Raw genomic sequence first — 115,343 nt, 5'->3', positions numbered from 1 at the left:
GCTGCCATCGTGGCGCTCGCAGCAAAGCACCGCGACCCGGCGTCGATGAAGACCTTCACCATCGGCTTCGACGAGCCGAGCTTCGACGAGAGCGGCTATGCCGCCGATGCCGCGCGCCATTACGGCACCGACCATGCCTGCCGCACGCTGAACCTCGACACCGCGGCGGGGATGCTGCCGGAGCTGCTCGGCCGGTTGGACGATCCGATCGCCGATCCCTCCATCCTGCCGACGCATCTGCTGTCGCGCTTCGCCCGCGAACGGGTGACGGTGGCGCTGACCGGCGACGGCGGCGACGAGCTGTTCGCAGGCTACGACACCTTCGACGCGCTGCGCACCGCGCGGCTCTACCATCATGCCGTCCCCCGCCCGCTGCACCGGCTGGCAGAGGCGGTGGCCCACCGGCTGCCGCGGTCGGATCGCAACATGAGCTTCGACTTCAAGCTGCGCCGGGCATTGCGCGGGCTGGGGCACCGGCCGGCGCACTGGATGCCGGCCTGGCTGGGTCCGGCCTCGGTGGAGGAGGTGTCGCGGCTGTTCGGCACCGACCTGACCGCCGACGAGCTGTATGACGAGGCCGACGCCCTGTGGCGGTCGGGCGCCAGCCGGCACGACGTCGACCGCTCCATCGAGTTCTACGGCCGCTTCTATCTGGGCGAAAACCTGCTGATCAAGGCCGACCGCGCCAGCATGTTCTGTTCGCTGGAGACGCGCTCGCCCTTCCTCGACCGCGACCTCGTCGCCTTCGTCAGCCGCCTGCCGGCCGGCGTGAAGCTGCAGCCGAACGGCATTCGCGGTGGCACCCGCAAGTGGATCCTGAAGAAGGCGATGGCGCCGCTGCTGCCGCCGGCGATCCTGTCGCGGCCCAAGAAGGGCTTCGGCATCCCGCTTAGCCGCTGGCTGCGCCACCTGCCCCAGCCGCCGATGGAGACCGCGGCGCGCATCGGGGTGGACGGCGCCTGGCTGGCGGCGCGGTGGGACGAGCACCGCAGCGGACAGGCCGACCACCGCGGCCTGCTGTGGGCCTGGACCGCGCTCGCCACCGCGCTGGACCGCCCGGCCAAGACCCCGGCACCGATGGAAAACGCCGCATGAGCCTAGACAGTCTGGATCGTCCGTTCCCCCAAACGCGCGGGGGGGTGGGCTTGCACAATGCTGCCCGCTCCGATGTTCCCACCGGCCGCGGTTCGTCCTTCCCCCGCATCCTGGTCGGGCTGCTGCTGGGGCTCGGGGGGCTGATCGTCGCCTACCAGTTCGGCATGAACATGCATGCCAGCACCGGCCTGCCCTATTGGGACGACTGGGGCTATTTCTTCGGCGCCGCCCAGGGCGTGCAGCAGCCGCTGACCTTCCAGTCGATCTTCGCCAAGGACAGCGACCATGTCGCGCCCCTCTTCAAGCTGCTGACCCACGGGCTGTGGCAGGCCATCGGCGTCGATTTCCTCACCTTCCGGCTAGTCGGCTGGCTGGCCTTCGCCGCCATGCTCGCCGCTTGCGCCCTGGTCCTGCTGCGGGACTGCGTGCGGTCGGCCTGGGATGCGGTGCCGGTGGCGGCGGCCGGGCTGTTCCTGACCGTCACGCTGAACAACGAGTATTTTTATTACCAGCACATGGGGCTGGCCCAGCCGATCTTCTTCACCTGCCTGTTCCTGTTCCTGCACATGCTGGCCCGCGGGCGGCTGGTGTCGGCGACTCTGTTCCTGCTGGCCTTCGGCTCCACCGGGGTGTTCGGCGCCAGCTATGCCCTTGGGGCGGCGGGGGCCGGGGCAGTGCTGGCTCTGCGCCAGGGCGGGGGCTGGCGGGAGCGTTTGGATGGCCGGATGCTGGTGGCGGTCGGCGGCGGGCTGCTGCTGACCGCGGTGATGCTGTGGATGACCTTCAGCGGCTCCTACGCCAACCACACCGGCCAGCCACTGGTGCTGCCTTGGCACAGCGGCTTCTGGGCCTTCCTACTGGGTGCCTTCGCCACCGCCGCCGGGCTGCCGGTGGAGGCGGTGGGCGCGCCGCTGTCGCTGGCGGCGGGGGCAGCGGCCCTGGGGCTCTGCCTCACTCCGGCGGCGGGCCTGCTGCTCGGCCGCGCCGGGCGGGAGAACCGCAACGCCGCGCTTGCCATTTCCGGGCTGATCGCCGGGGCGGTGATCGTCACCATGACCACCGCGCTGGGTCGGGCCGGCTTGTGCGGCGAGGGCATCGCCGCCGCCATGCGCTGCGGCACCATCCCGCGCTACGCCTATCCGGTGCTGCTGGCCTTCCCCGCCGCGGTCGCCGGCTGGACGCTGCTGCTCGGCCGCCGGACGGGGGTGGGGGCTGGAGTTGGGACCATCACCGGCATGGCGCTGGTGGCGGCGCTCGCCATCGGCCACGGCGCGGGCACGGACGCCTTCTGGCGGCATTGGAGCGTCGCCGGCCTCAACAGCATGGTGGCAGAGCGCGATGCGGCGGCGGAGCGCTGCATCGCCACCCACCTGCAAGCCATCCGCACGCCCGCAGGGATGGACTGGAGTCAGCCGCTGGTCTGCCCCTCCACCTCGCCGCGCAACATCGCGCCCTTCCTCCAGGCCGCCCACGACCTGAAGGCTGGCTTCGTGCAGGCGATTCTGGTCGATACGGCGGGTCGGCCGGAGCGGGGGACACTGGCCGCCCTGCTGCGGGCCGGCCAGTTGGACGAAGCCTCGGCACGACTGCGGCTGGACGTGCCGCCGCGCGACAGCGGACTGCTCGGCTCGCTCGACCGCTTCGTGCGGCTTCCCTCCGGCTCGCTGGCGGCGCTCGGCTGGGCGGTCGATGCGGCGATGCCGGCGCCGGCCGCCTTCGTCCTGCTGGGGGTGGGCGACCGCATCGTGGCAACATCCCCGACCGGCGGCGCGCGGCCCGACGTCGCCGCCGTGCTGAAGGATGGGCGGATGACCGACAGCGGCTTCAGCCTGCCAGTTCCGCCCGAACTGGCCGGTCAGCGGGTGCGGCTGTTCGTGCTGGGCCATGACGGCGGGCTGAAGGAGCTGACGCCCCCCGGCGGGGTGGCGGCGACGCCCTGACAAACAGAAGGCCCCGCACCGGGAACGGTACGGGGCCTTTTCCTTGATCGGGATCGTCAGTCCCGGATGTTGCGGTTCGGCGGAGGCGGCTCGTCGAAGTTCAGCATAGTCTTGATGGAATAGTGGCTCTTGCCCTGGCTCTCGAAATAGATGCGGACCAGTAGCTCAGCCAGCAGCCCCATCAGGATGCACATCACGCCAGTGACCAGCCCCATCGTCACCAAGAGCGGCAGCGGGGTCAGGATGAAGGAGATGCCGTCGACCAGCTTCAGGTAGATGGCATAGATGCCGGCCAGCACCGACAGCCCCATGAACATCAGGCCGGCGAAGCCGAAGATGTAGATTGGCTTGGTCTCGTACTGGGTCAGGAACTTCACGACGACGAGGTCGAGCACGACCTTCAGCACCCGCTCCAGCCCGTATTTGGATTGGCCGTGGCGGCGCGGGTGGTGGCGCACCGGCATCTCGGTCAGTTTGGCGCCCTGCCAACGGGCGTAAATCGGCACGAAGCGGTGCATCTCGCCGTAGAGCCGGTAGCCCTGCAGCATCTGGCGCCGGTAGGCCTTCAGCGTGCAACCGTAATCGTTCAGCTTCACGCCAGAGATGGTGGAGATCAGCTTGTTGGCCATCTTGCTCGGCAGCGTGCGCAGCAGGAAGCCGTCCTGCCGGTCGGCGCGCCAGCCCGACACCACGTCGTACCCCTCGTCCAGCTTGGCGAGCAGTCCGCCGATGTCCTGCGGGTCGTTCTGCAGGTCGCCGTCCATCGGCACGATGACGTCGCCGCGGGCATGGTCGATGCCGGCCATCATCGCCGCGGTCTGGCCGACGTTGCGGCGGAAATTGATCACGCGGATGCGGCGGTCGGACGCCACGCGCTGCAGCTCCGCCTCCGTCCCGTCGGTGGAGCCGTCGTTGACGAAGATGACCTCGAAGCTCCGCCCCAGCCCGTCGAGCGCCGGGATCAGCCGGCCGCACAAGGGGGCAATGTTGTCCTCCTCGTTATAGACCGGAATCAGGACCGAGACGGAAACCGTGCCGGTGTCCGTGGCGGCGGATCCGGGGGTAAGCAGGAAGGTCATCGAAAGGGTCCGGAGGCTGCGGAGTCATTTATGGGGCGATGCCGGGCCATGGTATGGCCGCTGGGTCCGGCAAGCGCAACGGATAATTGGGTCGCGAACCGGGCATGGACACCCGACCTGGGGCTAGGAAATCCGGCTATGCAGCGACCGCTACAGATTGAATGCCACATCACATCACGGAGTTGGAGGCACTACTCCTAAAAGCTCGTCGGTTGTTTCACGACGTGCGAATGGAGTGTATTTGATTAATGCTGCATCGATTATCATCGACTTCCTAAATGCGAAGCATGTCTCTGTATTGAATTCGTAATCTTCCGCAACCCCGAGATAAAGTTCATTCCAATCCTTCCACCTCACCCGTTCAAGTACACTTCTCCTAATGGTAGGAAGACCTGACGCCACTTTCCATCCCGTAAATTGGCCATATATGTTTTGCCTTTCTTTACATGATACAAACCAGCCTCCACCAAAATTTTCATTGAATATGTCCTGATTGCGACGAACGTTAAAGCTAGTTGTCGTATCATATTTTGGGAAATCCTCCCCATCCATGACCATAGTGTGATTCAGATGAACAATATCCTGCGTCTCGAACATAGCCTTTATTATAGAGATACGCTGCGGATGCACTTCATCATCGGCATCCTGATAAGAAATTATTTCATGAATAGCTCTTATTGAGCCTGCTTGCCGATTCGGTCCATGCCGCATGCGTCCTTCATGCTTGATCAGCGTGAAGTCGTCGAAAGCAGCTCCGATTGCGCCAACCTCGGACAAGGCACTTTTCGATGCAAGAGGTGCCAAGCTCAACGAGACGATCACCTGATCTGGCTTCACAGGCGCCGATGCATAGGTCTGTAGCAAACGGGGAACACAGGCAATGTCTCTGTGTGTGCATGGGACAACCAATGATACTTTCATCCTGCTTACCCTATAAATTTAGCCTCACCGATTGGCCTCACCGATTAACCGGGTTCGGTCATCGCTCAAGACAACAGCCGTGTCCACTTCCCCGACCACAGCCTTCCGGGTGGTTATCGATCGTCCACCAGAATCCTTCGGGAAGCCGCGCGGTCCTGTCTATCGACCGATGCCCTCACGCGGATCGGCCTGTGACCGGCCACGCAGCACCGTCAAGTCGATGACGGCTCCCAGCAGGGCCACCATTACCTGGAAGGCGAGGATGCCGAAGCCGAGCGCCAGCGACTGGGCGTGCGGCACGCCGACCAGATCGAGCAATCCGACCAGCGATGCTTCGCGCAGGCCGATGCCGGCGATAGTGACCGGCATCAGCACGATCACCGACATCAGCCCGATCACCGCACTCCACACCGAAAAAGGCTGGTCGATGCCGACCGCCAGCCCCAAGGCCTGACTGCCAGCGACCGCCGCCAGCTGGACCGCGATCCCGCCGGCGATCGACAGCAATGCCCGCCCCGGCCGGCGTGTTTGGTCGCGCCAAGCCTCCAGAAAGCGGCGCAACGGTCCGAGCAGCCAAGCCTCGCGCTTCGGTCCGGCGCGCCAGCCCAGCAGAGCCAGGAGGCATGCCCGCGCCGGTGCCCACGCCAGCAGCGCGGTCGCCGAGGCCAGCCCGGCCAACACCAGCCCGACCGCGACCATCAGCCCATCGCCGAAGCGCGCCGACTGCACCGCCAGACCGCCGCCGGTCAGCAGCAGCAGCCCGGCGATCCCCGTCACCTTGTCGAAGGCGACGGCCGAGACGATGCGGCCGCCGTCGCCCTCTCCACGCCCTTCATCTCGGCTGAGTCGGTAGGCCTTCACCGCCTCCCCTGCCAGCTGGCCAGGCAGCACCAGCGCATAGAGCTGCGCCACCAGCGTGTAGGCGAGCAGACGTCCTGTCCGCAATTCCGGCAACAGCACCCGCAGCTTCAGCGCGTTCAGCACATGCATCAGGAAGAACAGCAGGCCGGCGAGCGCCATCAGCCCCGGCGACGCCACCGCCAACACCCGCCCGACCTCCGCCACGTCGACCCGCCACAGCAGCAGGGCGACCAGCAGCGCGCTGACCAAGGCTTTCAGGCGGGGACACATTTAAGGACGCCCCTTCATGAAGTCATGAAGTGATAGGAGGGTTTTATTTGAAGAAGTGTCGCTAGATGCCCCTCTCTTACCCTCGGCCGGCCGAGGGTAAGAGAGGGTGTAGGCAGCGGGCTCCGCCCCTGCACTCACGCCCCCGGCCGGCGGGCCAGCACGTAGATGTAGTCGCCGTGCGACCAGGAGTTCAGGCGGAAGATGTGATAGAGCGCCTCGGCAAGAAAGCGCCGGCCGGGGCCGTAGTCTCCTTCGGTACCCTGGCCGCTGGCGGCCCCCAGAACGTTACGGTAGAGCGGCGAGAAGAAGGGGAAGCCCCACTCCACCACCCGCTCAATCTCCAGACCGACCGACTTAATCTTGGCCTGCAGCTCGCCACGGGCATAGTTGCGGTGATGGCCGACCGTGCGCTCGAAATCCCGCATCCGCCCCTGCAGGGTGGAGACCAGCAGGTAGCGGCCGGTCATGGCGGCGAGGTTGCGCAGCGCCGCGACATCGTCCTCGATATGCTCGACCACGTCGGTGCAGACCACCAGGTCGAAGCGGCGGTCGAGATGGCCGGCGGCGACGTCGAGCAGCCCGAACTCGGCATTGGGCGCCCGGCGGCGCGCCACGTCGATGGCCTTGGCAGCGAAGTCGAGGCCGGTGTAGCTGGCCTGCGGCTTCAGCGGCATCAGCGTGGCGAGCAGCGAGCCCTGGCCGCAGCCGACGTCGAGCAGGCTGTCGTAGTTCAGCGGGCGCACCATCTCGGTGACGATGCGGCGCAGATGCCGGCCGGTCGGGCCGTATTTGCGCATGTCGTTCCAGCGCCGCTCCCAGCTGTCGTCGTAGTCGACGCCACCCGGGTGATCGGCCGCAGCAGCGGGCAAGGGGGTGGCGAGGGGAGTGTTGGCGGACTTGAATGCGTCGTCGCTCATGCGGGCCTCCGGCGCAGGATGAATTCGTTGCAGCCCGTCGGCACGCGCGGCGGGCGGACCTCCAGCATGTCGAAGCCGAGCGCGTCCATCCGCGCCCGTACCTCGTCGGCACTGGCATATTCGTAGGGGTAGCCGCCGAGCCAGTCGGTCACGTCCACCCAGAACTCCATGCCGCGCTCCTTGCGCAGCGGGTTGGAGCCGGTGATCGCCCAGGTCGCCAGGAACATCAGCGATCCCAGCGTCCAGTCCCAGATCTTCCGAAGGAAGCCCGGCGACAGGTTGTAGACGATCTTGATCAGGGTCCAAATCGGCGAGGTCCAGTGGCGGTTGTAGAGCGCCAGCACGAAGGTGCCGCCCGGCGCCACCAGCGGGGCCACCGTCTCGATCGCCGGCCACATGGACCCGGTGTGGTGCAGCGAGCCCCAGGCATAGACCACGTCGAAGCGGCCGAGCGAGCCGGCGAAGCCGCTGTCCAGCGCGGAGCCGCGGCGGAATTCGATGCGGTCGGCCAGTTCGGGCGCGAAGCGGCCCAAATTGCGGCGGGCGACCTCGATCCCGGTGGGGTTGACGTCGAAGCCGAGAGCGCGGGCGACGCCCAGCTTGCCGGCGGCGATGGTGAACAGGCCGGAGCCGGAGCCGACGTCGCAGAAGCTGGCGTCCTTCAGCCGCTCGGTCCCGACCAGCCCCTTCAGACTGTCGATGGCCGCCACCAGCCGCGGCTCGTCCAGCACGGTGCGCGAGTAATGGTCCCAGTTCTCGCCGAAATCGAAGGCCAGGGCGGATGTCCCGGCCGGGGTGCCGCCCCCGCCTTCCGCCGTCTTCACCGGTTCCGCCACGCTGTCCGATCCCTTGCTGTCCGAGCCCACTCTGCCGCGCCGCCATACGCTCCCGAAAGCCGCCGGATGTCAACAGGACGTCAAGCGGTGGCTCTCACTCCGCCTGCGCCGGCCGGCCCCGTTCCGCCGCGGTGCGCCCGGCGAGCGCCAGATCGCGGTAGGCGGCGGCGACGGCGCGCCAGGAGAAATGCTCAACCACCCGGCGGCGGCCGCCCTCGCCCAGCCGGCGGCGCAGGGCAGGGTCTTCAGCCAAGCGGGCCAGTGCCGTGGCAAGCGCCGGCGTGTCGTCGGCGTCCAGCATCAGGCCGGTCTCCTCCTCCACCACCAGATCGCGGTTGCCGGCGATGCGGGTCGCAACCACGGGCAGGCCGGCGGCCATCGCCTCCAGCACGACGTTGGGCATGCCCTCGTCGCGCGAGGGGAAGACGAAGGCGTCGGCGGCGCGGTAGGCGGCGGGCAACTCGTCGCGCCCGAGCCAGCCACGGAACGCCACCCGCCCCGACAGGCCGAGCCGGGCTGCCTGGGCCTCCAGCTCCGGCCGGGCGGGGCCGTCGCCGACGATGGTCAGGTCGATGGCGCCCTGCGCTTCGGGAGGCAGGGAGGCGAGCGCCTCGAACAGCACGTCCAGCCCCTTCTGCCGCACCACCCGGCCGACGAACAGCAGCGACAGGCGGTCGCCGGCACCCGTCGCATCGGCGGGCGAGAAGCGGGCTGCATCGACGCCGTTGGGGATGATGGCGATCGGCTGGTCGGGAGCGAAGCGGCGGGCGAGATCGGCCAGCCCCTCGCTGTTGGCGACGACGGCGGAGGACCGGCGCCACAGCCAGCCGATCACCGGCCCGGCCAGCCGGTGGTAGAGCGAGATGCCGTCATACTGGAAGCCCGGCACGTCGCCGCCGCGCAGGCTGACGACATAGGGCATGCCGGACAGCGCCTTCACCATCCAGGCCGCAGGGCCGCAGGGCAGGCCGAAATAGGCGATGGTGGCGTCCGGGCGCCAGCGGGCGGCGATCCAGGGCGCCATCACCAGCGAACTGGCGAGGAAGGCCAGCATCTCCACCACCGAACTGCGGTCGCGGCGGCGGCGCAGGGTGGGAATGCGGCGGATCTCCACCCCGTCGGCCCGGCGTTCCACCCGCGGCAGCCCACCGAAGGCGGAGGTCAGCACTAGCACCTCCTCGCCCAAGGCGGCCAGCTCGCGCGCGGTGTTGTCGGTGGCGTTCGCCGCCCCGCCGCCCAGCGGCGGAAACTCGTAATTGATCAGCAGAAGCCGCGCCATGCCGCCCGCCACACTCCCCGTTCGACGAGCGCCATTGATGCGGGGGCGGGGACGGCGATGCAACAGGCATCACGACGAGCAGGACGGTTCCCCCAAGTGGATCAGACCCAAAGGGCGGCTCTTTGCAGGTGCCGGCATCTTCATGCTACTGATCCCGCCATTCCCCAACCGAAGCGCCACGGCCTCCATGACCATCGAACAAGCCTTCACGACGGCGGTCGGCCTCCAGAAAGCCGGCCGTGCCGACGAGGCCGGGCGGCTGTATGCGGAAATCGCCGCCCGCGATCCGCATTTCGCTCCGGCGGTCAACAACATGGGGCTGCTGCATGCCGCCGCCGGCCGGAACGAGACGGCGGTCGCCCTCTTCCGGCGGGCGTTGGCGCTGGTTCCGGGGTCGCTGAACAGCGTGAACAATCTTGCATCGCTTCTGATCCAACTCGGCCGGCGGGAGGAGGCGGCCCGGGTGTACCGGATCTCCGCAAAGCTCAGGCCCGACCAGCCGGCGGTGCTGAACGAACTGGGCCTTCTGCTAGAGGGGCTGAAGCGCCCGGACGAGGCGTGCGAGGCCTTCGCCCGCGCGGCGGGGCTGGACCCGATGGAGGCGGAATACGCCAACAACCTCGGTGCCATGCTGCGCAACGACTGGCGGCTGGAGGAGGCGGCACGCTGCTTCCGCCGGGCGATCGTGCTCAATCCGCAGCACAGCGGGGCCTACAGCAATCTGGGCTCCACGGTGAAGGATAGGGGTGTCTTCTGGGCGGCGCTGCCGGCGTTCCGCCGGGCGACGACGCTGACCCCGGATTTCGCCGGCGCCCATTGGAACGAGGCGCTGGTCCGGCTTCTGCTGGGCGATTTCGTCCGTGGCTGGCGGGGCTATGAATGGCGTTGGAAGCATGGCCAGTTGCCCTCGCCGCAGCGCGGCTTCGCCAAGCCGCGCTGGGACGGGTCGCCGCTGCGGGGGCGGCGGCTGCTGGTCTATTGGGAGCAGGGCTTCGGCGACGTGCTGCAATTCGTGCGTTACCTGCCGCTGCTGGCGCAAGCGGTTGGTGGGACGGCCGGCGGACAACCCATCATCCTCGAATGCCAGCATGCGCTGCTGCCGGTGCTGCGCGGCCTGCCCGGGGTCACCCTGGCGCTGACCGGGGGGCCGCTGCCCGACTTCGACGTCCAGATCCCGGTGATGAGCCTGCCGGCGCTGTTCGACACCCGGCTGGAGACCGTGCCGTCCCGCGTTCCCTACCTGACGGCGGAGCCCGATCTGGTCGAGCGCTGGGGCGAGCGGTTGGCGGGTTTGAGCGGGTTGAGGGTCGGCATCGTCTGGGCCGGATCGCCGACCCACGGCAACGACCGCAACCGCTCCATCGGCCTCGCTCCCTTCGCCCGGCTGGCCTCGATCCCCGGCGTCAGCCTGGTCTCCATCCAGAAGGGGCCGACCGAGGGGCAGGCGGCAAACCCGCCCAGCGGCTTCCCTCTGCTGAACCTGTCGCCCGACATCAAGGACTTCGCCGACACCGCCGCCATCATGGCCGGCCTCGATCTGGTAGTTTGCGTCGATACCTCCGTCGCCCATCTCGCCGGTGCGCTCGGCGTTCCGGTCTGGGTGCTCATCCCCTTCGCCCCCGACTGGCGCTGGATGCTCGACCGCGAGGACAGCCCCTGGTATCCGACCATGCGCCTGTTCCGGCAGGACCGCCCAGCCTCCTGGGACGACACCATCGACCGCATGGAACGCGCCTTGCGCACGCGCGCCGCCGGATAAGCGCCAGTTCCGCCGGTCTTCGGGACGGAACAGGGGACCGAGTTCGGACGCGGAATCCGCAGGGTTCCAGCTCGCCGAACGCGAAGGCCGGCACATTCGGGACTGCAAATATAAAAGTGCCACGCCGGAGCGACCGGCGTGGCACAGTTTCGGCTGGAACCCTTTCCCGGGTCCATACAGACATTTGATGATGTTTTGCGAACTGTTCAAGCGCCTTCTCCCGAACGGCCGCGTTTGGGCTTGTCATCAACCTTTATATTTCCGCAGGGTGGTGGCAAACCCGGATTTGGAGTACCGGCCATCCCCCGCCACGGGCCATACGGAGCCGGCAGACCGCGACTCGGGAGGATAAGGAGGCGGACATGCCGACGGCTTGTCAGGCAGAGGTGTGTCATGGGATGAAACCCGCCCTAGCCTGCGAGGCCGATCACCATGCCCCCCGTTCCGCCCCCCGCCACCCCCGCCGACCTGCGAAGCGATTTGGATGCCGCACGCGACGCCGAGCGGACGGCCGGGCGCGACGCCGCCATCGCGCTCTACCGCCGGGTGCTGGAACGTAGTGGCGGCGGAGACGCGGCAGCGGCGCATGACGCGCTCGCCCGGCTGCTGGTGGGGCAGGACATGGCGGAGGCCGCCGGCCATGCGCTCGCCTCCTGGAAGCTGACGCCTGCCGATTCGACCCGCCGGTCCAACCTGTGGCAGTTGCTGACCCATCTGGGCGATGCCGGCGACGTCGCCCGCTTCCAGGGTCACGACGATTGCGTCGGGCTGGTGGCGCTGGGCAACGCGTTGCGCCGCGACGGGCAGGGACTGCGCGCCGAACGCGCCTACCGCCGGGCTCTGGAGCTTTATCCGGAGGTCTCCTTCACCCTCAGCCGCCTCGCCTGCCTGTGCGCCGAACAGCTCCGGCTGGAAGAGGCCGACGCCCTGTTCCTCCAGGCGGCGGAGCGCCATGGCGGACGCGACGGCGTCACCCGCACCGCTCCCGCCTTCCTGGCGGCCTTGCGCGAAGGACCGCCGCCCGCCGGCATCCGCGCCACCCTTGCCGAAGGGGCGGGAAGCGCCGAGCGGCCGCTGGTGGTCTACGCATCCTGCGACGCGGTCTATGCCCGCAAGTTCCTGCCGACCATGGTGCGCTCCATCGTCGAGGACAGCGGCTTGGACTGCGCCATCGCCCTGCACCTGATCAACCCGGACGCGGAGGCCGAGGCGACGGTGGCGGCCCTGGCCGCAGCCCATGGCGCCGGGCGCTTCATCGTCCTGCGCGAAACCATCGACCTAACGCCGCTGGGTGGCGACGCCAAGACCTATTACGCCTGCAGCCGCTTCCTAGTGCTGCCCGACCTGCTGGCCCGCTGGAAGCGGCCGGTGCTGATGCTGGACGTCGACCTGCTGGCGATCCGCGACCTGAACCCGCTGCTGGCGGCGTCCGCCCGGTCGGACCTCGGCATGATGAGCCATGCGCTGAAGCGGCTGGACATCTGGAGCCTGCTCTACGCCGACGTGCTGCACATCCGGCCGACCATGGGGGCGCTGCGCTTCCTCGACCTCACCCGGCGCTACATCCGCCATTTCCTGGACCGCGGAATGCCGGTCTGGTTCCTCGACCAAGCGGCACTTGCCGCCGTGCATCTGGCCGGCTTCACGGCAGAGGCGGCGCCGCGCCTGACCGTCTATCCGGCCGACATCCACAGCAGCACGGTGATGGTCGACGGCGAGGGGCGCTATTGGACCGACGACAGCGCCTATTTCTATTCGGTCCGCGCCACCGGCGGCGGCCAGCATGCGGTGCACCGGCTGAAGCGCCGGGCCGGCACCACCGCCGACGTCAAGCCGGGCTGACGCGGGCCTCACCGGATCCAGCCCATCGTCCGGAAGCGGTCGAGGTTGTCGCGCACCAGCCGCGGGTGACGGTCGAGCGGCACGACCTCGTACTCCTCGCGGGCGCCGGGGGCGCCCTCGGGAATGGCGCTGCCGCCGTCGAGGAAGCTGGCGACGCCGGCCATGCTGCGCTCGCCGAAGGATTGCGCATGCTCCTGGTGGGCGTAGGCGTTCAGCTTGGCGGCGAAGCGCTTCAGATCGCCCATCCAGCTGAAATGCCAGCCGGCGTCGCGGATGAGATGGCCGATGTCCTGCTTGGCGAGGTAGCGCACGGCATTGGGACCGGTCTGCCGGATGAAGCGGAACGGAGCGGCGCCGGCGGCCCGCCAGTTGCGGGCGAAGCGGTAGTTCAGCCGGTAGAAGAAGAGGTCGAGTTCGGTGGTGAAGACGGTGTCGAACGCCGGCCCGCCGCCGCGCAGCCGCTCCACCACCTCGCGCCGCAGGATCTCGTCGACGTCGGAGACGATGACCATGTCCTCGTCCCGGCAGCCGTCCAGCCCGCGCAGGATGGCATCGCGCTGGTAGGCCTCCCGCTGCCAGGAGAAGGTGCCGACGAGTTCGTCCACCACCACATAGCGGATCTTGTTCATATAGGGCCGGAACCGCTCGTGATGATCGCCGAAGGTCAGCGCCTTGGGCTCGCCGGAATGGGTGTGGGTCGCCTCCACCACCACGAAGCGTTCGACCACGTCGTACAGCTCGGCCAGTCGGACCTCCAGGATCTCAGCCTCGTTGAAGAAGGTGCAGCAGTCGAAGATCCGCCGGGACGCCGGTTCCGCCGGGACGGCCGGAATGGACGGGTCTGCCTCTTCGGCGAAGGGGTTGCCGGACAGCGGAAGAACGGGGTTGCGGCCCAGCGCCGCCGCATAGCCGACGAGGGCGCGCAGGCCCAGCAGGGTGGTCCAGCGTTGCGTGCGGGTCCAATTGTCGATGCCGGGCGCCTCCAGCAGGCGCTCCATCGTTGCCGACAGGCTGTCGAAGGAGGCTCGCGCCGCCGCCTGCCCGTCCATGTCGTAGACGTAGGCGTAGGCGAAGCCCTTCAGGCTCTCCAGCAAGTCCTCGACCACGAGATATTGCTGCGCCTGCGCCTTGCGCGCCAGCCCGGCCGGGCTGTTCCACAAGTCGAAGCCCTGCCTGTGGGCGTCGAAGGCCTCTCGGTAGCGCTGCCGCTCCTGCCGCAGTTCTCCCAGCCAGTGCAGAGCGGACGAGGCTGCCTGACGCAGCGCCTCCGCCTTGCCTGCTTCCCCCCAGCCTTCCGCTTGAAGCGCCATCATCCGACAACGGGCAAGGGCCTCCGTTTGGCCGGGCGGGCACAGGCGGTCGAGCGTACTCAGAAGAGGAGCGGTCGGCCGGCCTTGAACCAGCCGGTCGGCAAGGGCGCGGATGCCCGCCTGCAGGGCGGTGTCGCGCAGTTGGTCGGCCTGTTCCGTGGCCGGGGCGAGCCGCAGCCCCCGAGCGATCGACATGGCCGCCGCCGCTCCATCGCCATCGGCACCGCGTTCCAGCTGTCCAGCGATCAGAAGCGCCTGGAAATTCACCGGATCGAGGACCAGCAGCAGACGGCAGGCGCGCCGGGCTTCGCTCCCGCGTCCGGCATTCGCATCCTCGGTGGCGCGCCGAAGGATCATGGCGACCAGAGCGTCGCGGTTAGCGCTGAGTTGTTCGCGCGGCGCCCCATGCTCCGCCAGAAGAGCGAAGCACCAAGCCGCCGGTCCGAGCCGGCCGTCCTTGTAGGCTTGGTTCCCCTTCGCGAAGATGTCGGTCAGCACCGCCTGCGACAGGGCGACCGCATCGGCATTCGCCGAGTCCCGCTCCAGGATGCGCCGCAGCCCTTCTATGGCATGCCATGCACGTCCAGATTCGGCATCGGCACGGGCCTGGGAGAAGCTGGGGTCGGTCATGCGGCGGGTCCTGAAGGAGGAACGGGGAAGGGACCGGGCAGCGACCGGAGGAAGGCGGCTTGGCCTTGAGGCGCGCCGGCAATGCCCGCAATAGCCGGGTGGCTATGCCATGATGATGCCACGGCTGGCAAGCGCCGGAGAGGCGGGCCGATGGAGCCACGGCGCCATGAAAAACCTTATTATCATGATTTCATGCTTCTTCTTCATGACGTGAAACCACTTCCATCTTTCCTGATCTTGCGTGTAAATCCGCGAAGCTTCCGCTCGGGTTTAGCCCAGTCTCCATCCCCAGCAACCGGGAACCACCGCATGGCTCGGATCATCAGTTTCGCCTCCACCAAGGGCGGCGTCGGCAAGACCAGTCTTGTCATGGCGCTCACCTCCGAACTGCGCCGGCGCGAGGCGAGCGTGCTGCTGCTCGACTGCGATCCCAATCGCCATCTGGCCGAATGGGCGCGGCGGCGCAACGATGCTCGCGTGCGGGTACTCGACGAGATCACTGAATCGAATGTTCGGCAGACGGTGCAGGAGAATGCGCCGAGCTTCGACTACACGCTGATCGACCTTGCCGGCTTCGGCAACCTGACCATGCTCTACGCCTTCTCGGTCAGCGACGGGGTGCTGATCCCGACGCAGCAGTCCTTCATGGACGTGAAGGAGACGGTGCGCACCTTCAAGGTGGTGGCGGATTCCGTCGGCGTGCTGAAGCACACCCCGGCCTCCAGCGTGGTGATCGTCCGCACCCAGGCTGCCATCGAATCTCGCGTCGACCGCCATGCCCGCGGCCTGCTAGACGAGCATGGCGTCCCGGCCTTCCGCACCGAGTTGATCGAGCGCTCTCTCTTAAAGGAGATGACCTACACCGGCCACGGCCCGGGCGAGGTCAACCCCAACAGCAACGCCGACCTGAACGTCCGGGCGCTGACGGACGAGTTCGTCGCCTTCCTGGAATCCTCCCCGGCCAACCCGCTGATCCCGCGGGGGTGAGGGAATAGGAGGATCGGTTCCCAGGAAAACCAAGGAAGCCGAAGCCAGGGAAGCGGCGAACGGAAGCATGCCATGAATTTACATCATGACTTCATGGCATTGCTCTCATGGACATTAAGCCGACGGTCTGTGGCCAGCATTACAGTTGCGATGATCGACCTCCCGCCTGTTGAGCAGGCTTTGGGAGGTTGCCATATCCGGTGTCGCGGTCGAGGACCTACTCTCCACGGGTTTCAAATCGGGACTGTAAGGTGGCAGCGGCACCAGCGCGACATTGTCCGGCACGACCAGCGCCCGTGATCCGTGCCAGCCGGCTTGGTCGAGCACGAGCACCGCCTTCCAGGCTCCGGGAGAAGCCGTCCAGGAACAGGCTCATGGCAGTGGTGGAGACGGTCGGCATCACCAGCGCGAAGTCGGCGCCGCTGGCCGGGCAGACGGCGGCATAGAGATAGGTCGAGGTGAAGCGCTTGTCGCACAGCCCGAGCGGACGCTGCCCGCGCTCCCACCAGCGATGCGCGCTTCATCTTGAAACCAGAGTTGAAGGCGGCGCATCGCTGCAGCCATCATCTGCTGGCATTTCGTCCAAAGACGATCGTGTTTGGCGCTCTTGTTCTTTCTGCTGCCATCATTGACGGAAGTGTCTAGCGTAGACATCCTTGCGGACGCAGACGATATTCTGGAACGCAAAGATCTCGCAGAAAATCGGATTGTAGTCCGGGATTGTGATCACGCCACGGGGAAGCAGGCGCATGAATCGATAATCGGGGAGGAAATCCCAAAAGTCCTTGAAAAAAGTTCGTGAGATGACATGAGTTTCATTGAATTCGAACTGAATGGCATCGATGCGGCCGTCAGCGATGGCCTTAGCGGCTCCATGAAGTACGGACAGTTCGTGCCCTTCGGTATCGATCTTCAAGAAATCGATATGATTAACTCCTAGTTGTGGCAGCAAATCATCCAGCCTACGAATTGGAACATCGATCGTCTTCGATGTACCCTTGTGGATCTGGTGGATGACGTCCTTGTATAGGGTGGCGTGCGAGGTGCCATCCTGATCGGCATAGTCGTAGAAGTGTGTCGTCCCGTTTTTGTCACCTAGCGCGGTCTTGATCAGAGTGGCGCCGGTTCCAGACAGAATGGACTTCAGGCGTTCAAAAGAACTTGGATGCGGTTCGAAGGCAAACAATCGAGCAGAAGGACTAATTTCGCGCACGGCGACTGAATAGCTGCCATCGCATGCTCCTACATCGAAAACAGTAGGATTTTGTCGGATAGGCAAATAACGTTCTAAGAAGTATTTCTCTCCAGTCTGCTCCATGCTTCCTGAATTGAGGATACCGACATTATTTAAGGCTTCGTAGAACCCGTTTGTTTTTGACATGTAGAGGGATGACCTTTCCTCAGGAAGAGCGCGCAAGCTTGGGCTACGGCTGAGACATATCACGCTGCGCCCATGGATGGTAGAGGGTGGAATTGCATAATATCATAGGAAAATTCTTGTAACAGACAGTTACTCTGTCAAAAACCCTGAAGCGGAGACGCCAAGCGGAACAAAGCTGCTGACGTTATAGACGACGCCTCTGAGCAAGCCCTGCGAACACTGCGTGATGTCGGCGCCAGCTGACTGAGTCAGCACTCACCCCCCTTCGTATCCAACATGAATTTTCAACCTTCCGGAGCTCCTGATAAGTACATTTGCTGGCGGCATCACTTGGATCATTGATCAGGCGGTGCATCTCCTGCCGGTATGGGGTGGTTGCGATGACCTTTCGAGCGGCACTTCTTGGCCGGGATGAGGGAGTGGACGCCCAATGTCTCACGGCAGAAGCGATGATTGGCCTCACTGTCGTATCCGGCGTCTGCGGTCATATCGTTCAAGGTCATCACCGGAGGCGTCAGTCGCCAGTGAGACCAGATCGGGAAAGTCGTCGGCTGGTCCGGGACGGACACGCTGGGCCAGGAGCATTTGCGGGCCTACCAACGTGGTCAAGGCCCACTTCAGCCAGCCACGCTGACCATGCTCGAGTTTGGCCCGGCGCACAGTCTCCACCAAAGCAGACGCCAACAGTTCCTCACTGAGCCAGCGGCGGGCGAACCACCAGAAGATGGAATGTTCGTGCATACTCAGGAAGCAGGACAGGCGTAGGTGACCCGAGAGCCGCAGCAGGTCTTCCAAGCCGGATAATTCAGGCGGAGATTCTTCTTCATGAGCAGAGCGGCAAATAGGTTGGAGGAGCGGTAGGCAGGGAGGGCGTAGTTGCTCAGGCGCACAGGAAGCGCGTAGCGCGCCACAATAAGAACGAACCGCACAAAGCACAGCAGATGATTTTCCGTGATACCCGTCAGATGGGCTTTACCGCCCTCAGACCGCGCGGCTTTCGACAGAGCAAAGCGCTCTTATTGCCTGCCGGATTGGTGCCTCAATCAGGTGGGCAGGGCCGGTTCAACGTAGTCAGACGGAGAGGGCTTTTGCCGAACGCAACACAAAAGTCATGATGTTATTTAAAGTTATGATATCATGACACGATATCGATTCGTTATGTCAGAGCTGGGTTGGCGATGCCGGAGGACCCCTTCACCGCTTGGCGCACCGGAGTTGCAGGGGCAACTGCAAAGCGGCTTCGGCGCCACCATAGCTTCTTATCATTTCGCGATCTCCACACACCGCGCTCCCGTCGGACGGCATTGCTGCGATTACCGCTCTGATCGGATCGTCCCATCGCTTGGCTGAAAACTGAGGCAATATGGGGCGCAGGGAAGCGACAGGCCTCTCCTTTGGTCTGGATGCCGCAAATACACAGGCACCTCCTCCAGCGCCGAAGCTGAGATACCGCTCTCTGAGCAGGAGACCGCGATCCCAGCCATGAAGGTAATAATCTCCAGTATTTCATGATTTGGCTTCATGACCGAAAATCATGCGCGAGTTTCTCATCACGATCCCACGGGGCCGTCCCAGCCATCAGGTCATGCCCGAGATCGGGCATCGGCCATGCTTCCGTTCGTTCAAGAAGAGCAAGGCCACTTGCCCCTCCCGATGGTCCAACCGATGGTTTTCCCATCTCCCCGTGAGTGGTCACGATATTTTCCATGTTTTCATGGCATTACTTTATGATCCCATATGGTGACATGGCCTGCCTGCAGTTCCCTGTGTTTCCCGCGCCACGCCGGCCGGCTTTCCGCCAAGGCGCGCTTCGCACCCGCCATATGCCGTGAAGACAGGACACCAAGTCATGATATTGCTTCATGGCTTATCCGGCTGGCCTCTCTGCCGGCACAGTTCTTCCCGGAGTGTTCATGTCGACCGACAGCCCTGCCAAGCCCCCCTTGAAGCCCGCCGCCAAGCCGGCCCGTCCTCCGTTGGGCGGGATCGGGATCGGCGGGCTGGGCACGCATGATATCGATCCGATCCGCCAATACGGATTGAGCAAGGGCTTCCTGCCGACCGAAACGGAGCCGCTTGCGCCCCCCCAAGCCGGCATCTCCCAGCCCGCAGCCCAATCCACCCCCCAGCCCACCCCGCAGCTCCAGCCGGCCCCCACCATCGTCCGCCCGGCGGCCACCCGGCCGTGGCAGGCGATGCTGCCGGACTATCTGGTGGAGGAACTGCGCCAAGCCGCCGCGCGCGAAGGCACCGCCCAGAAGGTGATTGTCCTGAAGGCATTGCGGCAGGCGGGCTTCCGGATCGATGACATCGATTTGCAGGATCTGCGGCGGCGCTGAGGCTCTCGGCCCGACACACAATGCACACAGGCGTGACCGAAGGGACGGTTTGACTCTCCAAGAGTAGCCGTCTATGCCCTGCACACGCTCCAGACCGACTGCCGACCACCAGTGACGACGAGATGAAGGCAAACATCACCCAGGCCGCCCCGACGCCGTCCCCTGAGGCTGCCTCGCCCCTTCAGGCCTCGCCCCGTCCGGTATCGTCCGGCCCGGCGCCTGCCCAAGCGACCGCTCCCAAGGCAGCGCCCCAGACGTCCGGCCAGGCGGGATCCCACGGCCTCAGCATCGACATGCTGGAACGGATGCTGGAGCAGCAGCCGAAGGACCCCAACGTGTGGAGCGCGCTCGGCGCCCTGCTGCGGCAGGCCGGCAAACCAGAAGCGGCGATCGCCTGCCAGCGGCGCGCGCTGGAGATCGACCAGCGCCATGTCGGCGCCTGGACCAACCTCGGCAATGTTCTGGGCGACGTCGAGCGCTATGACGAGGCCATCGCCGCACAGGAACATGCGGTGGTGCTGTCGGGCGGCAACGCCAATCTGCTATCCAACATGGTGGTGGCGCTGCGGCACGGCTGCCGGTTCGACCGCGCGCTCGAGATCTTGGACGTCGCCCTGCGCGCGCGGCCCAATGACTCGGGCCTGCTGTGGGACCGCGCCCTGACGCTGCTGCAGGTCGGCCGCTATGCCGAAGGCTTCCGCGACTACGACTCCCGCTTGTCGCTGCCCAGCTACCAGAACCGCATCGCGGAAGGTCCGATGTGGGACGGCGGGCCGCTCGAAGGCAAGACCATCCTGCTGACCACCGAACAGGGGTTCGGCGACGTCCTGCTGACCGCGCGCTACGTGCCGCTGGTCAAGGCGCGCGGCGGTCGGGTCCTGCTAGAATGCCATCCGGAGCTGCAGCGCCTGCTATCCGGGCTGGAGGGCATCGACGGCTTCGTGCGCGCCGGCACCGCCTATCCGGCCTACGACGTCCATTGCCCGCTGATGAGCCTGCCGCACCGGCTGGGCACGACCATCGACACGGTGCCGCCGCCCACCCGCCTGACCGTTCCGGCGGACGCGCGTGAGAAGGCCGCCCGGCTGGTTCCCGGTCCGGACGGCACGATCAAGGTCGGCATCATCTGGTCCGGCCGCGTCACCTTCAAGGACAACGCGCGCCGCGCCACCACGCTCAGCCGCTTCCTGCGCTTCCTCGATGTGCCGAAGGTGCGGCTCTACAGCATCCAGAAGGGCCCGCCGGAGGCGGAGCTGGAGACGCTCGGCACCTCGACACTCATCACGCCGCTGGGGCCGCACTTCAACGACTTCGCCGACACCGCGGCGGTGCTGGAGCGGCTCGACCTGGTGATCATGACCGACAGCTCGGTAGCGCATCTGGCCGGCTCTCTCGGCCGTCCGGTGTGGAACCTGCTGCAGTTCATGCCCTACTGGGTCTATGGCGACGGCCGAGGCGATAAGGGCGACACCACCCCCTGGTACCCGTCGATGCGCCTGTTCCGCCAGACCACGCCCGGCGACTGGGACAGCGTGTTCGGCGCCGCCGAACAGGCCCTACGTCAGGTGGTGGCACTCAGGATCTGAGGACAGGCGCCAGCCTGTCTCAAGACTCTCTATGTGCTCGCCCGCCACAGGGATGGAACGGACGGTCCCTCTTTGCTAACTTAGCCAAGGGGACTCCTCGTGCATGCCGGTCGGTTCGCCCTCAATAAGCCCCCACCACGGACCACGGCACCCTGATCACCTCGACCCGTACCCGCCCTATTTCCAAAAATGACTTGGCGGAACAGCCGTAAATTCGGGTGACAGGGAAGTGTAGTTCCAATCCTCGATCCACGCCGGCAAGACCTCCCAGCACCCAGCCTTGTACGCTCATATCTCCGGCAATGTGAGTTGGCGCCCCAGAGGAAACTATGTCGTAATAAGATAAAATTTCCTACAGATATAAGAGGATGACTATGACATATACACCGCTTCGTCTTGAGAGCGAGATTCGTCTACTATCATTGACCGGAAGAAAGTACGACATTACTGATCAAAACGACCGCAAGCGGTCCAATGACGATCTTATTCGTCTGTTCCATGATATCCAAGACGTCATCAAGCCCCAATGCGTGTTGGAGATTGGTGCCAGAGAGGCGACTTTCTCAAGAGAGACTAGGCATCGACATCCGGATTGCTTAATCTATGCCTTCGAAGCCAGTTCTCATGCCTTTGAACGCATGTCACGGAATTATGATTTCGAGGCATTAAACATCCGCTATCTGAACCTCGCAGTGACTGATGCCACTGGCACCGCAGAGTTCCAGATCCAGAAGATCGTTGATGGCGCCCTGGTGTCGCCCCTTCGCGGGAACAACTCCCTTCTGCGGCGGAGAGAAGACAACATCTCGTATGAGCCTTTGCCGGTGGCCTCGACGACACTTGATGATTTCCATGCAGCGGAAGGGCTGCGCGGACGCTCAATCTCGGCCTGGATTGATGTGGAAGGGGCGTCGGAACTGGTCTTGAAAGGAGCCTCGCACGCTCTCCAGGATGTCCAATCGCTCTTCATCGAGATGGAGGACGCGGAATTCTGGGTGTCGCAGTGGCGCTCAGGTCAGGTCCTGGATTTTCTTATGGCGCATGGCCTCTACCCAGTGGCACGCGACTTTGAATACGATCTGCAACACAATGCCATCTTCTTACGCGAGCCCGTTCTGGCAAATGGGATCATCCGCTACAAGCTTGCCTCATATTATCACCTCTAAAACTTCTGGCTAAAAACCGATATGAACTCCCATATTACTAGGAGATGAGCTGCGAAAGAAAGTTTAAACCTGGGTAGTGGAACAGCATCTCTGATCTGAGAATGCGAATCACGACCGGTTTGAGGTAGAGGCGAGTCGACAGTTTCAGTGTTTCAGACCAGAATTTTGACAAAATCTCTAAATAGAATTACCCAATAAGTCATATTTATCCTTATGAATAATATGGACATATCTTGGCGAGCGCTCATGCGGTGACAACACAGTTTTAGACTTGATGTAGAAAACGTCATCTTGTTGACTGCAGCATATCCTCCAAAGCAGGATATCAGTTATTTCACACAACGCATGCTTGGATAGCATTATCGTGGATTTAAACAACTCCAGGACACAGAGAGCCCTGGCGTCCCTGGAGGACGCGATCAACGCCTACCGCCTGTTCCTGGGGCGCCACCCTAGGGATCTGGGGGAACTGACGATGGCGACCGAGGGGGCGATTCTCGATCTCGTAGTCTCGCTGCTCACTGAGCGAGAGTTCGCTATCAACGTCCTAAACCGTATGGAACAAGGGCAGACCACTCCGCACACCCTGTTTGGGGTCGAAATGGACGTGGGGCTGCAACGCTGGGCGTTGGAGCGGTTGCCGCTGTCGACCGCAACGCGGGACCGACTCGCCACCAGCCGGTCCTGGCGCTTCTGGCTCCCCCGACTTCTCCTCGATGAAGAATTCACCGCCGCGTTGCCGGAGCAAGTGCGCCTTCTCTTGAAGGGTGCCAGCCTGCTGACGCAGGAGCGGGTCGCCGCTGTCACTGAGGTGCGGCAACTTTCCGGCGAAATCCGCTATGCCGGCGCAGGCCGGCTGACGGGTTGGTGCGCCAACCTGAACGATCCTAGTGAAACAGTAATTTTGGAGATCTTCCTGGGCAACCGCTTTGTCGGCGCTGCGCGCAGCGATGCTGCGGTGCCCGGACTGGACAAGCACATCGGCGGTACCGACCGGCACGGGCTGGCCTTCCTCATTCCAACAATCCACCGCGATCTCGTCAGTCATGGAGCGATGCTGCGTGTTCGGGATGCTCAATCCAAACAGCAGGTTGCCCCCGACCTCTATATCCGCGACAACCTACCTGCCGATCTCGACAGCCTTGTTCGACTGAGCGCTCAAGTCGCGCAACTGCGTGCGGCGCTGGAGCGGGTCGAACGACAACTTCCTTCCCTCCTCTCCGACCTGTCCCCGCCAGTGGAGGCTTATGAGCAGTTCCGCAGGCTGCACGCCGACCATTCACAGTCGCAGCCATCAATGCCAAATCTTGAGCCCATCAACATCCTTCTGACCAACCCGGTGATGGAACCGGCCGAGTTACGGCGGATGCTCGACGGGCTGACACGGCAGCATCTCACGGACTGGACTCTGGTCCTGGTGGAGGAGGATGCAGTCGCACGGTCCGATGAAAGGGCGACGGTGCTGGCTCCGTTGCGTGAAGCCGGCCGGCTGGTCTGCACAACCTCCCAGTCGCTGGCCGAAGCGCTGCTCGCCAACCCACGGCTGAGGAATGCCAGTATCCAAATCTTGATCGGCGCCACGGTCGATCTGGAGCCGGGTGCCATCAGGCGCTTGGCGCTCGCCGCAGGCGATGGGGTGGCCTACGCAGATCATGATGTGCGTCAGCAACTGCACGATGGCCGCGAAGGGGCGCTGGTGCCAGTGTTTAAGCCGGACATCGATCCCTTGATGGCGCTGGCCTACGACATTGCCGGACCGGTGTACGCCATCGCCACCGCTGCTCTTCTGAAGGTGCTTGCATCTGACCCTACCGCCTCCTTGACTGGTCAGGCGCTGCTGTTGTCGCTGATCGACACTGTCGGCGCCAAAGACTTCACGCATCTGGCGGAGGTGCTCTATACCGTGCGCCAGCCGGCCGCCTTGACCACCGCGGCGCTGGTGCCACGCATTCTATCCGGCGAGCCGGCGGCGGTGGAGCGTTGGGCGGCGCGCAACGGGCTGTTATTGACCGTCCGGAATACCCTGGTGACCAGTGCTGGCAGGGATGATGAACCGCTGCTGTTCGAGCCCTGCATGGTGGAGGCAAGGGTGGCAACCCCGCCACCAGCCAGTGTGATCGTGCCGACCCGAAATTCTCCAGCGCTGCTGCGCGGCTGCCTGGATTCGCTGCTGCGGGTGCGGGCGCACTACGGTGCACCGATGCAAATCCTCGTCATCGACCATGAGAACGAGGATTCGGACAGTGTTGCACTGCTACAGAATATGCGTGCGCGCCATGGCGTGGTCGTCTTGCCATTTCGAGGACCATTCAACTGGGCAGTGATGAACGATCTGGCAGTGCGATCCGCGACCGGCGAAATCCTGGCCTTCCTGAACGACGACACGGTGGCGCTGGAACGCGACTGGCTAGGGCGGGCGGCAGGCACGCTGACCCTGCCAGAGGTGGGAGCGGTCGGCGGGCGCCTGCTCTATGCCGATGGCCGCGTTCAGCATGCCGGGGTGGTAGTCAGCCCTGAGCAGGGGCCGGTGCATGAGGGGGTCGGGCTGCCTGCAGAGGATGGTGGCTATCTCGGTCGCAACCGGGTGCTACGCTCTGCAGCAGCGGTGACTGGCGCCTGTCTCGTCACCCGGCGCCCAGTCTATGAGGCGGTCGGCGGGTTGGGCGGCGAGCTCCCCACCAACTGGAGCGATATTGGATTTTGCCTGTCGGTGCGCCGGACCGGCCTGCGGATTGCCTACGACCCTGAGGTATGTTTGTACCATTTTGAGTCGAAAACGCGCGATCCGATGGCTGGCGAGGAGAGCTTGGCAATGACGCGTAGTGTGGTCGCACAGATGGCCGAACACTGGCCGGACCTGCTGGATCCTACTTCTTTCGTCAATCCTCATTTCAGCCGCCATGCAGCCCCCTTTACTCGCCTTGCCCTGAGCGGTGGCGTGCGGTGATGGGGCATTGGCGTCGGCGCTCAGGGCCCGGGATCGGCCAACCAGTGCGACAAGTCAACTCCCAGCAGCCGGCTCAATGTCTCCACCGGTTCTCTGTACTGGTCAATGAGGGCGCGTTGGAGCCGGGGCGACAGGGCCGCCATTGGCCCTTCGAACACAGGCCGCCGCAGGACATCGTCCGGCACAGTGTCATAGACGTGGCTATCAATGCCGATGTGGTCGCACAGCCGCGCCAGGAAAGTGCGCGGCTCAGCCGTGAGATCGTCGAAGAAAGCAACCATCAACTGCTCATCTGGGAAAGCAGAGCGCCAGCGGATGATCGTCTGCGCATAGGCACCACGCCGCCTGGAACCAGCCGAGCGGAAATGATCGAGGAACCACTGGTCGGACGCTTCCTCCACAGTCATCTCGGCACGCAAGACAGCCATGCGCGCAGCCGACCACGCTCTCTCAACCGGATTGCGCAAGACGTAAAACAAACGCAACTCCGGACACAAATCGTGCAACTCACGGATGGCGTCGTCGCTGATGATGGAATAGGCGGGGGTGATCTCGCCGACGCGGGTGCTGGGATCGCGATGGCCGAACTGGTTCAGCCACCAAGTCACTCCCATCTCACGGCGCGCATCCCAAAAGTGTATTTCTTTTCCTGCGGGAAAACGTACACTAGGATGAGACAGCAGAGTTTCATATATCCAAGTTGTTCCAGATTTCTGCGCTCCAATTCCGACGAAATCCGGCCCCATCTCCAGTGCCCTCAACTCAAGTTCACTTTCTTGATTTATATTATATAAGCAGATATTTTACGTCAAACAGAGCGGGCATTACCTAAGATGTTACTTTTGGCCTCTGAGCAAGCGGACACTGGCCAGAATTGGTCATGCCCCCCTATCACAGGGCGCTTTTCACCCCGCCCACCCGGAATACTCAGAGAGCGGAGCGCGTTGATCCATAAACATCAAAGACATTCCTATAATTAAAACCGATCATGTCAAGAAACATTCGCAAAAAGACCGTAAACACTACATGCTTCGCCGACTATGCCGGTGGACTTGTCATGATTTCCACATCGAACCGCGCTGGCCCGCTTTTCATTGACGATCTATCTTTGAAAACACCCCAGAGACTGTTCAGTCACATCATCGCTGCTTCAGTCTCAATCAAAAATCACCCTTTCCAGCCATACATATGCACTGTCCTACCGCTGTCCCAGCGAGAGATCGATGCCGGGTGGGCGGAGATGCGGGTGCTGCACCGAGATGGCCGGTCAGAGGCGGTCGATGTCTGGATTGAGGGACCAGTCGCACCGGTTTACTCGCCCACAGCCTTCTCGCAGGAGGCACTTCTGCTCACCGTTGAGCATCTGCGGGCAATGGGGCTGCCGCTTGCCCGCGCCCTGGCCTTTGGCCACGCCATGGCGATTGCCCCCTCCTCGATCGGCCGTGCATTCCCTGCGGCGCAGTCCGAGCTCACAGGCAGCTCACCGGACGATCCGGTGGCTGCGGCGATCGCGCCCTATTTCGACCCCAGCTTTTATCGGGCGGCCTATCCCGACCTTCTAGCCTCCGGCACCGCAATATCTGACACCGCTCTGCTGCAGCAATATTGCGGGGCTGGCTGGCGCGAGGGCCGCAATCCCAGCTCCACCTTCAACAGCCTCTACTATTTGGCAGCAAATCCAGACGTGGCGGAGGCGGGAATAAACCCCTTCTGGCATTACACCGTCACCGGAAAAGCCGAAGGCCGTTATGGTCAGCCGCCGGATAGATATCGGCGGACCATCTTGCGGGACCTTCCGCTTTTGCAAAAGCAGCGCAGCGCCCCGCCTCCCGCCACGGTGATCCGCCTGCGCCGCGCACGTCTGGTCGAAGTGATGACCGCCGGCGTCCAATTGCGATCGCCAAGTCCCCAGCCCGGCGGACCCCAGCCCGGCACCCGCGGCGTGGTCGTCTCCGTCAGCCACGATTCCTATGCCCGCTTCGTCGGCGGCACGCAAATCCTGATTTCGGATGAACAGAAGCGCTTTAATGCGCTGGGCTACAGCTACATCCACGTATGTCCCGGCGCCCCGTCGCTGTTTGTCGATCGCAATGGACCGGCTGGGGATCTGGTGGAGTTGGCGGTTGACGGCGTCAGTGTTGGGATGTCGGACTATGCGGATGTGGCCTGGGCGCTCAGCGAGAGCTTTTCCGATCGACCCGGCGACCGCCTGTTCACGCTCCATTGCGTGTTGGGCCACCGCGTGGATGGGGTAATCGCCCTACAGCGCGCGGTGAAGGCGTCGCGCAGCTGGTTTTGGATTCACGATTTCTCGTCGGTTTGTGCGAACCACACCCTGCTGCGCAACGATGTCTCCTTCTGCGGGGCGCCGCCGCCCAACAGCGTCGCCTGCGGCATCTGCGTCCATGGGGATGCTCGCCATCGTCACCTCCGCAGCATGGAGCAACTGTTCGCAGCCATTGATTTCCACGTGCTGGCGCCGTCGCAGGTGGCTCTCGATTTTTGGCGCGAAAGCATGCCACTGCCCACACGATCAACTCGCGTGATCGAACATTGCCGCTTCGTTGAACAGGGTGTTCGCACCATGCTTGAGGATGGCTCCACCCTTGGCTTGCCGGGAACCCCCGTCCGTGTCGCCTTCGTCGGCGCTCCGACCTTCCACAAGGGCTGGGGGCTGTTCGAGGAACTGGTCACGGCGCTTCAGGGAAGCTTCAGCTACCACATCCACCATTTTGCCGCGCCAGAGGCCTTCCGTCAGCTTTCCGGGGTAACAGAGGTTGCGGTCACGGTGACCGCTATCGACCGCCATGCCATGGTCGAGGCCTTGGCTGCGCACAGCATCGATCTGGTTCTAATGCTGACCGTTCTACCAGAAACCTTCTCTTTCACCACCTATGAGGCTTTGGCGGCAGGAGCGGACGTGGTGGCGTTGGAAACCAGCGGCAACGTCGCCGCGACCATCTCACGGCTGGGACGCGGGCGCGTCTTCAATACCGAACGCGATCTCTTGGGCTTCTTCACCAGCTTCACGGCGGTCGAGTATATCCGCGACCGCCTGCGGGACGGAATACCGGTGGGCACGCTCGATCATTGCGGAACGACGGCGGCAGTCGTTGAACAGGTAAAGGCTTGAGACATGAGCGGCGTCCACTGCTTCACCAGCTTCACCTACACCTATCTATCACGGGCACGTGTGCTGGCCCAGAGCTTGCGCAGCGTGCATCCGGATTGGACCTTTTGGGCATTGATCGTTGATGAACTGCCGGCTGGGGTGTCGGCGGCGGAAGCTCATGCCGGGTTTGACAGAGTGGTCTTTGCCCGCGATCTCGGCATTCCCTCCTTTGATAACTGGATCTTTCGCCACGACGTGGTGGAGGCCTGCACCGCCGTGAAAGGCCGGATGCTGGTGGAGATGCTGAAACTGGGGTGTGAGACGGTGGTCTATCTCGATCCAGATGTTGCGGTATTCTCGCCTCTCACCCGCACACTCGAACGGCTCGACGGTGCTTCGATCCTACTCACGCCGCACCAAACAGACCCCAACAACACGATGGCTGTCATTGCCGACAACGAGTTGGGAGCGCTGAAGCATGGAACCTACAATCTCGGATTCATTGCCGTTCGCAACGGCACGGAAGGGCACCGTTTCGCCAATTGGTGGGCGGACATGCTGCATCTCGCCTGTTATGACGATCCAGCCAATGGGCTGTTCACCGATCAAAAGTGGTGTGACCTTGTCCCGGCTTTCTTCGACGGTGTGCGCATTGAACGCGACCCGGGCTGCAACGTCGCGAGTTGGAACCTCAGCCGGCGGCAGATCGAAATCGGGCGCGACGGCAGCATTCTGGTCAACGGCAGCCCCTTGAAGTTCTACCACTTCACCAAGGTCAACTCGGTCGGTGACGCCATGACCGAACGCTATGCGGCTGGCAACATCCATGTCCATGAGATCTGGCACTGGTACAAGCGCGCCATCGCTGCCCAGGAACTCACCGCCATTCCGCGCGACTGGTGGGCCTATGGCCGGTTCGACAATGGGGTACCGGTTTCCAAGCCCATGCGTCGCCTCCTGCGCGACGACCTAGGCCTGGCCACCGCCTTCCCCAAACCTCTGCAAACGGCTGGAGGCTCCTATTTCGACTGGCTGAGCCGTGAGAAACCGGAAATCGCCAAGAGCGGCTCGGACGGCTTTGTAGTGCTGGGCATGCACCGCAGCGGTACCTCAGCCCTGGCTGGATGGTTCGGCGCGCGCGGGATCTGTCACGGCGATCGGTTCATTGAGGCGGACACGAACAATCCGGACGGCTATTGGGAGCATGAGGAACTCGTTGCCATCAACGAGCATCTGCTGTCCGCGACCGGAACGGACTGGCGCACAATCGACGCCGTTTCAGCCGAGCACGTTCAGAAAGTCGGCGGTGCACTGTCGGACCGGGCACAGGCCTTCCTATTAGCCCTTGGGCGCGATCGTCGGCTTTGGTTTATGAAGGACCCCCGCCTTTGCCGAACACTGCCCTTCTGGCTTCCACTCCTGGACGCTCTGTCGGCACGCATCCACTACCTGCACATCGTTCGGGATCCCTGGTCCGTGGCGCGGTCGCTGACACGACGCGACGGGTTGCCCACAGCGCACAGCCATCTGCTGTGGGCACTTTCCAATCTGGAGGCGGAGTTGCACACCCGCAATCGACCGCGGCTGTGGTTGGACTTTGACGCTATGGTTGCTGGAGGCGACACCGCCGTTTTGTCGGCGATCTCAGACCACCTACCGGAGGATGACAGGGCCGGCCTTGCGGGCGGTTTGCATCAGGACACCATCAGTCCCGACAGGGTTCACGCCGCTGGCCCACGTGGCGATGACGACCAAGAAGAACTCTTTGATGTCGGCCGGGTGTATGGTCTCCTGGCTGCCCTGCGCGACGATGACGGACGGCCGACGCTGTTGGAGGAAATTGATGCAGCGCGCAACCAGATTGTCCATCAGGTCCGGACCTATCGGACCCTTCTGCTTGACCGTGAACGTGATGATCTGCGGGAGCAAGTGGACACCCTGGCAGTCCAATCGCTGGAGCGGTTCGAGTTGTGGCGGCGGACAGACGAGCAACTGCGGGCAATAACCGAGCAGCGTGACCGGGTCTTGCAACTGCTCCAGGAACGCCTGTCTAAGCCGCTCGGACCGAAATGACGGCCAATCCTCATCGAGCCTCGATCTATTGGCCTTGTGGAGGGTAAAAAAACTCCAACCGCGCTCTGTCCGCACAGGACGCCGGCAGCAGAAAGCCAGCTTGATCATTGCACAGAGTGGAGAGACTGATAACGACACGGATGAGCACGCTCCCATCATCCCATCCGGGCTCAACAGGAGGCAGGGGGGTCAGTCTATCGTCCTCGTGATACCCGGCCACGATGAGATCGGGCAGGCGGAGTATGGCATGCACCCGGTTCTGCCCTGCTCCGACCTCCGGCGGAACGGCAAAGCGCACTACCCGGTGACGAACGCAGACAACAGAGGCAAAGGCCGAATGCGAACTCGAAGCATCGACCGCAACCCAGTCGCCCCGTCGGTCCAGCGCCTCCAGCGTCACGCTGTGGCCAGTTGGCAAAAACTCTTTATCCATCGCGAACGCCACCCGGAAGCCGACCTGCGGGGGTAGGGCAGTTCCAGCATCCGGCTGCTCCACAACGGCGATGCCAATGAGGTCGCCAGCCGGGAAGCCACCGATCAAAACCCCGTCAACGTGACATCGAAACTGCATAGGCTTGGCGAAACCATCAGAGCGGACACTGCCGTCAAATGTTAGGATGGTCTGTTTATTCTCAGTGACCTTGGGTGCTTCCTGCGGCAGGACGTTCGTTGGCAACGGAACGGCAGTCTCAGAAGGGAAAACAGGGGGGGCCTCCCCATCATCCCCTAGCCCGAGCAGCCAAGGGGGACGGCCGCTTGGATCCTGCACCAGCCGGGCAGAACTGAAGATCGGGTTTGCCCGCGTCCGCAATCCAGCCCAGAGGTCGAAAACCGATCCAATGTCGATGCCGATCGCGCCAACGGACTTCGCCCAGCAACAATAGATTTTGCCGAGAATTCCGGCCCCGACCAGGACAGGCACGCCCGGCCGGCGCCGCACATGGTCGCCAATAAATGCGGCAACCTCCAAGTAGCGAGTCGGGAAATGGGGTGTGAGCAGCGTCTGTTCCAACTTCGCAGCTGCCGAAAGGTCGGAATACTGCATCTCGGGCGGAATAAGGAAAGGAGTGACCGTGTGGATGCTGAAGCGGTTGGCAACGGTGGCAGCCACATCGCGCGACGTGATCAAAACCACCTCGTCCAAACCGCTGAAAAGGCGTTCGTATGCCTTATGCGCTTCAAGCGCAACGTGAACGCCAGGAGAGGTAAGAACAGGGGCTTCGGGAAGATAACCGAACTCACGGGCATACAGGGTAGCGGCCTTAAAGGAGTCGGAGCGATCCGCCTCCGACACAGCCGCCGGATCAGGCAACCCCAGAATGTCAGCCGTGAGGCAAGCCGCTTTGAGGTCCAATTGGATCTGCTGGATAGCGGTGTCGGAAAAGAAGGGATGGCCGAACCACACCTTCATCATCTCCGACACTGACAGCCAGCTGCTGTGCGTCGGATACCCCATGATTCGGGCTTCGCCATCTCCTAGCCGAATCAAGGAGAACGGGCGCTTGTCCGTTATTGCCGACTGCAGAGCGTCGGCAACATCGGGAAATTTGAGGTAGCGCTGCATGCCGCCCACCATACCGGCCTGTGCGGAGGAGGCGCGTTGTACCAGAGCGATTCTGACGTCGCAAGCAGTGGGCCTGGAGGAGAGGGAAGATTGTGCACCTGAACCGGTTCACCACGATCTGACTACGCTGAATGCCAAGTGTGCGCAATTCCTGCTGGGTGACGCAGCGCCGATGACGCCAATGTGGGTGGGCTAAAGCTGCTACAGTGTGCTGGTATAAGGGGGACCATACAGCTGTCAGCATTGGGATGAGGAATTGGAAGCGGGACCGTAGACCAGTACAAGGAAAGGAAAACCATGCGCAACCCGCAAACAATTCTCCATTATTTCATTCCGCGCAGTGCACGGCGTGACCATCCGGAATAAGTCATGGCATGCTCCGCAGGGAACTGCGTGTAGCAATACCCGCTGAGACCGGACCCGCTCTCCAGATGAAGCCGTACAACTGCGCCTGGTGGCGTTGAGGGCCTTGGCAGCCTAAAGCGCCATCCGACCGGTGTATTCGCGGCTCCGAGGAAATGACGCAGAACATCGGGGCGATATGAGGTCGGCGTGAAAGCCAACACTGCCCGGCCGTTCACATGCACCACAAGCCGCTTGATCTGGAACCCCGGTGTCCGTTCAATTGCCCAACCGGTGAAGTCTACATCGCCATTCGTGAGCAGCGTAGCCGTTTCAAAACCTCCCATAGGTGGACTAAAGACATTCATTTTCTCCACGCTTCGGCCAGGAGCACCGACAACATAGAGGTCTTGGTTCTCATAAAGGCCTTTGGGATAACGTCGCCAACTCAGTGTAGCATCGGGTCGAAGATCATGAATGGCACTGGCGACAAAGGGTTCTGTCACATACGACATTCCATAGATATCTGGATCAAGTGATCCACTCTCGCTGAACCGATAGTATCTGAAATCTGAGCCGTCCATGCCTTCTCCCTCCGGTAGGATGGTCATGTCATGGACGCTGAAGGCCAGAACCCCTCTTGGTGTCAGCATACCATAGAGTTTTGCGAGCCATGCCTTGAACAAGGTGGCTGGAAGGTGTGAGAAAAGAGATCCGACAAATACAAAGTCGTGCTTTGTATCATGATATAGAGCATCAGGATGTGATGTTGACACAACACCATTCACACAGAAATTCTGGACTTGCCAGTTGATGGCCTCATGATAAATGTCAGATACCCAAATTTGTTCGGGACGCAGTTTTTGCTCGAGCACTCGGGTCAACCGGCCCCATCCGGAGGCAAAGTCCATGACGGAGCCCAAAGATGAAAATCCACCAAAAGCACCATCAACGATCTGTCGGTAAGCATCAAAATGACGAAGAACAGATTCAACAAATTTGTAGCATCCAATTGAAGCATCATTCTCATAATTTGGCAAAATAGCTTTGAAGAACATTTCATCTTTGAACGGGAGAGGGCGGCAAAATCGCTTTGGATCTAAGTCATAAATTTTTAGATAATTATCTATAAAAGACTGATAGACAGGAGAAATATGATCAAATCTCAGATCCTGATTTTCCGAATATACGCCTGGAATGGGTGGAACCTGCGTCATCATTATCTTAAACTTCCTTTTATGTAACATCGAATTAAGGGTAAGACGGACCGTTTTTGTTAAAATTTCCTTTTTATGCAAAGTTTTATACTATCACGCATGTGGGCAAAGGAGTAGGCCCGCGCCACCACCCGGCCGTTGCCATAGCGCCAAGCCTATAACAGGAGTTCCGACGCCGATATTCCGTCCTATCTTGAGCCTTGGGGGCAACCGCGCCATAGAACACGGGCCGTCCGCTTCGCAAGTCTATCTCGATCCGGCCTGGAACCGTCTCCCGCGCTGTCGGACAGCGATCTTCTGAATGAGGGGACCGCGGTTCCTCGGCGGCTGTGACGAGGACGAACAACGGCGTCTCCATCGGAGCCGCTTGCAGGACGACGCTCGCCCCCCGGCGCCAGACCGTAAGCAGGCCGCGGTTCACTCGGCACGGCCGAGGCGCTGACGCTCAGCCCCTCTACCATGCCCATCAAGACGAACTGTTGGCCCACGTGCTGGAGCTCTCCGATGCCGCCCGCCATGTGCGCTCGGTCCTGCGCCACTTCCAGCTGCCGGTCGCCCAGACAGCCTTGCCAACCCGTTGTTCAATACCTCTCCGAAGGCGAGTTTGAGGGTCGAGTATCCAATGTCGAGCCCGATGGTGAGCATGGCGGCACATTTCTGGAAGTTGCTCTGGCGGTTCACTGCAGCAACCTATGAGCCATGCCAGCAATTTCGAAGCGCTCGGCGCGCCACCGAAAGACGATGGAAATCGACGCCCTTTTCGGCTCCTGGGAGTAAAGTGCACTGGAGGTGCTCTGGCGGTATTGGAGGCGGTGGAGCACAGCCTTAGACCCTGGCTACCGGGCGCAAAGTGCCTCTGGCAGTGCTCTGGCGGTACCGGAGGGTGAAGCTCATGCTATTGTTCCTCTGGCAGGCTGTTTGGCGAGAGCTGTCGAAGGAGCAAACGGCGCTGAAGAGTAGGGTGGAGTGTCCAAGGGTTACGCGATGCCATGCAAGGTCAGAGGGCCATTGGCACCGGAGTGGTCTCAGTGCCAATTAGCATTGGCACTGAGACGGTGGAGTTTGGAGAAGCTGTCGAGAAAGCAGGCGAACTTGCAGGTTGAGCAGCTGTTGCCATTGGCACCGGTACCCATGCTGGTGCCAATCATTATTGGCGCCGATCCATCTTGTAATGGTGAGAAATTGCGATAATGGTCGCAGCATTGGCACCGGTACCTATGCCGGTGCCACTCATTATTGGCACTGATACCCTACCATTTTAGGTCTAATAGGGCAATTTCGCCCATTGGCACGGGGGGGTGAGCCAGTGCCAATGGTTAGATATTGGCACCGACCCCCTGAGGAAAAATGACCCTTGAAGATGAGACCAAAGCACTGCGGGAGCCGAAGCTCGGGTATTGGCAACGCGCTTCTCCATGGAATGTGAGCGTGTCCGCGCGGTAGAACCGCCATCCCAGCACAACCGTTATCTGGCGCACGTGGTACGCCGGACTGTGACGATCTCAATCCGATGGGTGAAAGTCAGGTCTTCGGGCCGAAGGCAAACTGCCGACGGATGGACGAGAGCGGGCTGTGAGGCAGAACGGCCCGAACCCGCTGACGTCTTTTCCTGATGCGTAGGTTGGGGAAAGGGCGCTCATCAGTGGCCTGGAAGTGGAATTCGGCCCTCTGCCGTCACGAAGCACGATGATCGCGAAGATGGCTGGGCTCGCAGCGAGCCACCATCAGGTCGAGGAGGTGGCGCGACAGCAGAGGGCCGCAGGGGAGGCCGCACCCCCCGATCTCTGAATGGGATGGGGCGAGAGCTTGCGTTTCCGGGAAAATCGCTATGATGGAAACAGGAGGCGCGTGAACGTCCCCTTGCCCCCTGGACAGGCACCGCACACTTCAGCGGGCAGGCATGTTGATCGCAGAGCTGGGGCACAACGGCGCCCTGTTCGTGGCGTGCTGGTTCCACGCTATGGGACTGGCTTTTGAACAGGTCCTGTTGCGAGGCGTTCTTATGGGGCTCAGACAAGAGAGGTCCGCGATGGAGGCTTCCGTGACCGAGTTGAAGGGCAGTGTCGACAAGCTCGATGCCCGCGTTTCCGCCCTCGACCATAAGCTCGACGCATTTGAGCTCAGGCTCAGTGCCCGCCTCGACTTGGCCAAAGCCGAGATCGTCAGCGAGATACGACGTAATAGCCTCGACCTCAGACGGGCGATGGACAATCAGCTCAAGCTGGTGGGCGTGCTGGGCGCCCTGATCATTGTCCTCACCCTCATCAAAAAATTGGCCTGACAACACACAGGCAGGCGCGACACACAGTCCCCCTGGTGGCGAGGTCTTCTTCCCACCAGGGGGAGACCTGCCTCCTCGCATCAGCGTCCATGCGCGACACCGAGGACGCAGACCATAAACCAGCCCGTCGCCACCCTTTTTGCCTTGGCCGGGCTGGCGTCCGGCTTTGACGATCCCACGACCGGCGAGGGGGACTGACTGGCCTCCCGCATCCGGCAGGACCCCGATGGCTGAGGCTGGGCCTGCCCGCTCTCGGCTGAAGGTCGTCGCCGGCACCGAGCCGGACGAAGGCTGCGCCGTCGCCTTGGCGCAGACGGTGCGCCTATACCCGTTTCTCGGCGGAGGTCCAGGCCCTGCGGAAAGCCAAGGTGCCCTCATACGAGGGGGCAATCGGCAAAGTGATGGCAGGACGGAGCCGGCCGATGGGTGGATTTGACAATGTCCATATCTGGACGATATAGTCCAATTATGGACCACTGGAGTCCCAGCCATGCCCGCTCGCGCCAACCGCATCGCCGCCCCGGTTACCGCAGGACCATCTCTCCTCCGCCCTGACCGGTTCGCCCCATCCAAGCGTCGGCACCTCAGCGCGCCGGGTCTGCGGACCTTTCTGGCCATCGCCGACCGCTGGGGCTGGACGGAGGCCGAGCGCCTGTTGGTTTTGGGCTCACCCGGCCGCTCGACCTACTTCGGCTGGGCCGCCAAGGCGCGTGACGGCCAGGAACTGACCTTGCCAGTCGACGTGCTGTTGCGCATCTCCGCCGTCCTCGGCATCCACAAGGCGCTGATGATCCTGTTCGGCTCGGGATCGGCCGGTCTGGACTGGCTGACCGGCCCGCACGATGCCCCCTCGTTCGGCGGTCAGCCGCCGATGGCCCTGGTCACCAACGGCACCATGGATGGTCCCATGCTGGTGCGACGCTACCTTGATGCCGCGCGCGGAGGCGTTTTCGGACCGCCCGGCCCGCTGGATGAGGCGAGCACGCCCTATAGCGACGACGACATCGTGATCGTGTGAGAGCGTGACGAGCACCATTGCCATACCGCACCCGACGCACCGCCTGATCCCGTCGCAGTTCCCACCGATCCCCGCCTTCGACAGCGTGACGCGGCCGGACGATCTGGAGGCTGTCATGGAACTGGAGGGCTGGACCAACGACCGTCTGGTCCAGGAACGGGTCGCCCGGCTTCCTCGCGACCAGTGGGTCTTTGGTGTCCCCAACGCCTCTGTGGTGATGGCCGCCTTCCTGCACGCCGCTCCCGCCGGTGGGCGCTTCAACGGCGGCGATCTCGGCGCCTGGTACGGGGCGTGGACGCTCAAGACGGCCATTGCCGAGGTCGCCCATCACCTCCGGCGTGAAGCTGTTCACCGCCGGCTTGCCGAGATGCGGCTGACCTACCGTCTCTACACCGCCCGTCTCGACGGCAACTTCCTCGACATCCGCGGCCAGAGCAGCGTGCGGCCCGACCTGTCCGCGGCGGGAGACTACCGTGCCGCTCAAGCCTTCGGCGAGGCGGTGCGCCAGGCAGGGCAGGCTGCCGGCATCGCTTACGACAGCCTACGCCACCACGGGGGCATCAATGCCGTCGCCTATCGGCCGCGTCTGATCCTGGAGGTGACCCAGGCGGATCATTACCAGATTACCGCGCCGGTTGAGGGTGCCGTGGTCGCGCGCCGGCAGGCGCACCGCTGAGCACGGCCCCTCAGCCATCCGATGCTGACACGCGTGCTGGACCGGCGCACAGGCTGGTCCGGCAGCCGCACGACTTGGCTTCGCCCTACCGCCTCCTCAGCATCGCCTGGACGGCCGGGGGCTGCCGCAGCCGGTCAGCTCAACAATGGCGCCGAGGGCGGCCAGCCGGTCGACGACCCGCCCAGCGGCGCGGGCACGCCGTCAATCTCACCCCCATGGGCAAGGGTTTGACCGCGCAGTGCGCAACCCAATGAACGGGTTTTCGTTTCTAGTAAATCTGCGACTTAACCTGACCGGAATTTAGGCAATAGGGGGTTGGCGTCACATGAGCTGAAATATACTGGCAGTCCTGAAGACTCCTTCTATATTCCGCAAGGCTGTGCCCAAAAGCGATCTGTGATCGTTGATGGGCGAGGATTTGAAGATCAATCGGCATGTAGACGATTTCGAAGATCTTCAAACACTTCTCAATACCGGTCCGGCTGATGATATAGCCTTCCATCCCGCAGCCATATCCAGCGGCTTCGCCCTTGCTGTTCTGCGGCATTCTGTCGGAGATGTAGACGAGGTCGGCATCCTTCGGGATGGAGATGTTCTCGAAGCTCCGGCAGGGAACGGCATCGTCCTCGAACACCACCAGATAATCCAATCCCCTGTCTCTGGCTTGACGCCAGCACTGAATATGCGAATAGGCGCAGGCGATCTCTGTGAACATCAGTGGGCCGTTCTGCCGACGTGGATCGTGGCGTTCAAAATCTGTCCAGCGCAGATCGGTGACATCGACCCTTACGTTTTCGATGAAAAAGCCTTTTCTGAGATCCTCAACTGAAACTGCATCAAAGAACTCGAATGACGGCAAAAAGCGATCAGCGCTTCCTTTGAAATTCTTGCGCCTGGATGATCCAGTCAGAGATATGCAGTATTGCGCAATTTTGAGAGTTGATTTCATCTTAAGGCACATTTTCCTTTTTGATCACATACTGAAGCGTCAGCTGTCAGCCCGCACAAATCTTGCCCAACTTACTATTGAGATAGGAGCAGGGGCAGAGTCATGTTTGTGCTCAACAGCAAAGCTCTGTGTTTTGGCGGGCGGGTGGAAACCACCCACAGCACCTTCAATCCTGACCTGGTTGCCATTATCGAAGTGAGTGCAATTTTATCATCGGCTTCGCAGGCACCGGCTTCCAAGTGGAACAGACGGTTGGTTCGTTATAACGGCACCGTATTCCAGTTGGGTGACACGGTCGGCACTGCCCTGGTGTCATTTTCTCCCTGAGAATTTTCACGCCCCTCAATCCTGGCCACATCCTTGGATCAGCGGCTTCTGCGCCATGTACACGCTGCCGCCGAACTGCCGAGCTGCTTGACGGACGGTGAGGGCCGGTTCCTCCAGCCGGTCGAACAGCGCTCGGTCACCGGCATCGCATCGCCGTCCCAGCACGACAGTCCAGCGGGCGGCAACCACTCCGCTGGTGCCAGGCTTTCCGGAGCCAATCTCAAGGTCGATCACCTGCCCTCAGCAGGTCGTGTCCGTGAGGGCAGCTTCATGGTCGCAGGACGGCGCGGCAGCCGTGGCGTCCTTTCGCCATCCGGCGTCCCCTGTTGATCCCTAGCCTGCTGCAGAGGCGTGTTTTCAGAAGAAAGAGGAGCATCAGGCGCTGCGGTTGGGGAGGAACCAGAAGATCTGCTGAAACCCAAGCGAAAGCTCCGCAAGGTTTTCACCACGCTATCCACGACCAGAAAACCCAGCTCCTTTTGCCGCCAACACTGAAGCGAGCACAAGAGGAAAGCCAGACTGCTGTCTGCCGTTTTGGTGCGGGGCGCAGCCTTCCGCCGATCCTCACCGCCTCTGCGGTCAGCCGGTCTCGTCAGTGGGGGCAGCTTCAGCATCAGACCTCAACTCCTGGAGCCGTGCCGTCACACGGGCCGACGTGACGGCCACTGTGGTGAGAAGGCCGGTGAGGTCGATGGTCGATGGGCTGGCGCGGGGTTGCCGCCGGATCGGTGGGAGCGGTGCTCGGTCCACCGGCTCCAGCGAGGCCGGTGCCCCGGCAGGGGTGCCGTCGAGCACCCCGGTGTCGGCCAGCCCCATTGCGCGCAGGTCGTCCAAGTCCGGCAGGTCGGCCAAGCTCTCCAGGCCGAACTGGTCGAGAAAGGCGTCGGTGGTGACGAAGGTCAGCGGCGCCCCCGGACGCGGGCTGCGCGGCCCCGGCCCCACCAGCCCCGCCGCGCGCAGACGGCCAACAGCGTCGGCATCGACGGTGCGGCCGAGCAGGCGCTCCAGATCGCGCCGGGTCAGCGGCTGGTGGTAAGCGATGGTGACGAGCAGCAGCTGGTCGGCGGGGCCGAGAGCGGGCAGGGCGGGGCCGCCAGGGCGCACCGCCCGCAGCACCGGGGCGAGGTGGGGGCGGGTGCGGTGATGCCAGCCGCCGGCGACCGCCACCAGGTCGTAGGGCCGGGGGCGCAGCTCGGCGCGGATGTCGGCGATCACCGCGTCGAGCGGGCAGTCGTCGCCGACCACCCGTGCCAGCACCGCCCGTGGCACCGGGGTTGGCGAGGCGAAGATCACCGCCTCGACCCGGCTCATCCACTCGCGCCACCGCAGCTCGGGCGGCAGGTCGGCCAAGGCCCGGTCGAACGGCAGGTCATCAGAGGCCTTTGCGGGAGGCGGTGCCATGGTCCCTCGCTTAAAGCCCGTAGAGGCGGGCGGTGGGTCGGCCGGTCAGCTCGCGGATGGCGCCGAGGGCGACCAGCCGGTCGAACAGCCGGCGGGCGGCGCGCTCGGGGATGAGGTCGCGCACCCCGGCCACCGACAGCGCGTCGCGGGCGAGCAGCCGGTCGACCACCCGCCCGGCGGCACGGGCGCGCAGCCGTGGCCGCACCGCCTGCAGGGCGGCGGCGCGGTGGCCGAGCAGGGCGAAGCGGTCGAGCGCCCGGGCGCTGCCGCGCAGTATCACGGCGGCGAGCCTGGCTCCATCCAGGCCGGCGAGGTCGATGCTGCCTCGTGGCAGGCCGAGGGAGACCAGCGGCAGGCCAAAGGGCCAGCCAAGCCAGCGGGCAAGGACGACGTCGGCCGCCCACACCGTGAGGGCGCTGCGGTCGGGGCGGACCGCCAGCACCGGCTGGAGGGCGGCGGACACCGCCGCCAGGGGGCAGGGGAGGGCGGCGGCGGTGGCGAGCGCCTGGGCGAGCGCGTCCGGCAGGCCGTCGCTGCGGGCGCCCAGCCCGGCGATCAGGGCGGGCAGCTCACCCCAGCGGGGGACCGGCGAACCGTCTGCCAGCCAGAGATGGGCGCCCAGCACCGGAGCGGCCGGGCCGGCCGGCGGCGCCGGACTGAGGGCAACGAGATCGCGCAGGGCCGCCTCGTCCTCGGGACGCCCGCTGCGGGCAATGGCAGCGGCCGCGGCCGCGAGCGCCAGACGGTTGGCCCAGGCGCCGGCGTGCGGGGCCGCCGCCGTGACCGCGGCATCAAGCACGGCGAGGGCGGCACCGAGCTGGGCGGGCCCGGCGGGGGTGGGGTGGTCCGCTCCGCCGCGGTCGGGAAGGCAGCGGGTCGCCCAGGCAGGGAGGTGCAGCGGGAGGACGGCGGTGGGGGAGGGCGGCGTCATGGACCAGGACAGGGCAGGGGGAGGAGGGCAGGCGGGGGGACAGCATTTTTGGGATCGGCCGGACGGGGATCGGCGCTTTTTCCGGGTTATAGCACAGGAAAGCGCCGGAGCTAAGGATGCGTCAATTATGTCCGATAATCTTGCCCTATCGGACATGACAAAGGTTCGGCCTCCGGCTACACTCGCGGACCTGCTTTTCCGCTCCGGATGCCCCGCCACCATGATCTCGGACGCCGTCCCTGCTCCCTCCACGACCCAAGACCAAGCGCTCGACCATCTGTCCGAGTTGGCCGACAAAGCCCGGGCCTACGCCCGCAACGCCAAGGCCGAGAACACGCAGCGCGCCTACGCCGCCGACTGGCGCCACTATAGCGCCTGGTGTATGCGCCGCGGCGTCTCCCCGCTGCCGCCTGATCCGCAGGCAATCGGCCTCTATCTCGCCGATCTCGCTTCCGAGACGGCATCGGTTGGCCGCCGCTCGCGCTCTGCGGCAACGGTCGAGCGCCGCCTGTCCGGCTTGGCCTGGACCTTCCGCCAGCGGGGCTGTCCACTCGACCGCAGTGACCGCCACATCAAGGAGGTGCTGGCCGGCATCCGCCGCAGCCACGGCCGCCCACCCGTCCAGAAGGAGGCGTTGCTCGCTGACGACCTGCTGCGCATGCTCGGCTGTCTGACCACTGACCTACGCGGCGTGCGCGACCGTGCCATCCTGCTGCTCGGCTTCGCCGGCGGGCTGCGGCGCAGCGAGATCGTCGGCCTCGACCATGGCGCCGAGGAAACTGCCGACGGCCGCGGCTGGGTCGAGGTGATGGAGGGCGGGCTGGTCCTGCACATCCGCGGCAAGACCGGCTGGCGGGAGGTCGAAGTCGGGCCGGGCAGCACGCCGCTGAGCTGCCCGGTGACGGCGCTGACGCGTTGGATGGAGTTGGGCCGCATCGCCCATGGGCCGCTGTTCCGCCGCATCGCCCGCGACGGCAAGCGGGCTCTGACCGACCGGCTGTCCGACAAGCATGTCGCCCGCCTGGTGCAGGCGACAGCCCTGGCTGCCGGCATTCGCGGCGACCTGCCGGAGGGCGAGCGCCGCCACCGTTTCGCCGGCCATTCCCTGCGCGCCGGGTTGGCCACCGCCGCCGAGGCGGAGGAGCGCTTCGTCCAACGGCACCTTGGTCATGCCTCGGCCGAGATGACCCGGCGCTACCAGCGCCGCCGCGACCGCTTCCGCATCAATCTCACCAAGGCGGCAGGTCTGTGAGGCTGGTTCGAAGTCGCATCAGCGCCATATCTCCAGTCAAGGGAGAAGCAACGACCTCAAACGCTTTGGACTGCGCGTGTCGTTGTAAGGCAGTTGATGCGAAAAGTCGGATTTCCGGTGTTCTGAGCTCCCTGCAGCCACCCTTCTGCCAACCGGTTCATGCGAAAAGTTGACGGTTCACGCGAAAAGTCCGCCCGGCGAGATGCGGCGACTGCCTCATCCTATTGAAACCATGCGAACTATCCTGAGCAGTGTGGTCACTGTCCCAGTGCGGCCTGCTTCCATGACAGCCTTGATCACTAGGCACAAGGCGAGGGAGCGGCTTGGCGTCTTGTCGCGTGGCATCGGCCGGCTGTGGATGCGAGCGGCAGGAGCGAGGCAAACCCAGGTCGACCGGTCCCCGTTCGGCGGGCCTTTGTAAAGAAAACGGTCTGCTCCGAAACGGTCGTTTACTCGTATCTGCAGAAACTTTACAAAGACCCGCCCGCTCCCCGACCTGCCTGGACTCCGCCATGGCGCTCATCGGCTACGCCCGCGTCTCGACCGACGATCAGACCACCGCCGCCCAGATCGACGCGCTGCGTGCCGCCGGCTGTGCCACGATCTTCGAGGAGAAGGCCTCCGGCGCCTCGCGCGCCCGGCCGGAGCTGGCGCGGACGCTCGCCCGTCTTGCCCGCGGCGATACGCTGGTGATCTGGAAGCTCGACCGGCTCGGCCGGTCGCTGGCCCACCTGCTGGAGGTGATCGAGGATCTGCGCGGCCGCGGCTGCCACTTCCGCTGTCTCACCAGCCCGATCGACACCGCCAGCCCGCACGGCACGCTGGTCCTGCAGATGCTGGGCGCCGTGGCGGAGTACGAGCGGTCGCTGATCCGCGAGCGCACGCGGGCCGGGCTGATGGCCGCCAAGGCGCGGGGGCGGGTCGGCGGCAATCCCAAGCTGAAGCAGGGCGACACGGCGACGGCACGGCGTCTGGCCGAGCGGCAGCGCCAGCTCTATCTGCTGGAGCTGACCCGGACGGCGGAGGAATGGCTGCCCACCGTGCGGCGGCTCCGGCTGGCCCACTCCCCGGCCCGCTCCTGGGCGGCGGTGACGCGGGCGGTGAACGCCAGGCTGCCCCCCGGCCGGCATTGGACCGCCGAACGGCTGCGCCGCGCCGTCCGCGCCTTCGTCGACGAAGGGCTGGCGGAGCGGGCGTTGCTCGACAAGGCGCCGGCGGTGCGCGGCTCCGTTCGTGGGGACGACCGGCTGATGGTGCTGGTCGCCGGCATCGCCCGGGCGAACCCGAAGCTGTCGCTGCGGGCCATCGGCGCCCAGCTGGAGGCGATGCGGGAGACCACGCCGCGCGGCGGGCGCAGCTGGGCGGCGGCGTCGGTCAAGAACCTGCTGGACCGTGCCCGGGCGCAGGGACTGCTCCTTGTCGAAGCCGGGGCCGGGGCCGCTTCCGCCCCGCCGCAGGGGAGTTGATCGGGGAGTTGATCGGGCAGCGTATGGGGCAGCGGCGCCAGCGGCCGCGAACCGACGCCCCTATTCGACGTAGAGCACGGTGTCGTGGTGGATCGGACTGTGATGGCGCAGCCGATAGCGGCTGCCCGGGCGCATCGTCTCGACCAGGCGGGGGATCGCCGCGAAATCCCCGATGTCGTGATACACCGCGATCGCCAGCTTCGGCCGATGGTGCCGGATGGTCCGTTCCGCCCCGCGCAGGGCGGGCATCTCGGCCCCTTCGATGTCCAGCTTGATGAAGCTCACCGGCCCCAGCCCGAGATCGTCCAGCGCCTGGACCGGAACGCTCACATCGCCCCCCTCGTCCAGCCGCCCGCCCGGCCCGTGGCCGCTGGAGAAGTGCAATGTGTCCGCATGGCTCCACAGACCGATTGGGTGAATGGTCACGCGGGGAAGGGCGGCGACGCGCTCCCGCAGGCGGGGGAGGTTCGTGGGGTCCGCTTCGAACGCGTGGATGTGACGATGGGTGCCCCCTGTGGTGCCGCCCCCTGTGCATGCGGCGAAGGCCGCCACGGTGTCGCCGTCGAACGCCCCGCCGTCCACCAGCACCTCATCCCTGCCGACGGCCAGGGCATCGGTGAAGAAATACATGTCCCGGTAGGGAAGCCGGACCGGTTCCAGCCACCGGGCGTCCCAGGTCAGGCGATAGAGCATCACCGACAGGAAGCAGCGGCGGCTGGCATCGTCGTCGAAGCCGTTCCAGTCCGCCTCCCATTCCGCCAAGGCGGCGATTTGCCCGGTGGTCCCCATCATGCCGGGCGGGCACAACCCGGCGGACCGCATCGCCTCGAACAGCGACAGCAGCGGCCGGCCGCTGGGCTGCCACAGCGCGTGGAAATGGGCGACGGCCTCGTCGGAGCTGCAGCACATGACGCCGACGGCCTGGGGTTCACGCCGAAGCAGGTCGCGAAGCCCGTCATCGCCGAGGATCGTCCCGTCCCCCGAAGGCCCGTCCCCCGAAGGCTGGCCGGCGCGGGCGTTGTCGACGATCCCGACGACCTTCCAATGCGCAACGGCATGCCGCACGAGGGGCTGCGCCATCACCGACCCGGCACCGAGAAGAATCAACGGAACTTCGCCCGGATCCAAATCCCGGCGGTCCTCGGCCTGAAGCACACGCCAATCGCCGGGCGTCCGCACAGCCTGGTCCAGCCGCTCGCTCAGCGCATGGCGGAGCGCCGGCACTTCGTCACCACCATTCCCCATGCCTCTTCCCCCTGACCTTGCCCTCTGCCGCACCGGATTTCGCGGAGCATAGCAGCACGCTTCCCCCTTCAGCGGGCGTAAGTTGCAGACAGGATCGGACAGGTGCCGGCGGCCTGCCGGCCCATGCCTTTCCACCCGCCCTGTTCTTCTGCCTCATCCCCCTGTCCGAACGCGCGAACTCCCTCTCGCCGCGGTGGATTTATGCTCGTCCGCGTGCCGGCGATGGCCGGACTTCGGCAACCGTGACAGCAGTGGGAGGTTGGCATGGGTATGATAAGGCGCAGCTCCGCTGAGTTTCTCGGGACATTCTGGCTAGTCTTCGGCGGCTGCGGCAGCGCCGTGCTCGCCGCCGCCTTTCCGCAGGTCGGGATCGGACTGCTCGGCGTGTCCTTCGCCTTCGGCCTCACCGTCCTGACCATGGCCTATTCCATCGGCCACATTTCCGGCTGCCACCTGAACCCGGCGGTGACGGTCGGGCTGTGGGCCGGCGGGCGGTTTCCGGCCAAGGACATCCTGCCCTATGTGCTGGCCCAGCTGGTCGGGGCCTTCGCGGCGGCCCTGGTCCTCTATGTCATCGCCACCGGCAAGGCCGACTACAGCCTGGCCGTCAACGGGCTTGCCGCCAACGGGTACGAGGCGCATTCGCCCGGCCAGTACAACGTCACCTCGGCCCTGGCGATCGAACTGGTGCTGACCTTCTTCTTCGTGCTGGTGATCCTGGGTTCCACCGACCGGCGGGCGCCGGCCGGCTTCGCGCCGCTGGCCATTGGCATGGCGCTCACCCTCATCCACCTGATCAGCATCCCGGTCACCAACACGTCGGTGAACCCGGCGCGCAGCACCGGCCCGGCGCTGGTGGTCGGCGGATGGGCTCTGCAGCAGCTCTGGCTGTTCTGGATCGCCCCGCTTGCCGGCGGGCTGGTGGGCGGACTGGCCTACCGCGCGCTTGCCGAGGATATGCCGGCAAAGCCCGCCATCACCGGCGAGGCGAAAAGCTCCACCTGATCCACAACGATGGGGCCGGTTCGCCAGGACCGGCCTCGGATACCGCCTGCCCCCGATACCCCGCCGATGTCGCAACGCCACCGCGCCGCCCACTGTTATTCAGGCAGGACAGACGGTGCAGAAGGCGTATCCATGCGGCAGTTCGACCCCGATTCCAACCCGATGACCGAAGCCGATTACGGCATCGTGCTGGGCCTGTTCATCGGCATCTATGTCGGCCTCCTGGCGGTGTCGGCCCTGCCATTATGATTTCGCGGCGGGGACTGCCGGCTTAAGCCGGCAGCGGAAGCCGCGCCTCCTTTGCGATTGCGTTAGGTTTCTGGCGGAAGCAGAATCTCTTGCATGACGCCGCGCTATGCTAAGAACGCCGGGGCGGTATTTTCGCTGAAGTACCACATCGTATGGTGCCCGAAACACCGGCGTCCCGTCCTGACGCCTCCGATTGACGGCCGGCTTAGGGAAGTTCTTGGCGAAGTGGCGTCCGAGTACGATATGACGTTCCACGCGTTGGAAGTCATGCCCGATCATATTCACGTCTTCGTTGAGGCTGATCCAACACTTGGTGTTGCCGAAATCGTCAACCGCCTAAAGGGAAAGTCCAGCCGGGTTCTTCGTGACGAGTTCCCGGCGCTGCGGTCCAGGCTTCCAACGCTCTGGTCCCGCAGCTATTTTGCCGCAACGCTCGGCAGCGTCTCGGAAGAGACGATCCGCCGCTACATCGAAAACCAGAAGGGCAAGTGACCGATGCCGGTCCTGAGCTACAAGTATCGCCTCTACCCGACCACGGCGCAGATTGCCGGGTTCGAGGCGATGCTTGGCGCCTTCTGCGACCTGTACAACGCTGCCCTCCAGCAGCGGATCGAGGCCTACCGCCGGGCCGGGAAGGCCCTGCGTTACGTCGATCAGGCCGGCGAATTGAAGACCGTCCGGGCGGCTGACGAGCGGCTGGCCCGCTACAGCTTCAGCGCCGAGCAACAGGTGCTCCGCCGGCTGGACAAGGCGTTCGTGGCGTTCTTCGGTCGCGTGAAGAAGGGCAAGGCCGGGTTCCCGCGCTTCCGCGCCAAGAGCATGTTCGACAGCGCCGAGTTCCGGGTTGGCGACGGGCTGACGATCCGCAAGAGCAAGCGCCTTGGTGTCGTTGGCATCCCTGGCGAGGTGAAGGTGAAGTGGCACCGCGATCTTCCGGCCTTCGCCAAGGTCGGAGCCGCCGTCCTGTCGCGCGCCGCCGGAAAGTGGTTCGTGTGCTTTCAGATCACGATGCCCGACGAAGAGGTTCAGCCGCGCGACGGCGCGTCGGTCGGCCTCGATCTCGGCCTGTCGTCGCTCATCGCCACCTCGGACGGGGAAACGGTCGCTGCTCCGCAGTGGACAAAGGGTGCGGCCAAGAGACAGCGTCGTCTTCAGCGTGCGCTTGCCCGCGCCAAGCGGGGCAGCAAGCGCAGGCTCAAGGCGAAGCGCAGGCTGGCCCGTCACAGCGCGGCTACGGCCAACCGGCGCAGGGACTTCCTGCACAAGCTGTCCCGCTCGCTCGTAGACCGCTACGCCGTCATCGCCTTGGAGGACTTGAGCGTTGACCGTCTGACCCGGTCGATGCTTGCCAAGGCCGTTCACAACGCCGCGTGGGGCCAACTTCGATCCTTCCTCGACTACAAAGCTGCGAACGCTGGTGTTCGGGTGGAAGCCGTCGATCCACGTGGGACAAGTCAAACCTGCCCGGAGTGCGGGGCCGTCGTCGCCAAGACGCTGTCCGACCGCACGCACCGCTGCGACTGCGGATGCGTGATGGATCGGGACGTTGCGGCGGCGAAGGTCATCCTGCAGAGGGCGGGACATGGAACAGGGCCGGGACACGGCCTTCGGACGTCAAGCCAGCGGGTTGCCGCATAGCTGGTCCGAGAAGCCGTCGCCCTTCAGGCGACGGAGTTGTCACCCCCGAAGATCGTTCCCGACCTGATCGTGCTGGGGGAGGCGGAGCGCCGGGGGGCGGCTACGCCCTGGCCCTCCGTTCTCGACCGGCTGGCGGCGATCCGGGGCACGGCGCGCCCGGTCCTGCTGTCCATCGCGGCGTCGAACCACGACCTGATGCTCCGGGCACGCGACCGCGGCTTCGACACCATCCACATCGACCCGGCGCCTTTGAACCTGGACGTTCTGCTGCTGGACTGCGTGCGCCGGATCGAAGGAGGACGGAGCTGACGGGGCGTCGATGGACTCCAAATGTTTTCATGAAACCATGTCATATTGTTTGATGCTGTTCTGATGATCGCCCGGGCCATGGAAAGAGGGCCGTGGAAAGAGGGGCGTGGACGGGAGCCATGGACAGGAGATACCGGTTCCTTGGCGACATCCGGGTTGACAAGATCCCCGCCCCAGCGGCTTTTCGACCCGGCCGGATCGCCGGACCGATTGTTTCTGCGAGGAGATGCGCATGCCCGACGACTTCGCCCCGGCCCGGAGCGCCGCTGCCGGGGACGGCCGCCGCAGGGCCGCCTTCTTCGACCGCGACGGCGTGCTGAACGAGGACATCGGCTTCGCGCACCGCCCCGACCAGATCACCTGGATGCCGGGGGCCAGGGAGGCGGTGAAGCGGCTGAACGATGCCGGCTTCCTGGTCTTCGTCGTCACCAACCAGGCCGGGGTCGCCCGCGGCCTCTACAGCGAGGAGCATGTGCGCACGCTGCATCGCTGGATGCAGGAGGAGTTGCGCGCCGTCGGTGCCCATGTCGACGCCTTCTACCACTGCCCGCACCATCCCGATCACGGCGAGCCGCCCTACCGGACCGACTGCCGCTGCCGCAAGCCGGAGCCGGGGATGCTGCTGCAGGCGATGGCGGAGTGGCCGGTGGAGCCGCGGGGCAGCTTCCTGGTCGGCGACCGCGAGACCGACGTCCAGGCGGCGCAGCGGGCGGGCATCGAGGGCACGCTCTACCACGGCGGCGATCTCGATGCGCTGGTCGCCGACATTCTTGCACGCCCCGGGCCCCGCTCCGGGAGCGGCGCGGAGGTCGAGGCCGTCCGCTAGGGCAGCCACGCCTCCAGCCAGGGACCCAGCCAGGGGGACAGCCACAGCCAGAGCAGGACGGCGGCGCCCAGCCACAGGGCGACCATCACCGCCGCGGCGGCGACGCTGACCGGCCGGGCGGCTTGGCGCGCCGCGGCGGCGGCCCGGTGTTCGGCCAGAAGCTGCGGCGGGATCAGGCGGACGACCAGAAGGATGCCGAGCGGCACGATCAGCAGATCGTCCAGGTAACCCAGCACCGGGATGAAGTCGGGGATCAGGTCGATCGGACTCAGCGCATAGGCGGCAACCGCCATCGCCAGCAGACGGACATGCCGGGGCGTCCGCGGGTCGCGCGCCGCCAGATAGACGGCAAGCACGTCACGCTTGATCCCGCGTGCCCATGTTTTGGCGCGTGCCAGTGTCGATGCTTCGGCGTTCGACGTCATGCCGCTGATGTCCGGTTGTGGTCCCTCCCATCGGCCGAACGGCAGGCAGGGTGAAAGGCTGTACCCCGAACCCCGGCATCCCGTCGAGCCCGGCGACCATGGAGCGGCGATCATCGGGACCACAGACCCGATACCACCCGAACGAGAGGGGAGCGCGATCTCGGCCGCCTTGGGTAGGGCCGGCAATCCTTTGGAATAAACCTCCCGCGTCCTTCCGGTCATGCGCAATCAGTCGTAGGTTTTTCTGCCCCTACAAGCAGGTTTCCCAAGAAGCGCCTTTGAACAAAATCCGGAGGCTCCCTATGCGGTTCCCGGTACTCGACGGATGGCGCGGTCTGTGCGCGTTATGCGTGGCTCTATATCATTTGCACACACTCGATCATTTCCACCTGTTCGGCTTCGTGCGCGGCAGTTACCTTTTTGTCGATTTCTTCTTTGTTTTGAGCGGTTTTGTCATAACTCACGCCTATTCCGGCCGCATCGGCGGGTCCGCATCGGCCGGTTCCTTCCTCGTCCGCCGCTTCGGCCGGGTCTGGCCGCTGCATGCGGCGGTGCTGCTGGCGTTCGTGGCGCTGGAATGCATGAAGGCCCTCTCCGGACCTGCGGCGGGGAATGCCGCCTTCACCGGCGCCTTCGCCCCGTCGGCCCTGGTCAGCAACCTGGCGCTGGTCCATGCGCTGGGGGTGGAGGACCAATGGACCTGGAACGTTCCGAGCTGGTCGATCAGCGCGGAGTTCTTCGTCTACATCACCTTCGCCATCCTGTTCCTGACCGTGCGGAAGACCAGGGTGCTGATCGCGGCGATGGTGGCGCTTGCCGCCCTCGGCGCCGGCGTGGTGATGGGGTTCTCCGCCAACCACATCGACACCAGCATCGACTACGGCTATTTCCGCTGCCTGTACGGCTTCTTCACCGGCTGTGTCGTCTATCGGCTGCATCAGGCGATCGGCGACAGGCGGATGTCCCGCCCTGCCGGCGGACTGGCCGAGGCGGGGGCGCTGCTGGCGGTCGTCGCCTTCGTCTCGGCGGCGGGGGGCAACGCCCTGTCGCTGGCGGCGCCGCTGCTGTTCGGGCTGGTGGTGCTGGTGTTCGCCTTCGAAGCCGGGCCGGTCTCCCGCCTGCTGGCGACATCCCCCTTCCAGCGGCTGGGCGCCTGGTCCTACTCGATCTACATGGTGCATGCCCTGGTGATCGCCGTGCTGCAGAAGGGCACGATGGTGGCGCAAGGGGTCCTCGGCCGGCCGCTGTTCGTCGAACGCCGGATCGACGGCGAGACCGACAGGCTGATCGCCTTCGGCGATGCCTGGATGATGGATCTGGTCGGCGTCGGCTATCTGCTTGCGGTGATCGGCCTGTCGGCCCTGACCTACCGCTTCGTCGAGCTGCCGGGGCAGGCCATGGTCAACGGCCTGCTGGTCCGCTCGCGCAAGGCCGCTCCGGCCAGCCCGGTGGCCGAGGCGGCGTGACCGCCGCAATCATCAAGGCGGCGTGACCGCCGCCTCTTCTTGGCCCTGCCGGCATCAATGGCGGGCGAAGACCTGCGGCCCGCCGGCACCGCCGAACAGCACGACCTGATAGGGCTGGCCGGTGCCCATGTCCATGCCGGGGGCGTCCTGCGGCATGCCGGGCGCCGACAGCCCGCGGGCCTGGGGCCGTTCGGCCAGCAGGCGCATGACGTCGGCCGCCGGCACATGGCCTTCCAGCACATAGCCGCCGACCCGCGCCGTGTGGCAGGAGCCCAGCTCGTCCGGCACCCCGGCGGCCTGCTTCACCGGCGTCATGTCGTCGACGGTGTGGACGGTGACGTCGAAGCCGGCCGCGCGCATGTGCCGCACCCAGCCGTCGCAGCATTCGCAGCCCGCGGACTTCCAGACCTCCACCGCCGCACCGGCGGCGGGGGCGGCGGCGCGGACCATGTCCGGCAGCGCCACGGCTCCGAGGCCGAGCGTCAGGACGGCGGCAGCCGCCCCCCACACCATCGTCCGCCGCGTCATCTTCATCGAAACTCTCCAAATCAAATCAGGGTCTTGTCTCATCCGTTCAGGACCGGACGGACAGAAGCCTCAGGGCATTGGCGGTGACCAGCACGGTCGCGCCGGTGTCCGCCAGGATCGCCGGCCACAGCCCGGTGACGCCAAGAACGGTGGTCACCAGGAACACCGCCTTCAAGCCCAGGGCCAGTGCGATGTTTTGCCGTATGTTGGCCATGGTGCGGCGTGACAACGCCACCATCGCCGCCACGTCGCCGACCCGGCCGTGCAGGATGGCGGCGTCGGCCGTCTCCAGCGCCACGTCGGTGCCGCCGCCCATCGCGATGCCGACATCGGCGGCGGCGAGCGCCGGGGCGTCGTTGATGCCGTCGCCGACCTTCGCGACCCGCTGCCCACCGGCCTGAAGGTCGCGGACGATGCGCAGCTTGTCCTCCGGCAGCAGCTGGGCATGCGCCTCCACCCCCAGCATGCCGGCGACCGCCGCGGCGGTCTCGGCGGTGTCGCCGGTGACCATCAGCGAGCGGATGCCGGCACGGTCCAGCGCCTCGATCCCCTGGCGGGCGTCGGCCCGCGGTTCGTCGCGCAGCGCGATCAGACCGGCGGCCTTCCCGTCGACCAGCAGGACCGAAACCGTCTTGCCCGCCTGCGCTAGGGCCGCGACCCGCTCCGCCTGCTCCGCGGTCAGCGACGGGGCGGCGGCCCGCGGCGACAGCAGCGCCACCGCAATCCCCCCGACCCGGCCCTGCAGCCCGGCGCCGGGCAGGGCGGTGACCTCGTCCGCCGCCGGCGGGGCGATGCCGCGCTCCGCCGCCGCGGCCAGGATGGCGCGGGCCAGCGGGTGGCTCGACCCGGCCTCCAGCGCCGCGGCGTCGGCCAGCAGCTCCGCCTCGCCGCTGCCCTCGCTTCCGTAGAAGGGGATCAGGTCGGTGACGCGGGGCCTGCCCTCCGTCAGGGTGCCGGTCTTGTCGAAGGCGACGGTGGTGATGCGGCCGAGCGCCTCCAGCACCGCGCCGCCCTTCAGCAGCAGGCCGCGCCGGGCGCCGTTGGACAGGCCGGCCGCGATCGCCGCCGGGGTGGAGATCACCAGCGCGCAGGGGCAGCCGATCAGCAGGACCGCCAGGGCGCGGTAGATCCATTCCGTCCAGTCGCTACCGCCAGGGCTGCCGCCGGAAACCAGCGGCGGGACGACGGCGACCAGGGCCGCCACCGCGACGATGCCCGGCGTGTAGAAGCGGGCGAAACGGTCGATCAGCCGCTCCGTCGGGGCCTTGCTCTCCTGCGCCTCCTCCACCAGCCGGACGATGCGGGCGATGGTGTTGTCGCGCGCCGCGGCGGTGACGCGGACGCGCAGCGCGCCGTCGGCGTTGATGGTGCCGGCGAAGACGGGATCGCCCTCGCCCTTGGGCTTCGGCACGCTTTCGCCGGTGACGGGGGATTCGTCGACGGCGCTGCTGCCGGACAGCACGATCCCGTCTGCCGCCACCCGGTCGCCGGGGCGGACCAGGATGACGGAACCGACCGCCAGCCCGGCGGCGGGAACGGTCTGCGGGGCGGCGCCGTCCCGCTCCAGCAGGGCCGTGTCGGGGACCAGGGCCGTCAGGCCGCGGATGCCGGCCCGCGCCCGGCCGGCCGCCACCCCTTCGAGCAATTCGCCGACCAGGAAGAGGACCAGGACCGTCGCCGCCTCCTCCACCGCGCCGATGACGAGCGCGCCGACGGCGGCGACCGTCATCAGCGTCTCGATCGAGAAGGGCGTGCCGGCCCGTGCCGCCGCCAGGGCGCGGCGCGCCACCGGGACCAGCCCGACCATCAGCGCCAGCGGGAAGGCCCAGCCCTCCGTCTCCGGCACCACCAGGCCGAGAAGCGTCGCGGCGGCGAGCGCGGCGCCGGCCGCCAAAGTCAGTGCCGCCTTGCGCCCGCGCCACCAGTGCGCCTCGGCCGGATCGGCGGGAGCATGGGAATGGGCGTGGGAATGGGGATGAGTATGGGCGGCATCGGCGTGGGCAGTCCCGCAGCAGCCCCCGCCGCAGGCCGGCGCTGCGGTCTCCGCCACCGGGTCGGCAGGAGCGGCACCATAGCCGAGTGCGGACAGCGGCCGGACGACGGCGTCCGCGCCCAGCGCCGCCTCGTGGGAGATGGTCACCGTTCCGCCCGGCACCGACACCCGCACCTCATGGATGCCCGGCACCCGGCGCAAGGCGGTCTCGATCTTGGCGGCGCAGGACCCGCAATCCATGCCGGAGACCCGGTAGCGGCTGGTGCGCAAGGCGATGTCCCCGGTCCGGACCTCGTCCTCCATTCCATGCATGGCGAAGCTCCTCGATCATGATGCGTTGTCGGCAGCGTCGTGTGAGCCTAAAATCTCCAGCGACTGGAGGATCAAGAGGGAAAAGGACCGCCATGCCCAGCTCAGTTCGCACCTCGCCCCCCGCCTCGAGCCTGGCCATCGGCGCGCTCGCCAAGCGGACCGGCGTGAAGATCCCGACCATCCGCTATTACGAGAGCATCGGCCTGCTGCCGGAGGCGCCGCGCACCGGCAGCAACCGGCGCACCTACGACGAGGCGTCGGTCCGCCGCCTGCGCTTCATCCGCCATGCCCGCGAGCTGGGCTTCGAGGTGGAGGCGATCCGCCAGCTCCTGACCCTGGCCGACGATCCGGGCCAGCCCTGCCGCGAGGCCGACGTGCTGGCCCGTGTTCATCTGGCCGAGATCGAGTCCAGGATCACCCGGCTGGAGGCCCTGCGCGACGAGGTGCGGCGCATGGTGGAGGGCTGCGCCCAGGATCAGGTGCGCAGCTGCCACGTGATCGAGGTGCTGGCCGACCACGCCCACTGCCTGCACGAGCGGCACTGAGAGCGGGTATCGGGTGCCGCCGGGGCAAAGCGCCGCAGCATCCGGCGGTCCCTATGACCTGGAGCCGGTTGCCCGGCCGATGGGGGTGTTTATAGTCGGGTCCGTGGAGTGTCGAAACCTTCCGTGCCTCCGGCCAGGCGGGCGCCGGGTCCCGCACGCCGGATCCCGCACAGGGACTGCATGGGGGAATTGATCGCCATGGCGACGGTAAAGGCCGGGAAACAGGGCTGGGACAGGGGTGCGGGACGGTGGTGAAGGCGGATCGGGCGCGGGCGTCATGCTGCGGCTTCTGAGGACCAACCGTCCGCTCCAGCGGATCGTGGCGCTCGGCGGGGTGGTGCTGGCGGCACTGTGCGGCGGCACCGTGGCGATCCTGGACCGGCTGCACGACGAAACGGTGGCGGAGGCCACGCTGGGCCTGCGCACGCTCAACGCCTCGCTGGCCGAGCAGACGGCGCGCACCATCGAAGGCATCGCGCTGACCGTCGACGGGATCGCCGAGCAGATCCCGGCCGAGTACCGGCACAGCCCGGAAGCTTTCAAGCGACTGCAGGGAGACCGGCAGGTCTACGAGATCCTGCAGGCCAAGGCGTCCAGCCTGCCGCAGCTGGAGGCGCTGAGCCTGGTCGCCGCCGACGGCAGCCTGATCAACTTCACCCGCCAGTTCCCGGCCCCGACGCTCGACCTGTCGCAACGCGACTATTTCCGCGCGCTCAAGGACAAGGATCCCGGTCGGGTCCACGTCAGCCGGCCGGCGAAGAGCATGGCCACCGGGGAATGGACGCTCTACATCGCCCGCCGCGTCAACAGCCCCGACGGCGGGCTGTCGGGGCTGGCGGTCGGCGCCATCCGGCTGTCCTATTTCGAGCAGTTCTACCGCAGGCTCCATGTCACGCCGGGCAGCGGCTTCAGCCTGTGGTGGCGCGACGGCATGCTGCTGGCGCGCTTCCCGGCGGTGCCGGACAAGGTCGGGACCATCGCCACCAGCCCCGAGGTCGCCGAACGGATCGCCCGGCATGAGGCCGGCACCTATGCGTCTCCCCGTTCGGTCGACGGCGAGGATCGCATCCTGTCCTTCCAGGCGCTGCGCAACTATCCGCTGGTGGTCGGGGTCAGCCGGACGCGGGCGGAGATCCTGGCCCGCTGGCAGAGCTCGGCGATGGTCATCGCCGCCGCCGGGCTGGTCAGCGCGGTGGCGCTCGCCCTGATGCTGTGGGCGATGGCGCGCCAGTTCCTCGCCTACGAGACCGCGAACCGCGCGCTCAGCGAGCGCCGGCAGGCGGTGGAGGCCCGCGACGAGGCGGAGGAGCATGTCCGCCAGTTGCAGAAGATGGAGGCGCTGGGCCAGCTGACCGGCGGGGTGGCCCACGACTTCAACAACCTGCTGCAGGCGGTCCGCTCCGGCCTGCATCTGCTGGAGGCCGGCGGCGAGATCCGGGGGACGGAGACCCGCCGGGCGCTGCAGGTCGCAAGCCAGGCGGTCGACCGCGGCGCCACCCTGACCCAGCATCTGCTGGCCTTCGCCCGCCGCCAGCGGCTGGCCCCGGCGCCGGTCGACCTCGGCGCCCAGGTGGCGGGGATGGCCACGCTGCTGGAACGCACGCTGGGCGGCGCCATCCGCATCCGCATCGACCGGGACGCCGCCATGCCGTCCGCCGTGCCGCCGGCGCTGGTCGATCCGCACCAGTTCGACATCGCCCTGCTGAACCTCGCCATCAACGCCCGCGACGCCATGCCGGACGGCGGCACCCTGACCATCGCCGTCACCAGCCTGTCGGTGGAGGAGGCAGGCAAAACGGCGGCGAACGAGGGGATTTCGCCTGCCCTGGCGCCCGGCGGCTATGTCGCCGTGACCGTGCGCGACAGCGGGACCGGCATGCCGGCGGACGTGCTGGCGCGGGCCTGCGAACCCTTCTTCACCACCAAGCCGGTGGGGCAGGGCAGCGGGCTGGGGCTGAGCATGGTGCATGGCCTGACCGCCCAGTCCGGCGGCGGCATGCGCCTGGAAAGCCATCTCGGGCTTGGCACCGCCGTCACCCTGTACCTGCCCCATGCTCCGGTTCATTCTTCGGCCCATCCTCCGGCCGGAACGCCTGCCGATGGCGCTTCCACCGCCGCCGAACCGCCGCCCCTGTCGGCCGGCCCCGCCCGCGTTCTGCTGGTGGAGGACGACGCCCTGGTCCGCATGGCGAACGCCGCGGTGCTGGCCGAAGCCGGAATGACGGTGACCGAGGCCGCCACCGGCGAGGAAGCCCTGGCCCTGCTGGAGGAGGATGGCGGGATCGGCATCCTGGTCACCGACTTCGCCATGCCCGGCATGACCGGTGCCGATCTGACCCGCCTCGCCCGCCACCACCGCCCCGATCTGCCGGTCCTGATCGTCACCGGCTATGCGGAGAAGGCGGTGCTGCAGGATTTGGGCGCCGAACCCGGCATCCGCATCCTGTCCAAGCCCATCCCGCCCTCGGCGCTGATCGGGCACATCACGGCGGTGCTGTAAGGGACAGGATCCGCGGTCGGCGCCCCTGCGCGATGGGCCCCCGCGCGATGATCACCGCCCCTCCACCGCGAAGCAGCCATGGCCGGCGGCCTTCAGGGCGACGCAGGCGGCGTCGGCATTCGCGGCGGGGAAGCCGGTCAGCCGGGCCTTGTAGAGGCCGCCGGAGCGGACGATCTCGGGGCTGGTGCCGGCGGCGAGCGCCCCCAGGCGCCTGGCGGTGTCGCCGGCGCTGCGCGCCGCGGCGGCACGGCTGGCGAAGGCGCCGACCTGGATGGACCAGGAGCCGGCAACGGCCCCCGTGGGTTTGGCCAAGGGCTTCGCGGAGGGCACGGCGACGCTCACCGCCGTGCTGCGTTCGGCGGCCGTCGAACTCTTCCTGGTGATCACCAGATCCGGGGTGGCGGGCGCCGGCCTGGCCGGGCTGGTCGGGCGCTTGAAGCCGATGTCCAGCAGATCGGCGACCCGGTCGTCGCGGATGGCGGCGCTGTGGCCGCCCATCACCACGGCGATCAGGCGGCGGCCGTCCCGCACCGCCGAGGCGGCGAGGTTGAAGCCGGACGCGGCGATGTAGCCGGTCTTGATGCCGTCCATGCCGGGATAGCGCGCCATCAGGCGGTTGTGGCCGTGGACCGTCGTGCCCTGCCAGTCGAAGCTGCGGCGCTGGAAATAGGCGTAGTGGCCGGCATGGCGGCGGATCAGCGCGCGGGACAGGATCGCCATGTCGCGCGCCGTCGTCCGCTGCAGCCGGTCGGGCAGGCCCGACGCGTTGCGGAACACCGTGCGGCGCATGCCGAGCGCGCGGGCACGGGCGGTCATCTTGCCGGCGAAAGCCGGCTCGCTGCCGCCCAGCGCCTCCGCCAGCACCACCGCGGCGTCGTTGGCCGAGCGGGTGACCAGGGCCAGGATCGCCTGCTCCACCGTGATGGTGCTGCCGGGGGCCAGCCACAGGCGCGAGGGCGGCATCGAGGCGGCATGCTGCGACACCACCAGCCGCTGGTCCGGCCGCAGCGTGCCGCGATCCAGCGCCTCGAAGGTCAGCATCAGCGTCATCATCTTGGTCAGCGATGCCGGATAGGTCAGGGTGTCGGCGTTGCGCGCCTGCAGGACCTTGCCGCTGCCAGCCTCCATCAGGATCTCCGCGGCGACCGGCGCCCAATCGGCCTTGCGGCTGCCCTTGGCCCAGGCCGGCTGCGAGACCAGCAGGGCCGAGACCAGAAGGACCGCGGCCGACAGGACCGCAAAGGCGGCCAGGGAGAGCGGCGGCGTCGAAGCACGGGCGAGCAGGGGCATCGTCTCAGGTCCGGCGGTTGGCGCAGCCCCGCTGCGGCACGGGCGCTGTCGGCTTTGTGGTTTCCCTCATGGGGTGGAAAGGACAGGCAGAGCAGGGCGGAGCGGGGCTGGACTGTCCGGCGGGCGTCACCGGCCGGACAGCATGGAGCCGACCATGGCACGGAAGGCGTCGACCGCCACCGGCTTGACCAGCACCCGCGTGTTGCGGCCCAGCCCGTCGGCGCCGTCGCCGGGCCGGTCGTCCAGGGCCTGGAAGGCGTAGCCGGTCAGGAACAGCACCCTCAGGTCGGGATCGCGCGCCTGCGCCATCTCCGCCAACTGGCGGCCGTTCAGGCCGGGCAGCCCGACATCGGTCACCAGAAGGTCGACCGCTTCGGCTTCGCTCAGCCGGGCGAGCGCCTCGGTGCCGTCGGCGGCCTCCAGCGTGGTGTAGCCGTCGCCCTCCAGCACCTCCACCAGCAGCATGCGGACGAGCTCCTCGTCCTCCACCACCAGCACGGTGCCCCGGCCGGCCCCGGCCCGCTCCGGCGGCGGTGCGGGGAGTTCGGCCGGTCCGGTTCCGTCGCCGGGAGCGGGAGCGGAAGCAGGGGCGGCGTGATCGCGCGGCAGGCACAGATGCACCGCCGTGCCCCGGCCGACCGCGCTGTCGATGCGGACGAAGCCGTCGGACTGGCGGGCGAAGCCGTAGAGCTGGCTCAGCCCCAGGCCGGTGCCCTGGCCGATCGGCTTGGTGGTGAAGAAGGGCTCGAAGACCCGGGCCAGCACGTCCGGCGGCATGCCGGTCCCGCTGTCGCGCACGGTCATCGCCACATAGTCGCCGGGCGCCACCCCGGGATCGTTGACGAGGTCGGCCGCGGCGAAGCTGGCGTTGGCGGTCTCCACCGTCACGGTTCCGCCGCCGGGCATGGCGTCGCGGGCGTTGATGACCAGGTTCAGCAGGGCGCTTTCGATCTGGTTCACGTCGGCACGGACCGGCCACAGCGGCTCCTCCAGCCGGCGCTCCAGCCGGATCGTCTCGCCGACCGACCGACGCAGCAGGTCCCACAGCCCCACCACCAGCGCGTTCAGGTCGGCGCGCTCCGGCTTCAGCGGCTGGCGCCGGGCGAAGGCCAGCAGGCGCCGGGTCAGGGTGGAGGCACGATCCACCGCGGCGCGCGCGGTGGCGGCGAAGGGCGCGATGTCGGTGCGGCCGGCCTCCAGCCGCTGTTCGATCAGTTCCAGGCTGCTGCTGATCGCCTGCAGCAGGTTGTTGAAGTCGTGGGCGACGCCGCCGGTCAGCTGGCCGACCGCCTCCATCTTCTGCGCCTGGGCCAGGGCCTCGCGCGCCTCGTCCAGCGCCTCCTGCGCCTTGCGGCGTTCGGTGATGTCGCGGGTGATCTTGGCGAAGCCGCGCAAGACCCCGGTCTCGTCGCGGATGGCGTCGATGACGACGCTGGCCCAGAAGCGGGTGCCGTCCTTGCGCACGCGCCAGCCCTCCGCCTCGAAGCGGCCCTCGTTCAAGGCGGTGGCGAGCGCCCGCTGCGGCATTCCGGCGGCGCGGTCCTCGTCCGTGTAGAAGCTGGAGAAATGCCGGCCGATGATCTCGTCGGCGCTGTAGCCCTTCATCCGCGCCGCACCCGCATTCCAGCTGCTGATGCGGCCGGTGGTGTCGAGCATGAAGATCGCGTAGTCGACCACACCCTGCACCAGCAGGCGGAACTGTTCCTCGCTGCGCCGCAGGGCCTCCTCGGCGATCTTGCGTTCGGTGATGTCGCGGGTGACCTTGGCGAAGCCCATCAGCGTGCCGGTCTCGTCGCGGACGGCGCGGATCACCACGCTGGCCCAGAAGCGGGTGCCGTCCTTGCGCACGCGCCAGCCCTCCGCCTCGAAGCGGCCCTCGTTCAAGGCGGTGGCGAGTGCCCGCTGCGGCACCCCGGCGGCGCGGTCCTCGTCCGTGTAGAAGCTGGAGAAATGCCGGCCGATGATCTCGTCGGCGGTGTAGCCCTTGAAACGCGCGGCCCCGGAATTCCAGCTGCTGACGATCCCGTTCGGATCGAGCAGATAGATCGCGTAATCGCCGACGCTGTCGACCAGCAGCTGGAACCGCCGTTCGCCGGAGATGGGCTCCCAGGCGGACGTGGCGTGTTCAACCTTCATAACAACGACTTTCCGGAACACGGGTGGAGAGGAAACAAGGCCACCGATGATCCGCGGTCGATGCCGACAGGGTCAATAACCCAATGCGAATAGTCAGGTATTATTCCGCTGCATCACGCGAAATATTCCTAAAAGAGCCCTCGGGAATTTTGAAAGGGGATTTTCAATCGCCGGGACCGCGGCCGGTCGGAAAAGGGTCCGGCAACGGGAAAAGAGGTGGGGGGAAAAGAGGCGGGATAAAAAGGGGCGGGGCGGCGAACCGCCCCGCATGGTCCCCTTGGCAAGGACCGGACCCGCGCTCAGCGCGGGGCCAGCACCATGACCATCATGCGGCCTTCGACCCGGGGCATCTGCTCGACCTTGGCGATGTCCTGGAGCTGGTCGCGCACGCGGACGAGCACGTTCAGACCGAGATCCTGGTGCGCCATCTCGCGACCGCGGAAGCGCATGGTCATCTTGACCTTGTCGCCTTCCTCGATGAAGCGGATGGCGGAGCGCATCTTCACGTCGTAGTCGTGATCGTCGATGTTCGGCCGAAGTTTGATTTCCTTCAGCTCGATGATCTTCTGCTTCTTCCGCGCCTCGTTGGCCTTCTTCTGCTCCTCGAAGCGGAACTTGCCGTAATCGAGGATCTTGCAGACAGGCGGATCCGCCTGGGGCGCCACTTCGACGAGGTCGAGGTCGGCATCTGCGGCGGCTTCCAGCGCTTGGCGGAGCGGCACCACGCCGACCATCTCGCCGTCGGCGCCGACGAGGCGGACCATCCGGGCGGTGATTTCACGGTTGAGGCGCGGGCCTTCGCGGACGGGGTCCGCGTCGTAGAGCTTGGCTATGGTGATCTCCTATGGCTGTGGAGGGGTAGAAAGGGACGAGCCCGGGCTAAGAGTCTCAGCCCAGGATGTCGAGCACAATCTGCCGCAGTTCGCCCCGGGTCAAGCCGGACGGCTCCGGATTGGAGCGGAAATCCGACTTTTTGCCGTCAACTGCGGCGAATTGGCCGGCAGAGGAGTGGGTGGAACGGCGGGTGGCGGCCAGATGGGCCGGCGCAAGCGCGGACTGGGCGGCGAAATGGCCGGTGGAATGGGAAGCGGTCGACAAGATCGGGGTCGTCATGAAAATCCTCCAGGCCGGATGGGCGGACCGATGGACTCGGGGGCCGGCCGGCTCTTTGTGAGTGTGGCGTCTTGAAACGGGAGCCTTTGCGGCGGACACCGCCCGGCAAGGCTCCGATAAGCGGGACCGGCCCCGGAACGGGCATGCCCCCAAAAGACCGGCGTTCCCGAGGAAAGCTCCCCCTCGATGAACCGGAGGGGGCAGGGAAGCGCACCGCGAATGCGGTGTCGGCCATGTTCCGAGATGGGGGTGGGGACAGGTTTTTTCAAGTTGCTCCGCTCATCTCCTCCTTCTGGCTAAGGGGCCTCCAGGGAACGCGCGGGCGGCCCCATGGTTTCGTCTCCACCGGTCCGTCGCGCAGGATGGCCGGAAGGAGGGCGGCGATGCGGTGGCAGGGCGGACGGGAAAGCGAGAATGTCGAGGACCGGCGCGGCCAGGGCGGGATCGGCGGCGGAGGCTTCGGCCGTGGAGGGTTCGGAGGCGGAGGCCGGGGCGGCATCCGCATCGGCAAGGGCGGGCTGGGCATCGGCGGGGTCGTCGTGCTGCTGCTGGTGTCGGTGGTGCTGGGCGTCGACCCGACGGTCCTGCTGAACGGCGGCGACCCGGCGGACCAGAGCACGGCCGGGCGGACGCAGATCGGCGAGGCCGCCCCGCGCAGCCAGGCCGACGACGAGCTGAAGCGCTTCGTCTCCGTCGTGCTGGCCGACACCGAGGACACCTGGCGGGGCCTGTTCCAGCAGATGGGGCGCCAGTACCAGGATCCGACGCTGGTGCTGTTCACCGGCACGGTGTCGTCGGGCTGCGGCCGGGCCCAGGCGGCGATGGGGCCCTTCTACTGCCCGATGGACCAGAAGCTCTACATCGATCTCGGCTTCTACCGCGAGCTGCGCGACCGCTTCCAGGCGCCGGGCGACTTCGCCCAGGCCTATGTCATCGCCCATGAGGTCGGCCACCATGTGCAGACCCTGCTGGGCATTTCCGAGCAGGTGCAGGCGGCCCAACAGCGGGCACGCAACCCGGCCGACGCGAACGCCCTGTCGGTGCGGCTGGAACTGCAGGCCGACTGCTTCGCCGGACTCTGGGGCAACCATGCCAACCGCGACCGTAAGATGCTGGAACCCGGCGATGTCGAAGAGGCACTGACCGCCGCCAGTGCCATCGGCGACGACCGCCTGCAGCGTCAGGCGAGCGGCACCGTCAGCCCCGACAGCTTCACCCACGGCAGCTCCGCCCAGCGCGTCCGCTGGTTCCGCACCGGCCTGGAAAGCGGCCGGATCGAGGCCTGCGACACCTTCGGCACGGACCGGCTGTGAGGGGAGCAGGCTTGACCGTTATCCGTTACATAACACATACTCATCCGCAAGGGGACGCGGATGCCGATAAGAACCTGTGCGGACAAGCGGACAGCGGATTTCCTGGCCGGCAAGCGGGTGAAGGAGTTCCAATCCTTCGAGCGTCAAGCCGCCAAGGCATTGACCAAGCTTCAGGCGGCCACCCGGCTGATGGATCTCCGGCACCCTCCGTCCAATCGCTTCGAAGCGTTGGGCGGGGAACGGAAAGGCCAGTACAGCATCCGGATCAACGACCAGTGGCGAGTCTGCTTCCGCTGGGCCGTGGTTGGAGACACCCAGGCGGATGCCGACCTCCTGACCGTTCCAGGAGAGCCCTACGACGTCACGATCGCCGATTACCATTGAGGTCGCCATGAGCCATCCCGCCATCGACAACCTGCCGCCCATCCATCCCGGCGAGTTCCTGCGTGACGAGTTGGAAGCGTTGGGTCTCAGCGCCCGGCGCTTTGCCGAGCATATCGGCGTGCCGCCCAACGCGGTGACCGAGATCATGAACGGCGAGCGCCGAATCACCGCCCCGATGGCGCTGAGGCTGGGCAAGGCCTTCGGAACCGACGCCCGCTATTGGACCAACCTGCAGGGCATCTTCGAAACCAAGGTCGCGCGGGCGGAAATCGGCGATGCGCTGGATGCCATCAAGCCGCTGCCGAATCTGGGCAAGGCGGCTTAACGCCCCGCCCCGCGCATGAGCCGCAGATAGTCGAGCACGCGGGCGGTGCGCCAGTCGGGGTCGGCCCAGCAGGCGGCTTCCCGCGCGCGGCGGCAGGCGGCCACCGCCTCCAGCCGGGGCTGGCCGGTCAGCGGGCGCAGGTCGGCGGGGATCGCGGCGAGACAGGCGGCGGCGAGTTCCGCGGGCGGGGCGGGAGCGGTCTCCAGCCAGCGTTCGGCATCCCGGAAACGGTCGCGGCACATCAGCCCGATCATGTAGTCGCAGGCCGATTGCAGACCGGGAGCCAGCCGGCCGGGGCTGACCGACAGGACCGGCAGCAGGGGCGCCAGGGTCGGCGCCAGATGGTTGGCGTAGAGCGTCGCCCCCCAATAGCGCTCCGCCGTCTGCCGGAAATGGTCGAGGTCGCGCACCGGCACCAGTCCGGACACCTCGATGGGCAGGATCTCCACCTTCGGCTTGGTGACCACCACCGTGTCGTTCGACACGTCGACATAGAGCGCGCCGATCTGCAGCGCGTTCTGGAAATACTGCTCGCGCAGGACGCCCCAGACGCTTTGCAGCACGCCGCCCTCCTCGACGAAGGCGCGCAGCGCGCGCTCCACCGGGCCGGCAGGCTGGACCAGACGCTGCGACAGGCGGGCGAAGAGGTCGCGGGTGATCTCCTCGCAGCGGCCATAGGGATAGGGCTTGCCGCCGGCCGGCGGCAGGCCGGCGAGCGCCCGGTCGCTCTCTTCGCGGAGAGCCATGAAATAGCCGTAGAGGGCAGCCGGATCGCCGCCAAGGTGGCGGGCGGTCAGCGCCGACTGGCGCTCGTCCACCGGGGCGATCTGCTGGGGCAGGAGGGGCGGGGAGTGCAGCGGTGGCGACATCGCAGGGATCAGCCTGCCGTGGCCGCTGCGTGCAGACGTTGGAGGATATCCAACGCCTCAAGAATCTCTTCCCTGGACGGCGGGGGCGATTCATCCTCCGGCGGATAGCGATAGTCCGTGGCCCAGGCGGTGAACGGCCGGCATCGATCGAGATCGGCGCTCAACATCGGATGCAACGGCGCCACGGCATCCGCCAACTCGTCAAGGTCATGAATTTTGCGAAAACCTACGCCAGCAGCGATCAACAAGCCCTTCATGGTTTTTTCCGCCGCCTGCTGACAATGATAGGCGGCGTTCCCCAGGGAAGGCGGCTCGATGGAAAGGCAGGCCCGAACCACACGCAGATCCTCGGCAGCGACGGCCCACCAACGCCCCGCCGCCTCCAGGACAACCTTGCGGTCAGTGCCGTTCATAGACGACGACACCTTCCTGATCGGCGGTATGGGACAAGGACCCGACCACGCCCCGCCTGCGCTCGAACACCGATTCCCGGCACGCGACGATGTCGACCGCGCGGTGGTAGGTCTTGCGCGCCTCGTACTTGCCTCGCCAGGACAGCCGCTCCGGCGGCGTATCGTCATCGACGATGATGAAGAGGTCGTAGTCGCTGTCATCCCCCGCATCGCCACGGGCTTGCGAACCGAACAGGATCACCTTGCGCGGCTGGAAATATTCCACGACCGGACGAAGAAGCTCGTTCGGCACCTCCGCTGCGGAAGCTCGGCTCTCCTGCTTGCCCCTTTCCTGCCCGACCGTCGCCATGATCGTTCCCTTCAGCAACGCTCAACCATAACAAAGACTACGCACGACCGGCAGCCATCCGCCGCACCGAAGCACCGTGATACCATAAGGAACGGGGGATTGAGGATGTTCCTGTAATGTTCTATATTCTGCTTCATGGCGAAACGTGTGATAAAACTCTCTAAATGGGTAGCGGAGAACGGCATCAGCAAGCTGACCGCTTGGCACTACCCCACGGCCGGCAAGATCCCCGGCGCCTACAAGAAGCCGAACGGGCAATTCATCGTCGAGGTTGAGGAACCGGAACCGGAGACGTACGCCGCGCTCTACGCCCGCGTGTCTTCCCACGATCAGAAGGCCGACCTCGACCAGCAAATCGCCCGACTCGCCACCCATGCCGCCAACGCGGGGCTGAAGGTTGGCAAAGTCGTCATGGAGATCGGCTCCGGGCTCAACGACAAGCGTCGGGAGCTTACCAAGCTCCTCGCTGATCCCGCCGTCGACACCACCGTTGTCGAGCACAAGGATCGGCTCACCCACTTTGGCTTCGAACACCTCCACTCCGCACTCGCGGCCACGGGGCGCAGGATCATCATCGTTGCCCCTGGAGAGGTCGAAGATGATCTCGTTCACGACATGGTCGACCTGATAACCTGTCTGTCGGCTCGTCTTTACGGCCGCCGCTCTGCGCGCAATCGTGCCAAGCGGGCGTTGGAGGCGCTCAATCCGTGAGCCGCACCTTCTGCGCCCTTGTCCGCGATCCGCTTGCCGACGCCGTTCTGGCGCCGTTCGGCGCGATCATGGCTCGGGCTCGACATTGGCAGTTCCGCGAACTGCACATCCGCGGGTGCGCCAAACTCACCGTTCGCAAGGCCGCGCAGGCCCGGTTCGGCTTGACCAAGCGCCATGCGCTGGCCAACGAGTTCGATCTCGATCAGGCGGTCAACGCCTGGCGCGGCACGCTGGAGCACCGCCGGCAGTCCTTGTCTGATCGCCTCGAGGCGGTCGGCGATCGCGTTGCCCGCCTCGACCGGCAGATCGCTGATCCCAAGACGTCGGACCGCAAGCGTCACCAGAAGGAATTCACGCGCCACCAGAAGAAGCTCCACATCGGCACGCTTCAGGCGGCGCTGATTCAGGTGAACCACGACCTGCGCGGTGCGCCGCAGGTCTGCTTCGGCGGACGCGCGCTATTGCGTGACGGCGAGACGGAGGCATGGCGCGTCAAGCGGAGCAGCCGCTTTCTGCTGGTCGGCTCCAAGGACGAGAGCGGCGGTAACCAGACCTGTCAGTACGATCCGGTCAAGGGCACACTCACGCTGCGTCCGCCGGACGCCGTGATCGAGGAGTTGCGCGCTGAGCACGGCGACCGTTTCGACCGGCATGGGCGCATCGTGCTGGACGGCGTGCGGTTCCGCTATGGCCAGGACCGCGTGGCTGCAGCCGTGGATCGAGGCGTTGCACTGACCTGGCTGCTGTTCCGCGACGAGCATGACCGTTGGCACGCGCACGTGTCCTTCGACGAGGACCCGGCCGAGGTCGTCACCGATCTGCGGGTTGCCTGTCTGGGTGTTGACCTGAATGTGGACCATCTCGCCATCGTGGTTGCCGACCGCTTCGGCAATCCGATCGACCGCCTGCGGCTGCCGTTTCCTGAGGCGGGGACCGAGGCGGACGTGGCTGCGGCGATGATCGGCGATGCGGCGCGCGACCTGTGTGCGTTGGCGCTGAAGCACGGCGCCGGTGTCGCCGTGGAGAAGCTGGATTTCGGCCGCGAGAAGGCCGCCCCGAAGGAATACGGGCGCAAGCACGCCCGCCGTTTGTCGTCGTTCGCCTACAAGGCGTTCTACGAGGCGCTGGCGGCACGCTGTGCTCGTGAGGGGATCGATCTGCACGCGGTCAACCCCGCGTTCACCTCGGTCATCGGGGGACTGAAATACGCAACGGGCCGAGCCATGACGCGCCATGAGGCGGCAGCTCTGGTGATCGCCCGGCGTGCTCAAGGATTCGGAGAGCGTCTCGTCTGTATGCTGGATGGCACCCTCGACGCACCTGGAAGGATGCGCGCGAGGCATGTGTTCAGCCGATGGCGGGCCGCTGGCCGAAGGCTATCCGCGGAAGGCAATGGTGCCGTTCGACCGCGGCGGTCGGCTGGAGGAACACGACGGACCGGGGCGGCGTCGGATGGGAAACTATCCAGCAACGCCGGGCCTGCGCAGCGGACACGGAGCCGACGCGCGGAGAGGACCGGGTCCGGCTCCCAGCAAGTCGGGGGCGCCGTTGCCCTGGCGAGTCAGGCCTGAAATGTCTGATGATTAAATCACCAACGGTTGCGCAAAGCCGTGCCGGCCGTCACACATTCATCTGCCGCAGGCGGGATCCCCGTCCGGGCGGCCCAGTCCTTTCGAACGGAACGGCATGATGAGCACAGCGGACACCGCACCCGATCTCCAGGCGCCCGACATCCAGTCTCTGGAAAGCGCCTATCGCGGCCGCAGCGCGCGGGTGGCGGTGATCGGGCTCGGCTATGTCGGGCTGCCGCTGGCCCTGGCGCTGACCGGGGCCGGCTTCGCGGTCACCGGCTTCGACATCGACCCGGCGAAGGCGGCGGCGCTGAATGGCGGGCGCTCCTACATCCGGCAGATCGCCGACGGGCGCATCGCCGAGGCGGTGGCGACCGGGCGGTTCCGGGCGACGACCGATGCCGACGAATTCGCCGCCTGCGACGCCGTGATCGTCTGCGTCCCCACCCCGCTGTCGCCGCAGCGCGAACCGGACCTGAGCTTCGTCGAGGCCTCCACCCGCCTGATCCGCGACCGGCTGCGGCCGGGCCAGCTGGTGGTGCTGGAATCGACCACCTGGCCCGGCACCACCGACGAGGTGATGCGGCCGATCCTGGAGGAGACCAGGCTGGCCAGCGGGCGGGATTTCTTCCTGGCCTATTCGCCCGAGCGCGAGGATCCCGGCAACATCACCTTCACCACCAGCACCATCCCCAAGGTGGTCGGCGGCGACGACGAGGGGGCGCGGCGGCTGGCGGTGGCGCTCTACGAGCAGGTGGTGCCGCAGGTGGTCCCCGTCTCCGGCACGCGGGCGGCGGAGGCGACCAAGCTGACCGAGAACATCTTCCGCTCCGTCAACATCGCCCTGGTGAACGAGCTGAAGATCGTCTTCGAGCCGATGGGCATCGACATCTGGGAGGTGATCGAGGCGGCGAAGACCAAGCCCTTCGGCTTCATGCCCTTCTATCCCGGCCCCGGCCTGGGCGGCCACTGCATCCCGATCGACCCCTTCTACCTGACCTGGAAGGCGCGCGAGTACCAGATCTCCACCCGCTTCATCGAGCTGGCGGGCGAGGTCAACACGATGATGCCGCGCCATGTGGTGGACCGCCTCGCCCTGGCACTCGACCGAAAGTCCGGGATCGGGCTCAGCCGGTCGCGCATCCTGCTGGTCGGCATGGCCTACAAGAAGAACGTCGACGACAGCCGGGAATCGCCGGGGCTGCGGCTGATGGAGATGCTGCTGGAGCGTGGGGCGGCGGTCGACTACCACGACCCCTTCATCCCGGTGCTGCCGGTCACCCGCGAGCATGCGGCGCTCGCCGGCCGGACCTCCATCGCCTGGGAACCGGAAACGCTGGCGGGGTTCGACGCGGCGGTGATCGTCACCGACCATGACGGCATCGACTATCCAAGCCTCGCCGCCCATTGCCCGCTGGTGGTCGACACCCGCAACGCGATGCGGACCGTCGAGGGCATCAAGGGCTTCGCCGACCGCATCGTCAAGGCCTGAGGAAACCCGGGCCGCCGGAGGAGGGCCGGCCGCCTCCCTCCCGTGGCCCCCTGCCGCGAACCGGTGCAGGGCTCAGAGTTCCTCTTCGCCGCCGAAATCGCCCCAGCCGCTGTCCTCGACCGTCTGTTCGACATGGTCGGTGGCGGCAGTGGCCGCGTCGGTGGCGGCGGTCGCGGCCTCAGCCGCCACCGCCTCGCCGCCCGAGAACATGCTGGACAGCGCGCTGCCGATCAGCATGCCGCCGGCGACGCCGGCCGCTGTCTGCATGGCGCCGGCCATGAAGCCGCCGCCGGCCCGCGGCTGCTGGGCATAGGCGGCGACGCGCGGGTCGCCATAGGCGGGAGTGCCGGGAGCAGCCGGCGGACGGCCCCAGGGCGAACCGGACGGCATGGCGGCAGCGGCCGGGGCGGCCGCCGGATATGACGGCTGCGGAGCGGGCTTGGCGGCACCGCCGAACAGGCTGCCGAACAGACCGCCACCGCCGGATTGGGCCGGGGCGGCTGCAGCGGCGGGACGCTCGCGCAGTTGGCGCTCCAGTTCCTCGTTGCGGCCCTGGGAGGCGGCGAGCGCCTGCTCCATCATCACGATGGCCTGCGCCATCAGATAGGGGGCGGCCGGCTGGCGGGCGATCCGTTCGCGGATCAGCGCCTCGGCCTCGGGATCGCGCGGGCCGGATTGCGCCTCGGCCTGATGCAGCTTGGCGAACAAGTCGTCGATGATCTGGCGTTCGGTGTGGTCCATGGCGATGCTGGTCCTCAAAGAGGGTTGCAAAAGGAAGGGAACAAAAAGGCCCCTGGTTCGGTCACCCCTCGGCACCTGTCGGCAGGCAGGAACGCTGGCGCGGGCCTGCATCCGCAGAATGAGTGAAAGACGGGATTGGACCAGGGTAGGGGCGGGGAGTGCCGCGCTTCGGTGCGGGGCTGTCGGTTTTTCAGCAAAGATAGTCCCTCCAAGTGCGCTGAACCTCCCCATAGCTAACGCCGGGGGTTCTGGGGGTGCCTGCGCCGGACCTCTCTGCGGCTCTCGCTTGCGCTACAGCATCCGCAGCCTCGGTCCGGCGGCCCTCCCCCTGCAACGGGCGATCCGCTCCGACGCCCTTTCGGACGTTGGGAAGGGCGAAGCCCACCCCAATCGCAGATTGGTTGAAGCCCGACGCCGCCCGTCTCAGCAGCGGTTCCGCAGCCGCCCAATGCACCGCGCATTGGGATGTGTCGAGCCTGTCCCATTCGACAAAGCGCGCCAGCCACGCCGAATACAAATCGCGCTGTACCCGGCTGCCATCAGCAAGCACGTGCCACCGCTGGGACAGCGGCTTCTTCACGTACTCGCCCGTGTCGTGGCTAATCTGCGACAGCCGCGTCGTCCGCGTTGCAAACTCGACCACCGAAGCACCGGCACTCGCAGCCTTGCGCTTCAGCATCGAGACGAACAGGGACGGCGCGCGACGCTTCACGCTCCGGCCGAAATTCCTCTGGAAACTCCGGTAACTCACCTTCTCCGTCTTGATGGTGTTCCCCTGCGCCAGCACCCGGTTGGCGAGTTCGCCGTGGGCACGCTTGCGCTCCGCTGCCAGACGCCGTTCCACCTCAGCCTTCTTGGCCGCCAGGACGCGGTAGCGGCGCGAGCGCACTGCGATGCGCGCACCCCGGCGGTACGTGCCGTCCGCATTGAAGGCGTCGGGGTTGGTGGCGCGGCGGGACCGGTCCATGGCGCGCTGGAAACGGCGGATCGCCCGGTCCATGTCGGCCACGCCTGGGCAGAACGGCTCCAGCGTGGCATCCGTGTCCGACACGGCGGCGAGGGTGCTTGGCCCGAGGTCCAGGCCGACGATGCCTGCGCCGACCGGAAGGCGCTCCTTGCGCGGCGCCAATCCCTCCTGCACCAGTTGGGCGTACCAGCGCGTCTTGCCGCGCACGCTCCGTCGCAGGACGCGGACGTACTTGGTCCGGCACGACAGCGCCTGCTCCTGCCAACCGTCGCGGTCGCGCGGATCGCGCAGGAGCGGCAGGACGAGGCCGTCCCACAGCACGACGGGTATTTCGTCCTGCCAGCGCAGGCGGATCACCGCGTCGCCCTTGCCCTCGACCGAGTGCAGGCGGTTCTTGCCCTTGAAGCGGGGGCGCCCCCGCTTGCCAAAGGCGTGCATCTGCACCGCCTTGAAGGCGCGCAAGGACGTGGTCTGCGTGTCGTGGCTGCCGAGGTGCTGGCCGATCCAGCAAGCGTCCCGGCAAGCCTCGGCGTGCTTCTGGATCGATGCGGGGAAGAAGCCGAAACGCAGCACGGTCGCCTTGAACAACGCCGTGCGCTGCTTTCCTTTGAGCATGGCGCGGGCGGCCTGCCAGTCCTTGGACTGGCGCATAAGGGCAAGGCGCTTCAGCGCCTCGTCCAGGCAGGCATTGTATATGTGGCGTGCCGCCTCAAAACGCACCGCCAATACACGCTCGTCCGCCGCGTTGGTGCACAGTGGAAGTTCGGCAATGAAGGACGGGGTGGCGGCGCGCATAGCTTTGACATTCCTCTGGTTGTCAATGGTCTGCGTAATGACGGCAAGCGGCGCCGCGCCGCCGGTGCAGGCGAAGTACAGGACTCGACGGCGTTGTTCTTCGAACGATGCTCGCTTGTCGCTATTAGACAGCGCCTCCCTAGCCAACGTCCCCGCGATTTCGCCTGCGGCGAAGCAGCGCTGCTCCCATGGCCAAAGCCACGGACTTGCATGCTGCCAAGGTCACGCCCGTCGGCGCAAAAGCAGGTGAAGAGATCCGACATCGCGACCACGTCTAAGTCGCCAGAGGGGCCCGGATCCAGGTGTTGAGCACGTGGCCCCGTCCCGCTTTCCTGTCAAGACGGCACCTGCACAATTTGCGCCCCAAGGGGGCCGGGCTTGGAGCGGGGCCTGGACCGGCGATTTTCCCCATCCTATAAGAGGCCATGGCAACATTGCAGGAAGCGCTGATCGCAGCGCTGGATCATCAGGAGGCCGGGCGCTTCGGCGAAGCCGATATCCTGTATCGCCGCATCCTCGATGCCGCCCCCGGCCATCCCCATGCGCTTCACCTATGGGGCATCCTGGCAGCGCTGACCGGACGGCCGGAGGAAGCCGCAGGCCGGATCGCGCAGGCCATCGCCGTCACTCCCGACGTCGCCGATTTCCATGTCAATCTGGCGCGGGTCCAGGCCGCGCTGAACCGGCCCGACCGGGCCGCCCGGCATTACGCCCATGCCGTCACCCTGCGGCCAGACGAGGCGGGGACACGCTTCCAACTGGCAGGGTTGCTCCAGGAACTGGGGCGACTGGCCGAGGCAGAGGAGCAGTATGAGGTACTGCTGGCGGCGGCGCCACTCCATGCCGACCTCCACCTGAACCGTGCGCTGCTGTGCGAGGCGCAGGGGCAGGCTTCGAGGGCGCGGGACGGCTTCCGCACGGTGCTGATGCTGGAACCGGCGTCCCCCAAGGCGCTGCTGCGGCTTGCTGCCATGGAGCAGGGGGCGGGGCGAAACGGTGCCGCCCTGGCCATCCACCGTCGCGGCATGATCGCCCTGGGAAACCCGTCTGATGCCTGGCCGTTCACCACCCTGGCCACGCTGCTGGCGGGGGAGGGGCTGCCGGAGCGGGCGGCGGAGGCCGCACGCATCGCCGTGACGCTCGCGCCCGACGACCCCGTCCTGTGGAACGAGCTTGGCAACCGACTGAAGGGCCTGGGGCGGCAGGGGGACTCCCTTGCGGAGTCGGTGGCCGGCTATGGCCGCGGGCTGGTCCTGCTGCCGGGGAATCCCGTGCTGCTGAACAACCGCGCCGACGGCTGGCTGAAGCTGGGAAGGCTGGAGCGGGCGGAGCGGGACGCGCGGGCCGCGGTCGCGGCGGACGCCGGCTTCGCCATGGGCTGGAACACGCTGGGCTCCGCCCTGATGGCGCGGGGAGATGCCGGGAACGCGCTGGACGCCTATGACCAGGCGATGCAGGCCGACCCGGCCAACCACGCTCAGGCCCGCTTCAACCGCTCCATCGCCCTGCTGACGCTCGGCCGGCTGGCGGAGGGGTGGGACGAGTATGAACAGGGTTGGGCCGTGGCCTCCGGCCGGTTCCCGCGAGTCGGATTTCCCCAGCCGCTTTGGGACGGGCAGCCCCTGGCCGATGGCGGGCGGGGCGACGGCAGCCTGCTGGTGTGGGGCGAACAGGGGCTGGGCGACGAGGTGATGTTCGCCAGCCTGATCCCACAGCTGGCCGGGGAAGGCGTGCGGGTGGTGCTGGACTGCGACGCGCGGCTGGCCCCGCTGTTCGCCCGCGGCCTGCCCAACACCCAGCCGGGCGTCACCGTGGTCGCACGCACCGAACCGCTGAGCGGCCGGCTGACCGCGCCGGACGTGGCCGCGCAAATCCCGGCCGGCAGCCTGCCGCGCCTGATGCGCCGCCGGATGGAGGATTTCGCCGGCCGCCAGCCCCCCTTCCTGAAGGCCGATCCCGAGCGGGTGGCGGAGCTGCGGCAGCGGATCGGGGACGGCCATGGACATGGATATCGGCTGGTCGGGCTTTCCTGGAGCAGCAAGAACGCCTCGGTCGGGCATCTGCGCTCCATCCCGCTCGACCGGCTGGCCGGGGCACTGGACGGGACGGATGTCAAACTGGTCAGCCTGCAATATGGCGACGTCGCCGCGGAGGTTGCCGCCGCCGGCATCGCCGATCCGGGGCTGGACGCCTGGGGCGACATTGATGGGCTGGCGGCGCTGATCGCCGCCATGGATCTGGTGGTGTCGGTGGACAACTCGACCGTCCATCTCGCCGGCGGGTTGGGGCACCCAACCTGGGCGCTGCTTCCCCACGCCGCCGACTGGCGCTGGATGCAGGGGCGCCACGACACGGTCTGGTATCCGTCGGTCCGGCTGTTCCGGCAGACGGCGCCGGGCGACTGGGACGGCGTGCTGCGGGACCTGCGCGAGGCGATGCGGCAGGGCTGAAGGGACGGGCCGGAGGCGCGATTTTGCTCCCGCCATATGGACGCCGAAGGGAACTGTCCGCTTTAGCCGGCAGGGGAATTCGGTCCGCAAACTTGCGAAGCGCTCGGGCGGGCATATATCAGAACAAACGCAGGACAGCACGGCGCTTAGGAGCTGAGCCAAAATAGATGAATCGACCGGGCTTGCTGTGCGGTCGGGGATTCTCAGGGGGCGTCGGGGTCGGTAGACTCGTCGGCATGATTGATGAAGCCGTGCTGCGCCGCCAATATGCCCTTTTGCGTCCGAGCCTGGACGAGCGGGGCCGCCGTCTGTTCGCCGCCACCCAAGCGCAGGCGCTCGGCCGTGGCGGGATCGCCGCGGTGGCACGGGCCACCGGGATCGCACCGAGCACCATTGGGCGCGGTTTGAAGGAGATCGCCGCTGGCGTAGCGCCGTCTGGGCCACGGTTACGGCAGCCGGGCGGTGGGCGCAAGCGGTTGACTGACAGGGATCCGCTGCTGGAGCGCGCCCTGCTGGAGTTGGTCGGGCCGATGACGCTGGGCTGTCCGGAGCGGCCGTTGCTATGGGTGTCCAAGAGCCTGGAGAAGCTGGCGGCGGCCTTGCGGGACAGAGGTCATCGGGTGTCGGCCAACTCGGTGCGCCGCCTGCTGCGTCGGCTCGGCTTTTCCCGTCAGGGCAACCGCAAGGCCAACGAGGGGCGCGGCCATCCCGACCGCGACGCACAGTTCGAGCACATCAATGCCCAGGTGCTGACTTTCCAGGCCGCCGGCGCTCCGGTCATCTCGGTGGACACCAAGAAGAAGGAGTTGATCGGCCCCTACAAGAATGCTGGAACCGACTGGTGCCCCGAGGGGAAGCCGCGCCGAGTGAACGTGCACGACTTCGAAGACAAGGAGCGCGGCAAGGCCATTCCGTACGGCGTCTACGACGTCGCCGAGAACGCCGGGTGGGTGAGTGTCGGGGTGACCCACGACACCGCCCAGTTTGCTGTCCAGTCCATCCGTCGCTGGTGGCAGACGATGGGACAGGCCCGCTACCTGCAGGCCCGCACCCTGATGATCACCGCAGACGGTGGCGGCTCCAACGGCAGCCGGGTCCGGCTGTGGAAGGTGGAATTGCAGAAGCTGGCTGACGAAACCGGCCTGACCATCAGCGTCTGCCATTACCCGCCGGGCACCTCGAAGTGGAACAAGATCGAGCATCGCCTCTTCTGTCACATCTCGCAGAATTGGCGCGCTCGCCCACTGACCAGCCGGCTCGCCATCGTCGAACTGATCGCCGCCACCACCACCAAAACGGGCCTGACGGTTGCCTGCGAACTCGACACCGCAGACTACGCCAAGGGTATCAAGGTAGCAGACGCCGAGATGGACGCTCTCGCCATCACCCGAAACGCCTTCCATCCCGAGTGGAACTACAACATCGCTCCCCGAGCAGAGATAAACGCACTTATTTTGGCTTAGAGCCTTATGCTTCTCAGCTACAAATACCGCATCCACCCGAACCGGCGTCAGCGCGAAGCGCTCGACGAGATGCTGTATTGGTTCTGCCAGCTCTACAACGCCGGGCTTCAACAGCGCATCGAGGCCTATCGCCGGCAGGGCGTTTCACTGAACTACAAGGCCCAGGCCGACGAACTCAAGCTGCTGCGCGCCGAGGTGCCGGAGCTGGGCACCTATTCGTTCTCAGCCGAGCAGTAGGTGCTGCGCCGGCTCAACAAGACCTTCAATGCCTTCTTCGGTCGTGTGAAGCGTGCCGCCAAGGCTGGCTTTCCGCGCTTCAAGGCGTCTGCCCGCTTTCACGCGGCCGACTTCCGTTTTGGTGATGGCCTGACGATGAAGCCGGGGCGACGGTTGTCGATCGTCGGGATTCCAGGCCTGGTGAAGGTCAAGTGGCACCGCGACTGGCCGTCGGGTGCGGCGTGCGGCGCGGCCGTCATCACCCGCCAGGCCGGCAAGTGGTATGTCGTGTTCCAGCTCGATGCGCCGGTGGCCCACTCGGTGACCGGGCCGGTCACCGTCGGCCTCGACGCCGGACTGTTGGCGCTGGTGGCGCTGTCGGACGGCGCTCTGGTCGAGCGGCCGAACTGGACCAAGAAGGCCGCCAAGGGGCTGCGCAAGCGCCAGCGGGCGGTGTCTCGCAGCCGCAAACCGGATCTGCGAAGCAAACGCCGGAAGAAGGCGAAGGCGCGTCTGGCGGCTTACAGCCACAAGGCCGCCAACCGCCGCGCCGATTACCTGCACAAGCTGGCGGCGGACATCGTCGCCCGCTACGACCGCATCGCGGTCGAAGACCTCAAGATTCAAGGCCTGGCCCGCTCGATGCTGGCCAAGGACGTGTTGGACGCTGCGTGGGGCCTGTTGAGGGCGCTGATCGCTTACAAGGCCGAGAGAGCCGGTAAGCTGGTGGTCGCCGTCGATCCGCGCGGCACGTCGCAAGAGTGCCCGTGTTGCGGCGCCAAGGTCGAAAAGACTTTGGCCGATCGCGTGCACCGGTGCCCGGAATGCGGTCTGGTCGAAGACCGCGACGTGGCGGCCGCGTCCGTCATCGAGTTCCGGGCCTTCGGGCACAACAAATTCAGGCCTGGATCGGGCCTTCGGACGCCAAGCGGGCGGGTTGCCGCGTAGCTTGTCCGAAAAGCCGCCGCGCTTTAGCCGGCGGAGTGATCACTCGGCTTGCCTTTTGCTTTCAAAAGAACATATTGCGAACATCTTCAAGGGAGAGGGAAGCCTCCACGGTGGATGACGCGCTGCTCGACAAGCTCGGGATTCTGGCCGACGCGGCGAAATACGACGCCTCCTGCGCGTCCTCGGGCGCCAAGCGGCGGACGGGCGGGCCGGACGGCATCGGCTCGACCACCGGGGCCGGCATCTGCCACGCCTATACGCCGGACGGGCGTTGCGTCTCGCTGCTCAAGATCCTGCTGACCAACTACTGCCTGTTCGACTGCGCCTACTGCATCAACCGCCGCTCCTCCAACGTGCGGCGCGCGCGCTTCAGCGTGGACGAGGTGGTTCAGCTGACGCTGGGCTTCTACAAGCGCAACTGCATCGAGGGGCTGTTCCTGTCCTCCGGCATCATCCGCTCGCCCGATTACACGATGGAGCAGCTGATGCTGGTGGCGCGCACGCTGCGGCGCGACCATGGCTTCGCCGGCTACATCCATCTGAAGACGATCCCGGAGGCCAGCCCCTGGCTGATCGAGCAGGCCGGGCTGTGGGCCGACCGTCTGTCGATCAACCTGGAACTGGCCTCCGACCGCAGCCTGAAGGAGTTCGCGCCGGAGAAGGACGGCGGCGCCATCAAGGCGGTGATGGGGCAGGTGGGCGAGCGCATCCTGGAGGCCAAGGAGGAGAAACGCCGCTTCTCCCCCGCCGGGCAGAGCACCCAGATGATCGTCGGCGCCGACGCCTCCACCGACCTGTCGGTGCTGGAGACCAGCGACACGCTTTACCGCCGCTATGGCCTGCGCCGGGTCTATTACTCCGCCTTCAGCCCGATTCCGGAGGCGAGTTCCGCCCTGCCGGCCAAGCCGCCGCCGCTGCAGCGCGAGAACCGGCTGTACCAGGCCGACTGGCTGCTGCGCTATTACGGCTTCACGGTGGAGGAGATCGCCGCCGGGGGCGAGGGCGGGATGCTGGATCTGGGCATCGATCCCAAGCTGGCCTGGGCCCTGAAGAACCGCGAGCGCTTCCCGGTCGACGTCAACAGCGCCGACCGCGAGATGCTTCTGCGCGTGCCGGGGCTGGGGGCGCGGGCGGTCGACAAGATCGTCGAGGCGCGGCGCCACACCACCTTGCGGCTGGAGGATGTGGCGCGGCTGTCGTCCGGGCTGAAGCGGGCGCGCGCCTTCCTGATCGCCGCCGACCACCATCCGGGCGGGCTGACCGACCGCGCCGACCTGCGGCAAAGGCTGGTGGCGCCGCCCAAGCAGCTCAGCCTGTTCTGACCATGTACCGCGTGGACCTGAAGGACGGCGCCGACCTGGACGGCTTCCGCCGCGCGCTGCGCGGGCTGGTGGCACTCGGCGTCGCACCGGACGAGGTGGTGTGGAGCGGCGGGGCGGCGCCGTCGCTGTTCGGGGATGAGGTGCCCTTGCCGGCGGACGCGCCGCCGGTTCCGCTGCCGCGCCCGGTGGGCGAACTGATCGGCACCGTGGTCTGCCACCGCGATCCGGAACGCTACGCCCTGCTGCACCGGCTGGTCCGGCGGGTGCTGCGGGGGGAGCGCGACATCCTCGACCACCATGCCGATCCGCTGGTGCATCGGCTGGCGCTGCTCGACAAGGCGGTGCGGCGCGACCTGCACAAGATGCATGCCTTCCTGCGCTTCCGCGAGGTGCGCGATCCGGATGGAGGGGAGCGCTACGTTGCGTGGTTCGAGCCCGACCATTTCATCGTCGAGGCCACCGCCCCCTTCTTCGTCGAGCGCTTCGAGAGCCTGGTCTGGACCATCCTGACGCCGGTCGGATCGCTGCATTGGGACCGGCGGTCGCTGACCGTCGGACCGGCGGCTTTGAGGCCGGAGGGGCTCGACCGCGACGACCGCTTCGCCGAGGGCTGGCAGCGTTATTACGAAAGCACCTTCAACCCGGCGCGGGTGAACCCCACCGCGATGCGGGCGGAGATGCCGCGGAAATACTGGGCCAACCTGCCGGAAGCGGCGGCGATCCCCGGCATGATCCGCTCCGCCCCCGCCCGCGTGCAGGCGATGATCGAGGCGGAGGCCGCAGCCCCCCGCCACCGCAACCCCGACAAGGCCGTCGCCGCCATGGCCCGGCAGGAGCCGGCGACGCTGGCCGAGCTGAACCGCATCATCCGCAGCGCGGATCCATTGGTACCGGGAGCCACCCAGGCGGTGCTGGGCGAGGGTCCGGAGGGGGCGGCCATCGCCATCGTCGGCGAACAGCCCGGCGACCAGGAGGATTTGGAGGGCCGTCCCTTCGTCGGCCCGGCCGGACAGCTGCTGAGCCGCGCGCTGGAGGAGGCCGGGATCGAGCGCGGCGCCGCCTACCTGACCAACGCGGTGAAGCACTTCAAGTTCGTCGCCCGCGGCAAGCGCCGCCTGCACCAGTCGCCGACCGCCGGCGAGGTGAAGCATTACCGCTGGTGGCTGATGAAGGAGCTGTCCTTCGTCCGCCCGCGTCTGGTGGTGACGCTGGGCGCCACGGCGGCGCTCGCGTTGACCGGGCGCAGCGTCTCGGTCCTGCGGGAGCGCGGGCGGATGGGGTTCGGCGATTGGGAGGGCTTCGTCACCGTCCACCCGTCCTACCTGCTGCGCCTGCCAGCCGGGGAGACGGCGGAACTGGCCTATCAGGACTTCGTCGCCGACCTGCGGCGGGCGCGGGAACTGGTGGAAGGGGCGGGTTGACGGCTGTCATGGGTATGATCAAGTATGATCAAATACTCCATGGAGACTCGTCGTGGCAGAGATCGAGCGTCTGACCATCACCTTGCCGGCCGCCATGGCGGCGGCTGTGAAGGGCGCCGTTTCCGGCGGCGACTATGCATCGAACAGTGAGGTCATCCGCGAGGCTCTGCGCGACTGGGCGGTGAAGCGCGCCCTGCAACGCCAGGAATTCGCATCGCTGAAGGCGGACATCGACCGGGGCATGGCCGATCTGGCCGAAGGACGCCTGAGGGACTTCAATGCCGACCGGATCGCCAAACGGGGGAAGGCATTATCCGCCCGCTCCCGCTCCGCCTGACCAGGAGGGGGGCTGCGCAGTCTCCTTGCCTGTGCTATGGCCGCTGTTGGCCTCAGGGAGCATGCCACCTCACCCACCCGCTGCGCAGTCGCTGGGGGGGCGATACATCAGGTCGTCGTCCAAACCACCGCTGTCCCCAGACCACAATCGCAAGCGCACAGGCTGTCTGTGACCGGAGCACCCTCGGGTTCGGACCAGCAGACGATCTCCCGCCAGCCGGAGCCCAGCCCCCACACAAACATCGCACGCCCTCCATCGGCTGTGTGGCGTTGGTCGAGGAGAACCATCCCCGGTGCCGGAGGGGAGTAGCGGTTAGGCCAGTCGACTTCGTAATGCTGTCCAGGCACGAGAGAGTTGCCGTCGACCATAACGACCTCCGTTCCAAAAGAGACCCAATTATACACTGGAGAGAGAAATACTGTGAAATTTTTATCGATTTTTCGAGCATTACACCTCGGTAACCTATATGATTTGATGGTCATATCTGCTGTTTTTCAGCTCTATGCTGGTATCACAAAGTGGCCTTTGGTGACGTCAGGGGGCAGTCAGGGGCGCGCGTCCAGGGGCCGGTTCTGCCAGATCGTCACCTCCTCGATCAGCCAAGCCCTCGGGGCCGCCGACGCCCGCGATCCGGACATGCTGTCCTTCCTGCACACGGTGCGTGTGGTGCGCCGCCATTTGCCGCTTCACGCGGCGTTTTCCCCCTCGGCGACGGCAACGGATGCTGGTGATGGTCCTGGCTGAAATCTGGGCGGTGCCCGCGGAACGGAGCCGCGGGCGCCACAATCCGCGCGTGGTGAAACGCAAGATGAGCAATTTTCCGACCCGCAGCCGGGCCGCCGCCACGGACCATCGCCGCTGGAGCTATGAGGACCACATTCACGTCCTACCGCCCACTGACCTGCAGCCGCCGGCTCCCCTTCCCAAAACGCCCGAACCAGTACCTGCGGCTGAACTGCCAACCACCACGGGAGATCGCCGTGCCGTGACACCGGACCGTCAGCATGTCAGGGCGTGGCGTGTCAGCGGCCTATCGCGAGACGACTACTGCCGCCACCACGCCCTCGAGCCAAACGCCTTCAATCATTGGGTGGACTGCCAACGACCCAGCGTCCGGCCCAAGTACCGCAATCTTCAAGGTGATCCTTAACGACACGGTATTCCGGCTAGGTTCAGTCGCCGAAGTCGGAGTATCAGGCCCATGCTTGCTTGAGACCGAGCCTCTCACCCTGGTGCCTGCAGGATGCCGAAGAGCCACTCGACGCCCAGGTCAGCGAGCGAGGCCTTGGTCGCAATCGCCTGGATCCTGTTCGGGCACGAGGATACTGGCAGCGCCGAGATCCTGAGGCCGTAGCGCGCCGCGTGCATCTCAACGAGCTTCTGCGGCAGGGCAGCGACAAGATCCGTCGCTGCCACGAGCCCCATCGACTGCATGAAGTTCGGCACTGTCAAAGCGATTCGCCGGGAGCGGCCAAGCCGTGCCAGTGCTTCATCGAACAGGCCTTCCGCATCACCCGTCATCGAGACGACCACGTGCCGCATCTCGCAGTACCGGTCCAGTGTGGGGTCGTCGGCGAAGGGATGCTCTGCGCGTGTTGCAACGACAAAGTTCTCCTCATACAGAGTCCGCGCGACGAACCGGGCGGGCACTTCCTCGACCGGGACGACCGCCACGTCGATCGCGCGGGATTCCAAATCGTCCAAGGCGGCCTGCCACGCGCGGGCGACGTCCGCGATGCCCGGCAGGGGCAGGAGTTGCCGGACCCCGAGGTCAACGCCGGGGGCGCGTGTTGCCAGCGTCTCAAGCAGAGTGGGCAGGAGCACCGCCGAGACCCCGTCCGGCGCGCCGATGATGAAGCGGCGGCTGGTGGTCGCGGGGTGGAAGGGTTCGGCGCTCGTCACGACTTGCCGAACCCTGGCGAGGATATCGGCGATCGGCCCGGCCAGCTCGAGCGCGCGCGCAGTCGGGACCACGCCCTTGGGCGTTCTCAGGAAGACCGGGTCGTTGAGGAGCCGGCGCAGGCGCCCAAGACCGTGGCTGACCGCCGAGGGCGATAGATTCAGCCGCTCGGCCGCGCGCCCGACATGGCGCTCCTGCAGGACGACCTCGAACAGGACCAGGAGGTTGAGGTCGGCGCGCGAGAGGTCGGGCTCTATCATTGGTCCCGGTCCGGCGCCTGGGCTTGGCCGAACTGGACGGTGTCGTGTTCGGCAAGCGTCGTGGAGATCTGGGCTTCATCCCGCAGGTTCTTCAGCTTGGCAATGAGACGGTCGAGGTTGGGCGTGAGGACGATCAAGTAGCGGCAGGGTTCGGACGCGATCAGGTAGGTGTGCGCCACGCCGGCGGGCACGAAGACGGTCGTTCCCGCCGGGGCCTCGACCTCGCCATCGGCGAAGCGGAACCGGAGCGCTCCTTCGAGCACGTACCAGGCCTCGTCGTCAGACCGGTGGACGTGAAGGTAGCGTGGACCGGGCTCGCTCCATTCCCGGATGATCAGGGAGGTTCCCAGCACCGCCAACGGCGGCGAACCCGGGCCGGCGACGATCGGTGCGGCAAGCACCTTCGCGGACGGAGCCATGGCGTGTTCCTTTCGATCCAAGGCTTGGAAGGGCGCGGTCCTCCTACAGTTCGCCTTCTCTCATGGAAATGGCTCCTGCATCCAGCGGCGGAAATTCAGCACCGTGCTGAACGGAATCGTCCAGCATTGCATTCAGTTCCGTTCAGCACATCAGTAAATATTCGTCGTTTGCTCTTGTCCCCCTCGACGGGGAGGACTGAAAAGGTCGATTGGCATCCCAGAAAAGGACAAGAGAAATGGACGACTACACCTACTACTTCCTGCTCAACGCCGAGGCCCACATGTCGCGGGTGCGCCGGAACACACACGCTGATTCCATTGATCACGACGGCGACGCCCGGACACCCGTGCCGGCGGTGGATATCGTGGCGTTCTGGCGCGCGGCGGGGTCATCCCTGTGGTTCGCCAAGGATGCGGAGTTCGACCGGCGCTTCCGCGACCGCTTCCTCACCCTTCACGAGGCCGCTGCCAGCGGCGAGTTGGCCGACTGGACGGCGACACCGGTGGGATCGCTGGCTCTGATTATTCTGCTAGACCAGTACCCACGCAACGCCTTTCGCGGCACGCCCCGCATGTACGGAACCGATGCACAGGCGCGCGAGATCGCCAAGATGGCTGTTGCGCACGGGCAAGACCGTGTCATCGAGCCTGCATTGCGCATCTTCGTGTACATGCCCTTCGCCCATTCGGAGGCTTTGGCTGACCAGAACCGCGCGGTTGATCTCATTGACCATCTCGGCGGCGTCAACCTCGAGCATGCCCGGCGGCATCGCGATATCATCAGGCGCTTCGGCCGCTTTCCTCACCGCAACCCACTGCTCGACCGACCAATGACGTCGGAGGAGCAACGCTACCTGGATGAGGGCGGATACGCCGGCTAGGTTCTGCCACAGCTGCGCAGCCAGACGATGATCGAGGCGAATTGGACGAAGGCGAGATATGGGCACCCAGCTTATCGTAGCAGGTCGCCACGCGGCGGAACTGCTTCAGCTTCCCGACCAGCCGCTCGACGAGATTCCGCCGCCGATAAGCGGCAGGGTCAAAGTCCGGATTGCCCGGTTGATCGGCACGGCTGGGGATAATCGGCATGATGCGTTTGCGGCGCAACGCCTCAAGCAGCCAAGCAGCTGAGTATGCCTTGTCAGCGATCACGGCGTTGGGCTTCCAGCGCGGTCGGCCGCGTTTGCCGATGCGCAGGACGCCTTGCTCGAACAGCGGACCGACGCCGAGTAGGTCGTGGCGTTCGCCGCCGGTTAGATGCAGCGCCACTGGGCGTCCATGGGCATCCGCGCGCAGGTGCAGCTTGGTCGAGAAGCCGCCGCGCGAGCGGCCAAGCGCCTGCTCGCCCGACGCACGTCGCGCCCCGGCGGCATGGGCGTGAGCGCGGATAACGCTGGCGGTGACTACTCTCGGCTCTGAAGAGCCGAGCTTCCGCGCCTCGCGACGCGACGATCCTGTTTCCGACCGGCCGCCCGGTTCGATCCGCAGGCCAACCCCGGAGGTCCTCCGGTTGCGAGGCCAAGCCTCAGAATGTTCTTTGCGGCGTTGAGATCGGCATTTTCGACGTGCCCGCAGGCTTGGCACAAGAACACCGACTGGCTGACGCGGTTGTCCGCATCGACATGACCGCATCGGCAGCACCGCTGACTGGTATAGGCGGCAGGAATGGCGACGACGCGACTTCCATACCAGGCCGCTTTGTAGTCCAGCATGGCGCGGATTTGCGCCGGGGCCACGTCGAGCAGGGAGCGGTTGAGTCCGGCCTTGGCCCGAACGTTGCGTCCCGGCTCATCGACGGTGCCGGCCGCGCTTGCCGTCATGGTGCGCACCTTCAAATCCTCGACAACGATGATGCCGTGGTTCTTGGCAATCCTCGTCGTCGCCTTGTGCGCGGCGTCCTTGCGCCGCCGCGCCAGACGCGCCTGGAACCGGGCGACGCCCAGACAGGCTTTCTGCCGGTTGCGCGATCCGTTCCTCCGGCGGGCAACCCACTGCTGCAACGCTGCCAGCCGGCGGCGCTCTTGTTTTGTGATGCGCGGTAGCATGACTGCCTCGCCCGTGGACAGCACCATCGGCTTGGCAATGCCCAAGTCGATGCCGACCGCCGGTCCCAAATTTGGATTTGCCTGAAATACGCTCTATCGGCCATGAAAAGAGTGGAAGAGGGGACTTTCTTCCAGTTGTCCTTCAGACCCGTCGCGTAAAAAGAAAAGGGCGGCTCCGAGCCGCCCTTCCAGATCGCCACGGAACGGGGCGTCAGATCACCCCGCGCGCCCGCAGCTCTCCGATCACCTGGGCGACCATCTCGTCGGCGCCATGTTCAGCGCCCTTTAAGGTGATCTCCGGGGCTTCCGGCGGCTCATAGGCACTGTCGATGCCGGTGAAATGGGGGAGCTGGCCGGCACGCGCCTTCCTGTACAGCCCCTTGGGGTCGCGGGCCTCGCAGACCTCCAGCGGCGTGTCCATGAAGATCTCCAGGAACTCGCCGTCCTCCACCAGGGACCGCGCCATGCGGCGCTCCTCGCGGAAGGGGGAGATGAAGCTGACCAGCACGATCAGCCCGGCCTCCACCATCAGCTTCGACACCTCCGCCACCCGGCGGATGTTCTCCACCCGGTCCTCGTCGGTGAAGCCCAGATCCTTGTTCAGGCCGTGGCGGACATTGTCGCCGTCCAGGATCATGGTGCGGCGGCCGAGCCGATGCAGCTCCTGCTCCAGCCGGTCGGCGACGCTGGACTTGCCGGAACCGGACAGGCCGGTGAACCACAGCACGCAGGGCTTCTGCAGGCCGCCAGCCCGCGCCGTCTTGTCCACCTTCGAGGCGTGGCGGTGGATGTTGGAGGCCCGGCGCAGGGGGAAGCGGATCATGCCGCAGCCGGCGGTGGCGTTGGTCAGCCGGTCGATCAGGATGAAGCTGCCGGTCTCGCGGCTGTCGGCATAGGCATCGAACGGGATCGGCCGGTCGAGCGCCAGGTTGCAGAAGCCGACGTCGTTCAGGTCCAGATGCTTGGCGGCGGCATGCTCCTGGGTGTTGACGTTGATGGTGTGCTTCAGCTCCGTCACCTGGGCGCCGACCGTCGCCGTGCCGGCCCGCAGCAGGTAGGAGCGGCCGGGCAGCAGCGGCTGTTCGTCCATCCACACCACGTGCGCGGCGAACTGGTCGGCCACCTCCGGCCGGCCGGCGGCGGCGACGATCATGTCGCCGCGGCTGGCATCCACCTCGTCGGCCAGCACCAGGGTGACGGCCTGTCCGGGCAGCGCCGTCTCAAGGTCGCCGTCCATGGTGACGAGGCGCGCCACCCGGCTGGTCCGTCCGCCGGGCAGGATGGCGACGTCGTCGCCGACGCGCAGCGCGCCGCCGGCCACCGTGCCACAGAAGCCGCGGAAATCCTGGTTCGGGCGGTTCACCCACTGCACCGCCATGCGGAAGGCGCCGAGCTTTTCTTCGGCAGCTGCGTCGACGCTCTCCAGATGGCCGAGCAGGGTGGGGCCGCCGTACCAGCCCATGCACTCCGACGGCCGGGTGACGTTGTCGCCGGTCAGGGCCGAGACCGGGATGCAGGTGACGTCGGTGATGCCGATGCGCTGGGCGAAGACGCGGTAGTCGGCGGCGATCCGCTCGAAGGTCTCGCGGTCCCAGCCAACGGCGTCCATCTTGTTGACCGCCAGCACGACATTGCGCACGCCCAGCAGCGAGACGATGGTGCTGTGGCGCCGGGTCTGGGTCAGGACGCCCTTGCGCGCGTCGACCAGCAGAACCGCGGCGTCGGCGGTGGAGGCGCCGGTGACCATGTTGCGGGTGTACTGCTCGTGGCCCGGCGTGTCGGCGACGATGAACTTGCGGCGGTCGGTGGTGAAGAAGCGGTAGGCGACGTCGATGGTGATGCCCTGCTCGCGCTCCGCCGCCAGCCCGTCGACCAGCAGGGCGAGGTCGAGCTGGCCGGCCCCGGTGGTGCCGAAGCGGCCGGAGTCCGCCTCCAGGCTGGCCAGTTGGTCCTCGAACAGGCATTTGCAGTCGTAGAGCAGCCGGCCGATCAGCGTCGACTTGCCGTCGTCCACCGAGCCGCAGGTGATGAAGCGCAGCAGGTCCTTGCCGTTCTGGCGGGCCAGATACTCCTGCACCTCGTTGACGGCATCCATGGGGGCGGCATCCACAGGAACGGTGGCGGGATCGAGGTCCTTCAGCATCAGAAGTAGCCTTCCTGCTTCTTCGCCTCCATGGAGGCGGCGGCGTCCTGGTCGATCACGCGGCCCTGCCGTTCCGAACTGGTGGACAGCAGCATCTCGCGGATGATCTCGGGCAGGGTGGCGGCGGTGCTGCGCACGGCCCCGGTCAGCGGATAGCAGCCGAGCGTGCGGAAACGCACCCAGGCCATCTCCGGCACCTCGCCGGGCCTCAGCGGCAGCCGGTCGTCGTCGACCATGATCAGGGTGCCGTCGCGCTCCACCACCGGGCGGGGCTTGGCGAAATAGAGCGGCACCACCGGGATGTTCTCCTGGTGGATGTATTGCCAGATGTCCAGCTCGGTCCAGTTCGACAGCGGGAAGACGCGGATGCTCTCGCCCTTGTGGATGCGCCCGTTGTAGAGGCTCCACAGCTCCGGCCGCTGGTTCTTCGGCTCCCAGCGGTGGGTGGCCGTGCGGAAGGAGAAGATGCGCTCCTTGGCGCGGCTCTTCTCCTCGTCGCGGCGCGCCCCGCCGAAGGCGGCGTCGAAGCCGTGGGCGTCGAGCGCCTGTTTCAGCCCTTGCGTCTTCATCACGTCGGTGTGGACGGCCGAGCCGTGGGTGACCGGGCCGATGCCCTGGCGCACGCCGTCCTGGTTGATGTGGACCATCAGGTCGATGCCCAACTCCTGCGCCATGCGGTCGCGGAATTCGATCATCTCCCGGAATTTCCAGGTCGTGTCGACATGGAGAAGCGGGAAGGGCGGCTTGGACGGATGGAAGGCCTTCATCGCCAGATGCAGCAGAACCGAGCTGTCCTTGCCCACCGAATAGAGCATGACCGGCTTGTGGAACTGGGCCGCCACCTCGCGCATGATGTGGATGCTCTCCGCCTCCAGCCTTTGCAGGTGGGTGAGGCGGGCGGGCGTGGTCAGGATCGCAGGCAAGCCGTCCTCTGGGCCGGTCGCGGGACCGGGCTGGGGAAGCTCCCTCGCCGCGGGGCGGATGTCGATCAGCGGATCAAGAAGCATAGCCAGCCTTCTTCTGCATGTCTCCGGCCACGGCATCGAATACCGTCCGACGCTTGCGCGACCACTCGATCGGGCGCTTCGACGGATCGAAGCCCTGGGGTTTCTCGACGGGCGTCCAGCTGACCTCGCCATTGCTGCGCGAGGCGCGGGACGATCCCAGGATGGGCAGGTCGCCGATCCGCTCGAACGGATAGCGCCCGTCATCCAGCTGCAGAAAGCGCATGAGGTCGCGGACCGTGCCGTCGGGGGCGGCCACCGCATCCTCGAAGCGCACCAGCCGGCAGGCGTCGGCGCTCATGCGGCTCTGCGCCTCCAGCGCCGCCTCGGTGCCGAAGCTCCATTCGCGGCAGACGTCGGCGAAGGTCCGGCCGAGGAAGCGCAGCGGCCAGGTGTCGATGGTGGACTGCACGGCGCGCTTGCCGTCGCGCAGCACGATCAGACAGCGCTCCGCCGGGAACAGGTAGGGGAAGTACCGCATCATCCTGGTGTGGGGCGACTTGATCACCACCGTCTTGTCGGCCGGAAACTCCGCCTCGATGCGGCGCAGGAAGCCGCTCACTATATAGCAGAAAGTCTCCAGGTCGCGGAACGATTCCCGGTTGCGCTGGTAGAGGCGCAGGAAGCGCCCCTCATAGGCGCGCGCATCCTCCACCGTGTTCAGGAAGGGCAGCTCCCGGATGCCGTAGGGGTTGACCACCACGTCGGGGTGCAACTCCAGCAGGCTCTGGAGATAGTTGGTGCCGCTGCGCGGCATCACCCCCTGCAGGAAGACGATCCGCGGCGCGCGCCGCGGGCTGGCGCTGCCGGTGGCGTCGCCGGCGGTGGCAGCGGCAGCGTCCTGCGGGAGCCCGCGGACCGACTGCGCCACCGCCCTCAGATGACGGGCGTTCTCTTCCCCGAACCAGGGATCGAAGAAACTCGACCGTTCCGTGCTGGGGAGCCGAAGAAGCCGTTTTCCGACAAAGCCGATCTCCTTTTGAAGTCGATGAACCGCTCCATCTCCGAAATGGTTTCGAAAAGATGCGGCATAATGATCGGCTGTCAGGGTCTTCGCATTCCGAAACACAACGGCCTCCTTTTGCGTCACCTCTGCGCTGGGCATCTCGGATTTTCCTGTTTTTTTGACGGTCGATGCGTCGCTTCTGCAAATTCGGCAATCGCCGTCTCCCACACCTTGTTATGGTCCTATCGGTTTGGCTTTTTTAGTTCTAATCCGGAGCTAACCCCATGGTCTTACAATCATGCGGGTGCGATCCCCAATGGTAGGAGGCGCATGACACAGACCCGTCATTGAATTCGATGTCCCTATCTTGCAAGTAGAGAAGACAATTTTGATCGTCACTTGGTCTTTATTGATACGCATGAAGGAAGCTTTTCCTGCTTATTCTGTGGAATTACCTATTGAGGTAAAAAAATCCAGCTTTTTTATTCAAATGTTTCCCCGCTGGATAACAGGCGTTCCTGAGTGGAATCGCCGGTACTTCGATCTTTCGGGTAAACGGGTGGGACCGAAGGTTTGTGCCCCCGCCCGTTCTTTTTTCCGGCAGGATGGCGGGACGACCACTCTCCCGCCTGGCCTCCCGCTTGGCCGGGATGCTTTCGCTTGAACGCTGCCGGAGCGGGGGTTATGGTCGGCCCGCCGCAGACGGGGAATACTCTAAATTGTTTAACTCTCAGTCGGGAAACCCCACGGTGGCGGGTTTCGGCGCCGGTCCCTTTGCCCTTTTCCAGACCGCCTGGCACCACAGGTCGCTGATCCTGCGGCTGGCCCGGCGCGAGATCGACGCCCGGTACCGCGGGTCGATGCTGGGCATCGTCTGGGCGATGCTGAACCCGATCCTGATGCTGGCGGTCTACACCTTCGTCTTCTCGGTGGTGTTCCAGGCGCGCTGGGGGACGACAGGCGAGAGCAACACGGAATTCGCCCTGCTGCTGTTCTCCGGCCTGATCCTGTTCAACGTGCTGGGCGAATGCCTGAACCGGGCGCCCGGCCTGCTGCTGGAGAATGTCAGCTACATCAAGAAGGTGGTCTTCCCGCTGGAGATCCTGCCGCTGGTGTCGCTGGCCGTGGCGCTGTTCAACGCCGGCATCGGCTTCGTCATCCTGGTCGTCTTCCACTTGGCAGTCGCCGGGCTACCGCCGCTGACCGCGCTGCTGCTGCCGCTGGTGCTGGTGCCCTTGTGCCTGACCACGCTGGGGCTCAGCTGGTTCTTCGCCGCGGCCGGCGTGTTCCTGCGCGACATCCGGCAGGTGGTCGGGGTCGGCGTCACCGTGCTGATGTTCCTCAGCCCGATCTTCTACCCGATGACCGCGATTCCCGAGCGCTTCCGCGCCATCCTGCACCTGAACCCGATGACCGCGATCCTGGAGCAGTCGAAGGACCTGCTGTTCTGGGGCCGCATCCCGTCGCCGGTGGACTGGGGGCTGGCGACGCTGGCCGCCTGGGTGGTGGCGTGGCTCGGCTATCTCTGGTTCATGAAGACCCGCCGGGGGTTCGCCGATGTCGTCTGAGACCGATACCCCCACGAAGGCTCCCGCCGCCGACACCCCTGTCGTCATCCGCGCCGAAGGGCTGGGCAAGGCCTACGCCATCTTCAAGCGCCCGCAGGACCGGCTGAAGCAGATGCTGGTGCGCGGCCGGCGCAAATATTACGACGAGTACTGGGCTCTGCGCGGCGTCGACCTGGAGGTCCGCCGCGGCGAGACGGTCGGGCTGATCGGCCGCAACGGCTCGGGCAAGTCGACCTTCCTGCAGCTTCTCTGCGGCACGCTGACGCCGACCTCCGGCCGCATTGCGGTGGATGGCCGCATCGCGGCCCTGCTGGAGTTGGGCGCCGGCTTCAACCCGGAATTCACCGGCCGCGAGAACGTCTATCTCGCCGCCTCGGTCCTTGGCCTGTCGAACGCACAGATCGCCGAGCGCTACCAGTCCATCGCCGAGTTCGCGGGCATCGGCGACTTCATCGAACAGCCGGTGAAGCTCTATTCCAGCGGCATGTACGCCCGCCTGGCCTTCGCGGTGGCGGCGCATGTCGATGCCGACATCATGATCGTCGACGAGATCCTGGCGGTCGGCGACGCGTCCTTCACCCAGAAATGCATGCGCTTCATCCACCGCTTCAAGGAGCGCGGCACCCTGTTCTTCGTGTCGCACGACACCGGACAGGTGGTGAACCTCTGCGACCGGGTGGTGTGGCTGGACAACGGGTCGGTGCGGGCGATCGGCCCGGCACGGGAAGTCTGCCACGACTATCTGGCGGCGCTCTACAGCGACCAGGACACCTCGCGCGGCTTCCGCATCGGCGGCGCCCGCCAGGCGCTGCCCCAGGCCAAGCGCGAGGAGCCGGTGGAGGACGCCCGCGCCGAGCTGCTGAAGGCATCCCAGCACCGAAACGCCATCGAGCTGTTCGACTTCAACGACAGCGGCCCCTGGTTCGGCAACCGCGGCGCCACCATCACCAACGTCTCGATCCTGGATGCCGAGGAACAGCCGCTCAGCGTGCTGGAGGGCGGCGAGGTGATCGTCCTGAAGGTGGATTGCCGGGCCGACCAGCAGGTCCATCGCCCGATCATCGGCTTCTACGTGAAGGACAAGCTGGGCCAGAACCTGTTCGGCGACAACACCTTCCTGACCTATCAGCTGGATCCCGTCACCATCCCGGCCGGGCAGGACTTCGCCGCCCGTTTCCGCTTCCAGATGCCCTATCTGCCCAGCGGCGACTTCTCCATCACCGTGGCGCTCGCCGAGGGCACGCAGGAGGACCACGTCCAGCACCATTGGGTCGAGGACGCGCTGTTCTTCAAGGTCCATGCCAGCCATGTCGTGCGCGGGCTGGTCGGCATGCCGATGCTGGCGATCACGCTGGAGGCGGAGGGGGCCTCGGCGCCCCGGGCGGCACCCCGGGCGGCGCCCGCGACAAAATAAGGACAGGCTGCCAATACCCCCGGAGTGAGGCAGGAAAACCGCAGTTCCGGGCATTGTTGGGCACCGCAAAGCGGGTTCCGGACAGCGGCTTGCATTCCGGCGGGGTGTCAGCGTATGTGTGTCGGCGGCTGTGACGGGGCCGTCCGACGGGCCTGGAAAATGGTGCCCGATGGGCCGCACCCCGCCGCGGAGCCAGGCAGAAGAAGAGGCGCAGGTGGATTCGTTTTTGAAGGACCAGGGATCGGACACTCTCCGTCGTATCTGCCGGCCGATCACGCTCCTGACCCCGGATCTCGTCACGGCGCCGGCCTCCTGGCTCGGCCATGTGCCCTTCGCCTTCTGGATCGTCGAGGCGCTGCGCCCGGACAGCCTTGTCGAGCTGGGAACGCACACCGGCAACTCCTATGCCGCCTTCTGCCAGGCGGTCCGCCATGTCGGGCTGCCGACCTCCTGCTATGCCGTCGACACCTGGGCCGGCGACCCGCAGGCCGGATTCTACGGCGACGACATCTACAACACGCTCGCCGCCTACCATGACCCGCGCTATGCCGGCTTCTCGCGCCTGCTGCGCATGACCTTCGACGACGCGCTGGTCCATTTCGCCGACGGCAGCGTCGACCTGCTGCACATCGACGGGCTGCACACCTACGAGGCGGTGCGCCACGATTTCGAGACCTGGCTGCCGAAGATGAGCCGGCGCGGCGTGGTGCTGTTCCACGACATCAACGTGCGCAAGGGCGATTTCGGCGTCTGGCGCCTGTGGGACGAGATCACCCGCGACCGCCCGTCCTTCAGCTTCCTGCATTCCAACGGGCTGGGCGTGCTGGGCGTCGGCGAGGATCTGCCGGACGCGGTGCGCGAGCTGTTCGCGGTGCAAGCCACCGGCGGCGAAGGGCTGCGGGCTGTCCGCAGCTGGTTCGACCGGCTGGGCGACGCCGCCATCGAGGCCGAGACCATCCAGCGCCTGGAGGAGCAGGAAAAGCACCTGCGCACCGAGGTGGCGATGGTCCGCAAGGTGCTGGACGACCAGATCGCCCACAGCGAAGATCTCAAGGGGATGATCGCGACGCGCGACCGCGACATCGCCCTGATCCAGGGCTGGCTCACCGACCATCAGGCCGAAATCCGCCGCCAGGGCGATGCGCTCGCCGAGATGGCGGAGGATCTGGCCGACCGCGAGCGCAACCTCGCCGCCCATGCCCGCGAGCTGACGGCGCGCGAGCAGGCGATCGCCCACCTGCACGGCGTGGTGGCCAGCCGCGACCAGCACATCCACAGCCTGGTCAACTCCACCTCCTGGAAGCTGTCGGCGCCGGTGCGCAAGCTTGGCCGCCTGACCCAGAAGGCCGGCCGTTTCTACCGCCGCCGCCTGCACAGCATCACGCTGGAGCCGCTGCACGACGTGGTGCCGAGCCCGCAGGGCGGCTACGAGGCGACCGGCAGCGACCCCGCCTTCCTGCTGCGCTCCGACCGCGGCCGGCTGCCCGGCCACTGGTGCGTGATCTCCTACCGGGTGGTCCGCGCGTCGGCCCCACTGGTGCCGGTGATCTATGTCGATGCCGGCAACGGCTTCGACGAGCGGACGATGATCCGCCTGCCGGTCGACACGGTGGGCGAGTTCCGCCAGCTGGCCCTGCTGCCGCAGACGGTCAAGGCGCTGCGCTTCGACCCGGCCACCCGGCCGGTGTCCTTCGAGATCGCCGACTTCACCATCCGCGAGATCGGCAAGACCAACATCCTGCTCGACTATGTCCGGCAGAACCAGCCGGCGCGCGTGCTGGACTATCTGCGCCGCCACGGCTGGCAGGCGACCAAGCAGCGCGTCCTGCAGGAACTGCAGCCGAACCGCTGGTCGGCCGACTACAAGTCCTGGGTGCGGATGTACGACACCCTGACGCCGGAGGACGGGGCGGCGATCAAGGCCGACATCGCCCGGCTGCCGGCGCGCCCGCGCTTCTCCGTCGTCATGCCGGTCTACAACACGCCGGAGCCCTACCTGCGCGAGGCGCTGGACTCCGTGCTGGCCCAGTTCTACCCGGACTGGGAACTGTGCATCGCCGACGACGCCAGCACCGCTGCGCATGTGCAGACGGTGCTGGCCGAGTACAAGGCGCGCGACAACCGCATCAAGGTGGTCCGGCGCGAGGCCAACGGCCACATCTCCGCCGCCAGCAACAGCGCGCTGGATCTGGCGACCGGCGATTTCGTCGCGCTGATGGACCATGACGACCGGCTGCCGCCGCACGCCCTCTACATGGTCGCGGCCGAGCTGGCGCTGCATCCCGACACCGACATCCTCTATTCCGACGAGGACAAGATCGATGCCGACGGCGAGCGCTACGACCCGCATTTCAAGTCGGACTTCAATCTGGACCTGCTGCACGGCCAGAACATGGTCAACCACCTGGGCGTCTTCCGCCGCTCGCTGATCGAGCGGGCCGGGCGCTTCCGCCTGGGCTTCGAGGGCAGCCAGGATTACGACCTGACCCTCCGCGCGGTCGAGCAGACGGAAGCGGCGCGCATCCGCCACATCCCGGCGATCCTCTACCACTGGCGCGTCTTCCCGGAATCCGCGGCCTTCTCCACGGTCGAGCTGCCGCGCGCCACCGCCGCCGCCCACAAGGCGCTGACCGAGCATTTCCAGCGCCGCGGCGTCGCCGCCACGGTGGAGACCTCGCCGTCGACCGCCCGCTTCACCCGCATCCGCTACGCCCTGCCGGCCAGGCTGCCGCGGGTGTCGCTGATCGTGCCGACGCGCGACAAGGTCGATCTGCTGAAGGGCTGCGTCGACGGGCTTCTGCACCGCACCGACTATCCGGACCTCGAAATCCTGATCGTCGACAACAACAGCGAGGAAGCGGCGACCTTCGCCTATTTCGACACGCTGAAGGACGAGCCGCGGGTGCGGGTGCTGACCTACAAGGCACCCTTCAACTACTCCTCGATCAACAACTTCGCCGCCGCCGAGGCGACCGGCGAGGTGCTGGGCCTGATCAACAACGACATCGAGGTGATGGAGCCGGGCTGGCTGGCCGAGATGGTCTCCCACGCCCTGCGGCCGGAGGTGGGGGCGGTCGGCGCCAAGCTCTATTACGCCGACGGCACCATCCAGCATGCCGGCGTCGTCACCGGCATCTGCGGCGTGGCCGGCCATGTCCACAAGGGTCTGACCCGCGACGCCTACGGCTATTTCAGCCGGGCCCAGCTGACCCAGGATCTGTCCTGCGTCACCGCCGCCTGCCTGATCCTGCGCAAGGAGATCTTCGACGAGGTCGGCGGGCTGAACTCCGAGAAGCTGGCCGTCGCCTTCAACGACGTCGATTTCTGCCTGCGCATCCGCGAGAAGGGCCATCTGGTCGTCTGGACGCCCTTCGCCGAGCTGTACCACCTGGAATCGGCCTCGCGCGGGCCGGACACCGCTCCCGACAAGGTCAAGCGCTTCATGGGCGAGGTGGCCTACATGCAGGAGCGCTGGGGCGACAGCCTGCTGGCGGACCCGTACTACAACCCGAACCTGACGCTGGACGCCGAGAATTTCGGGCTGGCCTTCCCGCCGCGCACGGTCAAGCCCTGGCTGCGCAAGACCTGCCCCGAACTGCGCAAAGAGCGCCTGAAGGAAAGCATCTGAGCCATGGACGTCGTCTCCCTCGACATTCCCGACGTTAAGATCATCCGCCCGAAGAAGTTCGGCGACCATCGCGGCTTCTTCTCGGAGACCTACACCAAGAAGACGTTCGAGGCGGCCGGGCTGCATTACGACTTCGTGCAGGACAACCAGTCGCTGTCGGCCGAGGTCGGCACCGTGCGCGGCCTGCATTTCCAGCTGCCGCCCTTCGCCCAGGACAAGCTGGTGCGGGTGGTGCGCGGCGCCATCCTGGATGTGGCGGTCGACATCCGCAAAGGCTCCCCCACCTTCGGCCGGCATGTCAGCGCGGTGATCAGCGCGGCGGAGTGGAACCAAATCCTGGTGCCGATCGGCTTCGCCCATGGTTTCTGCACGCTGGAGCCGGACACCGAGGTCATCTACAAGGTGACCAACTATTATTCGCCCGAGCATGACCGCGGCCTGCTGTGGAACGATCCGGAACTGGGCATCGACTGGCCGGTGTCGGCCGACAAGGCGCAGCTGTCGGACAAGGACCACAAGCATCCGACCTTCGCCCAGCTTGGCGACTGGTTCTGACGGCGCTATTGGATTTCGGCTCTTTTTTGCCCGGTGGGGCTTTGGGCCCCGTTTTTGGCGGTAAGGTGGTTTGATGACGCGCATTCTCGTCACCGGCGGCGCCGGTTTCATCGGCTCGGCGGTGGTCCGCCAGCTTCTTGCCGAAACCGACGCCTTCGTCGTCAATGTCGACAAGCTGACCTACGCGGCCAACCTGTCCTCCCTGCCGGGCGCCGAGGGCAACCCCCGCTACGCCTTCGAGAAGGTCGACATCTGCGACGCCGCCGAGCTGCGCCGGGTGTTCGACACCCACCAGCCCGACGCGGTGATGCATCTGGCCGCCGAATCCCATGTCGACCGCTCCATCGACGGGCCGGGCGAGTTCATCCAGACCAACGTGGTCGGCACCTTCCGCCTGCTGGAGGCGGCGCGCGGCTACTGGTCGGCCCTGCCGGCGGACCGCAAGGAGCGCTTCCGCTTCCACCACATCTCCACCGACGAGGTATTCGGCACGCTGGGCGACGACGGTTTCTTCACCGAGACCACCGCCTACAGCCCCAACTCGCCCTATTCGGCCAGCAAGGCGTCGAGCGACCATCTGGTCCGCGCCTGGCACGAGACCTACGGGCTGCCGGTGGTGCTGACCAACTGCTCCAACAATTACGGCCCCTACCATTTCCCGGAGAAGCTGATCCCGCTGATGATCCTGAAGGGTCTGGCGGGCGAGAAGCTGCCGGTCTACGGCAAGGGCGACAACATCCGCGACTGGCTCTATGTCGAGGACCATGCCCGCGCGCTGCGGCTGGTTCTGGAGAAGGGCCGGATCGGCGAGAGCTACAACATCGGCGGCCACAACGAGCGCACCAACCTGGAGGTCGTCCGCGCCATCTGCGCGCATCTGGACGAGATGAACCCGGCCGGCGCTCCGCACGACCGCCTGATCAGCTTCGTCACCGACCGCCCCGGCCATGACAAGCGCTATGCCATCGACGCCGGCAAGATCGAGCGCGAACTGGGCTGGACCCCGCAGGAGACCTTCGAGAGCGGCCTGCGCAAGACGGTCGCCTGGTATCTGGAGAACCGCGACTGGTGGCAGGCCATCCTGAACGGCTCCTACCAGGGCGAGCGGCTCGGCCTGAAGGAAGAAGGGGCTGCCCAATGAAGGGCCCCATGAAGGTCCTCGTCCTCGGCAGCAACGGCCAGCTCGGCTTCGAGCTGATGCGGGCCAACTGGGCGCCCGGCACCGATGTGGTGGGGCTGCCCTATCCCGAGTTCGACGTGACCCGGCCGGGCGACGTGGAAAAGGCGGTCGCCGCCCACGCGCCCGACCTGCTGGTCAACGCCACCGCCCACACCGCCGTCGACAAGGCCGAGAGCGAGGTGGACCTGTCCTTCGCCGTCAACCGCGACGGGCCGGGCGCCATGGCCGCCGCCTGCGCTGCGCGCGGCATCCCCTTCATCCATGTGTCGACCGACTATGTGTTCGACGGGACGAAGGACGGCATCTACACCGAGGACGACCCCATCAACCCGCTGGGCGTCTATGGCGCCAGCAAGGCGGCGGGCGAGGAGGCGGTGCGCGCGGCGACCCCGAGCCACGTCATCCTGCGCACCTCTTGGGTCTACAGCGCCTACGGCAACAACTTCGTCAAGACGATGCTGCGCTTCGGCAAGGAGCGCGAGGAGATGCGGGTGGTCGCCGACCAGCACGGCTCCCCCACCGCCGCCGCCGACCTCGCCGCCGCCATCGTCCAGATCGCCGGCACCATCGAGAGGACCGGCAGCGCCGCCTGGGGCACCTACCACCTGACCGGCAGCGGCTACACCACCTGGCACGACTTCGCCGAGCACATCTTCCAACGGCTGAATGACGCCACCGGCAAGCGGCCGCGCCTGACCGCCATCGGCACGGCCGACTATCCGACCCCGGCGCGCCGCCCGGCCAACTCGCGGCTGGACTGCTCCCGCGCCAGGGAGATGCTCGGCGTCGCCTGCCCGCCGTGGCAGGACAGCCTGGACCGCGTGATCGACGAGCTGTTCACCAACCCGCCGCAGGCGTGAGGACGAAGACCATGAAGGGTATCATCCTGGCCGGCGGGTCCGGCACCCGGCTCTACCCGGTGACCCGGGCGATCAGCAAGCAGCTGCTGCCGATCTACGACAAGCCGATGATCTATTTCCCGCTCAGCACCCTGATGCTGGCGGGCATCCGCGACATCCTGGTCATCACCACGCCGCACGACCAGCCGCTGTTCCAGACGGTGCTGGGCGACGGGTCGCAGTGGGGCCTGAACCTGACCTACGCCATCCAGCCCTCGCCCGACGGGCTGGCCCAGGCCTTCATCATCGGCCGCGAGTTCGTCGGCAACGACCCTTGCGCGCTGGTTCTCGGCGACAACATCTTCTACGGCCACGGCCTGACCAACATCCTGCGCGCCGCCGGCGAGAAGGCCGAGGGCGCCAGCGTCTTCGCCTACGCCGTGCGCGACCCCGAACGCTACGGCGTGGTGGAGTTCGACGGCCAGGGCCGGGCGCTGAGCATCGAGGAGAAGCCGGTCAAGCCGCGCTCCAAATGGGCGGTGACGGGCCTCTACTTCTACGACAACGACGTGCTGGACATCGCCGCCGCGGTGAAGCCGTCGGCCAGGGGCGAACTGGAGATCACGTCCGTCAACGCCGCCTATCTCGACATGGGCAAGCTGACGGTCGAGCAGATGGGCCGCGGCTATGGCTGGTTCGACACCGGCACCCACGACAGCCTGCTGGAGGCGGCGGAGTTCGTGCGCACCATCCAGCACCGCCAGGGCCTGCAGATCGCCTGCCCGGAGGAGATCGCCTACACCTCCGGCTGGATCGACGCCGAACAGGTACGCCGCTTGGCCGAGCCGCTGAAAAAGAACGACTACGGACGCTATCTGCTCGGGCTGCTAAGCTGAAGGATCAAGCGGCCCTCCTGCCGCGTTGTTCCTTCGTGGTTGGCCGGCGGTCCGTTCTTTGACGGCCGCCGGAGCGCCACCAACGCCAACCAGCAAAGACAGGAAGGCAGCCTTGCCGGCCCTCACCAACCGAAAGCGTGTCCTCGTCACCGGCGGCGCCGGCTTCCTGGGATCCCATCTGTGCGACCGGCTGCTGGCGGCCGGGAACGACGTGCTGTGCGTCGACAACTTCTTCACCGGCAGCCGCGACAACGTCCTGCACCTGCTGGACAACCCGCATTTCGAGCTGATGCGCCACGACGTGACGTTTCCGCTCTATGTCGAGGTGGACGAGGTCTACAACCTGGCCTGTCCGGCCTCGCCGATCCATTACCAGCACGATCCGGTGCAGACGACCAAGACCAGCGTGCATGGCGCCATCAACATGCTGGGGCTGGCCAAGCGGGTCGGCGCGCGGATCATGCAGGCCTCGACCTCGGAGGTCTACGGCGACCCGGCGGTGCATCCGCAGCCCGAGGAATATTGGGGCAACGTGAACACCATCGGCCCGCGCGCCTGCTATGACGAGGGCAAGCGCTGCGCCGAGACGCTGTTCTTCGACTATCACCGCCAGCACAAGCTGGACATCAAGGTCATCCGCATCTTCAACACCTACGGCCCGCGCATGCACCCCAACGACGGGCGCGTGGTGTCGAACTTCATCATCCAGGCGCTGAAGGGCGAGCCGATCACCATCTACGGCGACGGCCAGCAGACACGGTCCTTCTGCTATGTCGACGACCTGATCGAAGGCTTCCTGCGCTTCATGGACACGCCGGCCGGCGTCACCGGGCCGATCAACCTGGGCAACCCCGGCGAATTCACCATGCTGGAACTGGCCGAGAAGGTCGTCCGCCTGACCCGCTCGGCCTCCAAGATCGAACACAAGCCGCTGCCGCAGGACGACCCCAAGCAGCGCCAGCCCGACATCGCCAAGGCCAGGGCCCTGATGGACTGGGAACCGGTCGTGCCCCTGGAAGAGGGGCTGGACCGTACCATCGCCTATTTCCGCGGGCGCTTCTTCGGGTGAGGGTATCTATTCCCCCCTCTCCCCCTGGGGAGAGGGGACCATAAGCCGTTCCTCCCAGGAAAGCGCCGAGGCGACGATGGTCTCCAGGTCGGCGTGGCGCGGGGTCCACTCCAGGGTGCGGCCGATCCGCTCCACCCCCGCCACCAGGGCCGGGGGGTCGCCGGCGCGGCGCGGGCCGATGCGCATCGGCAGCGGTTTGCCGGTCACCCGCTCCACCATCGCCAGGACCTCGCGCACCGAATAGCCGCGGCCATAGCCGCAGTTCAGCACCTCGGACGCGCCGCCCGCCTCCAGATGGCGCAATGCCGCGACATGGGCGTCGGCGAGGTCGCTGACATGGATGTAGTCGCGCACGCAGGTGCCGTCCGCCGTGTCGTAGTCGTCGCCGAAGATCTGCAGCTCCGCCCGCTGGCCGGTGACGGTCTGGGCGGCGATCTTGATCAGGTGGGTGGCGACCTTCGACACCTGCCCCGAACGGCCCTGCGGGTCGGCCCCGGCGACGTTGAAATAGCGCAACGCGACGTAACGCAGGTCATGCGCCGCCGCGGTGTCCCGCAGCATCCACTCCGTCATCAGCTTGGAGGAGCCGTAGGGGTTGATCGGCTTGGTCGGCGTCTGCTCGTCGATCGGCAGCCGCTCCGGCATGCCGTAGACCGCGGCGGTGGAGGAGAAGATGAAGCGGCCGATCCCGGCCTCGACGCAGGCCTCGATCAGGGCGTGGCTCTTCACCGTGTTGTTGCGGTAGTAGGCGAGCGGCCGCTCCACCGATTCCGGCACCACGATGCTGCCGGCGAAATGCAGGACGGTGCCGATTTCGTGGCGGGCGAAGGTCTCGGCCAGCAGGACCTTGTCGCCGACGTCGCCCTCGACCAGCGGCACCCCGTCGGGCAGGGCGGAGCGCCGGCCGGTCGACAGATCGTCCAGCACCACGACGGCGCGCCCCTGGTCGCGCAGGGCCAGCACCACATGGGAGCCGATATAGCCGGCGCCGCCGGTCACCAGCACGGTCGCGTTGTCGCTCGTGGTCATGTCCGCTCTTCGTCTTTGCCTTGGGGGCGATTGGGGGGTCGGTCGGGTCAGAGTCGGAAGATAGTCGTCCGCCCATGCTGCACTGCGGGCTTTTCCGCCGAACGGACGACATCATTCGAACGACCTCCAACGCCCCGGCCCGATCCCGATCTCCGACCAGATGGGGAGGGAGCCGGGAAGAGCGGCCTAGTCGAGGTAGTAGCGCAGGATGACCGTCCGCTGGAGCACCAGGATGCTGACGATCGGGAAGAGCCACACCATCCAGGTCAGGCCGCGCTCCAGCACGCCCGTCACGCCAGAAGACCAGCCGAATCCCGGCTCCTGCCGGCCGCTCGCGAAGGCCAGCGGCAGCAGCGCCGCCAGCGGCAGGAAATAGCGCCCCTGCACGCCGTCGACCCACAGCTGGCCGACCGGCGTCCACACCATGTAGAGCGCCCCGAACAGCAGCGCCCCGGTCGCCAGCACGACGGCAACGGTCACCGCCGAGGCCCGCGCGGGCGCCCCGGAATACCAGTCCGCCGCGCGGCGGCCGAGCAGCATCGGCAGGAAGGACAGCAGCAGCAACAGGTAGGCGGCGGCGTAATACGGCCTGGGCAGCCGGGTATCGACCCAGCCGAGGATGCCGACGAACTGCTGGTAATACTCGTGGCCCCAGACCTGGAAGGTCTTCACGGCGATGGTGAGGACGGCCAGCGGATTGTCCAGCAGGAAGCGGAGCTGGCCCATGGCGTCGGTGGGAGCGTCCTGGCGGATCAGCGGCGTCTGCACGGCGAGCGCCATCCACACCGCCCAGCCGATCGCGGCGGCCAGCGAGGCGGCGACGGCGAGACGCTTCACCGCCGCCCGCTCGGCCGGCACCGCCAGCGGCATCAGGCAGAGCAGGGCGTAGGGCTGCTTGGTCATCCCCACCAGGGCGAAGCAGGCGGCACTGGCCCAGACCTCCGCGTTGCGCAGCGGCCGGCCCTCGGACAGCGCCCGCGCCAGGAAGGCGATGCCGAGTGCCGTGACGGTGATGACCAGCCCGTCCTGGCTCATCGAGGCGTAGAGGGAGACCGACATCGGCAGCAGCAGCACCGCGAACAGCGGCAGATGCGCCCGCCCGGCCAGCAGCAGGGCGAAGAAGCCGACGAGGATGCAGGTCAGCGCGTTGGCCGCCCGCGCCAGATACAGCGTCTGCACCACCGGCATGTCGAGCGCCTTGCCGATCGCGATGGCGGCGGCCTGCGGCAGGTAGAAGAAGGGCGGGTAGGGGGCGGTGTTCTCCGCCGCGACGTTGAAGACCCGGCCGTCCCAGCGGGCGGTGAAGGCCTTGGCGTAATCCTCCAGGTTCGCCCTCTCGTCCGGCTTGAAGGGAACATGGTGGAAGGGGAAATAGGCCTCGATGATCGCGACATCGGACGGACCGCCCGCCGCGATCCGCCCGTCGGTCGGAACCCTGGCGGCCACCCAGTAGCCGTGGGTGATCATGTTGGCCCGGTAGATGTGGGCGGGCTCGTCGGCGGTCTGGAAGGGCGGAAGGCTCCAGACCAGAAAGAATGCCGAGATGGTGGCCAGAACGGCGAAGAGAAAAGGACCTATCCGCTGCATCACCAGACCTGTCGCTGAATGGGCTGGTGGTGGGTACTCCATCCGCCGGACAGGCGTCACCTGGAAACTGTGACGCGGCAGGAAGGGGTGTGGTCGGAGCCAGTCCCTTACGGTTCGCGGATGCTTTCGTCGAGCACGCGGATGACGGGGTAGAGGAAGTAGGACAGCACCGAGCGGGTGCCGACCCGGATCTCGGCCGAGGCGACCATGCCGGGGCTGAGGTTGGTGCCGGCGGGCACCGCCTCCAGCCGGGTGTCGGTCAGGCGGATGCGGGTGCGGAAGACGGCGCCGGCGGTTGGCCGGGGGCCGTCGGGGTTGGCGGCGGCCTGGGTGCCCTGGGGATCGTGGGTGAAGGCGTCGGCGCTGATGGTGCGGATTTCACCGGGCAGGGTGCCGTGGCGCTGGAAGGGGAAGGCGTCCAGCTTCACCCGCACGAAGTCGCCGACCCGGACCAGACCGATGTCGCGGGACGGGATTTCCGCCTCCACCTCCAGCGGCACGTCGGCGGGAACCAGGGTGACCAGCGGCTCGGCCTCGCGGATGACGGAACCGACGGAGCGCTTGGCCACCTCAAGGACCACCGCGTCGACCGGAGCGGTCAGGGTGACCAGCGAGCGGCGGCGCTCGGCCTTGGCGATCTGTTCCACCAAGGTGGCCCGCTGGCGGGTCTGCTCCACCAGCTCCTCCGCCGTCTTGCGCCGCCATTCGTCGATGAAGGCGGCACGGTCGGCCTGGATGCCGCGCAGCTCGTGCGCGCTCGCCTGCTCGCGGTCCTGCAGGGCGGTCAGGTCGTCGCGCATGCGCAGCCGCTCGACCCGCGCCTCCAGCCAGGTCAGGCGGGATCCGGTCTGGCGTTCCTGAAGCTGGCGGCGGATGTCCTCCACCTCGCCCACCACGGCGAGCCGCTCGGCAAGGCCGGCCTGGGCGCGTCGGCTGGCGGCGATGGCGCTGTCCAGCTGGCCTGCCTTCTCGTCCAGCGAGGCGAGGCGGGAGCGGTATTCGGCGCGGCGGCGCTCCAGGATGGCGGCCTGGACCGCTGCATCGGGGTTGTTGGCGGCGGGGGTGAAGTCGCTGCCGTCCAGCTCGGCGCGCAGCCGGCCGAGCTGCGCCTCGACGCTGGCGAGCTTGGCGGTCAGGTCGGCCAGATCCGCCGCGGCGAAGGTGGGGTCGAGCGTCGCCAGCCGGTCGCCGGCGCGGACACGGTCGCCGACCTGGACGTCGACGCCGCGCACCACCGCGGTCTCCAGCGGCTGGGCCACCACCAGCGGCGCCGTGGTCACCAGCCGGCCGCCGGCGGTGACGATGCGGTCGACCTGGGCGAAGCCGGCCCACAGCACCAGCGCCACCAGAAGCCCGGCCAGCACATAGAGGGTGGAACGCGCCAACCAGGGCAGCGGCGCATGTTCGATGGCCGCGCCGTCCGGCAGGTACTCCAGCGCGAAGCCCGGCGGCGGGGCCGACGGCGCGGGCAGGGCGGCGCGGCGCCGGGCAGGAGGAGAAGCAGGAACCGGCTCGGCCTTGGCCGGGACGACCTCGCGGCCGGTCTCGGTCTGCACGGCGTCCTGATCCGCTTCGGGTATGCGTGCGTCGGGCATGGCTCAGCGCCCCCGGTTCTGCTGCTGCCACAAATGCCGGTATTCGGCGCAGCGGTCGAGCAGGATTGGGTGGGGGGCGAGGTCGAGCAGGCGGCCCTGCTCCAGCACGGCGATGGTGTCGCAGCCGGTCAGGGTGGACAGGCGGTGGGTGACGATCAGCACGGTGCGGCCATGGGCGATGCGCCGCAGGTTGGCCATGACGATGGCTTCGCTGTCGGGGTCGAGCGCGCTGGTCGCCTCGTCCAGGATCAGCAGGCGCGGCTGGGGCAGCAGGGCGCGGGCGATGGCGATGCGCTGCTTCTGGCCGCCGGACAGGTTGCTCGCCCCCTCCTCCACCAGCGTGTCGTAGCCGTCGGGCAGGCGGTGGATGAACTCGTCGGCGCCGGCCAGCCGGGCGGCCTCGACGATCTCCTCGCGGCTGGCTTCGGGCATGGTCATGGCGATGTTGTCGCGAATGGTGCCGCGGAACAGGAAATTCTCCTGCAGCACCACGCCGATGGAACGCCGCAGATGACCCAGATCCAACTCGCGGATGTCCAGCCCGTCATAGCGGATGGTGCCGTCCTGCACCGGATAGAAGCCCTGGAGCAGCCGCATCAGCGTGCTCTTGCCCGAGCCGCTGCGCCCGACCAGCCCGACGACGGAGCCGGCCGGCACGGTCAGCGTGACGCCGTCGAGTGCCGGCGGCCGGTTGCGGTCGTAGCGGAAGCCGAGGCCCTCGATCTCGATCCGCCCGATCAGGGCGGGGCAGGCGCCGCTGCCCTCGCGCCTGGGTTCGGCCGGGTGGTTCATCACCTCGCCCAGCATGCGCACCGACAGGGCGGTCTCCTGGTACTGGTGGATCAGCGAGACGATCTGGACCAGCGGCGTCACCACCCGGCCCGACAGCATCTGGAAGGCGATCAGGGCGCCGACCGACAGCTGGCGGTCGAAGACGTCGAAGGCGCCGACGGAGACCACCGCCACCATCATCGCCTTCTCCAGGAACTCCGTCACCGTGCGGGCGGCGATGGAGATGCGGCCGACCCGGTAATGGCTGGTCACCGCGCGCGCCGCCTTGCGGTCCCAGCTGCGGCGCTGCTGCGGCTCCAGGGCCGAGGACTTGACGGTGCGCATGCCGTGGATGGTCTCCACCAGCATGGCCTGCCGCTCGGCGTCGGCATTGTAGAGGTCGCCGAGCCGGCTGCGGTAGATCGGCACCAGGGCGACCATCACGCCGGCGATCAATCCGGCGAACAGCAGCGCCACCAGCGTCAGCTTGACCGAATAGAAGAACAGCACCGGCAGGAAGACCAGCAGCACCAGGCTGTCGAGCACGGTGGACAGGAGGTTGCCGGTCAGGAACTCGCGGATGCGCTCCACCTGCTGCATGTGGCGCACGGTGACGCCGGCCGAATGCCCGTCGAAGAAGGTGATGGGCAGGTCGAGCAGATGGCCGAAGGTGCGGTTCAGCAGGCGGATGTCGATGCGGTTGGCCGCCGCCAGCAGGATGAACTGGCGCAGGAAACGGAAGGCCGCCTCGAACAGCAGGGCGCCCAGCACGCCGATGGTCAGCACCTGCAGCGTGGCGATGGTCTCGTTCACCAGCACCTTGTCGATCACGATCTGGAAATAGACCGGGACGGCAAGGGCGAGCGCGTGCAGGACCAGCGCCGCCGCCACCACGTCGCGGAAGGCGGATTTCTGGCGCAGGATCTCCGGCACGAACCAGCGCAGGCCGAAGGGCTGGTGCGGGTCGGCGAGGCCGTGGCGCGGCTTGAGGAAGACCAGTTCGCCGTCCCAGCGCTCCAGGAAGCGGTCGCGCGGCACGTCGATCGGCTCCAGCCGGTCGGCCAGCGGATCGACGACGCCGACCATGGGTTCCCCGTCAGGATCCCCGGCGGATTTGGCCGGGCGCGACAGCCCGACCAGGATGACGGTGTTGCCGTTGGTCAGCCGCGCCAGCAGCGGAAAGACCGGGGGCAGAGCCTTCAGAGCCTTCCAATCCAGCCGGCGGGCGGTTGCCTTGAAGCCGGTGGCGGCGGCGATGCGCAGCAGGTCGGCGGTCGACGGCTCGCCGCGGCCGGGAGCGACGCGGGGGCGCAAGGCAGCCGGCGAGGCCGACAGGCCATGGTGGCGCGCCACCAGCGTCAGACAGCGCAGCGCGGTGTCCGGATCGTGTCCGGGACCATGCGCGGGTTCGTGATCCGACCCACGACCGGCACCGGAGGCCGCGGCGGGCGGCGTCGAACCTGCGTCCGGCATGGCGATCAGCCGAAGTTCGGCGAGCGCGGCGGACCGGGCCGGAGGGGTGGGGAGGCCGGTGCCTGGGCCGGTGCATGAGCCGCCGACTGGGCCGCCGGATGGCCGGCGGCGGAGGCGCCGTGGGGAAGCGGGGGGACGGGACCGGACGCTGCCGCACCGGCGGCGCCAGGCGCCAGCACGCCCGCGGCTTCGAGCCGCTGGCGCATGCCCTCGAGCGCGGAAAGGCTGGCGATGAAGCCCGGCAGGCTCATCACCAACCGCTGGCGGATGGCGGGCAGCGGCTGGCCGTTGTCGTCCTTGCGCAGGGCCGACAGGCTGAACAGGTCGATGCGGACCATGCCGTTGCCGAAGCCGATGTCGAAGACCCCGTCGGCATAGAGTTCGGGGATGCGGTCGTCCGGCGGCGGCTCGATGGTCATGATGGTCCCGGCAGCAGAAGGCGGGGCGCCGCTGCGGCACCCTCGCACCTCTTTCTACCGGAAGGCGGCGATCCGGACCAAGCCGCCAATGCCCGCATCCGCAAAGAAACACAAGCGCCGCTTGCGCTTCATGTCTCCCTGCGGAGTTGGTGGGCCGCTTAGTTGCGGCCGTAGACGTCCTCGAGCCGGACGATGTCATCCTCGCCCAGGTAGGAGCCGGACTGCACCTCGATGATGGTCAGCGGCACCTTGCCGGGGTTCTCCAGCCGGTGGACCGTACCGATCGGGATGTAGATCGACTGGTTCTCGTAGACCATCACCTGCTCCTCGCCGCGGGTGACCAGCGCGGTGCCGTTGACCACCACCCAATGTTCGGCGCGGTGGTGGTGCTTCTGCAAGGAGAGGCGCGAGCCCGGCGCAATGGTCAGGCTCTTCACCTGGAAGCGGTCGCCGGTGTGCAGCGACTGGTAGGAGCCCCAGGGCCGGTGGACCCGGCGGTGACTGACGGACTCGCTGCGGCCCTCGGCCTTCAGCCGGTCGACGATGCGCTTGACGTCCTGGGCTTGAGAGCGGTCGGCGACCAGCACGGCGTCGTCCACCACCACCACCACGGCGTTCTCCACCCCGACCACGGCGGTCAGGTGGTTGTCGCTGCGGACGTAGCAGTCGCGGGCGCCCTCCAGCAGCACGTCGCCGACGACGACGTTGCCTTCCCCGTCCTTGGTCCCGACGTCCCACAGCGCCGACCAGGCGCCGACGTCGGTCCAGCCGATCTCGCAGGGGACGACGGCGGCGCGGTCGGTGCGCTCCATCACCGCATAGTCGATGGAGATGCTGGGCGCCTTGGCGAAGGCGGCGGCATCCAGGCGGAAGAAGTCGAGGTCCTTGGAGCCCTGATCCAGCGCCTCGCGGCAGGCGGCCAGCACCGCCGGGGCATGGCGCTCCAGCTCGGCCAGCAGGCGGGCGGCCGGGAACAGGAACATGCCGCTGTTCCAGGCATAGGTGCCCTCGGCGAGGTAGCGCTCGGCCACCTCCAGCGACGGCTTCTCGACGAAGGCGGCGACGTTGTAGGCGCCGTCGGCCTCGTCCATGGAATGGCCGCGGCGGATATAGCCGTAGCCGGTCTCCGGCCGGGTCGGGGTGATGCCGAAGGTGACCAGCCGGCCGGCCGCCGCTGCGCGGGCGGCGATGGCGATGGCACGGTGGAAGGCGTCGGCGTCGCGGATCTCGTGGTCGGCCGGCAGGATCAGCAGCAGCGCGTCCGGATCCTCGGCCGTCACCGCGAGCGCGGCGAGCGCGCAGGCGGCGGCGGTGTTGCGGCCGGCCGGCTCCAGGATGATGCCGCGGGGGGTGCAGCGCGACTGGCGCAGCTGCTCGGCGGCGAGGAAACGGTGTTCCTGGTTGCAGATCACCAGGGGGGCCGAGAAGACGGCCTCCGCGGCTGCGCCGGGCTGCGTGGAACCGGGTTGCGCGCTGACCCGCAAGGCGGTGTCCTGCAGCATCGTCCGGTCGGAGCAGAGCGGCAGGAACTGCTTGGGATACAGTTCGCGCGACAAGGGCCACAAACGGGACCCCGTACCGCCGGACAGCAGCACCGGGACGATCTTCTGCGCGGAATTGCCGTTCATCCTGCCGCCATTCATTGTGGTGAACCTGTGACCGGGCACCGGAAAGCCGACGGTCGAAACCAGCGGCCGGCGCCATGGCGGTTCGTTATAGACCGCGCTTTCCGCGCTCCACAAGCACCCCTCCGAGACCCATCCGACATTCCGGCTAAGGGTTACCGCCTTCAGGGGGCATAAGGAAAGTCAGGGAGGAGCAAGCACCATTTGGTTTGAACAAATCATGAACATTATGTAGGCTTCTCACATGACCCAGCGGAGCTACAAATACCGGCTTTATCCGAGCAAGGCCCAGAGCGTGGCCCTGACTGAGATGCTGGGCGCGTTCTGTGATCTCTACAACGCCGCCCTCCAGCAGCGCATCGAAGCCTACAGCCGTCAGCGCAAGACGCTGCGTTACCTCGACCAAGCCAGCGAGTTGAAGGCGGTGCGCGCCGTCGACGAGCGCCTTGCCGGCCTCAGCTATTCCGCCGCACAACAGGTGCTCCGCCGTCTGGACAAGGCCTTTACGGCATTCTTCCGCCGCCTGAAAGCCAAGGCCAAAGCAGGCTTCCCGCGGTTTCGTGCCAAGAGCCGCTTCGACAGCGCCGAGTTCCGCGTCGGCGACGGGCTGACGATCCGCAAGAGCAAACGCCTCGGCATCACCGGCATCACCGGCGAGATCAAGATGAAGTGGCACCGCGACCTTCCGGCCGGAGCGACCGTGGGGGCCGCTGTTTTGTCCCGCTCGGCTGGCAAATGGTTCGTCTGCTTCCAGGTCGCGGTGCCTGACCAGGAGGGTCAGCCCCGCAACGGCGCGTCGGTGGGCATCGATGTCGGCCTCACCTCCCTTGTCGCCACCTCGGACGGCGACGTGGTCAAGACACCGCAATGGACGAAGCACGCGGCCAAGAAACAGCGTCGCCTTCAGCGTGCCCTCGCCCGCTGCAAGCCGGGCAGCCGGCGCCGGCTCAAGGCCAAGCAACGGCTTGCCCGCCACAGCGCCCAGACCGCCAACCAGCGCCGCGACTTTCTTCACAAGCTGTCCCGCTCCCTGGTGGAGCGCTACGCCGTCATCGCCTTGGAAAATTTGAGCATCGACCGCTTGGCCCGGTCGATGCTGGCCAAGGCGGTCCACAATGCTGCGTGGGGCCAACTTCGCTCCTTCCTCGACTACAAGGCTGCAAGTGCCGGTGTTCGGGTGGAGGTCGTCGATCCACGTGGGACAAGTCAGACCTGCCCAGTCTGCGGAGCTGGTGTCGCCAAGACGCTCGCCGAGCGCACGCACACATGCTCGTGTGGCTGTGTGATGGATCGCGACATCGCCGCGGCAATGGTCATTCTGCAACGGGCACAGGAACAGGGGCCGGGACACGGCCTTCGGTCGCCAAGCCAGCGGACTGCCGCATAGCTTGACCGAGAAGCTATCGCTATCAAGGTGATGGAATGTTCACCCGACCGGGGCGCCTCTTCCAAAATGAGGCGAGACAAGACTCCAAACGGGGCGGCTCCGGCATCCGGCCGCCGGGCCAACGGCCAGGTCCGAGGTTGGAGTCTTGTCGCGCCCCCTGCCCGGCGGCCCCCTCAGCCCGGGATCGGGCGGGTGATCGGGGAGAACCTGAGGGGAGAGGGGCGCGACAGAACTCCAAACCGGCCCCGGATCGGATCGATGTGGAGCCGTGAATCAAGAGCGAGTCGCGGCCGATTCGCCTCCACGACTCGGAAATGAGCGAATCGGAAGCGATTCGGGGTCGAATCGAAATGTCCCGCCTGGAGTCTTGTCGCGTCGGCCGAAAAATCCACAGGCAATGCGGACTATCCGCTGGAGTCTTGTCGCGGGAGTTCTGGAGTTTTGTCGCGCGACTCGCGATTCTCTACTGGAGTCTTGTCGCGCAAACTATTAACTGAATCAAATAACCGTACAAATAGTTTGAGCGACAAGACTCCAAATTGCTGGCACTAACCGGCCGTGATATAGGGTTCCTCGCAAAGTCGTGCCAAGGTCAGCTCGCTATGGGACAGATACATACCCTGATCACCCAGCTTGGACGTGACCAGGCGAAGGCGCTCCAAACCGATCCGGATCAGCGTTCGCTAGTCGATGTCGCCGCTGCCGTCCTCGAAGAGGAGCGGCAGGAGCTTGGCATCACCTATTCGGGTTTCGCGCTGACCGCGCTTCCCCATCGTCGTCTTCCCGACGACCAGCCGTGGGAGCGGCGCGGACATAAGATCCGCTTGCTGATCGAGCCTGGACGACTGCCGATCCGCAACGGTGGCTTTAAGCTTTACGGCGTTCCCTACGGCAGCCGCGCGCGGATGATCCTGCTGTATCTGCAGACCCGCGCGATCCAGACCGACAGCCGCGAGGTCGAGCTGGGCCGCAGCATGCACGAATGGCTGGACCGCATGGGCCTGTCGGTGGGCGGCCAGACCTACCGCGACATCCGCGAGCAGGCCTCGCGCATCGCCGCCTGCAACCTGACCTTCGCCTGGGAGGACGCCCACAGCATCGGCTTCGAAAAGGGGTCGATCGTCAAGGGCGGCATCCATTTCTCGGCCAATGCCGGGGCGGAGCCGGGCCAGGGGTCGCTGTGGGAAGACCGCGTCCTGCTGTCGGAAGCCTTCTTCCGCGAGCTGAAGGCCCACCCGGTGCCGATCTGGGAGCCGGCGCTGCGCCACATCCAGAACAACAGCACCAGCATCGACATCTATATCTGGCTGGCCTACCGGCTCCACAGCCTGAACCGCTCCACCCCCATCACTTGGCCGGCGGTGTTCGAACAGTTCGGCGCCGGCTACAGCCGCCTGCGCGATTTCCGCAAGCGCTTCATCGAGGCCTTGCAGCTGGCGCTCGCCGTCTATCCCGACGCGCGGGTCGATGTGGAGGAACAGGGGCTGATGCTGCACCCCTCGCCGCCGCCGATCCCGGAGCGCAAGTTCGCCCAGCTTTGCCGGTGACGTTGCCTTCGGAGCGCCGGCTTGTCAGCTTTCCGGCCAACCGGAGCCGGCGCTTCGTCTGCACGACCATCATGCCTGCGAAGGCGGGGATCCAGGCTACCACTCCAAGCATTTGAAACGGCTGGATTCCCGCTTTCGCGGGAATGACGGCTTGCAGACATTCAAGCCTGCAGCGCCGGTTTCTCCCCCTGCGACAAGACTCCAAACTCCGCCCCTCAGGGATTGGCGCGCAACGCCTTCGCCAGCGGATCGAGCAGACGGCGGAGCATTGAATCCAAAAGACTTTCGTCCAGGCTGCCGGACAGTGCCAGGGACTGGGGCGGTGTCATGAAGAAGGGCGCTCCGCCGGCGGATCCGCTGCGTTGAAGGGTCGCCGCAAGCGCCAGGAGGCGTCCGCCCTGCTGCCTACCCTCCGGCCGCAACGTGGCATGGACCAGCAGCAGCAGGGTGCCGGGATCGGCGATGCGGGCATCGTTGGGAGCGAGCGCGGTGACCGCCGGGCCGGAGGCCAGCAGCCCCGACAGCACCGCGGCGGCACGGCCGCACAGCGCGTCGTCACCCAAATCCGGGACAGGCCCGCCGTCGGCGTCCACCGCGCAGAGCAGGCCGACGCGCTCGACACGCTGGAAGAAGGGCAGGGGCGACATGGCGGCGGTCTCCGGGATGTGAAGGAGCAGGCTCGCGGCGAGCAGCAGCGCCGGGCGGATCCGCATCATCGCACCTCCTCGGGGTCGGCGGTGGGGCCGGCATCGTCCGGCGGACGGACAGCTTATAGGCGCAAGAGGGCAGGGGCGGAACGGATGCTTCCGGAAAGCCCCGGGGCTTCTCAGGCCGGCACCGGCTCCCGGTTCGCTATGAGACTGTTGATCGCCTGCTCCGCCAATGCCGAGCGGAGCGGCAGCCGGCCGTACAGTTCCGGCGGGGCGAGGGAGCGGGCGCGGTCGTCGCTGACCACGTCCACCAGCAGGACGATCCGCTGCTCGTCGGGAGCGTTCTCCACCTGGTGGGGGAAAGTGAAGTCGCCGGCCCACGGAGTCCCGGCCGGATAGGCGGCGGGGCTGTCGCCAATCCAGGTGACGGCGGCGGGCGGGGCGATGATCGGCACGATCAGCCGTGCTTCGGGCTGCTGCAGGCCGGCGCCGTCGTAATTCCAGCGGAGCAGGCCGCCGGGTTCCTGCCGGTGGACGTAGCAGGACAGGATGCGGCAGCCCAGCCCCTCCAGCAGGGCGCGGGCGCTCGGCATCATATCCAGCGCCGGGGTCGGACGGCCGGCGGCGCGCAGGTTGTCGGGGCCGAGCCCCTCCTCGATCAGGGTGATCGACGACCAGCTGCCATCGCCGGCCATGAACATGCGCCCTTCATCCCCCGTCGCCGCGTCGAGGGCCGCGAACTCGCGCTGGAGCGGCACCGGGTCGGCGCGGACGGTCAGCGGGGCGTGCAGCATCAGGCCGCTGCCGACGGTGACCTGCTGCCAGGGGTGACATCCTCCTCCGCCTGAAGACGGAGGCTTCGCAGCGCGCGGCCTAGGCCGCGCGCTGCAGGCCCTGTCCGGGCCGGGTTCCAAAGGCACGATACTCCACCACTTGCGCTGCGGCCACGTCCCGGTGGGCCGTGTACCCGCAATGCAGACAGCGGTGTTCGCGCTCACTTAGCGCCTTCTCCACACGACCGTCGCAGACCGGGCAGGTCTGCGAGGTGCCGCTCGGATCAACCGGGATCGTCACCTTACCGGCCCATGCTGCCTTGTAAGTGACCATCGCGATCAGCGTTCCCAGAGCCACGTCATGCGCGCTGCGCGCCAGTATGCCGCGGCACAGCCCTTTCACGTTCAACGCCTCGTGACCGAGACGACCAGCCAGATTGACCACCAAGCGGCTGGCCTTGTGCAGGCGGTCCTTGCGGCGGCGTGCCACCCGGCGCTGCGCTTTGGCCGCAAGCCGCGTTGCCTTCCGGTAACGCTGCGAGTGTTTCTTGCCCGGTCGGCGCCGCCGGGCCATCGCGCGCTGGTGCGTCGCCACGACCGGCTGCTCCTCGGCCCAGCACCGCTCCCGCGGCACCGTCAGACCGTTCGACATGGCCACAAGGTCGATGAAGCCAAGGTCCACGCCGAGGTCGGGCAGGAGAGGCTGCGGGCCGACGTCGCCGTCGTGCCGGCACTGGACGATGAGGAACCAACCATCGACACGGCTTGTGAGCACCGCGGTTACCGGCTTACCGCACAGCGGCCGGTGCAGGAACAGTCGCATGCCGCCGTCAATGCCGGCGATGCGAAGGCGCGTGCGGCCGGTCTTCTTATCGGTGCGCAGCGTCAAACCGTCGCCGAACCGGAACTCGGCTGAGGAAAACCAGGAGCGCGCCTTGTAGCGTGGAAAGCCGGGCTTTTCGCCGCGTCTCACGCGGCAAAAGAACGCTTGGTAGGCTTTGTTGACGCGGCGCAGGAGTTGCTGTTGGGCGGTGTAGGACCAGCGCGCCAGATCGGGCATGTCGGCGCGGAGGGCCGGCAGTTCGTTGGCCTGATCCTCGTAGGAGAGGGAAACGCGCCGGCGTTTCCAGGCTTCCTCGCGCTGCTGGAGGGCGGCATTGTAGAGGCCGCAGAAGTCAGCGAGCATAGCGTGGAGGCCGTCGGCCTGACGCTGCTTTGGGTAGACCCGGAACTCCTGCGAGGACACAAAGGACATGCAGGCTGTTCTAGTTTTGTTCACGCTTGGCGTCAAGCGCCAAACGTGATGCGCATTCCCCCGCCTCCTTCAGGTGGCGGGAGAATGCGCTGAAGATAATGGAGGGACTGCATGGCGGGCGGGCCGTTCGGTTGTGGTTCCGTTCAGTTCTTAAACTTTTTCCGGGGGATGTGCCAGTCGGGCCGTCCCGATCGAGCGGATGGTCTTATGCATCGACAGCGGCGATGGATGGTTGCAGGCTGTCGCCCCCGTTCTCCGTCTTCCGGGCATCGTCCTTCCATGCGGATCCTGTTCGTCCACCAGAACACCCCCGGCCAATACAAGCATCTCGTCCGCCATTTCGCGGCGGATCCGGCCCATCAGGTCGCCTTCATCGGCAAGGTCCGGCGCGAACTGCCGGCCGGGGTGCAGTTGGCGCTCTATCGGCCGACGCGCGAGCCGGGCGAGGCCACCCATCCCTATATCCGCATGTTCGAGGGGCAGGTGCTGCACGGGCAGGGCGCGGTGCGCGCCGGTCTGGCCCTGCAGAAGGAAGGCTTCACCCCCGACGTGATCTGCGCCCATCCCGGCTGGGGCGAGGCCTTGTTCCTGAAGGACCTGTTCCCGCAGGCGCGCCTGCTGCTCTATTGCGAGTTCTTCTACCGGGCCGAGGGCTCCGACGTCGGCTTCGATCCGGAGCGGCCAGTGACGCTGGAGACGCGCTGCCGCATCCGCACCAAGAATGCCACCCTGCTGACCGGGCTGGACGCAATGGATTGGGGCGTCAGCCCGACGGAGTGGCAGCGGCGGCAGCATCCCGACGCCTTCCGCCCGCGCATCTCGGTGATCCATGACGGGGTCGACACCGCGGTCTGCCGGCCGGATCCGGCCGCCACCGTCACCCTGCCCGACGGCCGGACCCTGTCGCGCGAGGACGAGGTGGTGACCTATGTCGCCCGCAACCTGGAGCCCTACCGCGGCTTCCCCACCTTCATGCGGGCGGCGGCGGAACTGCTGCGGCGCCGGCCCAAGCTGCACATCCTGATGGTCGGCGGCGACGAGGTCAGCTACGGCGCCCCGCCCGACGGCGGCGGCACCTGGCGCGAGAGGATGTGGCGGGAGACGATGCTGGACGCCGCCGGCGCGCCCAAGCATGAGGCGGCGCGGCTGCATGTTCTGGGCAAGCTGCCCTATGAGCAGTACCTGTCGGTCCTGCGCGTCTCGCGCGCCCACATCTACCTGACCTTCCCCTTCGTTTTGTCCTGGTCGATGCTGGAGGCGATGGCCTGCGGCGCCGTGATCGTCGGCTCCGACACACCGCCGGTCGCCGAGGTGATCGAGGACGGGGTGAACGGGCTGCTGACGGACTTCTACGATCCGCCGGCGCTCGCCGACCGGGTGGAGACGGTGCTGGACGATCCGGACCTGCGCGCCGCCCTGTCGGCCGCCGCAAGGCGCACGGCGGTGGAACGCTTCGACCTCGCCACCGTCTGCCTGCCGGCACAGATCCGCCTGCTGCAGGACGTGCAGGCCGGGCGGATGCCGGGCCTTTAGGAAGGGGACCTAACGGCCCGCCGCCAACCTCTCCAGGTCACTCCGCACCGCCTCGAACACCGGCGTCCAATCCTCCGTCCGGACCCTGGCGGTAGAGGCGCATCGACGGGTACCAGGGGGTGGCGGGGCCGGTGCGGCCGTAGACCCAGTAGGGGACATGCTGCACCAGGTTCCACACCGGAACCCCCAGCGAGCCGGCGAGGTGGGCGACCGAGCTGTCGGTCATGATGACCAGATCCAACTCCTCCAGGGCCGCCGCGGTGTCGGCGAAGTCCTGCATCTCCGGCCCCAGTGCCGTGATGGGCGGATCGGGCAGGGCCTGCAGCTCGGCCTCCGGCGGCCCCTTCTGCAGGCTGTAGAAGGCGGTGCCGGGAACCGACAGCAGCGGCAGGAAGCGCTCCAGCCCGGCGGC

96 protein-coding genes (2 of these 96 cut by a window edge) are annotated in these 115,343 nt (G+C 66.6%); 51 read left to right on the top strand and 45 right to left on the bottom strand.

Features of this window, described 5'->3' with window-relative positions; genetic code table 11:
• Together asnB and ACWPKK_RS29975 are read left to right on the top strand one after the other, a co-directional pair.
• Positions 1-1,095: the 3' portion of an asparagine synthase (glutamine-hydrolyzing) gene (asnB, locus tag ACWPKK_RS29980; RefSeq protein WP_452011896.1), read on the top strand. It extends 831 nt beyond the left edge of the window; the window shows 1,095 of its 1,926 coding nt (coding positions 832-1,926); the start codon falls outside the window, past its left edge; its stop codon occupies positions 1,093-1,095.
• 44 nt (positions 1,096-1,139) lie between these two features.
• The gene (locus tag ACWPKK_RS29975) at positions 1,140-3,035 is read left to right on the top strand and encodes a hypothetical protein (RefSeq protein WP_452012143.1); all 1,896 of its coding nucleotides are present in this window, start codon (positions 1,140-1,142) and stop codon (positions 3,033-3,035) included.
• A 56-nt stretch (positions 3,036-3,091) separates the two neighbouring features.
• Here ACWPKK_RS29975 and ACWPKK_RS29970 read toward each other — a convergent pair whose 3' ends face one another.
• The 6 genes from ACWPKK_RS29970 to ACWPKK_RS29945 form a co-directional block, all read right to left on the bottom strand.
• The gene (locus ACWPKK_RS29970; RefSeq protein ID WP_452011893.1) at positions 3,092-4,114 is read right to left on the bottom strand and encodes a glycosyltransferase family 2 protein; all 1,023 of its coding nucleotides are present in this window, start codon (positions 4,112-4,114) and stop codon (positions 3,092-3,094) included.
• 174 nt (positions 4,115-4,288) lie between these two features.
• On the bottom strand, positions 4,289-5,035 hold the full coding sequence (locus tag ACWPKK_RS29965; RefSeq protein ID WP_452011890.1) for a glycosyltransferase: 747 nt from the start codon (positions 5,033-5,035) through the stop codon (positions 4,289-4,291).
• Between the two features lie 159 nt (positions 5,036-5,194).
• Positions 5,195-6,166 (bottom strand): lysylphosphatidylglycerol synthase transmembrane domain-containing protein, encoded by a 972-nt coding sequence (locus ACWPKK_RS29960; protein ID WP_452011887.1) that lies wholly within the window; start codon positions 6,164-6,166, stop codon positions 5,195-5,197.
• A gap of 134 nt (positions 6,167-6,300) precedes the next feature.
• Complete coding sequence (locus tag ACWPKK_RS29955; RefSeq protein WP_452011884.1) at positions 6,301-7,083, bottom strand: class I SAM-dependent methyltransferase; 783 nt, start codon at positions 7,081-7,083, stop codon at positions 6,301-6,303.
• Positions 7,080-7,949: a class I SAM-dependent methyltransferase gene (locus ACWPKK_RS29950; protein ID WP_452011881.1), complete on the bottom strand. Its 870-nt coding sequence runs from the start codon at positions 7,947-7,949 to the stop codon at positions 7,080-7,082. The genes ACWPKK_RS29955 and ACWPKK_RS29950 overlap by 4 nt, the downstream gene beginning before the upstream one ends.
• A gap of 64 nt (positions 7,950-8,013) precedes the next feature.
• On the bottom strand, positions 8,014-9,198 hold the full coding sequence (locus ACWPKK_RS29945) for a glycosyltransferase family 4 protein (RefSeq protein ID WP_452011878.1): 1,185 nt from the start codon (positions 9,196-9,198) through the stop codon (positions 8,014-8,016).
• 187 nt (positions 9,199-9,385) lie between these two features.
• Here ACWPKK_RS29945 and ACWPKK_RS29940 point away from each other — a divergent pair, with 187 nt between their 5' ends.
• Both ACWPKK_RS29940 and ACWPKK_RS29935 read left to right on the top strand, forming a co-directional pair.
• Complete coding sequence (locus ACWPKK_RS29940) at positions 9,386-10,957, top strand: tetratricopeptide repeat protein (RefSeq protein WP_452011875.1); 1,572 nt, start codon at positions 9,386-9,388, stop codon at positions 10,955-10,957.
• A 432-nt stretch (positions 10,958-11,389) separates the two neighbouring features.
• Complete coding sequence (locus ACWPKK_RS29935) at positions 11,390-12,799, top strand: tetratricopeptide repeat protein (RefSeq protein WP_452011872.1); 1,410 nt, start codon at positions 11,390-11,392, stop codon at positions 12,797-12,799.
• Positions 12,800-12,807: 8 nt separating this feature from the next.
• Here the strand turns inward: ACWPKK_RS29935 and ACWPKK_RS29930 are convergent, their stop codons facing one another.
• Positions 12,808-14,739, bottom strand: coding sequence for a hypothetical protein (locus ACWPKK_RS29930; protein WP_452011869.1), 1,932 nt, complete (start codon positions 14,737-14,739; stop codon positions 12,808-12,810).
• Positions 14,740-15,048: 309 nt separating this feature from the next.
• On the opposite strand from ACWPKK_RS29930, the gene ACWPKK_RS29925 reads away from it, so the two are divergent.
• Positions 15,049-15,726 (top strand): AAA family ATPase, encoded by a 678-nt coding sequence (locus ACWPKK_RS29925; protein ID WP_452011866.1) that lies wholly within the window; start codon positions 15,049-15,051, stop codon positions 15,724-15,726.
• 625 nt (positions 15,727-16,351) lie between these two features.
• Here the strand turns inward: ACWPKK_RS29925 and ACWPKK_RS29920 are convergent.
• The gene (locus ACWPKK_RS29920) at positions 16,352-17,107 is read right to left on the bottom strand and encodes an FkbM family methyltransferase (protein ID WP_452011863.1); all 756 of its coding nucleotides are present in this window, start codon (positions 17,105-17,107) and stop codon (positions 16,352-16,354) included.
• A gap of 1,913 nt (positions 17,108-19,020) precedes the next feature.
• Here ACWPKK_RS29920 and ACWPKK_RS29915 point away from each other — a divergent pair.
• The 4 genes from ACWPKK_RS29915 (at position 19,021) to ACWPKK_RS29900 (ending at position 25,145) form a co-directional block, all read left to right on the top strand.
• Positions 19,021-19,446: a hypothetical protein gene (locus tag ACWPKK_RS29915; RefSeq protein ID WP_452011860.1), complete on the top strand. Its 426-nt coding sequence runs from the start codon at positions 19,021-19,023 to the stop codon at positions 19,444-19,446.
• Positions 19,447-19,568: 122 nt separating this feature from the next.
• Positions 19,569-21,032 (top strand): tetratricopeptide repeat protein, encoded by a 1,464-nt coding sequence (locus ACWPKK_RS29910; RefSeq protein ID WP_452011857.1) that lies wholly within the window; start codon positions 19,569-19,571, stop codon positions 21,030-21,032.
• A gap of 374 nt (positions 21,033-21,406) precedes the next feature.
• Complete coding sequence (locus tag ACWPKK_RS29905; RefSeq protein ID WP_452011854.1) at positions 21,407-22,198, top strand: FkbM family methyltransferase; 792 nt, start codon at positions 21,407-21,409, stop codon at positions 22,196-22,198.
• 364 nt (positions 22,199-22,562) lie between these two features.
• Positions 22,563-25,145 (top strand): glycosyltransferase family 2 protein, encoded by a 2,583-nt coding sequence (locus tag ACWPKK_RS29900; RefSeq protein WP_452011851.1) that lies wholly within the window; start codon positions 22,563-22,565, stop codon positions 25,143-25,145.
• A 20-nt stretch (positions 25,146-25,165) separates the two neighbouring features.
• Here ACWPKK_RS29900 and ACWPKK_RS29895 read toward each other — a convergent pair whose 3' ends face one another.
• Complete coding sequence (locus tag ACWPKK_RS29895) at positions 25,166-25,891, bottom strand: sulfotransferase family protein (protein ID WP_452011848.1); 726 nt, start codon at positions 25,889-25,891, stop codon at positions 25,166-25,168.
• A gap of 311 nt (positions 25,892-26,202) precedes the next feature.
• Between ACWPKK_RS29895 and ACWPKK_RS29890 the strand changes: the two genes are divergently transcribed.
• Complete coding sequence (locus ACWPKK_RS29890; protein ID WP_452011845.1) at positions 26,203-28,278, top strand: hypothetical protein; 2,076 nt, start codon at positions 26,203-26,205, stop codon at positions 28,276-28,278.
• A gap of 3 nt (positions 28,279-28,281) precedes the next feature.
• Complete coding sequence (locus ACWPKK_RS29885; protein WP_452011842.1) at positions 28,282-30,330, top strand: sulfotransferase family protein; 2,049 nt, start codon at positions 28,282-28,284, stop codon at positions 30,328-30,330.
• Between the two features lie 25 nt (positions 30,331-30,355).
• Here ACWPKK_RS29885 and ACWPKK_RS29880 read toward each other — a convergent pair whose 3' ends face one another.
• Positions 30,356-31,894, bottom strand: coding sequence for a GT-D fold domain-containing protein (locus ACWPKK_RS29880; RefSeq protein WP_452011839.1), 1,539 nt, complete (start codon positions 31,892-31,894; stop codon positions 30,356-30,358).
• A gap of 323 nt (positions 31,895-32,217) precedes the next feature.
• The gene (locus tag ACWPKK_RS29875; protein ID WP_452011836.1) at positions 32,218-33,456 is read right to left on the bottom strand and encodes a hypothetical protein; all 1,239 of its coding nucleotides are present in this window, start codon (positions 33,454-33,456) and stop codon (positions 32,218-32,220) included.
• A 2,038-nt stretch (positions 33,457-35,494) separates the two neighbouring features.
• Between ACWPKK_RS29875 and ACWPKK_RS29870 the strand changes: the two genes are divergently transcribed.
• From ACWPKK_RS29870 to ACWPKK_RS29860, 3 genes are all read left to right on the top strand, one after another.
• Positions 35,495-35,734 carry a hypothetical protein gene (locus ACWPKK_RS29870; RefSeq protein WP_452011834.1) on the top strand — a complete coding sequence of 80 codons (240 nt, stop codon included), beginning with the start codon at positions 35,495-35,497 and terminating at the stop codon, positions 35,732-35,734.
• A 490-nt stretch (positions 35,735-36,224) separates the two neighbouring features.
• Positions 36,225-36,752, top strand: a complete 528-nt coding sequence (locus ACWPKK_RS29865; RefSeq protein WP_452011831.1) for an MbcA/ParS/Xre antitoxin family protein — start codon at positions 36,225-36,227, stop codon at positions 36,750-36,752.
• A gap of 4 nt (positions 36,753-36,756) precedes the next feature.
• Positions 36,757-37,428, top strand: coding sequence for an RES family NAD+ phosphorylase (locus ACWPKK_RS29860; RefSeq protein WP_452011829.1), 672 nt, complete (start codon positions 36,757-36,759; stop codon positions 37,426-37,428).
• Between the two features lie 268 nt (positions 37,429-37,696).
• Here the strand turns inward: ACWPKK_RS29860 and ACWPKK_RS29855 are convergent, their stop codons facing one another.
• Positions 37,697-38,377: a glycosyltransferase family 25 protein gene (locus ACWPKK_RS29855; protein ID WP_452011827.1), complete on the bottom strand. Its 681-nt coding sequence runs from the start codon at positions 38,375-38,377 to the stop codon at positions 37,697-37,699.
• 102 nt (positions 38,378-38,479) lie between these two features.
• Here ACWPKK_RS29855 and ACWPKK_RS29850 point away from each other — a divergent pair, with 102 nt between their 5' ends.
• Positions 38,480-38,704, top strand: a complete 225-nt coding sequence (locus tag ACWPKK_RS29850) for a hypothetical protein (protein ID WP_452011825.1) — start codon at positions 38,480-38,482, stop codon at positions 38,702-38,704.
• 15 nt (positions 38,705-38,719) lie between these two features.
• On the opposite strand, the gene ACWPKK_RS29845 is transcribed toward ACWPKK_RS29850, so the two are convergent.
• The 3 genes from ACWPKK_RS29845 to ACWPKK_RS29835 all read right to left on the bottom strand — a co-directional run bounded on the left by ACWPKK_RS29845 (position 38,720) and on the right by ACWPKK_RS29835 (position 41,036).
• Entirely contained in the window at positions 38,720-38,938 is a 219-nt protein-coding gene (locus tag ACWPKK_RS29845; protein WP_452011822.1) for a hypothetical protein, read from the bottom strand.
• A gap of 345 nt (positions 38,939-39,283) precedes the next feature.
• Positions 39,284-40,105: an SMC-Scp complex subunit ScpB gene (gene scpB / locus ACWPKK_RS29840; RefSeq protein WP_452011819.1), complete on the bottom strand. Its 822-nt coding sequence runs from the start codon at positions 40,103-40,105 to the stop codon at positions 39,284-39,286.
• Positions 40,106-40,115: 10 nt separating this feature from the next.
• Positions 40,116-41,036: a DUF1403 family protein gene (locus ACWPKK_RS29835; RefSeq protein ID WP_452011817.1), complete on the bottom strand. Its 921-nt coding sequence runs from the start codon at positions 41,034-41,036 to the stop codon at positions 40,116-40,118.
• A 220-nt stretch (positions 41,037-41,256) separates the two neighbouring features.
• Between ACWPKK_RS29835 and ACWPKK_RS29830 the strand changes: the two genes are divergently transcribed.
• Together ACWPKK_RS29830 and ACWPKK_RS29825 are read left to right on the top strand one after the other, a co-directional pair.
• Positions 41,257-42,288, top strand: a complete 1,032-nt coding sequence (locus ACWPKK_RS29830; protein WP_452011814.1) for a tyrosine-type recombinase/integrase — start codon at positions 41,257-41,259, stop codon at positions 42,286-42,288.
• A gap of 512 nt (positions 42,289-42,800) precedes the next feature.
• Entirely contained in the window at positions 42,801-43,754 is a 954-nt protein-coding gene (locus tag ACWPKK_RS29825) for a recombinase family protein (protein WP_452011812.1), read from the top strand.
• A gap of 60 nt (positions 43,755-43,814) precedes the next feature.
• Here ACWPKK_RS29825 and ACWPKK_RS29820 read toward each other — a convergent pair whose 3' ends face one another.
• Entirely contained in the window at positions 43,815-44,999 is a 1,185-nt protein-coding gene (locus ACWPKK_RS29820) for an FkbM family methyltransferase (RefSeq protein ID WP_452011810.1), read from the bottom strand.
• 270 nt (positions 45,000-45,269) lie between these two features.
• Between ACWPKK_RS29820 and aqpZ the strand changes: the two genes are divergently transcribed.
• The 5 genes from aqpZ to ACWPKK_RS29795 all read left to right on the top strand — a co-directional run bounded on the left by aqpZ (position 45,270) and on the right by ACWPKK_RS29795 (position 49,026).
• A complete protein-coding gene (aqpZ, locus tag ACWPKK_RS29815; RefSeq protein ID WP_452012141.1) occupies positions 45,270-46,004 on the top strand; it encodes an aquaporin Z in 735 nt (244 codons plus the stop codon).
• 342 nt (positions 46,005-46,346) lie between these two features.
• Positions 46,347-46,745 carry an IS200/IS605 family transposase gene (gene tnpA / locus ACWPKK_RS29810; protein WP_452011808.1) on the top strand — a complete coding sequence of 133 codons (399 nt, stop codon included), beginning with the start codon at positions 46,347-46,349 and terminating at the stop codon, positions 46,743-46,745.
• A 3-nt stretch (positions 46,746-46,748) separates the two neighbouring features.
• Positions 46,749-47,891 (top strand): RNA-guided endonuclease InsQ/TnpB family protein, encoded by a 1,143-nt coding sequence (locus ACWPKK_RS29805; protein ID WP_452011806.1) that lies wholly within the window; start codon positions 46,749-46,751, stop codon positions 47,889-47,891.
• Between the two features lie 36 nt (positions 47,892-47,927).
• Positions 47,928-48,200, top strand: coding sequence for a hypothetical protein (locus ACWPKK_RS29800; RefSeq protein WP_452011804.1), 273 nt, complete (start codon positions 47,928-47,930; stop codon positions 48,198-48,200).
• Between the two features lie 232 nt (positions 48,201-48,432).
• Positions 48,433-49,026 (top strand): D-glycero-alpha-D-manno-heptose-1,7-bisphosphate 7-phosphatase, encoded by a 594-nt coding sequence (locus ACWPKK_RS29795; protein WP_452011802.1) that lies wholly within the window; start codon positions 48,433-48,435, stop codon positions 49,024-49,026.
• On the opposite strand, the gene ACWPKK_RS29790 is transcribed toward ACWPKK_RS29795, so the two are convergent.
• Positions 49,023-49,451: a YkvA family protein gene (locus tag ACWPKK_RS29790; RefSeq protein WP_452011800.1), complete on the bottom strand. Its 429-nt coding sequence runs from the start codon at positions 49,449-49,451 to the stop codon at positions 49,023-49,025. The two genes, ACWPKK_RS29795 and ACWPKK_RS29790, sit on opposite strands and share 4 nt — an antisense overlap.
• 98 nt (positions 49,452-49,549) lie before the next feature.
• On the opposite strand from ACWPKK_RS29790, the gene ACWPKK_RS29785 reads away from it, so the two are divergent.
• A complete protein-coding gene (locus tag ACWPKK_RS29785) occupies positions 49,550-50,917 on the top strand; it encodes an acyltransferase family protein (RefSeq protein WP_452011797.1) in 1,368 nt (455 codons plus the stop codon).
• A 54-nt stretch (positions 50,918-50,971) separates the two neighbouring features.
• Here ACWPKK_RS29785 and ACWPKK_RS29780 read toward each other — a convergent pair whose 3' ends face one another.
• Together ACWPKK_RS29780 and ACWPKK_RS29775 are read right to left on the bottom strand one after the other, a co-directional pair.
• Positions 50,972-51,451, bottom strand: coding sequence for a DUF411 domain-containing protein (locus tag ACWPKK_RS29780; RefSeq protein WP_452011795.1), 480 nt, complete (start codon positions 51,449-51,451; stop codon positions 50,972-50,974).
• A 40-nt stretch (positions 51,452-51,491) separates the two neighbouring features.
• The gene (locus tag ACWPKK_RS29775; protein WP_452012139.1) at positions 51,492-53,741 is read right to left on the bottom strand and encodes a heavy metal translocating P-type ATPase; all 2,250 of its coding nucleotides are present in this window, start codon (positions 53,739-53,741) and stop codon (positions 51,492-51,494) included.
• Positions 53,742-53,842: 101 nt separating this feature from the next.
• Here ACWPKK_RS29775 and ACWPKK_RS29770 point away from each other — a divergent pair, with 101 nt between their 5' ends.
• Together ACWPKK_RS29770 and ACWPKK_RS29765 are read left to right on the top strand one after the other, a co-directional pair.
• Complete coding sequence (locus ACWPKK_RS29770; RefSeq protein ID WP_452011793.1) at positions 53,843-54,295, top strand: MerR family transcriptional regulator; 453 nt, start codon at positions 53,843-53,845, stop codon at positions 54,293-54,295.
• Positions 54,296-54,572: 277 nt separating this feature from the next.
• Positions 54,573-56,795 carry a cache domain-containing protein gene (locus ACWPKK_RS29765; RefSeq protein ID WP_452011791.1) on the top strand — a complete coding sequence of 741 codons (2,223 nt, stop codon included), beginning with the start codon at positions 54,573-54,575 and terminating at the stop codon, positions 56,793-56,795.
• Positions 56,796-56,846: 51 nt separating this feature from the next.
• Here ACWPKK_RS29765 and ACWPKK_RS29760 read toward each other — a convergent pair whose 3' ends face one another.
• The 4 genes from ACWPKK_RS29760 to ACWPKK_RS29745 form a co-directional block, all read right to left on the bottom strand.
• The gene (locus ACWPKK_RS29760; RefSeq protein ID WP_452011789.1) at positions 56,847-58,085 is read right to left on the bottom strand and encodes a D-alanyl-D-alanine carboxypeptidase family protein; all 1,239 of its coding nucleotides are present in this window, start codon (positions 58,083-58,085) and stop codon (positions 56,847-56,849) included.
• 126 nt (positions 58,086-58,211) lie between these two features.
• Positions 58,212-60,221: a PAS domain S-box protein gene (locus tag ACWPKK_RS29755; protein ID WP_452011787.1), complete on the bottom strand. Its 2,010-nt coding sequence runs from the start codon at positions 60,219-60,221 to the stop codon at positions 58,212-58,214.
• A gap of 299 nt (positions 60,222-60,520) precedes the next feature.
• Positions 60,521-61,054: a translation initiation factor IF-3 gene (infC, locus tag ACWPKK_RS29750; protein ID WP_081506050.1), complete on the bottom strand. Its 534-nt coding sequence runs from the start codon at positions 61,052-61,054 to the stop codon at positions 60,521-60,523.
• A 55-nt stretch (positions 61,055-61,109) separates the two neighbouring features.
• Entirely contained in the window at positions 61,110-61,334 is a 225-nt protein-coding gene (locus tag ACWPKK_RS29745; RefSeq protein ID WP_452011785.1) for a hypothetical protein, read from the bottom strand.
• Positions 61,335-61,717: 383 nt separating this feature from the next.
• On the opposite strand from ACWPKK_RS29745, the gene ypfJ reads away from it, so the two are divergent.
• From ypfJ to ACWPKK_RS29730, 3 genes are read left to right on the top strand one after another with little or no spacing between them, the layout of a single operon-like run.
• The gene (gene ypfJ, locus ACWPKK_RS29740) at positions 61,718-62,647 is read left to right on the top strand and encodes a KPN_02809 family neutral zinc metallopeptidase (protein WP_452011783.1); all 930 of its coding nucleotides are present in this window, start codon (positions 61,718-61,720) and stop codon (positions 62,645-62,647) included.
• Positions 62,648-62,707: 60 nt separating this feature from the next.
• Positions 62,708-63,031, top strand: a complete 324-nt coding sequence (locus ACWPKK_RS29735; RefSeq protein WP_452011780.1) for a type II toxin-antitoxin system RelE/ParE family toxin — start codon at positions 62,708-62,710, stop codon at positions 63,029-63,031.
• A gap of 7 nt (positions 63,032-63,038) precedes the next feature.
• Positions 63,039-63,356 (top strand): HigA family addiction module antitoxin, encoded by a 318-nt coding sequence (locus ACWPKK_RS29730; RefSeq protein ID WP_452011778.1) that lies wholly within the window; start codon positions 63,039-63,041, stop codon positions 63,354-63,356.
• Here ACWPKK_RS29730 and ACWPKK_RS29725 read toward each other — a convergent pair.
• From ACWPKK_RS29725 to ACWPKK_RS29715, 3 genes are read right to left on the bottom strand one after another with little or no spacing between them, the layout of a single operon-like run.
• Positions 63,353-64,225 (bottom strand): hypothetical protein, encoded by an 873-nt coding sequence (locus ACWPKK_RS29725; protein WP_452011775.1) that lies wholly within the window; start codon positions 64,223-64,225, stop codon positions 63,353-63,355. The two genes, ACWPKK_RS29730 and ACWPKK_RS29725, sit on opposite strands and share 4 nt — an antisense overlap.
• An 8-nt stretch (positions 64,226-64,233) precedes the next feature.
• Positions 64,234-64,638 (bottom strand): HEPN domain-containing protein, encoded by a 405-nt coding sequence (locus ACWPKK_RS29720; protein ID WP_452011773.1) that lies wholly within the window; start codon positions 64,636-64,638, stop codon positions 64,234-64,236.
• Positions 64,625-64,987: a nucleotidyltransferase family protein gene (locus ACWPKK_RS29715; RefSeq protein WP_452011771.1), complete on the bottom strand. Its 363-nt coding sequence runs from the start codon at positions 64,985-64,987 to the stop codon at positions 64,625-64,627. Before ACWPKK_RS29715 ends, ACWPKK_RS29720 begins: the two co-directional genes overlap by 14 nt.
• A gap of 150 nt (positions 64,988-65,137) precedes the next feature.
• Between ACWPKK_RS29715 and ACWPKK_RS29710 the strand changes: the two genes are divergently transcribed.
• The 3 genes from ACWPKK_RS29710 (at position 65,138) to ACWPKK_RS29700 (ending at position 68,761) form a co-directional block, all read left to right on the top strand.
• Complete coding sequence (locus ACWPKK_RS29710; protein WP_452012135.1) at positions 65,138-65,698, top strand: IS607 family transposase; 561 nt, start codon at positions 65,138-65,140, stop codon at positions 65,696-65,698.
• A complete protein-coding gene (locus ACWPKK_RS29705) occupies positions 65,695-67,269 on the top strand; it encodes a hypothetical protein (protein ID WP_452011769.1) in 1,575 nt (524 codons plus the stop codon). The genes ACWPKK_RS29710 and ACWPKK_RS29705 overlap by 4 nt, the downstream gene beginning before the upstream one ends.
• A gap of 118 nt (positions 67,270-67,387) precedes the next feature.
• A complete protein-coding gene (locus ACWPKK_RS29700; RefSeq protein ID WP_452012133.1) occupies positions 67,388-68,761 on the top strand; it encodes a nucleotide sugar dehydrogenase in 1,374 nt (457 codons plus the stop codon).
• Between the two features lie 72 nt (positions 68,762-68,833).
• Here ACWPKK_RS29700 and ACWPKK_RS29695 read toward each other — a convergent pair whose 3' ends face one another.
• Entirely contained in the window at positions 68,834-69,502 is a 669-nt protein-coding gene (locus tag ACWPKK_RS29695) for a DUF2076 domain-containing protein (RefSeq protein WP_452011766.1), read from the bottom strand.
• A gap of 190 nt (positions 69,503-69,692) precedes the next feature.
• Entirely contained in the window at positions 69,693-71,264 is a 1,572-nt protein-coding gene (locus ACWPKK_RS29690) for a hypothetical protein (protein ID WP_452011764.1), read from the bottom strand.
• A gap of 425 nt (positions 71,265-71,689) precedes the next feature.
• Here ACWPKK_RS29690 and ACWPKK_RS29685 point away from each other — a divergent pair, with 425 nt between their 5' ends.
• The 8 genes from ACWPKK_RS29685 (at position 71,690) to tnpA (ACWPKK_RS29650) (ending at position 80,571) form a co-directional block, all read left to right on the top strand.
• Positions 71,690-73,714, top strand: coding sequence for a tetratricopeptide repeat protein (locus ACWPKK_RS29685; RefSeq protein ID WP_452011761.1), 2,025 nt, complete (start codon positions 71,690-71,692; stop codon positions 73,712-73,714).
• A gap of 236 nt (positions 73,715-73,950) precedes the next feature.
• The gene (locus ACWPKK_RS29680; protein ID WP_452006970.1) at positions 73,951-75,177 is read left to right on the top strand and encodes an ISAzo13 family transposase; all 1,227 of its coding nucleotides are present in this window, start codon (positions 73,951-73,953) and stop codon (positions 75,175-75,177) included.
• A gap of 6 nt (positions 75,178-75,183) precedes the next feature.
• Complete coding sequence (locus ACWPKK_RS29675; RefSeq protein WP_452011759.1) at positions 75,184-75,414, top strand: helix-turn-helix domain-containing protein; 231 nt, start codon at positions 75,184-75,186, stop codon at positions 75,412-75,414.
• Positions 75,415-76,341: an RNA-guided endonuclease InsQ/TnpB family protein gene (locus tag ACWPKK_RS29670; protein ID WP_452011757.1), complete on the top strand. Its 927-nt coding sequence runs from the start codon at positions 75,415-75,417 to the stop codon at positions 76,339-76,341.
• A 110-nt stretch (positions 76,342-76,451) separates the two neighbouring features.
• Positions 76,452-77,663, top strand: coding sequence for a putative DNA modification/repair radical SAM protein (locus ACWPKK_RS29665; RefSeq protein ID WP_149225203.1), 1,212 nt, complete (start codon positions 76,452-76,454; stop codon positions 77,661-77,663).
• A gap of 2 nt (positions 77,664-77,665) precedes the next feature.
• Positions 77,666-79,084 carry a UdgX family uracil-DNA binding protein gene (locus tag ACWPKK_RS29660; RefSeq protein WP_452011754.1) on the top strand — a complete coding sequence of 473 codons (1,419 nt, stop codon included), beginning with the start codon at positions 77,666-77,668 and terminating at the stop codon, positions 79,082-79,084.
• A gap of 52 nt (positions 79,085-79,136) precedes the next feature.
• Positions 79,137-79,421, top strand: coding sequence for a ribbon-helix-helix domain-containing protein (locus ACWPKK_RS29655; RefSeq protein WP_452011751.1), 285 nt, complete (start codon positions 79,137-79,139; stop codon positions 79,419-79,421).
• A gap of 721 nt (positions 79,422-80,142) precedes the next feature.
• Entirely contained in the window at positions 80,143-80,571 is a 429-nt protein-coding gene (gene tnpA / locus ACWPKK_RS29650; protein ID WP_452011749.1) for an IS66 family insertion sequence element accessory protein TnpA, read from the top strand.
• 74 nt (positions 80,572-80,645) lie between these two features.
• Here tnpA (ACWPKK_RS29650) and ACWPKK_RS29645 read toward each other — a convergent pair whose 3' ends face one another.
• Entirely contained in the window at positions 80,646-81,581 is a 936-nt protein-coding gene (locus ACWPKK_RS29645) for a LysR family transcriptional regulator (RefSeq protein WP_452011746.1), read from the bottom strand.
• Positions 81,578-82,000, bottom strand: coding sequence for a cupin domain-containing protein (locus tag ACWPKK_RS29640; protein WP_452011744.1), 423 nt, complete (start codon positions 81,998-82,000; stop codon positions 81,578-81,580). Before ACWPKK_RS29640 ends, ACWPKK_RS29645 begins: the two co-directional genes overlap by 4 nt.
• 236 nt (positions 82,001-82,236) lie before the next feature.
• Here ACWPKK_RS29640 and ACWPKK_RS29635 point away from each other — a divergent pair, with 236 nt between their 5' ends.
• Positions 82,237-82,881 (top strand): DUF924 family protein, encoded by a 645-nt coding sequence (locus ACWPKK_RS29635; protein WP_452011742.1) that lies wholly within the window; start codon positions 82,237-82,239, stop codon positions 82,879-82,881.
• Here the strand turns inward: ACWPKK_RS29635 and ACWPKK_RS29630 are convergent.
• The 5 genes from ACWPKK_RS29630 to ACWPKK_RS29610 all read right to left on the bottom strand — a co-directional run bounded on the left by ACWPKK_RS29630 (position 82,781) and on the right by ACWPKK_RS29610 (position 88,063).
• Positions 82,781-83,389: an IS5 family transposase gene (locus ACWPKK_RS29630; protein ID WP_452012131.1), complete on the bottom strand. Its 609-nt coding sequence runs from the start codon at positions 83,387-83,389 to the stop codon at positions 82,781-82,783. The two genes, ACWPKK_RS29635 and ACWPKK_RS29630, sit on opposite strands and share 101 nt — an antisense overlap.
• A gap of 14 nt (positions 83,390-83,403) precedes the next feature.
• On the bottom strand, positions 83,404-84,114 hold the full coding sequence (locus ACWPKK_RS29625) for an RNA-guided endonuclease InsQ/TnpB family protein (protein ID WP_452011739.1): 711 nt from the start codon (positions 84,112-84,114) through the stop codon (positions 83,404-83,406).
• 142 nt (positions 84,115-84,256) lie between these two features.
• The gene (cysN, locus tag ACWPKK_RS29620) at positions 84,257-86,140 is read right to left on the bottom strand and encodes a sulfate adenylyltransferase subunit CysN (RefSeq protein ID WP_452012128.1); all 1,884 of its coding nucleotides are present in this window, start codon (positions 86,138-86,140) and stop codon (positions 84,257-84,259) included.
• 47 nt (positions 86,141-86,187) lie between these two features.
• Entirely contained in the window at positions 86,188-87,195 is a 1,008-nt protein-coding gene (cysD, locus tag ACWPKK_RS29615; RefSeq protein WP_452011735.1) for a sulfate adenylyltransferase subunit CysD, read from the bottom strand.
• Positions 87,185-88,063, bottom strand: coding sequence for a sulfotransferase family protein (locus tag ACWPKK_RS29610; RefSeq protein WP_452011732.1), 879 nt, complete (start codon positions 88,061-88,063; stop codon positions 87,185-87,187). Before ACWPKK_RS29610 ends, cysD begins: the two co-directional genes overlap by 11 nt.
• Positions 88,064-88,887: 824 nt before the next feature.
• On the opposite strand from ACWPKK_RS29610, the gene ACWPKK_RS29605 reads away from it, so the two are divergent.
• The 8 genes from ACWPKK_RS29605 to ACWPKK_RS29570 all read left to right on the top strand — a co-directional run bounded on the left by ACWPKK_RS29605 (position 88,888) and on the right by ACWPKK_RS29570 (position 99,287).
• A complete protein-coding gene (locus ACWPKK_RS29605) occupies positions 88,888-89,706 on the top strand; it encodes an ABC transporter permease (RefSeq protein ID WP_452011729.1) in 819 nt (272 codons plus the stop codon).
• Entirely contained in the window at positions 89,696-91,120 is a 1,425-nt protein-coding gene (locus tag ACWPKK_RS29600) for an ABC transporter ATP-binding protein (RefSeq protein ID WP_452011727.1), read from the top strand. The genes ACWPKK_RS29605 and ACWPKK_RS29600 overlap by 11 nt, the downstream gene beginning before the upstream one ends.
• Positions 91,121-91,334: 214 nt before the next feature.
• Positions 91,335-94,748 carry a glycosyltransferase gene (locus ACWPKK_RS29595; protein WP_452011724.1) on the top strand — a complete coding sequence of 1,138 codons (3,414 nt, stop codon included), beginning with the start codon at positions 91,335-91,337 and terminating at the stop codon, positions 94,746-94,748.
• A 3-nt stretch (positions 94,749-94,751) separates the two neighbouring features.
• Positions 94,752-95,303 carry a dTDP-4-dehydrorhamnose 3,5-epimerase gene (rfbC, locus tag ACWPKK_RS29590; protein ID WP_149268788.1) on the top strand — a complete coding sequence of 184 codons (552 nt, stop codon included), beginning with the start codon at positions 94,752-94,754 and terminating at the stop codon, positions 95,301-95,303.
• Positions 95,304-95,376: 73 nt separating this feature from the next.
• Positions 95,377-96,444 carry a dTDP-glucose 4,6-dehydratase gene (gene rfbB / locus ACWPKK_RS29585; RefSeq protein WP_452011722.1) on the top strand — a complete coding sequence of 356 codons (1,068 nt, stop codon included), beginning with the start codon at positions 95,377-95,379 and terminating at the stop codon, positions 96,442-96,444.
• A gap of 8 nt (positions 96,445-96,452) precedes the next feature.
• Entirely contained in the window at positions 96,453-97,343 is an 891-nt protein-coding gene (rfbD, locus tag ACWPKK_RS29580) for a dTDP-4-dehydrorhamnose reductase (RefSeq protein ID WP_452011720.1), read from the top strand.
• A gap of 11 nt (positions 97,344-97,354) precedes the next feature.
• Positions 97,355-98,218, top strand: a complete 864-nt coding sequence (gene rfbA / locus ACWPKK_RS29575) for a glucose-1-phosphate thymidylyltransferase RfbA (RefSeq protein WP_452011717.1) — start codon at positions 97,355-97,357, stop codon at positions 98,216-98,218.
• Between the two features lie 112 nt (positions 98,219-98,330).
• Positions 98,331-99,287: a UDP-glucuronic acid decarboxylase family protein gene (locus tag ACWPKK_RS29570; protein ID WP_452011715.1), complete on the top strand. Its 957-nt coding sequence runs from the start codon at positions 98,331-98,333 to the stop codon at positions 99,285-99,287.
• Positions 99,288-99,293: 6 nt separating this feature from the next.
• Here the strand turns inward: ACWPKK_RS29570 and galE are convergent, their stop codons facing one another.
• From galE to ACWPKK_RS29540, 6 genes are all read right to left on the bottom strand, one after another.
• Entirely contained in the window at positions 99,294-100,316 is a 1,023-nt protein-coding gene (gene galE, locus ACWPKK_RS29565) for a UDP-glucose 4-epimerase GalE (RefSeq protein WP_452011712.1), read from the bottom strand.
• Positions 100,317-100,502: 186 nt separating this feature from the next.
• On the bottom strand, positions 100,503-101,903 hold the full coding sequence (locus tag ACWPKK_RS29560) for a DUF2142 domain-containing protein (protein ID WP_452011709.1): 1,401 nt from the start codon (positions 101,901-101,903) through the stop codon (positions 100,503-100,505).
• A gap of 107 nt (positions 101,904-102,010) precedes the next feature.
• Positions 102,011-103,498, bottom strand: coding sequence for an HlyD family type I secretion periplasmic adaptor subunit (locus ACWPKK_RS29555; protein ID WP_452011706.1), 1,488 nt, complete (start codon positions 103,496-103,498; stop codon positions 102,011-102,013).
• Between the two features lie 3 nt (positions 103,499-103,501).
• Positions 103,502-105,742, bottom strand: coding sequence for a peptidase domain-containing ABC transporter (locus ACWPKK_RS29550; RefSeq protein ID WP_452011704.1), 2,241 nt, complete (start codon positions 105,740-105,742; stop codon positions 103,502-103,504).
• Positions 105,743-105,747: 5 nt separating this feature from the next.
• Positions 105,748-106,161 (bottom strand): hypothetical protein, encoded by a 414-nt coding sequence (locus tag ACWPKK_RS29545; protein WP_452011702.1) that lies wholly within the window; start codon positions 106,159-106,161, stop codon positions 105,748-105,750.
• 158 nt (positions 106,162-106,319) lie between these two features.
• Positions 106,320-107,789 carry a mannose-1-phosphate guanylyltransferase/mannose-6-phosphate isomerase gene (locus tag ACWPKK_RS29540; RefSeq protein ID WP_452011699.1) on the bottom strand — a complete coding sequence of 490 codons (1,470 nt, stop codon included), beginning with the start codon at positions 107,787-107,789 and terminating at the stop codon, positions 106,320-106,322.
• 241 nt (positions 107,790-108,030) lie between these two features.
• Between ACWPKK_RS29540 and ACWPKK_RS29535 the strand changes: the two genes are divergently transcribed.
• Together ACWPKK_RS29535 and ACWPKK_RS29530 are read left to right on the top strand one after the other, a co-directional pair.
• Positions 108,031-109,173, top strand: a complete 1,143-nt coding sequence (locus ACWPKK_RS29535; RefSeq protein WP_452011697.1) for an RNA-guided endonuclease InsQ/TnpB family protein — start codon at positions 108,031-108,033, stop codon at positions 109,171-109,173.
• A 602-nt stretch (positions 109,174-109,775) separates the two neighbouring features.
• Positions 109,776-110,720 carry a replication protein RepA gene (locus tag ACWPKK_RS29530; protein ID WP_012978551.1) on the top strand — a complete coding sequence of 315 codons (945 nt, stop codon included), beginning with the start codon at positions 109,776-109,778 and terminating at the stop codon, positions 110,718-110,720.
• A gap of 215 nt (positions 110,721-110,935) precedes the next feature.
• On the opposite strand, the gene ACWPKK_RS29525 is transcribed toward ACWPKK_RS29530, so the two are convergent.
• The 3 genes from ACWPKK_RS29525 to ACWPKK_RS29515 all read right to left on the bottom strand — a co-directional run bounded on the left by ACWPKK_RS29525 (position 110,936) and on the right by ACWPKK_RS29515 (position 113,398).
• Positions 110,936-111,436 (bottom strand): hypothetical protein, encoded by a 501-nt coding sequence (locus ACWPKK_RS29525; RefSeq protein ID WP_452011694.1) that lies wholly within the window; start codon positions 111,434-111,436, stop codon positions 110,936-110,938.
• 110 nt (positions 111,437-111,546) lie between these two features.
• Complete coding sequence (locus ACWPKK_RS29520; protein WP_452011691.1) at positions 111,547-112,164, bottom strand: aspartyl/asparaginyl beta-hydroxylase domain-containing protein; 618 nt, start codon at positions 112,162-112,164, stop codon at positions 111,547-111,549.
• Positions 112,165-112,243: 79 nt separating this feature from the next.
• Entirely contained in the window at positions 112,244-113,398 is a 1,155-nt protein-coding gene (locus tag ACWPKK_RS29515) for an RNA-guided endonuclease InsQ/TnpB family protein (protein WP_452011688.1), read from the bottom strand.
• Positions 113,399-113,677: 279 nt separating this feature from the next.
• Here ACWPKK_RS29515 and ACWPKK_RS29510 point away from each other — a divergent pair, with 279 nt between their 5' ends.
• Positions 113,678-114,931 carry a glycosyltransferase family 4 protein gene (locus ACWPKK_RS29510; RefSeq protein ID WP_452011686.1) on the top strand — a complete coding sequence of 418 codons (1,254 nt, stop codon included), beginning with the start codon at positions 113,678-113,680 and terminating at the stop codon, positions 114,929-114,931.
• A 37-nt stretch (positions 114,932-114,968) separates the two neighbouring features.
• Here the strand turns inward: ACWPKK_RS29510 and ACWPKK_RS29505 are convergent, their stop codons facing one another.
• Positions 114,969-115,343, bottom strand: partial view of a glycosyltransferase family 9 protein gene (locus ACWPKK_RS29505; RefSeq protein ID WP_452011683.1) — the 3' portion only. The gene runs 246 nt beyond the window's last position; only the last 375 of its 621 coding nucleotides appear in the window; its start codon lies off the right edge, out of view; it ends in the stop codon at positions 114,969-114,971.

The sequence above is a fragment of the Azospirillum largimobile genome (genome assembly GCF_977007025.2).
This window is presented reverse-complemented; position numbering and strand designations above follow the sequence as displayed.

Bases quoted from the DNA above. Each gene is read 5' to 3' on its own strand.
- ACWPKK_RS29945 (WP_452011878.1), bottom strand. From the start codon at position 9,198: ATGGCGCGGCTTCTGCTGATCAATTACGAGTTTCCGCCGCTGGGCGGC.
- ACWPKK_RS29730 (WP_452011778.1), top strand. From the start codon at position 63,039: ATGAGCCATCCCGCCATCGACAACCTGCCGCCCATCCATCCCGGCGAG.
- ACWPKK_RS29510 (WP_452011686.1), top strand. From the start codon at position 113,678: ATGCGGATCCTGTTCGTCCACCAGAACACCCCCGGCCAATACAAGCAT.
- ACWPKK_RS29915 (WP_452011860.1), top strand. From the start codon at position 19,021: ATGTCGACCGACAGCCCTGCCAAGCCCCCCTTGAAGCCCGCCGCCAAG.
- rfbD (WP_452011720.1), top strand. From the start codon at position 96,453: ATGAAGGTCCTCGTCCTCGGCAGCAACGGCCAGCTCGGCTTCGAGCTG.
- ACWPKK_RS29785 (WP_452011797.1), top strand. From the start codon at position 49,550: ATGGAGCGGCGATCATCGGGACCACAGACCCGATACCACCCGAACGAG.
- rfbB (WP_452011722.1), top strand. From the start codon at position 95,377: ATGACGCGCATTCTCGTCACCGGCGGCGCCGGTTTCATCGGCTCGGCG.
- ACWPKK_RS29795 (WP_452011802.1), top strand. From the start codon at position 48,433: ATGCCCGACGACTTCGCCCCGGCCCGGAGCGCCGCTGCCGGGGACGGC.
- ACWPKK_RS29725 (WP_452011775.1), bottom strand. From the start codon at position 64,225: ATGTCGCCACCGCTGCACTCCCCGCCCCTCCTGCCCCAGCAGATCGCC.
- ACWPKK_RS29925 (WP_452011866.1), top strand. From the start codon at position 15,049: ATGGCTCGGATCATCAGTTTCGCCTCCACCAAGGGCGGCGTCGGCAAG.
- ACWPKK_RS29955 (WP_452011884.1), bottom strand. From the start codon at position 7,083: ATGAGCGACGACGCATTCAAGTCCGCCAACACTCCCCTCGCCACCCCC.
- ACWPKK_RS29855 (WP_452011827.1), bottom strand. From the start codon at position 38,377: ATGAAATCAACTCTCAAAATTGCGCAATACTGCATATCTCTGACTGGA.
- ACWPKK_RS29550 (WP_452011704.1), bottom strand. From the start codon at position 105,742: ATGCCGGACGCAGGTTCGACGCCGCCCGCCGCGGCCTCCGGTGCCGGT.
- ACWPKK_RS29865 (WP_452011831.1), top strand. From the start codon at position 36,225: ATGCCCGCTCGCGCCAACCGCATCGCCGCCCCGGTTACCGCAGGACCA.
- ACWPKK_RS29890 (WP_452011845.1), top strand. From the start codon at position 26,203: ATGATTTCCACATCGAACCGCGCTGGCCCGCTTTTCATTGACGATCTA.
- ACWPKK_RS29960 (WP_452011887.1), bottom strand. From the start codon at position 6,166: ATGTGTCCCCGCCTGAAAGCCTTGGTCAGCGCGCTGCTGGTCGCCCTG.
- ACWPKK_RS29555 (WP_452011706.1), bottom strand. From the start codon at position 103,498: ATGCCCGACGCACGCATACCCGAAGCGGATCAGGACGCCGTGCAGACC.
- ACWPKK_RS29825 (WP_452011812.1), top strand. From the start codon at position 42,801: ATGGCGCTCATCGGCTACGCCCGCGTCTCGACCGACGATCAGACCACC.
- ACWPKK_RS29905 (WP_452011854.1), top strand. From the start codon at position 21,407: ATGACATATACACCGCTTCGTCTTGAGAGCGAGATTCGTCTACTATCA.
- ACWPKK_RS29930 (WP_452011869.1), bottom strand. From the start codon at position 14,739: ATGACCGACCCCAGCTTCTCCCAGGCCCGTGCCGATGCCGAATCTGGA.
- ACWPKK_RS29770 (WP_452011793.1), top strand. From the start codon at position 53,843: ATGCCCAGCTCAGTTCGCACCTCGCCCCCCGCCTCGAGCCTGGCCATC.
- ACWPKK_RS29935 (WP_452011872.1), top strand. From the start codon at position 11,390: ATGCCCCCCGTTCCGCCCCCCGCCACCCCCGCCGACCTGCGAAGCGAT.
- ACWPKK_RS29885 (WP_452011842.1), top strand. From the start codon at position 28,282: ATGAGCGGCGTCCACTGCTTCACCAGCTTCACCTACACCTATCTATCA.
- ACWPKK_RS29755 (WP_452011787.1), bottom strand. From the start codon at position 60,221: ATGAAGGTTGAACACGCCACGTCCGCCTGGGAGCCCATCTCCGGCGAA.
- cysD (WP_452011735.1), bottom strand. From the start codon at position 87,195: ATGCTTCTTGATCCGCTGATCGACATCCGCCCCGCGGCGAGGGAGCTT.
- cysN (WP_452012128.1), bottom strand. From the start codon at position 86,140: ATGGATGCCGTCAACGAGGTGCAGGAGTATCTGGCCCGCCAGAACGGC.
- ACWPKK_RS29895 (WP_452011848.1), bottom strand. From the start codon at position 25,891: ATGGGGCCGGATTTCGTCGGAATTGGAGCGCAGAAATCTGGAACAACT.
- ACWPKK_RS29780 (WP_452011795.1), bottom strand. From the start codon at position 51,451: ATGAAGATGACGCGGCGGACGATGGTGTGGGGGGCGGCTGCCGCCGTC.
- ACWPKK_RS29635 (WP_452011742.1), top strand. From the start codon at position 82,237: ATGGACGACTACACCTACTACTTCCTGCTCAACGCCGAGGCCCACATG.
- tnpA (WP_452011808.1), top strand. From the start codon at position 46,347: ATGACGCCGCGCTATGCTAAGAACGCCGGGGCGGTATTTTCGCTGAAG.
- ACWPKK_RS29520 (WP_452011691.1), bottom strand. From the start codon at position 112,164: ATGCTGCACGCCCCGCTGACCGTCCGCGCCGACCCGGTGCCGCTCCAG.
- ACWPKK_RS29910 (WP_452011857.1), top strand. From the start codon at position 19,569: ATGAAGGCAAACATCACCCAGGCCGCCCCGACGCCGTCCCCTGAGGCT.
- ACWPKK_RS29715 (WP_452011771.1), bottom strand. From the start codon at position 64,987: ATGGCGACGGTCGGGCAGGAAAGGGGCAAGCAGGAGAGCCGAGCTTCC.
- ACWPKK_RS29560 (WP_452011709.1), bottom strand. From the start codon at position 101,903: ATGCAGCGGATAGGTCCTTTTCTCTTCGCCGTTCTGGCCACCATCTCG.
- ACWPKK_RS29680 (WP_452006970.1), top strand. From the start codon at position 73,951: ATGATTGATGAAGCCGTGCTGCGCCGCCAATATGCCCTTTTGCGTCCG.
- ACWPKK_RS29805 (WP_452011806.1), top strand. From the start codon at position 46,749: ATGCCGGTCCTGAGCTACAAGTATCGCCTCTACCCGACCACGGCGCAG.
- rfbA (WP_452011717.1), top strand. From the start codon at position 97,355: ATGAAGGGTATCATCCTGGCCGGCGGGTCCGGCACCCGGCTCTACCCG.
- ACWPKK_RS29535 (WP_452011697.1), top strand. From the start codon at position 108,031: ATGACCCAGCGGAGCTACAAATACCGGCTTTATCCGAGCAAGGCCCAG.
- tnpA (WP_452011749.1), top strand. From the start codon at position 80,143: ATGCTGGTGATGGTCCTGGCTGAAATCTGGGCGGTGCCCGCGGAACGG.
- ACWPKK_RS29790 (WP_452011800.1), bottom strand. From the start codon at position 49,451: ATGACGTCGAACGCCGAAGCATCGACACTGGCACGCGCCAAAACATGG.
- aqpZ (WP_452012141.1), top strand. From the start codon at position 45,270: ATGATAAGGCGCAGCTCCGCTGAGTTTCTCGGGACATTCTGGCTAGTC.
- ACWPKK_RS29835 (WP_452011817.1), bottom strand. From the start codon at position 41,036: ATGACGCCGCCCTCCCCCACCGCCGTCCTCCCGCTGCACCTCCCTGCC.
- ACWPKK_RS29920 (WP_452011863.1), bottom strand. From the start codon at position 17,107: ATGTCAAAAACAAACGGGTTCTACGAAGCCTTAAATAATGTCGGTATC.
- scpB (WP_452011819.1), bottom strand. From the start codon at position 40,105: ATGGCACCGCCTCCCGCAAAGGCCTCTGATGACCTGCCGTTCGACCGG.
- ACWPKK_RS29735 (WP_452011780.1), top strand. From the start codon at position 62,708: ATGCCGATAAGAACCTGTGCGGACAAGCGGACAGCGGATTTCCTGGCC.
- ACWPKK_RS29515 (WP_452011688.1), bottom strand. From the start codon at position 113,398: ATGTCCTTTGTGTCCTCGCAGGAGTTCCGGGTCTACCCAAAGCAGCGT.
- ACWPKK_RS29720 (WP_452011773.1), bottom strand. From the start codon at position 64,638: ATGAACGGCACTGACCGCAAGGTTGTCCTGGAGGCGGCGGGGCGTTGG.
- ACWPKK_RS29685 (WP_452011761.1), top strand. From the start codon at position 71,690: ATGGCAACATTGCAGGAAGCGCTGATCGCAGCGCTGGATCATCAGGAG.
- ACWPKK_RS29525 (WP_452011694.1), bottom strand. From the start codon at position 111,436: ATGATGCGGATCCGCCCGGCGCTGCTGCTCGCCGCGAGCCTGCTCCTT.
- ACWPKK_RS29880 (WP_452011839.1), bottom strand. From the start codon at position 31,894: ATGCAGCGCTACCTCAAATTTCCCGATGTTGCCGACGCTCTGCAGTCG.
- ypfJ (WP_452011783.1), top strand. From the start codon at position 61,718: ATGCGGTGGCAGGGCGGACGGGAAAGCGAGAATGTCGAGGACCGGCGC.
- ACWPKK_RS29675 (WP_452011759.1), top strand. From the start codon at position 75,184: ATGCTTCTCAGCTACAAATACCGCATCCACCCGAACCGGCGTCAGCGC.
- ACWPKK_RS29695 (WP_452011766.1), bottom strand. From the start codon at position 69,502: ATGGACCACACCGAACGCCAGATCATCGACGACTTGTTCGCCAAGCTG.
- rfbC (WP_149268788.1), top strand. From the start codon at position 94,752: ATGGACGTCGTCTCCCTCGACATTCCCGACGTTAAGATCATCCGCCCG.
- ACWPKK_RS29660 (WP_452011754.1), top strand. From the start codon at position 77,666: ATGTACCGCGTGGACCTGAAGGACGGCGCCGACCTGGACGGCTTCCGC.
- ACWPKK_RS29760 (WP_452011789.1), bottom strand. From the start codon at position 58,085: ATGCCCCTGCTCGCCCGTGCTTCGACGCCGCCGCTCTCCCTGGCCGCC.
- ACWPKK_RS29850 (WP_452011825.1), top strand. From the start codon at position 38,480: ATGTTTGTGCTCAACAGCAAAGCTCTGTGTTTTGGCGGGCGGGTGGAA.
- ACWPKK_RS29875 (WP_452011836.1), bottom strand. From the start codon at position 33,456: ATGATGACGCAGGTTCCACCCATTCCAGGCGTATATTCGGAAAATCAG.
- ACWPKK_RS29645 (WP_452011746.1), bottom strand. From the start codon at position 81,581: ATGATAGAGCCCGACCTCTCGCGCGCCGACCTCAACCTCCTGGTCCTG.
- galE (WP_452011712.1), bottom strand. From the start codon at position 100,316: ATGACCACGAGCGACAACGCGACCGTGCTGGTGACCGGCGGCGCCGGC.
- ACWPKK_RS29820 (WP_452011810.1), bottom strand. From the start codon at position 44,999: ATGGGGAATGGTGGTGACGAAGTGCCGGCGCTCCGCCATGCGCTGAGC.
- ACWPKK_RS29940 (WP_452011875.1), top strand. From the start codon at position 9,386: ATGACCATCGAACAAGCCTTCACGACGGCGGTCGGCCTCCAGAAAGCC.
- ACWPKK_RS29745 (WP_452011785.1), bottom strand. From the start codon at position 61,334: ATGACGACCCCGATCTTGTCGACCGCTTCCCATTCCACCGGCCATTTC.
- ACWPKK_RS29600 (WP_452011727.1), top strand. From the start codon at position 89,696: ATGTCGTCTGAGACCGATACCCCCACGAAGGCTCCCGCCGCCGACACC.
- ACWPKK_RS29640 (WP_452011744.1), bottom strand. From the start codon at position 82,000: ATGGCTCCGTCCGCGAAGGTGCTTGCCGCACCGATCGTCGCCGGCCCG.
- ACWPKK_RS29530 (WP_012978551.1), top strand. From the start codon at position 109,776: ATGGGACAGATACATACCCTGATCACCCAGCTTGGACGTGACCAGGCG.
- ACWPKK_RS29765 (WP_452011791.1), top strand. From the start codon at position 54,573: ATGCTGCGGCTTCTGAGGACCAACCGTCCGCTCCAGCGGATCGTGGCG.
- ACWPKK_RS29690 (WP_452011764.1), bottom strand. From the start codon at position 71,264: ATGCGCGCCGCCACCCCGTCCTTCATTGCCGAACTTCCACTGTGCACC.
- ACWPKK_RS29545 (WP_452011702.1), bottom strand. From the start codon at position 106,161: ATGACCATCGAGCCGCCGCCGGACGACCGCATCCCCGAACTCTATGCC.
- ACWPKK_RS29970 (WP_452011893.1), bottom strand. From the start codon at position 4,114: ATGACCTTCCTGCTTACCCCCGGATCCGCCGCCACGGACACCGGCACG.
- ACWPKK_RS29830 (WP_452011814.1), top strand. From the start codon at position 41,257: ATGATCTCGGACGCCGTCCCTGCTCCCTCCACGACCCAAGACCAAGCG.
- ACWPKK_RS29700 (WP_452012133.1), top strand. From the start codon at position 67,388: ATGAGCACAGCGGACACCGCACCCGATCTCCAGGCGCCCGACATCCAG.
- ACWPKK_RS29775 (WP_452012139.1), bottom strand. From the start codon at position 53,741: ATGGAGGACGAGGTCCGGACCGGGGACATCGCCTTGCGCACCAGCCGC.
- ACWPKK_RS29540 (WP_452011699.1), bottom strand. From the start codon at position 107,789: ATGAACGGCAATTCCGCGCAGAAGATCGTCCCGGTGCTGCTGTCCGGC.
- ACWPKK_RS29965 (WP_452011890.1), bottom strand. From the start codon at position 5,035: ATGAAAGTATCATTGGTTGTCCCATGCACACACAGAGACATTGCCTGT.